The 115,343-nt window shown below is 45.4% G+C and carries 98 protein-coding genes, 1 tRNA gene and 1 other RNA gene (1 of these 100 running past the window's edge); 57 read left to right on the top strand and 43 right to left on the bottom strand.

Annotation, left to right across the window (positions count from 1 at the left end):
• The 3 genes from R7E29_RS18585 to argR all read right to left on the bottom strand — a co-directional run.
• Positions 1 to 2,251, bottom strand: the 5' portion of a protein-coding gene (locus R7E29_RS18585) for a TRAP transporter permease (protein ID WP_017820274.1). The gene continues 329 nt to the left of window position 1, outside the view; 2,251 of the gene's 2,580 nt are visible here — the first part of the coding sequence; the start codon lies at positions 2,249 to 2,251; its stop codon lies off the left edge, out of view.
• Between the two features lie 291 nt (positions 2,252 to 2,542).
• Positions 2,543 to 3,511 (bottom strand): TAXI family TRAP transporter solute-binding subunit, encoded by a 969-nt coding sequence (locus R7E29_RS18580; RefSeq protein ID WP_005379657.1) that lies wholly within the window; start codon positions 3,509 to 3,511, stop codon positions 2,543 to 2,545.
• Between the two features lie 405 nt (positions 3,512 to 3,916).
• On the bottom strand, positions 3,917 to 4,387 hold the full coding sequence (gene argR, locus R7E29_RS18575; RefSeq protein ID WP_005379659.1) for a transcriptional regulator ArgR: 471 nt from the start codon (positions 4,385 to 4,387) through the stop codon (positions 3,917 to 3,919).
• A 359-nt stretch (positions 4,388 to 4,746) separates the two neighbouring features.
• Between argR and mdh the strand changes: the two genes are divergently transcribed.
• Positions 4,747 to 5,682 (top strand): malate dehydrogenase, encoded by a 936-nt coding sequence (gene mdh, locus R7E29_RS18570; RefSeq protein WP_005379660.1) that lies wholly within the window; start codon positions 4,747 to 4,749, stop codon positions 5,680 to 5,682.
• Positions 5,683 to 5,795: 113 nt separating this feature from the next.
• The gene (locus tag R7E29_RS18565) at positions 5,796 to 5,987 is read left to right on the top strand and encodes a hypothetical protein (RefSeq protein WP_005379661.1); all 192 of its coding nucleotides are present in this window, start codon (positions 5,796 to 5,798) and stop codon (positions 5,985 to 5,987) included.
• Between the two features lie 93 nt (positions 5,988 to 6,080).
• Here R7E29_RS18565 and ispB read toward each other — a convergent pair whose 3' ends face one another.
• Positions 6,081 to 7,052 (bottom strand): octaprenyl diphosphate synthase, encoded by a 972-nt coding sequence (ispB, locus tag R7E29_RS18560; protein ID WP_005383097.1) that lies wholly within the window; start codon positions 7,050 to 7,052, stop codon positions 6,081 to 6,083.
• Between the two features lie 256 nt (positions 7,053 to 7,308).
• Between ispB and rplU the strand changes: the two genes are divergently transcribed.
• The 6 genes from rplU (at position 7,309) to folA (ending at position 11,323) form a co-directional block, all read left to right on the top strand.
• A complete protein-coding gene (gene rplU, locus R7E29_RS18555; protein ID WP_005383096.1) occupies positions 7,309 to 7,620 on the top strand; it encodes a 50S ribosomal protein L21 in 312 nt (103 codons plus the stop codon).
• Between the two features lie 20 nt (positions 7,621 to 7,640).
• Positions 7,641 to 7,898 carry a 50S ribosomal protein L27 gene (rpmA, locus tag R7E29_RS18550; protein ID WP_005383095.1) on the top strand — a complete coding sequence of 86 codons (258 nt, stop codon included), beginning with the start codon at positions 7,641 to 7,643 and terminating at the stop codon, positions 7,896 to 7,898.
• 212 nt (positions 7,899 to 8,110) lie between these two features.
• Entirely contained in the window at positions 8,111 to 9,283 is a 1,173-nt protein-coding gene (cgtA, locus tag R7E29_RS18545; protein ID WP_042522432.1) for an Obg family GTPase CgtA, read from the top strand.
• A gap of 195 nt (positions 9,284 to 9,478) precedes the next feature.
• Positions 9,479 to 10,279 (top strand): threonine/serine exporter family protein, encoded by an 801-nt coding sequence (locus R7E29_RS18540; protein ID WP_005379664.1) that lies wholly within the window; start codon positions 9,479 to 9,481, stop codon positions 10,277 to 10,279.
• Positions 10,279 to 10,752: a threonine/serine exporter family protein gene (locus R7E29_RS18535; RefSeq protein WP_005379665.1), complete on the top strand. Its 474-nt coding sequence runs from the start codon at positions 10,279 to 10,281 to the stop codon at positions 10,750 to 10,752. The genes R7E29_RS18540 and R7E29_RS18535 overlap by 1 nt, the downstream gene beginning before the upstream one ends.
• A 70-nt stretch (positions 10,753 to 10,822) precedes the next feature.
• Entirely contained in the window at positions 10,823 to 11,323 is a 501-nt protein-coding gene (gene folA / locus R7E29_RS18530; protein WP_017633464.1) for a type 3 dihydrofolate reductase, read from the top strand.
• Between the two features lie 72 nt (positions 11,324 to 11,395).
• Here the strand turns inward: folA and apaH are convergent, their stop codons facing one another.
• From apaH to lptD, 6 genes are all read right to left on the bottom strand, one after another.
• Positions 11,396 to 12,202 carry a bis(5'-nucleosyl)-tetraphosphatase (symmetrical) ApaH gene (apaH, locus tag R7E29_RS18525; RefSeq protein ID WP_042522430.1) on the bottom strand — a complete coding sequence of 269 codons (807 nt, stop codon included), beginning with the start codon at positions 12,200 to 12,202 and terminating at the stop codon, positions 11,396 to 11,398.
• A 15-nt stretch (positions 12,203 to 12,217) separates the two neighbouring features.
• The gene (apaG, locus tag R7E29_RS18520) at positions 12,218 to 12,598 is read right to left on the bottom strand and encodes a Co2+/Mg2+ efflux protein ApaG (RefSeq protein WP_005379668.1); all 381 of its coding nucleotides are present in this window, start codon (positions 12,596 to 12,598) and stop codon (positions 12,218 to 12,220) included.
• Positions 12,599 to 12,673: 75 nt separating this feature from the next.
• Positions 12,674 to 13,483: a 16S rRNA (adenine(1518)-N(6)/adenine(1519)-N(6))-dimethyltransferase RsmA gene (gene rsmA / locus R7E29_RS18515; protein ID WP_005379669.1), complete on the bottom strand. Its 810-nt coding sequence runs from the start codon at positions 13,481 to 13,483 to the stop codon at positions 12,674 to 12,676.
• A complete protein-coding gene (gene pdxA / locus R7E29_RS18510; RefSeq protein ID WP_005379670.1) occupies positions 13,480 to 14,478 on the bottom strand; it encodes a 4-hydroxythreonine-4-phosphate dehydrogenase PdxA in 999 nt (332 codons plus the stop codon). The genes rsmA and pdxA overlap by 4 nt, the downstream gene beginning before the upstream one ends.
• Positions 14,468 to 15,751, bottom strand: a complete 1,284-nt coding sequence (gene surA / locus R7E29_RS18505) for a peptidylprolyl isomerase SurA (RefSeq protein ID WP_005379672.1) — start codon at positions 15,749 to 15,751, stop codon at positions 14,468 to 14,470. Before surA ends, pdxA begins: the two co-directional genes overlap by 11 nt.
• 59 nt (positions 15,752 to 15,810) lie before the next feature.
• Positions 15,811 to 18,156, bottom strand: a complete 2,346-nt coding sequence (lptD, locus tag R7E29_RS18500; protein WP_005379673.1) for an LPS assembly protein LptD — start codon at positions 18,154 to 18,156, stop codon at positions 15,811 to 15,813.
• Between the two features lie 266 nt (positions 18,157 to 18,422).
• Between lptD and djlA the strand changes: the two genes are divergently transcribed.
• Positions 18,423 to 19,277, top strand: coding sequence for a co-chaperone DjlA (djlA, locus tag R7E29_RS18495; protein ID WP_054576643.1), 855 nt, complete (start codon positions 18,423 to 18,425; stop codon positions 19,275 to 19,277).
• 143 nt (positions 19,278 to 19,420) lie between these two features.
• Here the strand turns inward: djlA and R7E29_RS18490 are convergent, their stop codons facing one another.
• The 5 genes from R7E29_RS18490 to leuA all read right to left on the bottom strand — a co-directional run bounded on the left by R7E29_RS18490 (position 19,421) and on the right by leuA (position 25,385).
• Complete coding sequence (locus tag R7E29_RS18490) at positions 19,421 to 20,203, bottom strand: DUF547 domain-containing protein (protein WP_054576644.1); 783 nt, start codon at positions 20,201 to 20,203, stop codon at positions 19,421 to 19,423.
• A 335-nt stretch (positions 20,204 to 20,538) separates the two neighbouring features.
• The gene (gene leuD / locus R7E29_RS18485) at positions 20,539 to 21,141 is read right to left on the bottom strand and encodes a 3-isopropylmalate dehydratase small subunit (RefSeq protein WP_054576645.1); all 603 of its coding nucleotides are present in this window, start codon (positions 21,139 to 21,141) and stop codon (positions 20,539 to 20,541) included.
• A gap of 11 nt (positions 21,142 to 21,152) precedes the next feature.
• Positions 21,153 to 22,553 carry a 3-isopropylmalate dehydratase large subunit gene (gene leuC, locus R7E29_RS18480; protein WP_005383069.1) on the bottom strand — a complete coding sequence of 467 codons (1,401 nt, stop codon included), beginning with the start codon at positions 22,551 to 22,553 and terminating at the stop codon, positions 21,153 to 21,155.
• Positions 22,554 to 22,663: 110 nt separating this feature from the next.
• The gene (leuB, locus tag R7E29_RS18475; protein ID WP_318082832.1) at positions 22,664 to 23,755 is read right to left on the bottom strand and encodes a 3-isopropylmalate dehydrogenase; all 1,092 of its coding nucleotides are present in this window, start codon (positions 23,753 to 23,755) and stop codon (positions 22,664 to 22,666) included.
• A gap of 82 nt (positions 23,756 to 23,837) precedes the next feature.
• Entirely contained in the window at positions 23,838 to 25,385 is a 1,548-nt protein-coding gene (gene leuA / locus R7E29_RS18470; RefSeq protein WP_005379685.1) for a 2-isopropylmalate synthase, read from the bottom strand.
• Positions 25,386 to 25,903: 518 nt separating this feature from the next.
• On the opposite strand from leuA, the gene R7E29_RS18465 reads away from it, so the two are divergent.
• The 8 genes from R7E29_RS18465 (at position 25,904) to R7E29_RS18430 (ending at position 36,730) form a co-directional block, all read left to right on the top strand.
• The gene (locus R7E29_RS18465; protein WP_047101941.1) at positions 25,904 to 26,701 is read left to right on the top strand and encodes an SH3 domain-containing protein; all 798 of its coding nucleotides are present in this window, start codon (positions 25,904 to 25,906) and stop codon (positions 26,699 to 26,701) included.
• Positions 26,702 to 26,853: 152 nt separating this feature from the next.
• Positions 26,854 to 27,402 (top strand): phosphatase PAP2 family protein, encoded by a 549-nt coding sequence (locus R7E29_RS18460; protein ID WP_005379690.1) that lies wholly within the window; start codon positions 26,854 to 26,856, stop codon positions 27,400 to 27,402.
• A gap of 3 nt (positions 27,403 to 27,405) precedes the next feature.
• Positions 27,406 to 28,452, top strand: coding sequence for an MJ1255/VC2487 family glycosyltransferase (locus tag R7E29_RS18455; RefSeq protein WP_054576647.1), 1,047 nt, complete (start codon positions 27,406 to 27,408; stop codon positions 28,450 to 28,452).
• A 555-nt stretch (positions 28,453 to 29,007) separates the two neighbouring features.
• On the top strand, positions 29,008 to 29,967 hold the full coding sequence (calR, locus tag R7E29_RS18450) for a LysR family transcriptional regulator CalR (protein ID WP_005379693.1): 960 nt from the start codon (positions 29,008 to 29,010) through the stop codon (positions 29,965 to 29,967).
• Positions 29,968 to 30,260: 293 nt separating this feature from the next.
• Positions 30,261 to 32,069, top strand: a complete 1,809-nt coding sequence (locus R7E29_RS18445; RefSeq protein WP_005379694.1) for an AMP-dependent synthetase/ligase — start codon at positions 30,261 to 30,263, stop codon at positions 32,067 to 32,069.
• Positions 32,070 to 32,518: 449 nt separating this feature from the next.
• Positions 32,519 to 34,243 carry an acetolactate synthase 3 large subunit gene (locus R7E29_RS18440; protein WP_005379695.1) on the top strand — a complete coding sequence of 575 codons (1,725 nt, stop codon included), beginning with the start codon at positions 32,519 to 32,521 and terminating at the stop codon, positions 34,241 to 34,243.
• A 1-nt stretch (position 34,244) separates the two neighbouring features.
• Entirely contained in the window at positions 34,245 to 34,739 is a 495-nt protein-coding gene (gene ilvN / locus R7E29_RS18435) for an acetolactate synthase small subunit (RefSeq protein ID WP_005379697.1), read from the top strand.
• A 110-nt stretch (positions 34,740 to 34,849) separates the two neighbouring features.
• A complete protein-coding gene (locus R7E29_RS18430; RefSeq protein ID WP_054576648.1) occupies positions 34,850 to 36,730 on the top strand; it encodes a diguanylate cyclase in 1,881 nt (626 codons plus the stop codon).
• 54 nt (positions 36,731 to 36,784) lie between these two features.
• Here the strand turns inward: R7E29_RS18430 and R7E29_RS18425 are convergent, their stop codons facing one another.
• Both R7E29_RS18425 and pykF read right to left on the bottom strand, forming a co-directional pair.
• Positions 36,785 to 37,471, bottom strand: coding sequence for a GntR family transcriptional regulator (locus tag R7E29_RS18425; protein WP_081008344.1), 687 nt, complete (start codon positions 37,469 to 37,471; stop codon positions 36,785 to 36,787).
• 160 nt (positions 37,472 to 37,631) lie between these two features.
• Positions 37,632 to 39,044, bottom strand: a complete 1,413-nt coding sequence (pykF, locus tag R7E29_RS18420; protein WP_005392243.1) for a pyruvate kinase PykF — start codon at positions 39,042 to 39,044, stop codon at positions 37,632 to 37,634.
• A 433-nt stretch (positions 39,045 to 39,477) separates the two neighbouring features.
• On the opposite strand from pykF, the gene R7E29_RS18415 reads away from it, so the two are divergent.
• A complete protein-coding gene (locus tag R7E29_RS18415; protein WP_005379701.1) occupies positions 39,478 to 40,239 on the top strand; it encodes a DeoR/GlpR family DNA-binding transcription regulator in 762 nt (253 codons plus the stop codon).
• A 110-nt stretch (positions 40,240 to 40,349) separates the two neighbouring features.
• Positions 40,350 to 42,182, top strand: coding sequence for a glutamine--fructose-6-phosphate transaminase (isomerizing) (gene glmS / locus R7E29_RS18410; protein ID WP_005379702.1), 1,833 nt, complete (start codon positions 40,350 to 40,352; stop codon positions 42,180 to 42,182).
• An 84-nt stretch (positions 42,183 to 42,266) separates the two neighbouring features.
• Here glmS and R7E29_RS18405 read toward each other — a convergent pair whose 3' ends face one another.
• Positions 42,267 to 43,349: a glycerol dehydrogenase gene (locus tag R7E29_RS18405; RefSeq protein ID WP_005379703.1), complete on the bottom strand. Its 1,083-nt coding sequence runs from the start codon at positions 43,347 to 43,349 to the stop codon at positions 42,267 to 42,269.
• 352 nt (positions 43,350 to 43,701) lie between these two features.
• Between R7E29_RS18405 and dhaK the strand changes: the two genes are divergently transcribed.
• The 3 genes from dhaK to ptsP are packed head-to-tail and all read left to right on the top strand — an operon-like array spanning position 43,702 to position 47,812.
• Positions 43,702 to 44,760 (top strand): dihydroxyacetone kinase subunit DhaK, encoded by a 1,059-nt coding sequence (gene dhaK, locus R7E29_RS18400; protein ID WP_054576650.1) that lies wholly within the window; start codon positions 43,702 to 43,704, stop codon positions 44,758 to 44,760.
• 15 nt (positions 44,761 to 44,775) lie between these two features.
• Positions 44,776 to 45,411, top strand: a complete 636-nt coding sequence (gene dhaL, locus R7E29_RS18395; protein ID WP_053304323.1) for a dihydroxyacetone kinase subunit DhaL — start codon at positions 44,776 to 44,778, stop codon at positions 45,409 to 45,411.
• A 1-nt stretch (position 45,412) separates the two neighbouring features.
• Positions 45,413 to 47,812 (top strand): phosphoenolpyruvate--protein phosphotransferase, encoded by a 2,400-nt coding sequence (ptsP, locus tag R7E29_RS18390; protein ID WP_258631354.1) that lies wholly within the window; start codon positions 45,413 to 45,415, stop codon positions 47,810 to 47,812.
• A 78-nt stretch (positions 47,813 to 47,890) separates the two neighbouring features.
• Here the strand turns inward: ptsP and dhaR are convergent, their stop codons facing one another.
• The 5 genes from dhaR to R7E29_RS18365 all read right to left on the bottom strand — a co-directional run bounded on the left by dhaR (position 47,891) and on the right by R7E29_RS18365 (position 56,148).
• Positions 47,891 to 49,816 (bottom strand): dihydroxyacetone kinase operon transcriptional regulator DhaR, encoded by a 1,926-nt coding sequence (dhaR, locus tag R7E29_RS18385; RefSeq protein ID WP_213898403.1) that lies wholly within the window; start codon positions 49,814 to 49,816, stop codon positions 47,891 to 47,893.
• 145 nt (positions 49,817 to 49,961) lie between these two features.
• The gene (locus R7E29_RS18380; RefSeq protein ID WP_005379708.1) at positions 49,962 to 50,492 is read right to left on the bottom strand and encodes an MltR family transcriptional regulator; all 531 of its coding nucleotides are present in this window, start codon (positions 50,490 to 50,492) and stop codon (positions 49,962 to 49,964) included.
• An 86-nt stretch (positions 50,493 to 50,578) separates the two neighbouring features.
• Complete coding sequence (locus tag R7E29_RS18375) at positions 50,579 to 51,727, bottom strand: mannitol-1-phosphate 5-dehydrogenase (protein WP_258631262.1); 1,149 nt, start codon at positions 51,725 to 51,727, stop codon at positions 50,579 to 50,581.
• A gap of 114 nt (positions 51,728 to 51,841) precedes the next feature.
• On the bottom strand, positions 51,842 to 53,794 hold the full coding sequence (locus tag R7E29_RS18370; protein WP_258631259.1) for a PTS mannitol transporter subunit IICBA: 1,953 nt from the start codon (positions 53,792 to 53,794) through the stop codon (positions 51,842 to 51,844).
• 590 nt (positions 53,795 to 54,384) lie between these two features.
• Positions 54,385 to 56,148 (bottom strand): lysophospholipid acyltransferase family protein, encoded by a 1,764-nt coding sequence (locus tag R7E29_RS18365; protein ID WP_054728474.1) that lies wholly within the window; start codon positions 56,146 to 56,148, stop codon positions 54,385 to 54,387.
• A 233-nt stretch (positions 56,149 to 56,381) separates the two neighbouring features.
• On the opposite strand from R7E29_RS18365, the gene R7E29_RS18360 reads away from it, so the two are divergent.
• Entirely contained in the window at positions 56,382 to 57,101 is a 720-nt protein-coding gene (locus tag R7E29_RS18360) for an SIMPL domain-containing protein (protein ID WP_054576654.1), read from the top strand.
• Positions 57,102 to 57,324: 223 nt separating this feature from the next.
• The gene (locus tag R7E29_RS18355; RefSeq protein WP_005383040.1) at positions 57,325 to 57,600 is read left to right on the top strand and encodes a hypothetical protein; all 276 of its coding nucleotides are present in this window, start codon (positions 57,325 to 57,327) and stop codon (positions 57,598 to 57,600) included.
• Positions 57,601 to 57,694: 94 nt separating this feature from the next.
• On the opposite strand, the gene R7E29_RS18350 is transcribed toward R7E29_RS18355, so the two are convergent.
• From R7E29_RS18350 to rpsU, 6 genes are all read right to left on the bottom strand, one after another.
• Positions 57,695 to 58,498, bottom strand: a complete 804-nt coding sequence (locus tag R7E29_RS18350) for a MetQ/NlpA family ABC transporter substrate-binding protein (protein ID WP_054576655.1) — start codon at positions 58,496 to 58,498, stop codon at positions 57,695 to 57,697.
• 261 nt (positions 58,499 to 58,759) lie between these two features.
• Positions 58,760 to 58,835, bottom strand: a tRNA-Ile gene (locus R7E29_RS18345).
• 155 nt (positions 58,836 to 58,990) lie between these two features.
• The gene (rpoD, locus tag R7E29_RS18340) at positions 58,991 to 60,853 is read right to left on the bottom strand and encodes an RNA polymerase sigma factor RpoD (protein WP_005395986.1); all 1,863 of its coding nucleotides are present in this window, start codon (positions 60,851 to 60,853) and stop codon (positions 58,991 to 58,993) included.
• 99 nt (positions 60,854 to 60,952) lie between these two features.
• A complete protein-coding gene (gene dnaG / locus R7E29_RS18335; RefSeq protein ID WP_054576656.1) occupies positions 60,953 to 62,719 on the bottom strand; it encodes a DNA primase in 1,767 nt (588 codons plus the stop codon).
• A 149-nt stretch (positions 62,720 to 62,868) separates the two neighbouring features.
• Positions 62,869 to 63,312: a GatB/YqeY domain-containing protein gene (locus R7E29_RS18330; RefSeq protein ID WP_005379720.1), complete on the bottom strand. Its 444-nt coding sequence runs from the start codon at positions 63,310 to 63,312 to the stop codon at positions 62,869 to 62,871.
• A gap of 27 nt (positions 63,313 to 63,339) precedes the next feature.
• Positions 63,340 to 63,555: a 30S ribosomal protein S21 gene (rpsU, locus tag R7E29_RS18325; protein ID WP_001145625.1), complete on the bottom strand. Its 216-nt coding sequence runs from the start codon at positions 63,553 to 63,555 to the stop codon at positions 63,340 to 63,342.
• A 230-nt stretch (positions 63,556 to 63,785) separates the two neighbouring features.
• On the opposite strand from rpsU, the gene tsaD reads away from it, so the two are divergent.
• Both tsaD and R7E29_RS18315 read left to right on the top strand, forming a co-directional pair.
• Positions 63,786 to 64,802, top strand: coding sequence for a tRNA (adenosine(37)-N6)-threonylcarbamoyltransferase complex transferase subunit TsaD (gene tsaD / locus R7E29_RS18320; RefSeq protein WP_005379854.1), 1,017 nt, complete (start codon positions 63,786 to 63,788; stop codon positions 64,800 to 64,802).
• Between the two features lie 176 nt (positions 64,803 to 64,978).
• Entirely contained in the window at positions 64,979 to 65,794 is an 816-nt protein-coding gene (locus R7E29_RS18315) for an alpha/beta fold hydrolase (RefSeq protein WP_017635973.1), read from the top strand.
• A gap of 34 nt (positions 65,795 to 65,828) precedes the next feature.
• On the opposite strand, the gene plsY is transcribed toward R7E29_RS18315, so the two are convergent.
• Positions 65,829 to 66,440 carry a glycerol-3-phosphate 1-O-acyltransferase PlsY gene (gene plsY, locus R7E29_RS18310; RefSeq protein ID WP_005379857.1) on the bottom strand — a complete coding sequence of 204 codons (612 nt, stop codon included), beginning with the start codon at positions 66,438 to 66,440 and terminating at the stop codon, positions 65,829 to 65,831.
• Positions 66,441 to 66,690: 250 nt separating this feature from the next.
• Between plsY and folB the strand changes: the two genes are divergently transcribed.
• The 3 genes from folB to R7E29_RS18295 are packed head-to-tail and all read left to right on the top strand — an operon-like array spanning position 66,691 to position 68,347.
• Positions 66,691 to 67,050: a bifunctional dihydroneopterin aldolase/7,8-dihydroneopterin epimerase gene (folB, locus tag R7E29_RS18305; RefSeq protein ID WP_005387458.1), complete on the top strand. Its 360-nt coding sequence runs from the start codon at positions 66,691 to 66,693 to the stop codon at positions 67,048 to 67,050.
• Complete coding sequence (folK, locus tag R7E29_RS18300) at positions 67,047 to 67,529, top strand: 2-amino-4-hydroxy-6-hydroxymethyldihydropteridine diphosphokinase (protein WP_005387457.1); 483 nt, start codon at positions 67,047 to 67,049, stop codon at positions 67,527 to 67,529. Before folB ends, folK begins: the two co-directional genes overlap by 4 nt.
• Before the next feature lie 14 nt (positions 67,530 to 67,543).
• A complete protein-coding gene (locus R7E29_RS18295; protein ID WP_017636143.1) occupies positions 67,544 to 68,347 on the top strand; it encodes an undecaprenyl-diphosphate phosphatase in 804 nt (267 codons plus the stop codon).
• 52 nt (positions 68,348 to 68,399) lie between these two features.
• On the opposite strand, the gene R7E29_RS18290 is transcribed toward R7E29_RS18295, so the two are convergent.
• A complete protein-coding gene (locus tag R7E29_RS18290) occupies positions 68,400 to 69,620 on the bottom strand; it encodes a multifunctional CCA addition/repair protein (protein ID WP_054576657.1) in 1,221 nt (406 codons plus the stop codon).
• Positions 69,621 to 69,757: 137 nt separating this feature from the next.
• On the opposite strand from R7E29_RS18290, the gene R7E29_RS18285 reads away from it, so the two are divergent.
• The 3 genes from R7E29_RS18285 (at position 69,758) to ggt (ending at position 74,064) form a co-directional block, all read left to right on the top strand.
• Positions 69,758 to 71,374, top strand: a complete 1,617-nt coding sequence (locus R7E29_RS18285) for an ExeA family protein (protein ID WP_017636144.1) — start codon at positions 69,758 to 69,760, stop codon at positions 71,372 to 71,374.
• On the top strand, positions 71,374 to 72,060 hold the full coding sequence (locus tag R7E29_RS18280; protein ID WP_017636145.1) for a general secretion pathway protein GspB: 687 nt from the start codon (positions 71,374 to 71,376) through the stop codon (positions 72,058 to 72,060). The genes R7E29_RS18285 and R7E29_RS18280 overlap by 1 nt, the downstream gene beginning before the upstream one ends.
• A 273-nt stretch (positions 72,061 to 72,333) precedes the next feature.
• Entirely contained in the window at positions 72,334 to 74,064 is a 1,731-nt protein-coding gene (ggt, locus tag R7E29_RS18275; protein WP_017636146.1) for a gamma-glutamyltransferase, read from the top strand.
• A gap of 88 nt (positions 74,065 to 74,152) precedes the next feature.
• Here the strand turns inward: ggt and R7E29_RS18270 are convergent, their stop codons facing one another.
• From R7E29_RS18270 to R7E29_RS18260, 3 genes are all read right to left on the bottom strand, one after another.
• Complete coding sequence (locus R7E29_RS18270) at positions 74,153 to 74,764, bottom strand: TIGR04211 family SH3 domain-containing protein (RefSeq protein WP_005379900.1); 612 nt, start codon at positions 74,762 to 74,764, stop codon at positions 74,153 to 74,155.
• A gap of 178 nt (positions 74,765 to 74,942) precedes the next feature.
• A complete protein-coding gene (locus tag R7E29_RS18265; RefSeq protein ID WP_005379898.1) occupies positions 74,943 to 76,202 on the bottom strand; it encodes an inorganic phosphate transporter in 1,260 nt (419 codons plus the stop codon).
• 131 nt (positions 76,203 to 76,333) lie between these two features.
• The gene (locus R7E29_RS18260) at positions 76,334 to 77,014 is read right to left on the bottom strand and encodes a TIGR00153 family protein (protein WP_005379896.1); all 681 of its coding nucleotides are present in this window, start codon (positions 77,012 to 77,014) and stop codon (positions 76,334 to 76,336) included.
• 212 nt (positions 77,015 to 77,226) lie between these two features.
• Here R7E29_RS18260 and R7E29_RS18255 point away from each other — a divergent pair, with 212 nt between their 5' ends.
• Positions 77,227 to 78,759 (top strand): inorganic triphosphatase, encoded by a 1,533-nt coding sequence (locus R7E29_RS18255; RefSeq protein ID WP_005379894.1) that lies wholly within the window; start codon positions 77,227 to 77,229, stop codon positions 78,757 to 78,759.
• Between the two features lie 41 nt (positions 78,760 to 78,800).
• Here the strand turns inward: R7E29_RS18255 and R7E29_RS18250 are convergent, their stop codons facing one another.
• Positions 78,801 to 79,574, bottom strand: a complete 774-nt coding sequence (locus R7E29_RS18250; protein WP_025768395.1) for a potassium channel family protein — start codon at positions 79,572 to 79,574, stop codon at positions 78,801 to 78,803.
• A gap of 105 nt (positions 79,575 to 79,679) precedes the next feature.
• Between R7E29_RS18250 and R7E29_RS18245 the strand changes: the two genes are divergently transcribed.
• The 3 genes from R7E29_RS18245 (at position 79,680) to hldE (ending at position 85,391) form a co-directional block, all read left to right on the top strand.
• Positions 79,680 to 80,936 (top strand): methyl-accepting chemotaxis protein, encoded by a 1,257-nt coding sequence (locus tag R7E29_RS18245; protein ID WP_005379890.1) that lies wholly within the window; start codon positions 79,680 to 79,682, stop codon positions 80,934 to 80,936.
• A gap of 113 nt (positions 80,937 to 81,049) precedes the next feature.
• Entirely contained in the window at positions 81,050 to 83,893 is a 2,844-nt protein-coding gene (gene glnE, locus R7E29_RS18240; protein WP_017633600.1) for a bifunctional [glutamate--ammonia ligase]-adenylyl-L-tyrosine phosphorylase/[glutamate--ammonia-ligase] adenylyltransferase, read from the top strand.
• Between the two features lie 67 nt (positions 83,894 to 83,960).
• Positions 83,961 to 85,391, top strand: coding sequence for a bifunctional D-glycero-beta-D-manno-heptose-7-phosphate kinase/D-glycero-beta-D-manno-heptose 1-phosphate adenylyltransferase HldE (gene hldE, locus R7E29_RS18235; protein WP_017633601.1), 1,431 nt, complete (start codon positions 83,961 to 83,963; stop codon positions 85,389 to 85,391).
• 178 nt (positions 85,392 to 85,569) lie between these two features.
• Here the strand turns inward: hldE and tolC are convergent, their stop codons facing one another.
• On the bottom strand, positions 85,570 to 86,898 hold the full coding sequence (gene tolC / locus R7E29_RS18230) for an outer membrane channel protein TolC (RefSeq protein WP_005379884.1): 1,329 nt from the start codon (positions 86,896 to 86,898) through the stop codon (positions 85,570 to 85,572).
• A 229-nt stretch (positions 86,899 to 87,127) separates the two neighbouring features.
• Here tolC and nudF point away from each other — a divergent pair, with 229 nt between their 5' ends.
• From nudF to parC, 6 genes are all read left to right on the top strand, one after another.
• Positions 87,128 to 87,778: an ADP-ribose diphosphatase gene (gene nudF / locus R7E29_RS18225; protein WP_017633602.1), complete on the top strand. Its 651-nt coding sequence runs from the start codon at positions 87,128 to 87,130 to the stop codon at positions 87,776 to 87,778.
• Positions 87,778 to 88,221, top strand: coding sequence for a DUF1249 family protein (locus tag R7E29_RS18220; RefSeq protein WP_017633603.1), 444 nt, complete (start codon positions 87,778 to 87,780; stop codon positions 88,219 to 88,221). Before nudF ends, R7E29_RS18220 begins: the two co-directional genes overlap by 1 nt.
• 61 nt (positions 88,222 to 88,282) lie before the next feature.
• Entirely contained in the window at positions 88,283 to 89,089 is an 807-nt protein-coding gene (cpdA, locus tag R7E29_RS18215) for a 3',5'-cyclic-AMP phosphodiesterase (RefSeq protein WP_005379877.1), read from the top strand.
• A 47-nt stretch (positions 89,090 to 89,136) separates the two neighbouring features.
• A complete protein-coding gene (yqiA, locus tag R7E29_RS18210; protein ID WP_017820245.1) occupies positions 89,137 to 89,721 on the top strand; it encodes an esterase YqiA in 585 nt (194 codons plus the stop codon).
• A 249-nt stretch (positions 89,722 to 89,970) separates the two neighbouring features.
• Complete coding sequence (gene parE, locus R7E29_RS18205) at positions 89,971 to 91,851, top strand: DNA topoisomerase IV subunit B (protein ID WP_005387417.1); 1,881 nt, start codon at positions 89,971 to 89,973, stop codon at positions 91,849 to 91,851.
• A gap of 3 nt (positions 91,852 to 91,854) precedes the next feature.
• Positions 91,855 to 94,140 (top strand): DNA topoisomerase IV subunit A, encoded by a 2,286-nt coding sequence (parC, locus tag R7E29_RS18200; RefSeq protein ID WP_017633605.1) that lies wholly within the window; start codon positions 91,855 to 91,857, stop codon positions 94,138 to 94,140.
• Between the two features lie 37 nt (positions 94,141 to 94,177).
• On the opposite strand, the gene degS is transcribed toward parC, so the two are convergent.
• The 3 genes from degS to zapG form a co-directional block, all read right to left on the bottom strand.
• Positions 94,178 to 95,242, bottom strand: coding sequence for an outer membrane-stress sensor serine endopeptidase DegS (degS, locus tag R7E29_RS18195; protein ID WP_017633606.1), 1,065 nt, complete (start codon positions 95,240 to 95,242; stop codon positions 94,178 to 94,180).
• A gap of 190 nt (positions 95,243 to 95,432) precedes the next feature.
• Positions 95,433 to 96,800 (bottom strand): Do family serine endopeptidase, encoded by a 1,368-nt coding sequence (locus R7E29_RS18190; RefSeq protein WP_025768400.1) that lies wholly within the window; start codon positions 96,798 to 96,800, stop codon positions 95,433 to 95,435.
• 200 nt (positions 96,801 to 97,000) lie between these two features.
• Positions 97,001 to 97,444, bottom strand: a complete 444-nt coding sequence (gene zapG / locus R7E29_RS18185) for a Z-ring associated protein ZapG (RefSeq protein WP_005379861.1) — start codon at positions 97,442 to 97,444, stop codon at positions 97,001 to 97,003.
• Positions 97,445 to 97,639: 195 nt separating this feature from the next.
• On the opposite strand from zapG, the gene zapE reads away from it, so the two are divergent.
• The 8 genes from zapE to sspB all read left to right on the top strand — a co-directional run bounded on the left by zapE (position 97,640) and on the right by sspB (position 104,349).
• Positions 97,640 to 98,743 (top strand): cell division protein ZapE, encoded by a 1,104-nt coding sequence (zapE, locus tag R7E29_RS18180; RefSeq protein WP_005387411.1) that lies wholly within the window; start codon positions 97,640 to 97,642, stop codon positions 98,741 to 98,743.
• A 251-nt stretch (positions 98,744 to 98,994) separates the two neighbouring features.
• Positions 98,995 to 99,423, top strand: coding sequence for a 50S ribosomal protein L13 (rplM, locus tag R7E29_RS18175; protein ID WP_005372872.1), 429 nt, complete (start codon positions 98,995 to 98,997; stop codon positions 99,421 to 99,423).
• A 15-nt stretch (positions 99,424 to 99,438) separates the two neighbouring features.
• Positions 99,439 to 99,831, top strand: a complete 393-nt coding sequence (rpsI, locus tag R7E29_RS18170) for a 30S ribosomal protein S9 (RefSeq protein WP_005372876.1) — start codon at positions 99,439 to 99,441, stop codon at positions 99,829 to 99,831.
• 693 nt (positions 99,832 to 100,524) lie between these two features.
• The gene (gene petA, locus R7E29_RS18165) at positions 100,525 to 101,115 is read left to right on the top strand and encodes a ubiquinol-cytochrome c reductase iron-sulfur subunit (protein WP_005372877.1); all 591 of its coding nucleotides are present in this window, start codon (positions 100,525 to 100,527) and stop codon (positions 101,113 to 101,115) included.
• Complete coding sequence (locus R7E29_RS18160; RefSeq protein ID WP_005372880.1) at positions 101,115 to 102,380, top strand: cytochrome b; 1,266 nt, start codon at positions 101,115 to 101,117, stop codon at positions 102,378 to 102,380. Before petA ends, R7E29_RS18160 begins: the two co-directional genes overlap by 1 nt.
• On the top strand, positions 102,377 to 103,114 hold the full coding sequence (locus R7E29_RS18155; protein ID WP_017633608.1) for a cytochrome c1: 738 nt from the start codon (positions 102,377 to 102,379) through the stop codon (positions 103,112 to 103,114). Before R7E29_RS18160 ends, R7E29_RS18155 begins: the two co-directional genes overlap by 4 nt.
• Before the next feature lie 96 nt (positions 103,115 to 103,210).
• The gene (sspA, locus tag R7E29_RS18150; RefSeq protein WP_005372897.1) at positions 103,211 to 103,846 is read left to right on the top strand and encodes a stringent starvation protein SspA; all 636 of its coding nucleotides are present in this window, start codon (positions 103,211 to 103,213) and stop codon (positions 103,844 to 103,846) included.
• 17 nt (positions 103,847 to 103,863) lie between these two features.
• Positions 103,864 to 104,349: a ClpXP protease specificity-enhancing factor gene (sspB, locus tag R7E29_RS18145; protein ID WP_005387408.1), complete on the top strand. Its 486-nt coding sequence runs from the start codon at positions 103,864 to 103,866 to the stop codon at positions 104,347 to 104,349.
• Between the two features lie 71 nt (positions 104,350 to 104,420).
• On the opposite strand, the gene R7E29_RS18140 is transcribed toward sspB, so the two are convergent.
• Genes R7E29_RS18140 through R7E29_RS18125 form a run of 4 tightly spaced genes read right to left on the bottom strand, consistent with a single transcriptional unit; the run spans position 104,421 to position 107,871 of the window.
• Positions 104,421 to 105,089, bottom strand: a complete 669-nt coding sequence (locus tag R7E29_RS18140) for a BON domain-containing protein (RefSeq protein ID WP_017633609.1) — start codon at positions 105,087 to 105,089, stop codon at positions 104,421 to 104,423.
• A 21-nt stretch (positions 105,090 to 105,110) separates the two neighbouring features.
• A complete protein-coding gene (locus R7E29_RS18135) occupies positions 105,111 to 105,701 on the bottom strand; it encodes a phosphoheptose isomerase (protein WP_005372901.1) in 591 nt (196 codons plus the stop codon).
• 3 nt (positions 105,702 to 105,704) lie between these two features.
• Positions 105,705 to 106,073: a YraN family protein gene (locus tag R7E29_RS18130; RefSeq protein WP_005372903.1), complete on the bottom strand. Its 369-nt coding sequence runs from the start codon at positions 106,071 to 106,073 to the stop codon at positions 105,705 to 105,707.
• Complete coding sequence (locus tag R7E29_RS18125) at positions 106,060 to 107,871, bottom strand: penicillin-binding protein activator (RefSeq protein ID WP_005372905.1); 1,812 nt, start codon at positions 107,869 to 107,871, stop codon at positions 106,060 to 106,062. The genes R7E29_RS18130 and R7E29_RS18125 overlap by 14 nt, the downstream gene beginning before the upstream one ends.
• Positions 107,872 to 107,939: 68 nt before the next feature.
• Between R7E29_RS18125 and rsmI the strand changes: the two genes are divergently transcribed.
• The 7 genes from rsmI to murF form a co-directional block, all read left to right on the top strand.
• Complete coding sequence (rsmI, locus tag R7E29_RS18120) at positions 107,940 to 108,803, top strand: 16S rRNA (cytidine(1402)-2'-O)-methyltransferase (protein WP_005372907.1); 864 nt, start codon at positions 107,940 to 107,942, stop codon at positions 108,801 to 108,803.
• A 167-nt stretch (positions 108,804 to 108,970) separates the two neighbouring features.
• Positions 108,971 to 109,401: RNase P RNA component class A (gene rnpB / locus R7E29_RS18115), an RNA gene on the top strand.
• A gap of 175 nt (positions 109,402 to 109,576) precedes the next feature.
• Positions 109,577 to 110,527 carry a 16S rRNA (cytosine(1402)-N(4))-methyltransferase RsmH gene (gene rsmH / locus R7E29_RS18110; RefSeq protein ID WP_017633610.1) on the top strand — a complete coding sequence of 317 codons (951 nt, stop codon included), beginning with the start codon at positions 109,577 to 109,579 and terminating at the stop codon, positions 110,525 to 110,527.
• A 5-nt stretch (positions 110,528 to 110,532) separates the two neighbouring features.
• Positions 110,533 to 110,850: a cell division protein FtsL gene (gene ftsL / locus R7E29_RS18105; protein WP_005372920.1), complete on the top strand. Its 318-nt coding sequence runs from the start codon at positions 110,533 to 110,535 to the stop codon at positions 110,848 to 110,850.
• Positions 110,847 to 112,640, top strand: a complete 1,794-nt coding sequence (locus R7E29_RS18100) for a penicillin-binding transpeptidase domain-containing protein (protein ID WP_086046525.1) — start codon at positions 110,847 to 110,849, stop codon at positions 112,638 to 112,640. The genes ftsL and R7E29_RS18100 overlap by 4 nt, the downstream gene beginning before the upstream one ends.
• Before the next feature lie 62 nt (positions 112,641 to 112,702).
• Positions 112,703 to 114,184, top strand: coding sequence for a UDP-N-acetylmuramoyl-L-alanyl-D-glutamate--2,6-diaminopimelate ligase (gene murE / locus R7E29_RS18095; RefSeq protein WP_054576659.1), 1,482 nt, complete (start codon positions 112,703 to 112,705; stop codon positions 114,182 to 114,184).
• Positions 114,181 to 115,343 (top strand): UDP-N-acetylmuramoyl-tripeptide--D-alanyl-D-alanine ligase (gene murF / locus R7E29_RS18090; RefSeq protein WP_318082814.1); only part of this gene is annotated, 1,163 nt, incomplete at its 3' end. The genes murE and murF, both read left to right, overlap by 4 nt.

The raw sequence follows: 115,343 nt of genomic DNA, 5'->3' as shown, positions 1-115,343 counted from the left end.
ACTCCAATGATTCTCCTACATTTAGTGTTTCCGTGATTTGAGCTACCTCAACGCCAGGAGAAAGAACTTTCGCTGGGTACAGCATGTCCCACCAAAAACCTGGACGGAAAAACGAAAATGTCAGTACTAATAATAGGACTGTTTCCCACCACTTGTTACGCGTGAACCACCACCCTTGAGTTGCCGCAGAGAATATCAGCATTGCAATGATCGATGAAATGACCGTGAGTGCCAAATGCCACCAAGAGTCGATCCCCATTAACAATAACTGGGTATTGAACACAAACATGAACGGCAAAATAGCGGTTCGAATATCGTAAGTAAAACCTTGGATACCGGTACGAATTGGATCTGATTTCGCAATCGCTGCTGCTGCAAAAGCCGCAAGACCTACAGGTGGGGTATCGTCGGCCAAAATACCAAAGTAGAAAACGAACAAGTGCACCGCTATCAACGGAATAATCAAGCCATGCGCCGCGCCGAGCGTAACAATAACCGGCGCCATTAGCGTAGAGACCACGATGTAGTTCGCCGTTGTTGGCAGACCCATCCCCAGAACCAAGCTAATGATGGCGGTAAACAGCAGCATAAGAATGATACTGCCACCAGAGATAAACTCGACGAAGTCGGTCATCACTAGTCCGATACCCGTTAGTGTAACAACACCAACTACGGTGCCCGCTGCCGCGGTTGCAACGCCGATACCAATCATATTGCGCGCACCAGAAACTAAGCTCTCGGCAAGATCGACAAAGCCATCTTTGGTTTGCTGAAGCATATCACCTTGCTTTGACAGCAGTGCAATCAACGGACGTTGAGTAAGCAAAATGAAAATCATGAACACCGTTGCCCAGAATGCCGAAAGACCAGGTGAGAAACGTTCGACAGTCAAACACCAAACCAATACGACGATAGGGAGTAGGTAGTGCAAGCCTGACTTAACGGTTGGGCCAGGATCAGGTACTTCTGTTAATTCTGCATCAATCTCAATTGCGCCATCTTGCACGTGATTTGCTGAGACTTTCACCAACCCAACGTACGCGATTAATAGTGCGACGGTAACAATTGGTGTCGCGGCATCACCAAAGACGTCCTTTGTCCAACCCACTCCGTAGTAAACCAATGCGCTGATCACACACAATCCTAAGATTGTGCCAGTAAAGGACAGCAGACTTTGTACTAGTGTTGGGTTGTGGCGACGAGGAAGCCCTGTCATGCCTGCTTTACACGCTTCAAGGTGAACAATGTAAATTAAAGCAATATAAGAGATTAGCGCTGGAAGTAGGGCGGCTTTAATCACCTCAACGTAGGAGATACCGACGTATTCCACCATCAAAAATGCTGCTGCACCCATGATTGGCGGTGTTAACTGACCATTGGTTGAAGCCGCTACCTCTACCGCACCCGCTTTTGTGCCGGGAAAGCCAACACGCTTCATCAGTGGAATCGTAAAGGTGCCAGTTGTTACTACGTTTGCGATTGAAGAACCAGAAACCAGACCAGATAAACCTGATGCAACAACGGCCGCTTTAGCTGGACCACCTTTCATATGGCCAAGTAACGAGAAGGCAACTTTAATGAAGTAAGCACCAGCACCAGCGCGTTCCAGCATTGCTCCAAACAATACAAACAAGAAGACAAAAGAGGTAGAAACACCTAGCGCAACCCCAAATACGCCTTCTGTTGTTAGCCACAAGTGAGACATGGCCTTGTTCAAGCTTGCCCCTTTGTGCGCGATAACGTCAGGCATGTAAGGGCCTGCAAAGGTGTAAGTAAGGAAAACAGCAGCCACGACCATTAATGGTGGACCAAGTGCTCGGCGTGTTGCTTCTAAAAGGAGGAGCATACCGATAACAGCAACAACGATATCAACCGTTGTCGGTGCGCCTGAGCGTCCTGCTAGCTCGGTATAAAAAAGGTATATATAGGCTGCTGAAAAGCTGCCAGCCAACGCGAGTATCCAATCAACAAGAGGGATATGATCGCGAGGAGAATTCTTCATCGCTGGATAAGCAGTGAAAGCCAAAAAGATCGCGAAAGTAAGGTGGATAGATCGCGCTTCCGTGTCGTTCAGTACGCCAAAATTGAAAATAAATGGTAACGGGGATGCGTACCATAATTGAAATAGTGACCAACACAGAGGAACAAACCAAAGGATTCGTCCTTGCATTCCCGAAGGGCTACGTGCACCTGTGTCTGCCTGAGCCACCATTTCTTGCACATCTTGTGACGGAGCTTGATTCGTCGCCATGTACTTTTTCCTTATTATTGATGGTCCTGTCTGATTTTTATCGAGAACCACACTTCGCCTCTATCAGTGTAGTGAATGGAGCGAAGTTTGCTTTCGAGTATTTTGCTGCCTGAACTCAAAGTGTTGATTGTTGGGTACTCTGTTAGGCGGCGTTTAAGTTTTCTTGGGTATGAGCTCGCAGTTTTCAGAAGAAAACTGGCGAATGAAGCATACAGTTAGAACGTGCTACAACCTGTATGCTCAAACAGGCAGAAAATATTCTTTCCTGCCTGTATGTAGAGTCTGAGGAAATTACTTAATTAGACCCATTTCTTTGTAGTATTTTTCTGCACCTGGGTGAAGAGGAATAGAAAGACCAGCTTTCACCATGTCTTCTTTCTTCAAGTTTGCGAATGCAGGGTGTAGACGTTTGAAGGTATCAAAGTTTTCAAACACAGCTTTTGCCACGTTGTAAGCGACATCGTCTGAAACATCAGAGGTCGTTACCATTGTTGCTGCAACACCAAAGCTGTTTACGTCTTTGTCTGTACCGCGGTACATACCAGCCGGTACTGAGCTAAAGGCGTAGTATGGGTTGTCGGCAACAATTTTATCGATTTTAGGGCCTGTTGCTGAAACTAGCTTCGCATCACATGATGTGGTTGCTTCTTTGATTGAACCGTTCGGGTGGCCGACCATGTAAATGAAGGCGTCAATTTTGTTATCACAAAGTGCTTGAGAGCGTTCAGAGCCTTTTAGCTCAGACGCCAATTTGAAGCTGTCGTTTGTCCAACCCATCGCTTCCATGACAACGCCCATCGTTGCACGGTCACCAGAGCCTGGATTACCGATGTTTACGCGCTTACCTTTCAGGTCTTCAACGTTTTCAATACCTGAATCTGCACGCGCAATGATGTTGAAAGGTTCTGTATGAAGAGAGAACATTGCGCGTAGCTTCTTGTACGGGCCTTGTTCTTCAAACTTGCTCGTACCGTTGTAGCCGTGGTACTGCCAATCCGATTGCACGATACCAAAATCTAATTCGCCTGCACGGATAGTGTTAACGTTGTAAATTGAGCCACCAGTCGATTCTACTGAACAACGGATGTTGTGGTCTTTACGACCTTTATTTACCAACTTACAGATAGCACCACCAGTTGGGTAGTAAACACCTGTCACAGAGCCAGTACCGATGGTAATAAACTCTTGAGCGTTAACTGCGCCTGCGCCCATTACGGCTGCAGCGATAGCGCCTACTTTGAGAAGTTTGTTAAATGCCATGAATTTCCCTTCCTTATATTCATTATTTACCCGGAAATAACCATAAATCACTTCTGGAGTTTCCTATTTGGAAACGGCACCTTTTTCAATCCAATCGTTTGAAAAAGCGAGCGAATCATAACAAAAAATTGGCAGAAAATTATCCAATTGTTAAATGTTATAGTTGATAAGTCTGAATTTTGTATCAGGGTATAGGATTCAATTTGTGATTTAATTCTTTTTAAAACAATTGCTTAATTAACGTTTAGTGACTGAAATGAAAAAGATCAATTGCGTGATGTTAATCACAAAATGGATGGTTAAAGAATGAGCGGAGTAAGCAAAAAATTTACATAAATTATGGGCTACAAAATGAGACTTCTTTTATAACCCACAATGAGTTAGCTGATTGAAGCTTTATAGAACTTAACCAGTATATTCGAACAGCTCGCACACTGATTTGAAGAGTTGCTCAGTCGTAATTGCCATGGTTGGCGTAATGAAAATGGTATCGTCACCTGCGACAACACCAAGAATACCTTCGGATTTACCGAGTGAATCAAGCAAGCGAGCAATCAACTGTGCTGCACCTGGGCCAGTGTGAATTACTACTAACGCTGCGTTACGATCGATGTCTAGTACTAGTTCACGCAGAGAACTGCTGACTGTTGGGACACCTAGCTCAGCAGGAAGACAGTAAACCATTTCCATTTTTGCATTGCGCGTACGGACGGCGCCAAATTTAGTCAGCATACGTGAGACTTTAGATTGGTTGATACTCTCAAACCCTTGCTGTTTGAGTGCGTCAACAATCTCGCCCTGTGAGCCAAAGCTTTCTTCTTTTAACAGGGCTTTAAAGGCGCGAACTAAGTTGTCTTGTTTTTCTGAATTGCGCATAGTCATTACAAATCTCTTATTACGGGTCAGCAATTTTGCATATTCTCGCATATATATTCAGGCGGTGCCAAAGAGTCCCAGGATTATGTTAGATGCGTCACTGTAAACTATATACCACATAGAATTCTTTAGCGCGCTGAAGTAGGGCTGTATCTGTTTTCTTGAATTCCTTGTCATTTCAACAGAATAAAAGAATAATCCAAGCCCCATTTGTAGCACGGTAACAGCGAGTTGCGCGAGGTCGCAAAGCTAGCGTTAATTGATTGTAATCAAGTTGTGATTCCGATAGCTTTATTTAAGTTGGTTACAAACTACCCTACGAATACGTTTATAAGAGAAATACTCTCAAGGAGAACTACATGAAAGTAGCCGTTATTGGTGCCGCTGGTGGCATCGGTCAAGCCCTGGCCCTTCTACTTAAGAACCGTCTTCCTGCTGGTTCTGATCTAGCCCTATATGATATTGCTCCAGTAACTCCTGGTGTGGCCGCTGATCTTAGCCACATCCCTACGCCAGTTTCTATCAAAGGTTACGCTGGTGAAGATCCTACTCCAGCACTAGAAGGCGCGGATGTTGTGCTAATTTCTGCTGGTGTTGCGCGTAAGCCAGGTATGGATCGTGCGGATCTATTTAATGTAAACGCTGGTATCGTTAAATCGCTAGCGGAGAAGATTGCGGTTGTTTGTCCGAAAGCTTGTGTTGGTATCATCACAAACCCTGTAAATACAACAGTGCCAATTGCTGCTGAAGTTCTTAAAAAAGCGGGTGTTTATGATAAGCGTCGTCTATTTGGTGTAACAACGTTGGATGTTATCCGTTCAGAAACGTTTGTTGCTGAGCTTAAAGACAAAGATCCAGGTGACGTTCGCGTGCCAGTTATTGGTGGTCACTCTGGCGTAACGATCTTACCTCTACTGTCTCAAGTAGAAGGTGTTGAGTTTACAGCTGAAGAAGTAGAAGCATTAACGAAACGTATTCAAAATGCAGGTACTGAAGTTGTAGAAGCTAAAGCGGGTGGTGGTAGTGCAACACTATCAATGGGCCAAGCTGCATGTCGCTTTGGTCTGTCTCTGGTTCGTGCTCTTCAAGGTGAAGAAGGCGTAGTTGAGTGCGCTTACGTTGAAGGCGACGGCGAACACGCGACTTACTTCGCGCAACCTGTGAAACTGGGTAAAGAAGGCGTTGAAGAAGTACTAAGCTACGGCAAACTCAGCGATTACGAAAAGTCTGCATTAGACGGTATGCTAGAAACACTAAATGGCGACATCAACATTGGTGTTGAATTCGCAAAGTAATCTAGAAAGCCTATATAAGAAGAAAGCCGATCATTTTGATCGGCTTTTTTGATCCTTGATTTCTCAACTTCGTAAAAATGGTCGAATAAAACCACGTAGTGAAGGAGAAGATGATGGAAGCGAGTCGAATCCGTAAAGGCATGGTTGTTGAGTGCCAACAAGGCGTCGGTACGATATTAGTGGTTGACCATGAAGCAGAGACGGTACTGTTGTCCAAACAAGGGACTGAACAGCAGCTCGCCGTTAGCTTTGATGAAATAGAAGATGATCCACAACTGCATGGCGGTAGTGACAGATATTACTAGCGCCTCCGGCGTCGTCATTAGGTATCAAACGTAAAAAAGGAAGAGCATGCTCTTCCTTTTTGCTATAAGTCTTGCGTTATGGGTAGCTATTGATTACTTCGTGCGTTGTACTGCGACATGAGCCAGAGTAACAAGCGCTTGTTTGTATTCAGACTCTGGCAACACTGATAGTTCTGCGATTGCTTTGTCTGCTTCTTCTAGAGCTTTTTGCGTTGTGTATTCCAGAGAGCCTGCTTCTTTCATGACCGCAAGAATTTCTTCTAAGCGATCCATGCCATTCGCTTTCTCAATCGCTTCACGAATCATGATGGCGTTTTCTGGTGTGGTATTACGCATAGCATGGAGCAGAGGTAAAGTTGGCTTGCCTTCGGCCAAGTCATCACCCACATTTTTACCCATGTCTTCGCCATCAGAAGTGTAATCCATGACGTCATCAATGAGCTGAAACGCAGTGCCTAGATACTTACCGTAATTTTGCATTGCGATTTCCACATGCTCAGGAGCATCATTTAAGATTGCACCGATTTGAGTTGCGGATTCAAATAAGCGCGCAGTCTTAGAGTAGATGACTTGCATGTAGCTTTCTTCTGTCGTGTCAGGGTCGTTACAGTTCATCAACTGCTGTACTTCACCTTCGGCGATCACGTTTACGGCATTGCTCATTAGTTTAAGGATCTTCATGGATCCTAGTTCCGTCATCATCTGAAATGAGCGTGTATAGATAAAGTCCCCAACTAATACGCTAGCCGCATTGCCAAATGCTGCATTCGCAGTGGCTTTACCACGGCGCATGTCTGATTCATCTACCACGTCATCATGCAGCAAAGTCGCTGTATGGATGAACTCAATAAACGCAGCTGCCATTGTATGACCATTGCCTTGGTAACCAAGTGCACGGGCTGACAGTATCGCTAAAAGCGGTCTTAGACGTTTGCCTCCACCACTCACGATATAAAAACCGAGCTGGTTGATTAAAGAGACATCAGAATTAAGTTGGGCTTGAATTGTTTCATTCACTTTTGCCATGTCATCGGCAGTAAGCGCTTGGATAGTTTTAAAATCCATCGTATATCCGGCTGAAGTTAGACCCTGCAAGGCTTATTCGATTTATATAATTGTCGAATAATACACTAAAAAACGTTGATTAATACATTACTAAAGGGCATGATTGCCGCACTTTTCTTTGGCGATTAGCTTTTCGCCAATTTTTTCAAAATATGGCTTGTCATAGGAGCATCTATTCTGTAGAATCTGCGCCCTATTGATGATTAGTTTAGCGCACACCCTCAAGAAAGGCTGTGCGGAAAAAGCGGAGTAAAATATGTACGCTGTTTTCCAATCTGGTGGTAAACAACACCGTGTAAGCGAAGGTCAAACTCTTCGTTTAGAGAAATTAGACGTTGAAACTGGTGCAACTGTAGAATTTGATAAAGTTCTTCTTGTTGCTAACGGCGAAGACATCAAAGTTGGTGCTCCTCTTGTAGAGGGCGGCAAAATTGTTGCTGAAGTTGTACAACACGGTCGTGGCGATAAAGTTAAAATCGTTAAGTTCCGTCGTCGTAAGCACTCTCGTAAGCAACAGGGTCACCGTCAGTGGTTCACTGAAGTGAAGATCACTGGTATCAACGCTTAATCTATTAGGAGAGTTTAACAATGGCACACAAAAAAGCTGGTGGTTCTACTCGTAACGGCCGCGATTCAGAAAGCAAACGTCTAGGTGTTAAGCGTTTCGGTGGTGAATCTGTACTTGCAGGTAACATCATCGTTCGTCAACGTGGTACTAAGTTCCACGCTGGTAACAACGTAGGTATCGGTAAAGACCACACTCTATTCGCTCTTACTGAAGGTAAAGTGAAGTTCGAAGTGAAAGGTCCTAAGAACCGTAAGTTTGTAAGCATCGAAGCTGAGTAATTAGGTTTTTAACCAAATTACTTAATAGCTTTAAGCTGAATTCAAAAGCCCTGCCGAATCGGCGGGGTTTTTTATTTGTGGCAGTCGACATATCGAAGTTTCTCGCTAAGATCCTAAGCGATTTGAATCTGGGAGCTTAGATCTGTCATCTGCTAAAATGGTCGGATGACATAGTAAGATTTAATCCACGCACGAAGTAGTCGGAGTAAAAGATGAAGTTCGTAGATGAAGCGGTAGTAAAAGTTCAGGCTGGTGATGGCGGTAGTGGCGTTGTCAGTTTCTGGCGTGAAAAATTCATCACTAAAGGTGGCCCTGATGGCGGTGATGGCGGTGACGGTGGTGATGTTTATATCCAAGCCGATGAAAACCTAAATACCCTGATTGATTACCGTTTCCAGCGCTTCTACGAAGCTGAGCGTGGTGAAAACGGTCGCGGTGGTAACTGTACAGGTAAGCGTGGTAAAGACATCGTTCTTCGTGTACCTGTGGGTACGCGCGCTGTGGATATCCACACAAATGAAATCGTGGCGGAAGTTGCTGAACACGGTAAGAAAGTGATGATCGCAAAAGGCGGTTGGCACGGTCTAGGTAACACGCGTTTCAAATCTTCAGTAAATCGCGCGCCTCGTCAGAGAACATTGGGTACAAAAGGTGAAGTACGCGAAATTCGCCTTGAGCTATTGCTTCTTGCTGATGTGGGTATGCTTGGTCTACCTAATGCTGGTAAATCAACCTTTATCCGCGCAGTATCAGCAGCAAAACCGAAAGTCGCTGATTACCCATTCACGACGTTGATCCCAAGCTTGGGTGTCGTAAGTGTCGTACCAGAGAAAAGTTTTGTTGTTGCAGACATTCCTGGTTTGATCGAGGGTGCAGCAGATGGCGCTGGCCTTGGTATTCGATTCTTGAAGCACTTAGAGCGTTGTCGAGTGTTGCTGCACATGATCGATATTATGCCAATTGATCAGTCCGATCCGGTGCAAAATGCATTGACGATCATTGATGAATTAGAACAATACAGCGAAAAACTGGCAAGTAAGCCGCGCTGGTTAGTGTTCAACAAAGTTGATCTAATGCCTGAAGAAGAAGCGAATGAGAAGATCCAAGAAATCTTAGACGCACTAGGTTGGGAAGACGAGTACTTTAAGATCTCGGCGATCAATCGTAACGGTACTAAAGAGCTTTGTTACAAACTGGCTGACTTTATGGATAACCTACCTCGCGAAGAGGAAGAAGTGGCTGAAGAAGATAAAGTTAACTTCATGTGGGATGATTACCATAAAGATGCGATGGCGGGTAAAGACGTTATCACTGAAGATGACGACGATTGGGATGACTGGGACGATGAAGAAGATGACGGTCACGTTGTCTACGTTCGTGACTAATCAGAACGGTCAAACAATGCCTGTTTGCCTATAATTCATTAAGCCGCAATTATTTATTGCGGCTTTTTTTGTATCTAAATCATATTTAGGTGATGTGATTTACGGCACAATAACCGATACGTCGTGTTTTTTGAGGGTTAGTTTGGCCTTCGCGCGTATGAATGAGTAACACCCTAAAAGGAATTAGACTTATTTATGACTCTAGAAACCATACCGCCTAGAGAGTTGGCGGTATCTACTCAACGATCGATTTCTCGTCTTGTCGCCCAAGCCGGACAAATGCTACTTGCTCATGGTGCTGAAAGTACTCTTGTGAGCGATATTATGCGTCGTATTGGCCTTGCTTGTGGGGTGAATGAAGTTGCGGTAGCACTATCAGCTAATGCATTGGTTGTGACGACGGTAATGGATGGGCATTGCATCACCACCACCCGAAGCTGCGCTGATCGTGGCATCAATATGCGCGTTATTACGCAAATTCAACGAATCTGTATCATGATGGAACGTGGTTTGCTCGATTCAACCATGGCGCAGAAAAAGCTGAACGCTATCAGTCCAGAGCGTTATAACCGCTGGTTGGTGGTGTTTATGATTGGCTTGTCTTGTGCGGCATTCAGTCATCTAGCTGGTGGTGATTGGGGAGTCTTCATCATGACCTTTTTAGCTTCAGCTGGTGGCATGATCGTTCGCCAAGAAATTGGTCATCGTCATTTCAACCCTCTATTGAACTTTGCTGCGACCGCTTTTGTGACTACCTTAATTTCAGCACAGGCGGAAATTTACCAAATCGGTAATCTACCTACCGTAGCAATGGCATCGTCGGTATTAATGCTTGTACCTGGTTTCCCACTCATTAACTCTGTCGCAGATATGTTGAAAGGCCACATTAATATGGGGATTGCTCGATTTGTGATGGCTAGTTTACTAACGTTGGCGACATGTTTGGGGATCGTTGCTGCGATGAGTGTAACTGGAATTTGGGGGTGGGCAATCTAATGAGTTTATTTGATTTGATGTTTGGCCTGTTGAATGACATGTTTTTTGCGGCGATTCCCGCCGTAGGATTTGCATTGGTTTTTAACGTGCCACAAAGAGCTTTAGTGTATTGCGCTGTTGGTGGCGCGATTGGTCATGGTAGCCGCTACTTGATGATGCAGTTTGGCATTCCTATTGAGTGGGCAACCTTTTTTGCTGCGACGTTAGTTGGGATGATTGGTGTGTACTGGTCTCACCGTTTTCTCGCGCATCCAAAAGTGTTTACTGTGGCTGCTTTGATCCCGATGGTGCCGGGTGTGTTTGCGTACAAAGCAATGATCGCTATGGTAGAAATCAATCATGTTGGCTACTCACCCGAGCTTGTCGCAACCTGTATGGAAAACTTTCTTAAGGCCATGTTTATTATTGCAGGTTTAGCAGTTGGTCTTGCGGTTCCTGGGTTACTTTTTTATCGAAGAAGACCAATTGTTTAGGCGATCGTTTGTTCTAAAGTGTTATTTAGGTATAATTTGCGCTCAAATTTCTTCAAGGTAAAGTATTTCTATGATTAGCATGATTGCGGCAATGGCACATAACGGTGCTATTGATAAAGAAAAGCCAATGATCATCGGTAACAATAACTCAATGCCTTGGCACCTTCCTGCAGACTTTGCTTGGTTCAAAGAACATACACTAGGTAAGCCTGTGGTCATGGGGCGTAAGACTTTTGAGTCAATTGGTAAAGCTCTACCAAATAGACTCAATATAGTCATTACCAGAGACCGATCTTATGCAGCAGAAGACGTAATAGTAGTGAGCTCTACTTTAGAGGCGCTAGAAGCTGCCAAAGGTCATAATGAGGTTATGATTATCGGCGGTGGTAGTATCTATGAAGCATTTCTTGATAAAGCTGATAAGTTGTATCTAACTTTTATTGATGCTGATGTTGAGGGAGATACTCAATTTCCTCAATGGGATGATGAATTCCAAGAAACGTACACTAGAGAATATCAAGCTGATGAGAAAAACGCTTATAACATGCGTTTTACGATTTTAGAAAAATAATCAAATTGAGCCGAATAAGAAAAGCACCGCAAATGCGGTGCTTTTTGTTTTCTAGTCCGGCAATCAGAGCCGTTAACTGAGTGCATCCTGAGTAAAAATTTTCTTATCTTCCCAACGGATCATGGTTAGGCTTCCGCCCCAAACGCAGCCAGTATCTAGCCCGATGACTTCGTTGTTCATATAGCCTTGTAGTGCAGCCCAGTGCCCAAAGAGCACCGCTTTGTTTAAGTGGATACGTTTAGGCACATCAAACCATGGAATAAGTTCGTTACCGGAAACTTGTTGCGGTGGCAATTTACAATCCATATCCAAACGACCATCAGGGAAACAAAAGCGCATCCGCGTAAAAGCATTGATAATATAACGGTATCGGTCCAAACCCTGTAGAGAGTCATCCCAGGAATCAGGTTGATTGCTGTACATGTTTTTTAATAGCCAAGGCAGCTCTTCACTTTGGATGATGCGCTCAACTTCACGGGCACACTTTCTCGCTGTTTTTAGATTCCACTGCGGTGATATGCCAGCGTGACACATCACGAACTCGTCATGCTCGGCCATTAGAGGTTGCTGAGCTAGCCATGTCAGTAGTTCCTCTTTGTCAGGGGCCGTGAAAATAGGTGCGGTTCTATCTTTGTCTTTGACCTTTTTTATCCCGTGAGCCACTGCGAGAAGGTGAAGGTCGTGATTACCAAGCACCACGATTGCGCTTGCGCCAAGTGACTTCACAAAGCGTAACGTTTCTAGTGATTTAGGCCCTCTGGCGACCAAATCACCAGCAAGCCAAAGTTGGTCTTTTTTCGCAGAGAAAGATACTTTTTCTAGTAGTCGCTGCAATTCATCAAAACAGCCTTGGATGTCACCAACAATATAGGTAGCCACTGAATCTCCAATTTACTAATTTAAAACATTTGGAACAGCCAAGCGAAATGGTTCAATTTCGGTGATGAACTCTTGCCCTTTCTCATCCAGCATTTTGTAGTGTCCTTGCATAACGCCGACAGGGGTTTCTAACGCGGTTCCGCTACTGTACGTGTATTCATCATTGCTTGGAATAAAGGGCTGCTGGCCTACCACTCCGTCACCTTCAACCGTCATTTGCTTGCCATTCGAGTCTGTGATTAGCCAGCGGCGGCTCACTAACTGTACGGTTTGTTGGCTAAGGTTTTTGATGGTGATGATATAAGCGAAAACGTAGCGTTGTAGCTCTGGGTTGGACTGTTCTTCGATGTATTTGGTGTGAACTTGAATTTTGATGCAAGGTTGAATGACGTCCATGTGCACTCCTCAGAAACGTAATATCCCAATAATAATAAGCCAAACCTACAAGGGTTTGGCTCATTGTTTGAGTTCTTAGTGCTGCGGGTTATCCGCAAGCCAGTTCGCCATTGCGACGAATTGTTCTAGCGTCAGGTTCTCTGGACGCATGCTTGGATTAACACCTAGCTCTTCTAGTACTTCTGTGCTTAACAACGATTTGTAGCAGTTACGAACTGTTTTACGACGTTGGTTAAAGCCTTCACGACAAACGCGATCGAGCAAACGCAGATCTTTCGCCGGGCATGGCAGCTCTTCGTAAGGCACTAAACGAACAACGGCAGAATCCACTTTCGGTGGTGGAACGAATGCCGTTGGCGGTACTTCCAGTACCGGTACCACTTTACAGTAGTACTGAGCCATTACCGTTAAACGGCCGTAAGCTTTGCTGCCAGGGCCGGCGGCTAAGCGGTTTACCACTTCTTTTTGCAGCATAAAGTGCATGTCTTGAATGTCTTTATGGAACTCAAAAAGGTGGAACATCAATGGTGTAGAGATGTTGTATGGCAAGTTACCAAAAATGCGCAGCTTGTTGTTTGGCTTCACTAGTTGAGTGAAGTCAAAACGCATAGCGTCACCCTCATGGATGGTCAACTTATCTGCCAGTTCAGGGTGAGTACGTAGGCGTTCCGCCAGATCGCGGTCTAATTCGATAACTGTGAACTTATCCACTTCACGACCTACTGGCTCAGTGATTGCACCAAGACCAGGACCGATTTCAACCAGGTTTTGACCTGGTTTTGGGTTAATCGCTGATACGATTCCATCAATAATGTATGGATCGTTCAGGAAGTTTTGACCAAAACGTTTACGCGCTTTGTGTCCTAAATGGACATCATTTCTCATTGTTTCTTCTCTACCAAATCTATCGCATGCGTGAGCGCTGTTCGGAAACTCCCTGTATCCGCTTGACCTGTCCCTGCCAGATCTAATGCAGTACCGTGGTCCACCGATGTTCTAATAAAAGGTAGGCCAAGAGTAATGTTTACTGAACGACCAAAGCCTTTGTATTTTAATACTGGCAACACTTGATCATGGTACATGCCTAAAACAGCATCAGCATCATTTAAATATTTTTCATTGAAAATGGTATCAGCCGGCAGAGGGCCGATCAGGTTGATACCTTTTTCTTGTCGAATTTTTTCCAGTGTCGGAGTGATGGTTTCGATCTCTTCACGACCTAAGCAGCCATCTTCGCCAGCATGAGGGTTAAGCCCGCAAACGTAGATGTTTGGTTGTGCGATAGCAAACTTTTCTACAAGGTCTTTATGAAGAATATCGATGATTTTTTCTAATCGCTCTTCGGTGACAGCTTTGGACACATAAGCTAAAGGAATATGTGTTGTAACCAGCGCCACGCGTAGTCCTTCCGTTGCTAGCATCATTACGACTAGCGGCGTTTGTGACTTCTCGGCGAAAAATTCAGTATGACCACTGAATGCAACACCTGCGCGATTAATCACCCCCTTATGAACAGGGCCGGTGACAATAGCATCAAATTCATCATTCATACAGCCTAAAGCCGCTCTTTCTAGCGTTTTTAGTACATAGTGACCATTCGCTTCATTGAGCTCACCTGCGACCGCAGGTTCCGATATTTGGATATGGTCAACGATAAGCGTGCCCGCTTTTTGTGCTTTAGGTGCTTCTTCTGGATTGTAATCAGACAGTTGGACTTCGATGCCAAGCTGCTTGGCTCGCTCCATCAGCATATTCTTATCGGCACAGACGACAATTTGGTGCGCCCAATCTTCTTTCGATAGGGCAAGCACTAAGTCTGGGCCGATACCCGCAGGTTCCCCTGCGGTTACGACAATTCTACGAATTGTATTAGTTGTCATTGTTGTCATCCACGATTTCAACAAACGCACTTGCGCGTAGCTCTTGCATCCATGCGCCCGCTTCTTCATTAAATTTACGGTTAAATAGAATACGGTAAGCTTTGTTCTTCATCGCTGAGTCAGTACGGTCAACTTGGCGACGATCCAACACTTCAACGATATGCCAGCCGTGAACGGTTTTGAACGGTTCGCTGATTGAGCCAACTGGCAGAGTTTCTACTTGGTGCTTGAATTCTGGCACGTAAAGATCTGGCGTTTGATAACCTAGTTCACCGTCTTGTGCTGCCGAGCCAGGATCTTGACTGTATTGTGTTGCCAATTGAGCGAACGTTGCTTCACCGGCTTTGATGCGGCGTACAAATTCATTCAGTTGCTTCTTCGCCCCTTCGTCGCTCAGAATCACGGTTGGTTTAATCAAAATATGACGCGCATTTACTTCCGTTACCGCAACCGTTTCTAGGCCTTTTACATCCTCTATTTTTAGGATGTGGAAACCAACGCCACTACGGAATGGACCAATAATGCTGCCTTTGTTTTGCATCTTGATCTGATCAGCAAAGATGGTTGGCATCTCTTCTTTACGCATCCAGCCCCAATCACCACCTTGTAAAGCTTTAGGACCTTTAGAGTAGGTGTAGGCCATCTCCGTAAAATCTGCACCTTCGTTTAGCTTTTTCGCGAGCGCTTTAGCTTCTGCTTCTACAGCAGATTTTTCTTTATCGTCAGAGAAGCGCAGTTGAATGTGTCCAATTTTGTATTGAACAGTCGCATTGGTTTCTTGTGATAGTTGCTCAGCAAGGCTATCTACCTCTGCTGGAAGGATATTAATACGGCGACGAACCAGTGCATTGCGGGCTTCTGATGCGGCGATTTCCTTACGAATTTGTTCGCGGAATTCTGGGTAACTTAAACCTTCACTTTCTACAGAAGCAGCGAGTTGTTCTACCGATTGCTCATTATTACGTGCGATCTCTGCAATCGCTTGGTTTAAACGGTTGTCGTCAATACGCACACCAATACGGTCTGCTTCTTGGCCTTGCAACGTATCAATGATAAGTTTTTCAACGACTTGTTCTTTTAACACGCTGGTAGAAGGTAAGCTCTTTCCACTTTGACGAGCGTTGGCTTGCAGCGTTTTCATCGCTGTTTCGATGTCGCTTTGTAGAACTACACCGTCATTCACGATGACCGCAACCTTATCGATCTCTACTGGTGCTGCAACCGCTCCGCAAGAGAGTAGGGTCGTGAATAAGATTGATTTCCAAATTTTCATTTAAAATTCCGTCAGTATTTTTGAATAGGCGTCTTATTCATTTAAGACGCCTATTTTGATTAATTGTTCAGATAGAATGGGCGGCCGTACTTAATCGCGTTGTCAGAACCATCCAGTTCTTTGACAGCAGTGTCTTCACGCTGGTTGGTCGCAAAGCCTTGAATACCGAAGTTAACGCTGAAGTTATTTTCGTATTCAGGTGATGCCCCGGTGCTGCCGATAGCTTGGTCTTCCCAACCAAGCAATTGGTTTGAGTAAGTGACGCCAATGTACCAACAGTCAGATTGGTAACGTAGGCTCGCTAACCATTCTAGGTCCGCATTTTCATTGAGGTCGTAGTAGTATTGACCACTCGCAGACCAGTTCGGGTTGAACTCGTAGGCCGCTACAATACCTGCTTGAGAAATACCTTTACGAGTAATTGTGTCTAGGTTTTCGAGAATGATCGTATCTTCGATGTATTCACGCGTAACGTAGCGATAGTTACCCTGAATAAAGCCGCCGTTGAATTGGTATTCCAAGGTACTGTTTGCCAACTGCATGGAGCTCAAATCAATATCGTATTGAATTCCACCGTGATAGAACAAGTAATCGTTGTAGTTGAAATCAGCTTCAATCGCCCATGATGAGTAATTGGTGGTCTCATCCGGAAGATTTGGGCTGTTGCTCAGTTTGGTCTTTTTATCGAAGTAGTAAATCTGACCAAATGAAACGTTAAGACGCTCTTTATAGTCATCATCAAAGAAGCGAGTACTCGCACCGTAGCTTAACTGGTTCGCCGAGGCGATTTTATCAATGCCACTGTACTTACGACTGCGGAATAGCCCGTAGTAGTCGGTTTGTAGCAAGGTGGTATCGTAGTTGTAGATGTTGGTTTGATCTTCTTCAGGTACGTACAAGTACTGCAGCTGAGGCTCCAGTGTTTGTGTGTAGCCCTTGATCCAGCTTGTATCTCGCTCTAAGTAAAGTTGCGCATGCGTACGGAACTCAGGAATAACACGAGAAACTTCATCATCCAACTGGTTTTGCAAGTTTACATCTGTCAAACCCGTTAAGTCTTGAGAGTAATACGTAGAGAGCACACGCGCTTCTGTTGTCCACGTTGCCCATGAGTTTGAGAGTGGTAATGTAAGCCCTGGTTCAATGTGAACACGGGTCGCATTTGGTCGCGCAGCATCGCTCGTATCGAAGCGGCTGACTTGGCTCTTCACGTCAAAGTTAAGGTAATCTCCCCACAACGGCGTGTAGTAGTTCAAGTCTAACTGAGGAAGCAGGCGATAAGGGCGGTTCTCTTCTTTCAATAAGATTTGGAAGTCACGAACGGTTAACGAGGCATCCCAGAAGTCAGAACGATATTGTACTTGTCCTTCTTGAACCAGTTGACCATCTTCACGGTTACCAATGTCGGAGTCGAGATCGAGGAAGTAATCAATATCACTCACTTTTGAGTAATCGACTTTGACTATCCACTGTTTATTGATGATACCGTCGTGTTTAACTTGGTAGCCCCAACGAGACTCGTCCTGATATTTGCGATCACTATTGAGGTATTCGCCTTTGATTTCCCCATTTCCCCAACCATCTGTTAGATAGCGGAAATCAGTATCGAGTTTTGTACCACGTTGCTGCATATAGAGCGTGGTGAGTGTCATGTCATATTGAGGCGCGATGTTCCAATAGAATGGCACCTCGACTTCCATACCATCACTAGAACCGTACGATAAAGAAGGGAAGAGGAAACCCGTTTTGCGCGTATCTCCAATTGGCATGGTTAGATACGGCACATAGAAAACAGGCACATCTAACACTTCAAATCGAGGATGATGCAGCGTCGCTGTCTCTTCATCTTGGTCAACATCGATGCCTGACGCAACCAATCGCCATGAATTATCGCCTTGAGGGCACGATGTGATAGAGCCGTCTTCGAGTTCATAAACCGACTGACCTGTGCGAGCGATATAGGCTGCAGTGCCTCGGCCTTGTTGGCAAAGGAACTGATAATCGGTGTTCTCAAGCGAAAACGTATCTTGATTAATGTCGTTAGTAACACGATCAGATCGAGCTTTGACTTGGCCGTCATTGAAAGTCACGTTGCCTTCGGCAACCACGACGTTGTCTTGTTGGTGCAGCGTTACGCTATCTGCGGTAATTTTCTTCTGGCCTTGGGTGACTTGTACATTACCTGAGTACTGAGCTTTGTCACCATTGATGGCTTGCAGGGTGTCAGCTTCTACCACTACTGGGGTATTAAGAGCGTCCTCCTCGCCACTTGTATCGACCAAACATTGATCTGTGGCGGGCATTTCCTGCACACTATCATGGATATTCGCTTCAGCTTGAGTGGTGGGTACAAACAAGGCGGTGCTGATAGAGGCCGCTAAAAATGTGCGGGAGAAATGTTGCATTGAATTGAACTTTCCTGTGTCACTACTACTCGATGGCTATAGGGCTTGTTGTACCCTAGCGTAATAGCCAAATGAATCAACTATAGTCGCATTTATCCCAGCGTATTGATTCACTGTGGCATAATGACGACAAAATAGCTGCAAAGATAAGCAGGCGAAATGGCCTAGCCGAAATAAAACTAATTCCATTATCATAAAGGAAATCGTTGCATCCGGCACTATAAGACCGCCGTCGTCGATAAAAATTCATTGATAGAGAACACATAATGCATATTTTTGGCAAAATTCTGGGTGCCTTTTTTGGCTTGTTACTTGGCGGGCCGCTAGGTTTACTCTTTGGCTTATTTATTGGCCATCAATTCGATAAAGCACGTCGCTTGAGTCAAGCCGGGTTCTCTACTGGCGGCTTTGGAAAAGGGCCAAGTCAAGCTCAACGCCAAGAAGAGTTTTTTAAAGCGGCGTTTGCGGTAATGGGACATGTGGCAAAAGCGAAAGGCCAAGTCACCAAAGAGGAAATCCAACTGGCTTCTGCCATGATGGACCGCATGAATTTGCATGGCGAACAGCGTCGCGCAGCGCAAGACGCGTTTCGTGAAGGTAAAGACAGCGACTTTCCGTTAGAAGATGTTCTTGTTCGTGTGAAAATTTCGACAGCTGGTCGCTTTGACTTGTTGCAATTTTTCTTAGAGCTGCAAATCTCGGCGGCCTTTGCAGATGGCTCAATCCACCCGAGTGAACGAAATGTACTACACAAAATTGCACGTGGTTTGGGTTTCTCTTCTGAGCAATTAGAGCGTCGTTTGCAAATGCAAGAAGCCGCATTTCGTTTCCAAAGCCAGGGCGGTTTTCATGGTCAGCATCAAGGCCAATCTTCAGGTGGTAGCTGGCAACAAGCTTCACAAGTGGATCAGTTGGCCGACGCGTACAAAATTCTGGATGTGTCTTCAGATGCAGACAGTAAAACCGTTAAGCGTGCTTATCGTAAACTGATGAACGAGCATCACCCGGACAAATTGATGGCTAAAGGTTTACCACCAGAGATGATGAACGTCGCGAAAGAGAAATCTCAAGAGATTCAAAACGCTTACGATCTTATTAAGAAGGTTAAAGGCTTTAAGTAGTCGGACGTTTTCTATCAAACATTTGGATGTAAAAAAGGGCACTCAGTGCCCTTTTTTTTCATGTCTTAGTCTTTGAGTTGCCGGTGTCTTTAGCTTTTGGCCTATTATGTCCCTAATGCTAATTGACCTCACATCCCCCCAGTTTAGTTGGCTTGATTCAAGTCCCAATCGTATTCGTATTTCACTTTGCCAGAGAAATTTTTGTATTGCGGTGCGTACTTTGCGATGTGTTTGAAGATTTGTTTTTTTCCACCAAAGTCCGTTGCAAACCAATCATAAATAGAAGACAGCTGTGCCGTGTTACCTTGGATAGATACGCCTTTGCTGCTGTTGATAAATGTTTTGGCGGCACTATCCAGTAGAGCTTGCGTGTTGTCAGCAGTGAATGCTTGAGACTGCAGATTAGGGCATCCTAGGCTGGCACAGTTAACCGCGTAATGCGTTCTTGGGTCATTCCAAATTGGACGCAAAATTCGATGTTCAATATCGTTTAAAGTTAGATCCTTCCCATTGACCACGACCACATCGTCTCCCCAAGGACCAAAGCTAAACAAACCACCTAGCTTGGTGATTGATTCGACTGGATAGTTATCCAAAATAAGATCTACCGTGATGGCGTTGTAAAGGTTTACCCAATAGGCATATTGCTCTGCTTGGTTGTATTGTAGAGGGTTTAGTTTTGCCAAACGCTGGATGTATTGTTTCAGCTTAGTTTTATCGACAGAGGAGACTTGGCTATAACGAAACAAGGTATTCTCGCCTTGTTCAACTAAATAAGTATCGAGCAGTTGTTGCCATTCTTGATGAGAAATTTGGGTTTGGTTGGCTTGATTCGATTGTTTCCAATATGGCCATAAGTCGGATTTAGGCGCGGAAAATGTCGAGAAAGAAACCAGAGCACACAACAGCAATAACAGACGCTTCATAGAGATACCTTTGAATGAGATATTGTTGATAGTGTAGACCAGTTTAGTGCTTGTTTTCTTTCAGTAATCAGTGGCCTTTATTCGCCGTCATTCTGAGGAGCATAAGCGATATCAGGAATCTAATACCCACAAACTCTTGAGTAAAGAAAGTATGAATCTGCACAGTGCGCTCTGGCAGTAGATCCTGAATTACACTCCTTCGTCGCTGTTCAGGATGACGAATTTCAACAGAGGCGTTCGGTATTCTGTAAGCAAAGCGATATGAGAACAGTTACCCAAAACATTAAAAGGGCCGACAATTGCCAGCCCTTGATTTGTGTATCTACTAACGCGTCTTAACGCAAGAAGCTTGGAATATTCGCTTCGTACTCGGCAATATTATCTTCGTGCTGAAGGGTTAGACCAATGTTGTCCAAACCGTTTAGCAAGCAATGACGACGGAACGAATCGATTTCAAAGCTGTACTCTTTGCCGTTGGCGCGAACCACATTCGCTTCTAGGTCTACTTCCACTTCTGCGCCTTCATTCGCCTCAACAAAATGGAAGATTTCATCCACTTCTTGCTCAGTCAAGCGAACTGGTACCATTTGGTTGTTGATCGAGTTGCCGTAAAAAATATCGGCAAAGCTTGGTGCGATCATCGCTTTGATGCCGTAATCCGCTAGTGCCCACGGTGCGTGCTCACGAGATGAGCCACAGCCGAAGTTCTCACGAGCCAGCAAGATAGACGCGCCTTGGTAGCGAGGTGCGTTCATCACGAACTCTGGATTTGGCTGTTCGCCAGCATCGTCTAGGAAGCGCCAGTCATGGAATAGGTGCTTACCAAACCCTAGGCGGGAGACCTTTTGTAGGAACTGCTTTGGAATGATGGCATCAGTATCAACGTTCGCTGCATCTAGAGGAACAACTAAGCCTGTGTGTTGTTTAAAGCCTGACATTTGTTTGCTCCTTAGTCTAGTTCACGAATATCTACAAAGTGACCAGCAATTGCTGCCGCCGCTGCCATCGCAGGGCTCACTAGGTGGGTACGGCCATCACGACCTTGGCGGCCTTCAAAGTTACGGTTTGAAGTAGACGCACAACGTTCATGTGGACCCAAACGGTCATTGTTCATTGCTAGACACATCGAGCAACCTGGTAGGCGCCACTCAAAGCCCGCTTCTTTAAAGATAACGTCCAAGCCTTCCGCTTCTGCTTGCGCTTTTACTTGCTCAGAGCCAGGAACGATTAGCGCTTGAACGTGAGGCGCGACTTTGCGACCTTTCGCTACTTCAGCGGCTGCGCGCATGTCTTCGATACGTGAGTTAGTACAAGAACCAACGAAGACTTTATCGACGTTGTAATCAGACAATGACTTGCCTGCCTCTAGGCCCATGTAAGCCAATGCTTTTTCTGCCGATGCTTTTTCTACTGGGTCGGCAAAGCTTTCTGGTGCTGGGATAGGTTGATCTACTGCGATCACTTGGCCTGGGTTAGTACCCCAAGTGACTTGTGGTCTGATATCCGCTGCGTTTAGTGTCACGACTGCATCAAACTGAGCATCATCGTCAGTTTTTAATGTCTTCCAGTATTCTACTGCTGCATCAAAGTCGGCACCTTGAGGTGAGAATTTACGGCCTTTGATGTATTCGAACGTGGTTTCATCTGGCGCAATCAAACCGGCTTTCGCACCTAGCTCTATCGCCATGTTACATACGGTCATGCGGCCTTCCATTGAAAGGTCAGTGATCGCTTCACCACAGAATTCAACTACGTAGCCTGTACCGCCTGCTGCTGTCGTTTCACCGATGATGGCTAGCACAATGTCTTTCGCAGTAATGCCCGGAGCCACTTTGCCTTTCACTTCGATCTTCATCGTTTTAGCGCGCGCTTGTTTTAGCGTTTGAGTTGCTAATACGTGCTCAACTTCAGATGTTCCAATACCAAAAGCTAGCGAGCCGAACGCACCGTGTGTAGCAGTGTGCGAGTCACCACAAACAATGGTCATGCCCGGTAGGGTAATACCAAGCTCTGGGCCCATAACGTGCACAATACCTTGATATTTATGGTTAATGTCGTAAAGCGTAACACCAAACTCTTCACAGTTTTTCGATAGCGTTTCCATCTGGATACGAGCCATCTCACCGGATGCGTTGATGTCTTTGGTGGTTGTTGAAACGTTGTGGTCCATGGTGGCAAAAGTTTTGCTGACCTGACGCACCTTACGACCTTTTTCACGCAAGCCGTCAAATGCTTGCGGAGACGTCACTTCATGTACCAAGTGACGGTCGATGTACAAGATTGGGTTTTCCCCTTCTGCTGCGACGGCAACGTGTGCGTCGTAGACTTTTTCGTATAGTGTTTTGCCCATTGTTTGCTTCCTTTCCTCGTTATCCTTGTTGCTTTGTTTTAGCACCAATGACTTAGAGGTAAGTCATTGGTGGATAGAGGATTTAGTATTTATTATGAATCTGTTCTGTATTACGAGTTTAAGATGTACTCAGCGATCTTATCGCCCATCTCAGATGTTGTAAGCGCAGGGGTGTCACCAGCAAGATCGCCCGTTAGCTCCCCAGCTGAAAGTGCTTTTGATACTGCGGCTTCAATGTCTTGCGCCGCAGTTTCTTCACCTAGGCTGTAACGCAGCATCAGTGCTGCTGATAGGATTTGCGCCACAGGGTTAGCAATATTCTTACCTGCGATATCGGGTGCACTGCCACCTGCTGGCTCGTACAGACCGAATTTGCTTTCGTTTAGACTTGCTGATGGCAACATACCCATAGAGCCTGTGATCATCGCACATTCATCAGAAATGATGTCGCCGAAGATGTTTGAACACAGCATTACGTCGAACTGAGCAGGGTTTTTGATAAGCTGCATAGTAGCGTTATCAATGTACATGTGTGACAACTCGACATCTGGGTAGTCTTTTGCGATTTCTTCGACTACTTCACGCCATAAGATAGAGCTTTGTAGAACGTTCGCTTTGTCGATAGAGCACACTTTCTTGCGACGTAGACGAGCTGACTCAAAAGCGATTTTTGCAATACGTTCGATCTCAAAGCGGTGGTACACCTCAGTATCAAACGCTTTTTCTGTTGCGCCTTCACCTTCACGACCTTTCGGTTGGCCGAAGTAGATACCACCCGTCAGTTCACGGACTACCACGATGTAAAAGCCGCGACCCGAGATGTCTGCACGTAGCGGTGAGAAAGCTTCAAGACCTGAGTGAATTTGCGCTGGACGTAAGTTACAGAACAGTTGGAAGTGTTTGCGTAGTGGAAGTAGGGCACCGCGTTCAGGTTGGTCGTTTGGTGGTAAGTGCTCCCACTTAGGGCCGCCAACCGAGCCGAATAGGACTGCATCAGACTCTTCACATGCTTTTATTGTGCTCTCTGGAAGTGGGCAACCGTGATTGTCGATCGCGATACCACCGACATCATGCTCGTCACGCTCAAACGCAATACCATGTTTCTTTTCGATTGCATCCAATACTTTATGTGCCTGCGCCATTACTTCCGGGCCAATGCCGTCACCGGGTAGGACGGCAATTTTGTACGATTTGTCTGTCATGTTAATCCTTTAAGTTTTCTAATTTTGAGCTTAATTATTTCAACGAGCGTGTTCTTTCCTGAGCCGTGTAGCCCGGTTGTTATTACACAGTCGCAATCTTTTTCTGCTTCATTTCTTCGATTTTATCTGCACGATGAATGCTGTTAATAACGTGCAATAATGCTTGGCCGGAAGCCTCAACGATGTCGGTGGAAACACCCGTACCGTGGTATTTGCGACCTTTGTAGTTGGCAATGATGTCTGCTTGACCCAAACCATCTTCACCTTCACCTTTCGCGGTTAGGTCGAATTTATCCAGAACGATGTCGTAGCCTGTCACGCGGTAGATACATTGGTATAGCGCATCAACTGGGCCATTACCGACCGCTGCTTCACACATTTCTTCATCACCGCATTGCATTTTGATGCTGGTGGTAGCCATTACGCTGCCAGACTGCACGCTTAGGTAGCTCAATTTGTAGAAGTCATCTTCTTCACGCAAGTTCGAGAAGTGCATTAGGGCTTCTAGGTCGTAATCGAACACTTGGCCTTTGCGATCAGCAAGTTTCAAGAAATCCGCATACAGCGCGTCTAGGTTGTACTCGTCTTCGTTGTAACCCATGGTATCCATATGGCTCTTCACGGCAGCGCGACCGCTGCGGCTGGTTAGGTTCAGAGCTTGGTTTTTTAGGCCAATAGACTCAGGGGTCATGATTTCGTAGGTATTCTTATTCTTCAACATGCCATCTTGGTGGATGCCTGAAGAGTGGCTAAACGCATTTGCACCCACAATTGCTTTGTTGCTTTGAATAGGCATATTGCATAGCTGGCTAACCAACTTACTGGTGCGGTGAATTTCATCATGCTTAATGCCAGTGTGAACGCCCAAAAACTCTTGACGAGTCTTGATGATCATTGCGATCTCTTCAAGTGAACAGTTACCCGCTCGCTCTCCAATGCCATTGATCGTGCCTTCTATCTGACGTGCGCCAGCTTGAACGGCGGCAATAGAGTTGGCAACTGACATCCCCAAATCGTCGTGACAGTGAACGGAGATGATCGCTTTATCAATGTTCGGAACGCGGTTAAATAGGGTTTCAATAATCCCACCAAACTCACTTGGTACGGTGTAGCCAACGGTATCTGGAATGTTGATTGTACTCGCACCTGCATTGATGGCGGCTTCTACCATGCGACATAGGTTGTCGATTGGAGTACGACCAGCATCTTCACAAGAAAACTCGACATCATCAGTGTAGTTACGTGCATGTTTAACGGCGTTGACTGCCATTTCTAGTACATCGTCGTAGCTGCGGCGTAGTTTGTCTTCTACGTGAATGGTGGAAGTGGCTAAAAATGTGTGGATACGGAATTGGTCGGCCACTTTTAAGGCTTCAGCGGCAGCATCAATGTCTTTCGCAACGGCACGCGAAAGGGCACAAACTCGACTGTTTTTTATGTTTTTTGCGATGGTTTGTACAGACTCGAAATCACCTGGTGAAGAGATTGGGAAGCCAGCTTCGATAACATCAACGCCGAGTCTTTCCAGCGCATAGGCAATCTGCAGTTTTTCTTTAACCGTCAAGCTTGCTGACAACGCTTGCTCGCCATCACGCAATGTGGTGTCGAATATAATGACCTGATCGTTCATGTTTGCTTCCTTCCTGATTTCTGCACTTTCGCGCAAGTGAATCGTTTACTTCCAGTATTTAGATATAAAAAAAACCCGCATTCTCATGCGGGTTCTTAGAAATTGGTGTGGTTATTTTTCTTCCACAGCCTACCCGCGCGAACTGGTCACGATCAGGAGGAGGCTAAGCAGGATAGAAAAATGAGCTGACATAGTTGTTAAGCTTTCCACATAATTAAGTTAACAAATTAGTACCGCACTCCATGAAGCGCGTCAACCCTAAAGTCGATTTTTTATTCATATCGGATGAGTCTTTTCGTTTGCTTGAAAAAAATGATGCACTAAGTGAAACGACATGATGCGATAGAAACGTGCTAGAAGAAGTAAGTTCTCATCAAGTTTGCGACGTTTCATTACCAAAACAAGCATCGGGATTGCGACTTGTCACACAAAGGTCCGAATTGTTTGGCAAAAGTTTTGAATGACCATTTATAGTAGTGCAGTTGCACTAGGTAAAAGAAATAAGGGTTAGGGAAAGAATGAGGTTAACAAAACAATTTGGACGTTCAGCCATAGTATTTACTCTGGTCAGCTTGTCGGGTTGTCAGCTGTTTCAATCGCAGACCTATGTGGAAGTGGCTTCCCCCGTTGTTATGAATGATCACTCGCAGAGCGTCATGGTTATCAATGATCAAATGGATCGATTTTTGAGTTATGAGGGACGCGAATCGTTCTTGAATCAGATGCTTGTTGCCCTTGAGTCTGACAGCCGAAATAAGTTTAAAGGTAAAGATCCGGAAACGTATTCTTGGTGGAAGATCCGCGTTCAACCTAGTGAGAAACAGCAAGCGGAAGTTTTCCGACCAACCACTGAAGGTGTCGATACTTCAAACCCAGTAGAGTTTATGGATGTTTCTTACCGCTCTAAGACCACATTAAACCTACGCTCTAAACCGAGTCTTGAAGGGGCAAAGCTTGGCGTATTATCGAAAGGGGAAGTCTTTAATGTGCTAGCAAAAGTGGTTGATCAACCTTGGTTTCTCGTTGAACAGAAAGGAGTGATAAAAGGTTATGTCCATAAGGATTATGCGCGCAGCAATGTGATAAATCGTGACATTTTATCTACTCAGCCTAACCCTCTACTAGAGCCTAAATCGAGTAAAACGGAGCAAACGAGTATAGAGCATGAACTGTCGGGAAACTATACTTGCCGCTCACTGAGCTATGAGCTTACAAAAGATGGCGACATGACGACGGGCTCTTTGCGCGCCTGCCGCAAGAAGAGAAAAGTCTGGTATATAGACACCCCTCAACCGCAACCAGCAAACCCTTCTTAATGTTCTATTTTTATGGTTATGCCCAATAGATAAATTGTTGGGCACACCTTAATTTGGCCTTTGTCATTAATTGTCCAAATTCCCGTCATGCTGTTGTCACCTAAACCTCCTACTTTTCACACAAAGGCGTTGTCAAAGTAAGGAAAGGTCACATGCGAACCATAGAGACAATTACACAGCCAATTGCAACCATTGCTAAGTTTGATTTAGCGCTCTCTAGTGTTTGTCTTAAGCACCGTTTTAATCAACAAGTCGCCAATATCAGCAAAGGAGTCTCCCACAGTGGTGACGGGCATCTTTACTTGGTGTTGGGTTTATTAGCTTGGTATTTAGATAAGGAGCAAGGAGTCTGGTTTTTACTGGCGGGTTTACTTGCTTTTGCTATCGAGCTACCAATTTATTGGACGCTGAAAAATAGTTTTAAGCGTCGTCGCCCTGAAGAGCTTAGTGCACTCCTTCCTGCTTTTATTACTCCCTCTGATCGCTACAGTCTTCCTTCAGGACACACTGCCGCTGCGTTTGTCATGGCGACGCTGATTGACCATTTCTATCCGAGCCTAGGCGTTGCTGCATTCTTTTGGGCAAGTTTAATCGGAACCGCGCGAATCTTATTGGGTGTGCACTTTTTTACCGATGTCATCATTGGTGCACTGCTTGGCAGTCTTTGTGGTGGATTAGCGATTGCGATGTTAGGAGGCTAATTGATGAAAATCTTGTACGGTGTTCAAGGGACAGGAAACGGACATATTGCACGCGCAAGGGCGATGAGTCATGCGTTTAAAGAGCACAATGTTGAGGTCAACTTTTTGTTTTCTGGGCGAGCGCCGGAAAAATACTTTTCAATGGAAGCATTTGGCGATTACCAGACTCGCCGAGGCTTCACCTTTATTACCGAAAAAGGCTCTGTAAACTACGCGAAAACAGCATTGAATAACAATTTGGTGCAGTTTTTCAAAGAAGTTAAGCAACTCGATCTGTCGTCCTACGATCTTATCATTAATGATTTCGAACCTGTGACTGCGTGGGCAGCGAGACAACAAAATAAGCCTTCTATTGGTATTAGCCACCAAAATGCTTTCCGTTATCCGGTGCCACTAAAGGGAGCAAGTTGGTTAGATAAATCCGTCATTGAATACTTTGCGCCTTCTCAACATCACCTTGGTTTGCATTGGCATCATTTTGATCAACCTTTGTTACCACCAATAGTGCATACCGTCGATAGCCAAGCAGAAAACGACGACTTCGTGTTGGTGTATCTGCCGTTCGAATCGATAGAAGATATCTCGGACTTATTGTTCCACTTTAATCAACAAGCGTTTATCTGTTATCACCCGGATGTGATCGAATGTGAGCAGGTAGAAAACATAGAACTGCGCCCTTTATGCCACAGCAACTTCCAGCATCATTTGCATCGCTGTAGTGGTGTCATTGCTAATGGTGGGTTTGAGCTTCCTTCAGAAGCCTTGTCTTTGGGGAAAAAATTGTTACTAAAGCCACTCGCGGGTCAATTCGAGCAGCAGAGCAATGTTGCGACCTTAGAAGATTTAGGGCTTGCGATGTCGATGGAGAGCTTAGACATTTCCGCAGTACGCCAGTGGCTAAAGGAGCAACAAGCCGAAAGTGTGAAATACCCAGATGTTGCTCAGGCTATTGTTCATTGGGTACTGCAAGGTGCATGGGATTCAAAAGCAGAGTTATCCAGACAACTGTGGGAGCAGGTTGATTTTCCAAGTTACGTGTCGAACATTTAAGTACGTTGTTCTAAGTACATTGTTCCTTCCATTTTTGACACGATTTTGTTGCAGCCTTTCTGTTTGGAAGGCTGCATTTTTATTCTTCCTCTCTCATTTCTATTCAGTGTGTATTTGCTGATAATTTGACTGATAAGTGCAAAATTCAATCAGAGATATAGCTGCTATATGTTGTTCTTATCTCAACCAATAACTGAGCTAAATGCATGCTTGTGTTAACCGCCTGTCCTATCAATTTGCTAAATACGTCCTCAAAGAATGCATTTTTACGTGTTTTATAGTTTTTTATGTTTTTATCAAGCTTTTGTTATTTAACGAATAAATACCTAATTGGCTAAAATTTACTGATTAAATATCAATCTAGTTGCGAAACCGCAATCGATTAGTTGATAGTACAGTTCGAGCCGGAAGTATCCGGACGATAAATATAATAAAAAGTTAGGTTATCTATTCGTAAAATGATTCGAATCCAGCCGCCGTCTTTTGTGCGAGATGGGATTCTATTCGTTATGAATTTAATGAACAAAGTTGACGATTACAAAAGAGGCGCACTCAATGTTAGAGAAGAAAGACGCGATGAGCGCAATTGCTAGCTACCGTATGGAAAGCACTTTGCGTGGTGTAGATTTAAACCTACTGACTGTATTTGATGCTGTAATGCAAGAGCAAAATATTACTCGTGCAGCACATAACCTAGGCATGTCTCAACCGGCAGTAAGTAACGCCGTGGCACGCTTAAAAGTGATGTTTAACGACGAGCTATTCATGCGCCAAGGCCGTGGTATTCAGCCTACGCAACGAGCTCGTCAACTGTTTGGCCCTATTCGCCAAGCACTACAGCTGATTCGCAATGAACTTCCTAGCTCTGTATTCCAACCAGAATCTTCGACTCGCTTATTCAAGCTTGCGATTTGCAGCCCTTGTGACATGCGTTTTGCTCCGAAGATCATGGCAAAAGTGAATCAACAAGCACCAAACGTTCAGCTTCACCTAGATGCAGAATTTGACCGTTTGTTGTCTGAGCGTATGCGCTACCAAGAAATTGATTTCGTGATCGACTACGCTCGTTTTGATGAGCAAGGTTTCTCAAGTACTGAAATCTTCAAAGATGAATTAGTGGTTATCGCATCAAAAACCCACCCACGCATTCAAGGTGGTGTGACGGCTGAGCAACTGCTTAACGAAAAGCATGCGAAGTTATCGAAAGTTCATGGCCAACGTAGTTTCTCAGAGCAAGCGTACCGTGAACTGGATTGCCAAGCGGCGTATGAAGGTTCTAGTTTAAGCAACCTACTATACGTGGTGGGTCAATCTGAGCTTGTGACTATTGCACCACGTTGGATGGCGGAAAATGCGGTCAACAGCGATCAACTGCAAATTCTTGATTTCCCATTTGCGAACAAAGAAATCAGCGGATTCTTAAGCTGGCATGAATCAAGTGAAAAAGATAAAGGCCACATTTGGCTACGCGATCAACTGATGATCACTTGTGGTGAAGTCGTTGCCGCAAAATAAGATGACGTTTGGTCTTCTCGATTAGACCATATTGGTAATCATCAATTTTTACAATTCATTGGTCCCCGAGCGATTTTTGTCTCTCGGGGCTTTTTGTTTTCGTAATCAACAATCGAAACAGTAAGTTAAATAGAGTAATCATTCAGCAATTTTAGGTACGTTCGCGACGTATAAGTGATAGTTGTCTCTTATTAGTGATAAGTTTGATACTGGTCAGTTGCGTTTTAGCAAGCCGTGAGTACACTTGTTCGCTCAATTAGCTTACGCCTGTAAGCCAAAAGGTAAGTAAAAGAATGGCCAAGTTAGATTTTCATATCGTTAAACGTATTCGTGAACAAATTGCGAACGGTGGTACACGCGTTGCACTCAAGCATAAAGTGGGTGAGGAGTGGCAAGGTATTACGTGGACGCAATTTGGTCAGCAAGTTGATGCTTTATCACTTGCACTTTTGGCTCAGGGATTAGGAGTCCAAGATAAGATCGGCATTTTCTCGAACAACATGCCGCAATGGACGATCGCTGATATCGCAGCACTGCAATTACGCAGCGTGACAGTACCTATTTACCCAACCAATACTGCCGCCCAGTCGGCGTACATCATTAACAATGCAGACGTCAAAGTTCTGTTTGTTGGTGAACAGCCTCAATTTGATGCAGCAGTGAGCATTTTCGACCAGTGCGAACAGTTAGAGCTCATTGTTGCGATGTCTGATGATATAGAACTTGGCGATCATGATTTCGTTATCTCTTGGCAAGCATTTGTTGCCAAAGGCGACGCTACATATCAAGTTGAATTGGACGCGCGTTTAGATCAGGCAAAAGAAGATGATCTACTCACGCTGATCTACACCTCGGGTACAACAGGCCAGCCAAAAGGCGTTATGTTGGACTACGCAAACATTGCGGCGCAATTGGAAGGGCACGATCAGCGCTTGAGCCTTTCTCAAAGTGACGTGTCATTATGTTTCCTTCCGTTGTCACACGTATTTGAGCGCGCTTGGACCTTTTATGTATTGTACAAAGGGGCGACCAACTGCTATTTGCAAGACACCATGCAAGTACGTGATGCACTGAGCCAGGTGCGACCTACCGTGATGTGTGCCGTACCGCGTTTCTATGAGAAGATCTTCTCTGCGATTCATGAGAAAGTGTCTCGCGCGCCGATTCACCGTAAGATCATGTTTACTTGGGCAGTCAACATGGGCGCAAAAATGGCCGCTTGTCATCAAGAAAAACGTCAGCCATCGCTCTTGCTGCGTAAGTCATACGCTTTGGCGGATAAGTTGGTTCTGAGCAAACTGCGTGCGCTACTTGGCGGGCAAATCAACTTTATGCCTTGTGGCGGTGCAAAGCTGGATGAAACCATCGGTCGATTCTTCCATGCGATTGGTATCAACGTTAAGTTGGGCTACGGCATGACTGAAACCACGGCGACAGTATCGTGTTGGGATGATAAATGTTTTAACCCCGACTCTATTGGTATGTCGATGCCTGGCGCACAGGTTAAGATCGGCGAAAACAACGAGATTCTGGTTCGTGGTCCAATGGTGATGCGTGGCTATTACAAAATGCCAGAAGAGACGGAAAAGACCTTTGATGAGCACGGTTTCCTAAAAACGGGCGACGCTGGTTACATTGATGAAAATGGCAACTTGTTCATCACCGACCGTATCAAAGAGTTGATGAAAACTTCAGGTGGTAAATACATCGCTCCACAAATGATTGAAGGTGCGATTGGTAAAGACCACTTTATCGAGCAAATCGCAGTCATTGCGGATACTCGTAAGTTTGTTTCTGCGCTTATCGTGCCTTGTTATGATTCGCTAGAAGAGTACGCGAAAGAGCTGAATATCAAATATCACGATCGCGTTGAGTTGATTAAGCACCACCAGGTGGTCGAAATGCTTGAGAAGCGTGTGAACGATCTTCAAAAAGAGTTGGCAAAGTTTGAACAAGTGAAGAAGTTTAAACTGTTACCAAGAGCTTTCTCTATGGATGATGGTGAGTTAACGCCAACTCAAAAACTTCGTCGTAAAGTCATCAATGACAAATACCAAGATGAAATTGAAGAAATGTATAAGGAAAAGTCGGATAAAAAGTAACTTAAGCTGACTTAGATTTTATATTGATGAAAAAACCCCCAGTGATGTGATCGCGCATTGCTGGGGATTTTTGTTTGTATTGATTTTTTCTGCTTTGCTCGTCAAATAACGCTATTTCGCACCCAATAGCTAAAAGCTTATGAAATAATGTTCTTTTTTTGAGCGTTGACTTTTTAGTTTGTACTGTGAAATAGGAGATGTGTGGCTGCTATTCCTACTAACATTCTAATTACTAGTATCTTGTTTAAAAAGTAGACCAATCTCTCATTAGACCCTTTGATAATAAAACGTTACATTTGTTGGGTAACCTTGCGGGATGTTATGACGAACGCAAGACATAGCCGAAAACGTGGAAGTATTTCGATTAGGCTACGAATAAGACCTAGACTATGTAAAACCAGACCAATCCGTTGACCTTACGGTGAGGAAACTGGCTAAGGAGAGCAATTATGACAGCAATGTTGTCAGGCGCAGAGATGGTGGTTCAATCTCTGATAGAAGAGCACGTAGAGCAGATCTTTGGCTACCCAGGTGGCTCTGTTTTGGATATCTACGATGCACTGCATGCCAAAACCGATCAAATCAAACACGTACTTGTAAGGCATGAGCAAGCCGCCACTCATATGGCAGATGGTTACGCTCGAGCTACCGGTAAACCGGGTGTCGTACTTGTGTGCTCGGGGCCGGGCGCGACCAATACCATTACGGGTATTGCAACAGCGTATATGGACTCTATCCCAATGATCGTTATCTCGGGTAACGTACCAAATAGCCTAATTGGTAATGATGCTTTCCAAGAGTGTGACATCGTCGGTGTCTCCCGCCCAGTGGTCAAACACAGCTTTTTAGTAAAAAAAGCGGAAGATATTCCTGAAACAATCAAAAAAGCGTTTTATATCGCGACTACAGGTCGACCTGGTCCAGTTGTGATTGATTTGCCAAAAGATGTAATGAACCCGCAAATCAAACTGCCTTATCAATATCCAGAAACGCTTTCTATGCGCTCTTACAAGCCGACAACTTCGGGCCATAAAGGCCAGATTAAAAAAGCGCTTAAATCGCTATTAGAAGCGAAAAAACCAGTGCTTTATATCGGTGGTGGTGCGGTGATTTCTGGCGCCCATGAACATATTTTAGAGCTTTCCGACAAACTGAACCTACCAGTAGTGAGTACTTTGATGGGCTTGGGGGCATTCCCGGGTACACATAAAAACTCACTGGGCATGTTGGGTATGCACGGCACTTACGAAGCTAATATGGCAATGCATGAAGCGGATCTTATTTTTGGTATCGGTGTGCGTTTTGATGACCGTACAACCAACAACCTTGAAAAGTACTGCCCAAACGCAAAAGTGATGCATATTGATATCGATCCGTCATCGATCTCGAAAAACGTGAAAGTGGATTTGCCGATCGTAGGTTCTGCGGAAAAAGTGCTGACAACCATGCTCGGGCTGCTTGCAGAGCAAGGTAGTGGAAATGATCAAGATGCTATCACCGCATGGTGGGATGACATTCAAGTATGGCGTGACCGCAACTGCTTGTCTTATGAAACGTCTCCAGAACGAATCAAGCCACAGCAAGTAATTGAAACGCTGCACAAGCTAACTAATGGCGACGCATATGTGGCGTCTGATGTGGGCCAGCATCAGATGTTTGCGGCGCTGTACTACCCATTCAATAAGCCGCGCCGTTGGATAAACTCTGGTGGTCTTGGCACCATGGGATTTGGTCTTCCGGCTGGCATGGGCGTGAAGTTTGCCATGCCACAAGAAGAGGTCGTGGTTGTGACTGGTGACGGCAGTATTCAGATGAATATTCAAGAATTGTCGACAGCCATGCAATACGACATTCCAGTGAAGATCATCAACCTGAACAACCGATTCTTAGGCATGGTAAAACAGTGGCAAGACATTATTTATCAAGGCCGTCACTCTAATTCTTACATGAGTTCTGTTCCTGACTTTGCAGCGATTGCAGAAGCTTATGGTCACGTCGGTATTCGTATCGAAACGCCTGATCAGCTCGAAGAAGGGCTACAAAAAGCGTTGGATATGAAAGATCGTCTGGTGTTTGTGGACATCAACGTAGACGAAACCGAACACGTATACCCGATGCAAATCAAAGGTGAGGGTATGGATAAAATGTGGCTAAGCAAAACGGAGAGAACTTAATATGAGACACATTATTTCATTGCTATTGGAAAACCAACCGGGTGCGTTGTCTCGTGTTGTTGGTTTGTTCTCTCAACGTGGTTACAACATTGAATCTTTGACGGTATCACCGACTGATGATGAAACCTTGTCGCGAATGAACATTACCACGACATCTGATGAGATGCAGTTGGAACAAATTCAGAAGCAGTTACACAAATTGATCGATGTGCTGAAAGTACAAGAAGTCACCGAGTATGAGCACATTGAGCGTGAACTGATGATGGTGAAAGTGAAAGCCAGTGGTTTTGCGCGAGCAGAAGTGAAGCGGACGGCAGACATCTTCCGTGGCCAGATCGTGGATGTCACGGCTTCCCAATACACCGTACAACTTGCGGGTACGAGTGAAAAGCTAGATGCCTTCATTCAAGCGATATCCGAAGTGACCGAAGTTGTCGAAGTTGCTCGTAGTGGTGTCGTTGGCATTGCGCGAGGAGAGCGAGCCCTCAAACCTTAACTCTCTGATTGCATATAGAAAAGCCACTTAATCTAAGTGGCTTTTTTGTTTAGAAAATAACAATTAATGATATAATTGTCGTTTTAGTAAGCATGATAGGCATTAGACGTGTGAAAGTACCTAAGCGAGTCGGCACCTTATTGGCGACAGCACTATTTTTTAGTGCACTCACTGCCGCTTACTACTATCAGAAATATCTGACGTTGTTAGAAAACAATGTTGAGAACACCGCTCAAGAAGCGTTACATCAATTGGCCTATACTGGCCGTGAATACAGCAATATTCAGGATCAAATCGAAACGATCAGTGACCTACTTGGTCACAGCCAAAGTCTGTATGAATATCTGCGCCAACCTAACCGGGTGAACCGTTCCATCTTAGAAGACATGTGGATCTCGGTCGCAATCAATCAAAAGTTGTATAAGCAAATTCGCTTTCTTGATGTTTCTGGTCGAGAAAAAGTGAGGATTAATTATGAGATTGAAACAGGCGCTGCGTTGCCCGCGATCAAATTGCAAAATAAGTCAGAGCGAGATTACTTTCAATTCGCTAAGAACTTAGACGATGGCGAAATCGCTTCGTGGGGGATAGGTTTAGAACGAGAGTATGGCGAGTTAGTCTATCCCTATAGCCCGTCACTGCGCATTTTGATGCCTATTTCGCTTAACGGAAAGCGCGAAGGGTATCTCGTCCTTAATGTTGATATTGACTATTTATCTTCTCGACTCAACTATTCGTCAGTGCTTGATTTCCATATTGAGCTGATTAAAAGTGACGGATTTTACATTGATAGCCCTAAATCAGCTCGTTTATATGGCCATATAATTCCCGCTCGCTCTCAATTTAATTTTGGCCGGATGTACCCAAACATTTGGCGTAGTTTAAATTCAAAAGATTCGGGCTATGCTTACAATGGTTCGAATTTGGTCGCGTATCGCACCATCCAGTTTGTTTCTAGCGAACCTCTTCATCTGGTTATTGATCTTACCAATGAGCAGTTATTATCCCGAGCTCAGAGGGACATTGATGACTTAATCCAAGAAGCATTTTTTGTTCTAAGTTTGGTGCTCGGCTTCACTTTGCCGACGGCAGCCCTTGCTCTGCATTATCGGCGTCATAGTATGGAGTCGAAGTTGGCTCGAGCTGCTCTTGATGGTATGACTGCGGTGATGATCTCGGATGCTTCACATAGAATCATCATGGTTAATCAAGAGTTTGAAAACATGATGGGTTACTCAACCAAGCATGCCCAAGGTTGGAGTGCACATCATTTAATTCTCTTACCTGAAGATCTCGAAGCAAACCTGAGTATCTGGAAAATACTGAAGAGTGAACACGTATGGGAAGGGGAGATTCGTTGTCGAACTAAGTTTAATCAAGTATTTACCGCAATAATGCGTATTCAGGCGAATTTAACCAAATCAGGTAAAGTGAGTTATTACATTACGTCGCTGGTGGATATCTCTGGGCAAAAAGAGTTAGAAGAAAAATTACGAAACCTAAGCGAAAAAGATGGCTTGACGGGGTTGTGGAACCGCCGAAAATTTGAAGAGCAATTGGCGCAATATGCGGGGATTATTGAACGCTATCCTGATAGCCCTCCTGCTTGTTTGGCGTTGTTTGATATTGACCACTTTAAACGTATTAATGACGAGCTTGGCCACGACGAAGGAGACAAGGTGATTTGTAGTGTCGCAGAAACCCTCCTAGAAGAAGTCCGCAGCACAGACTTTGTATCTCGTGTCGGTGGTGAGGAATTTGCAGTGATTATGCCGCATACAACACTAGAAGAGGCTGAAATTGTATTGAACAGGCTACGTGTCGCGGTTCAAATGCGTAGTGATAGAGGCATTACTGTCAGTGCTGGATATAGTGATTTAACCTCTGATCGTACAAGAACGTATAAATGTGCTGATATTGCTTTGTATGAGTCAAAAAGTGCAGGGCGTAATTGCGTATCGCTGTGTCATAGTTATGATGATATTGCTTAGTGCTTTTACAAAAACGAAAAAACGGGGATAGACCCCCGCTTTTTAGTCTCAGCGTTATTCGCTAGCCAGTATGCGACATTGGTTGTCGATGGCGGCTTCGATACACTGTATTGACTGTCTCAAATAACGCTCTAGATAACCTAAAGCATCCTGACTCTTTTTGTCTAGCGATGCCTTCATCAGCATTTCTTGCTCATCGAGATTACAGTGCCCAGGGCTCCCTGTGCCTAAAATCTGCATCGCGAAGTATTGGTAGCGTTTAATTTGCGTGAGTAGATCGCGGAAAAACCCAAACATATTGACAGAGCCAGCACCTTCAAACAGCGCAGTAAGAAACTGATTTTGGCGCTCTTCCCATTCCCTCCAGCAAAAGCTTTCGCCAGGTTTTACTCGGGATAACTTGTGATAAGCAGTTAGTACATCCAGTTCCCATTTTTCATCGCCAATCGTAATTGCCTTACTGAGTAAGCATGCGGAGACCATTTGCAGGCTTTCGTACAAGTCATGTAACTCATCTTTACATACAGGTGCAACCCAGCAGCCTTTTTGCGGCTCGAGTTTGACGTATTTGCTCCAAGATAATTGCACCAATGCTTCTCGAATGGGTGACGCTCCTACGTTGTACTTCTCTTTGAGTTCGGCAACCACGAGTTTTTGACCTGGTTTAAGCTCGCCATCGAGAATATCCTGACGGATCATTCTTAATACTTTGTCGGTAAGAGTGGGACTAGACACATACACCTCATAGAAGAAACTTTAATCGTGACGATAAAATTAAACAGTACGAAATTCTGATAGAGGTGAATAATACAATTAGCCTATTATGAGAGCAAGAAAGCCATATAAAAAAGGAGGGCATAAGCCCTCCTTCTCAAGAAACTGAAGTGTTAAAAGTTCAGTCTTATAGTACGTGTACAGAAGCTGTGTTCGTAGTACCTGAAGCAACTAGAGCGCCAGAAACCATAACAACGATATCGCCTTTGTTACCTAGACCTGATTCTAGAGCAAGTTCTTTACCCGCTACGTAGAATGCGTCAGTGCTTTCGATTGAATCAACAACTACAGGAGTAACACCTTTAGTTAGAACTAGCTGTGCAGCAGTTTTCTTGTTAGTTGTTAGCGCTAGAATGTTTGCAGTTGGGAAGTACTTACGTACTGAACGTGCAGACTTACCGCCTTCAGTTGCAACAACGATAAGTGGAGCAGCTAGTTTCTCAGCTGTGTCTACAGCGCCTTTACATACTGCTTCAGTGATGCGAAGACGTGGGCTGTCTAGACGAGAACCTAGTTCAGCTTTTAGCGCTGAGTCAGTACGGTTCGCGATTTGAGCCATGATAGTTACCGCTTCAACAGGGTATTTACCTTTCGCCGTTTCACCAGAAAGCATTACTGCGTCAGTACCGTCCATTACTGCGTTAGCAACGTCGCCTGCTTCCGCACGAGTAGGACGTGGGTTGTTGATCATAGAATCAAGCATTTGAGTTGCAGTGATAACCATCTTACGTGCACGGTTACACTTCTCGATCATCATTTTCTGAGCGAAGATTACTTCTTCAGCTGGGATTTCAACACCTAGGTCACCACGAGCAACCATGATGCCGTCAGAAAGCTCTAGGATCTCGTCGAAGTTATCAACACCTTCTTGGTTTTCGATCTTAGAGATGATGTGGATGTTCTCGCCGCCGTTTGCAGCAAGTACTTCACGGATTTCTTGAACGTCAGACGCTTTACGGATGAAAGAAGCTGCTACGAAGTCAACGCCTTGCTCACAACCAAACTTAAGGTCGTTCTTATCTTTTTCAGATAGTGCAGGTAGGTTTACAGAAACGCCAGGAAGGTTAACACCTTTGTTTTCGCCTAGTGCACCGTTGTTAAGAACTTTACATTTAACTTCAGTTTCAGTCTTAGAGATAACTTCCATCTCGATTAGACCGTCGTCTACTAGGATAGTGTTACCTACGTTTAGGTCTGCTGCGAAACCAGCGTAAGTTACTGCAACTTTATCTTTGTTACCTACAACTGAAGTGTCAGTTGTGAAAGTGAATTCTTGACCTGCTACTAGATCAACATCGTTACCGCCTTCTAGCTTGATAGTGCGGATTTCTGGACCTTTAGTATCTAGAAGAATTGCTAGTGGTTTGCCAGTAGCTTCCATTACTTTACGGAAGTTCGCGATACGAGTGCCGTGTTCTTCGTAGTCACCGTGAGAGAAGTTAAGGCGCATTACGTTCATGCCTGCGTTAACTAGTTCAGTTAGCTTCTCTACAGATTCTGTTTTAGGGCCAATCGTACATACGATTTTGGTCTTTTTCATGGAAGATACTCTCCGGTAAGTATAGTTACAATTTGAAAGTCGGTTATTTACTCTGAAGTCAGGACGTTTTTGATGACATTTAGTACCTGTCACCCACCGATTTTTCGTCTCATTATTAGAACTTCAGATTCTGAAAGTCTTTCACCAAGTTTAGTCATTTTATGACTAAAAGATCGGCGATTTTGGTTACCTTTTTGTGACTAATCCCACTTTATATGCAGAAAGTTGCAAAAAAATAGCCTTCAATTCTGTAATTTTTTTTCTTTTCGGTGGCGAATTCTACCACTGAATGAATCCAATATCACTGTTTAAGAATTGTCTTAGGACAAGGTTTTATCGAGAAATATTAATTTTTTGGATCGAAATAAATGGACTTAAAAGTTTCGGTTTGACTATAATAAGTTTCACATCGAAACTTAAAATCAAAACTTAAATGTCGAAACGAAATACTCAATTAAGAAGACACGCCATTTCTAACTTGGTTTCTGAACTAGGAGAAGTCAGCGTTGATGAACTTGCTCAGAAATTCGAAACCTCAGAGGTCACGATTAGAAAGGATTTAGCTTCTTTAGAGAAAAACGGCCAACTTCTACGCCGCTATGGCGGTGCGATTGCTATCCCAAAGGAAGTCATTCACGAAGAATTGGGCGCTAATGTTTCGACTCGAAAGTTAAGCTTAGCAAAAGCAGCTGCATCATTGATTCGCGATCATAATCGCATCGTGATCGACAGTGGCAGCACGACTGCCGCGCTGATTCAACAGTTGAATGACAAACGTGGCTTAGTGGTCATGACCAACTCGTTGCATGTTGCTAACGCCCTAAATGAATTAGAGAGCGAACCGACACTGCTGATGACTGGCGGTACTTGGGATACGCACTCAGAGTCCTTTCAAGGCAAAGTGGCCGAATCTGTATTACGAGCTTACGACTTTGACCAACTATTCATCGGTGCGGATGGCATTGATCTCGAGCGTGGAACCACGACATTTAATGAGTTGGTTGGCTTAAGTAAGGTAATGGCAGAAGCGTCACGTGAAGTGATCGTAATGATCGAGTCCGAAAAAATCGGCCGTAAGATCCCAAACTTAGAGCTCGCTTGGCATCAAGTTGATGTGTTGGTGACCGATGCAGATATCCAAGCAGAGCATAAAGTACAGATTGAACAACATGGCGTGAAAGTCATTTGCGCCTAATAATGTAATCAGTTTCATATTTTACTTCCCTCTGGATAAAGGCCTTTGCTTGCTGCCTCTATTTGAAATCATGGCTAGGGAAGAACAAAACTACAAACGGAGATAAACACATGTGTGGAATCGTAGGTGCAGTAGCACAACGAGATGTTGCAGAAATTTTGGTTGAAGGTCTACGCCGCTTAGAGTACCGCGGTTACGACTCTGCTGGCGTTGCGGTTGTTGATGGCGAATCAAACCTAACGCGCGTTCGTCGCTTGGGTAAAGTACAAGAATTGGCTGATGCAGTAGAAGAAGCAAAAGTGATCGGCGGAACTGGCATTGCGCACACTCGTTGGGCGACGCACGGTGAACCTTCTGAAATCAATGCTCACCCACACATGTCTGGTGATATCGCAGTGGTACATAACGGCATCATCGAAAACCATGAAGAGCTGCGTGAGCTGCTTCAATCTCGTGGCTACGTGTTTGAATCGCAAACGGATACAGAAGTTATCGCACACATGGTTGAGTGGGAACTTCGTACTTCAGAAACGCTATTAGAAGCGGTACAAAAAACAGCAAAACAACTTGAAGGCGCATACGGCACCGTAGCGTTGGATCGCAAAGATCCTTCACGCATCGTAGTAGCGCGTTCAGGCAGCCCGATCGTGATCGGTTTTGGTGTGGGTGAAAACTTCCTAGCGTCTGACCAACTTGCATTACTTAACGTTACGCGCCGTTTCATGTACCTAGAAGAAGGGGACGTAGCAGAAATTACTCGCCGTGAAGTCACTGTGTTTGATGCAACGGGTGAGCCAGTTGAGCGTGAAATTGTTGAATCTAATGCAGAGCATGATGCAGGTGATAAAGGTCAATACCGTCACTTCATGCAAAAAGAAATCTATGAGCAACCTAAAGCGTTGATCAACACAATGGAAGGTCGTATCACGTCAGATTCTGTTGTGACAGATGCGATCGGTGTGCACGCGGCAGACATTCTAAGCAAAGTAGAACACGTACAAATCGTGGCGTGTGGTACGTCTTACAACGCAGGTATGACGGCACGTTACTGGTTTGAAGACATTGCAGGCGTGAGCTGTGATGTAGAAATCGCGTCTGAATTCCGTTACCGCAAGTTTGTGACTCGCCCAAACAGCCTATTGATCACGTTGTCTCAGTCTGGTGAAACCGCTGATACGCTAGCAGCACTTCGCCTAGCAAAAGAGAAAGGTTACATGGCGGCGATGACCATCTGTAACGTAGCGGGTTCCTCTTTGGTTCGTGAATCAGATTTTGCATTCATGACTCGCGCTGGCGTCGAAATCGGCGTGGCTTCAACCAAAGCGTTCACGACTCAGCTTTCTGCACTACTTATGCTGGTAACAGCACTGGGTAAAGAGCAAGGTCGCATCAGCAAAGAGAAAGAAAAAGAGATTGTTGAAGCGCTACACGCACTTCCTAAGCAAATCAACGCGGCACTTTCTTTCGAGAAAGAAATTGAAGCACTAGCAACGGATTTTGCAGACAAGCACCACACATTGTTCCTAGGCCGTGGCGAGTTCTACCCAATCGCGATGGAAGCGTCTCTAAAACTGAAAGAGATCTCGTACATCCACGCAGAAGCGTACGCGGCGGGTGAACTGAAACACGGTCCTCTGGCCCTAATTGATGCTGACATGCCAGTTGTTGTGGTTGCACCAAGCAACGACCTACTTGAAAAGCTAAAATCAAACGTTGAAGAAGTGCGTGCGCGTGGCGGCCTTCTATACGTATTCGCAGATGCAGACGCAGGCTTCGAAGGCGATGAGACAATGAAGATCATCACAATGCCTCACGTTAGTGAAATCACGGCGGCGATCTACTACACCATCCCTATGCAGTTGCTGTCTTACTACGTAGCACTGATCAAAGGTACGGACGTAGACCAACCACGTAACCTAGCGAAAGCGGTGACGGTTGAGTAATTACGCTTAACAGCAAAAATCCTGAGCGGCACATGCGAGAGTATGTGCCGCTTTTTTATTTAAACCCATTTTAAGGTTTGTGAGTTATTGACCCAACTGGTGAGCGGTTAGAATTGCAGAGTAGACATTTTCTGCCGTCACTGGGAATGGCATATTGTGGATGGTTTCTCCCTCGGCCGTTGAGGCTTCGGCGACCTCGCGCAACTTAGCGTGGTTAAGCTCTTTAACGCCCATATCAAATAAGTTGGTTGGTAGACCTACAGAACGGCAGAATGCAAGAACCGTATTAATCTCTTCCATCGCTGCGTTTTCTAGTACCAGCTGAACTAGTGTGCCGAACGCGACTTTCTCACCATGATAGAGATGATGACACTCTTCAAGCTTAGTTAGGCCGTTATGAATAGCGTGAGCACCCGCTAGACCACTGCTTTCAAAACCGATACCGCTTAGGTATGTATTGGCTTCAATAATGTTTTCTACCGCTTTGGTGCTCACACCATTTTCTACCGCAGCTTTTGCTTTTACACCATCTTCAAGCAAGGTTTCATAGCAAAGTTTCGCAAGCGCTTGTGCTGAACGCGTCGCTAACCCACCAGCCATTGTTGCCTTACCAGAAGTCATGTTGGCACGAGCTTCAAAGTAGGTGGAAAGCGCGTCGCCCATCCCCGATACAAGTAAGCGAACAGGGGCTTTGGCGATGACTGACGTATCCATGATGACCATGTCTGGGTTTTTAGGGATCATCAAATATTCTGCAAATTCACCTTCAGGTGTGTATATCACCGCAAGCGCTGAGGTTGGCGCATCAGTCGAGGCAATGGTAGGAACCACCACGACAGGAATTTTGGTGTAAAACGCAACAGCCTTTGCTGTATCTAACGTTTTACCACCACCAATACCGACAATGACATCGTGTTTTTGAGTGGCACAAATGTCCGTGATGCGTTCAATCTCAACGCGCGAACATTCGCCACCAAAAATGTTCATAGTGAGTGGAAGCTTTTCGTCAGCAAAACTTTGTTTGACGTCATCACCAACCAGGTTAGTCACGAACTCATCGGCAATTACTAACGGACGTTCACCCAATGTTTTCACATAGTGAGCGATAGATGTAAGTACTTGTTCACCTTGGACGTATTTGCTTGGGCTGATAATAATTTTGTCCATAATTCAAACCTTTAACCTTTTTATGTGTGTTTTGGACTGCAATGAATATCCATTGTAGGGATAAGGTTTATATTAGGTTTGGTGTGGTAAGTGGTGAAGGATATCTCTGGTTTTGTTCCATGCTTTTATGACCTCTGTGTCAAACCGACTGTCAGAAGTAATAAGCATCAGCATGCTTTCTGGCGACGATCACTATTCAGGAAAATTTGTCGTTTTACGTTTCATATTGAAACAAAAATGCCGAAGATTTCGTTTCAATATGAAACGAATTGATTTTTGTTGAGCACGCTTTTTCTCTGTTTAAGATGAATTCATACCCTACATAAAAATATAAATGGAATGAGATAGAACGATGAAAAAATTAATTAACCAAATTGATGATGTTGTATTGCAGCAAATGGAAGGTCTGGCTTTATCTCGCCCAGAGCTAAAAGCGAACTACGAACCTCGTTACATGTGGCACGAGGAAACACCGGGGCAAGTGGCACTGGTTTCTGGTGGTGGCTGTGGTCATGAACCTTTGCACGCTGGTTTTATTGGTAAAGGCATGCTGACAGGCGCCTGCCCTGGAGAGGTATTTACTTCACCAACGCCAGATCAAATGTACGAATGTGGCAACCAAGTGAATACTGGTGAAGGCGTGCTATTTATCATTAAAAACTACACCGGAGACGTGTTGAACTTTGAAACGGCTGTGGAGCTGCTTCATACCGATGGCATCAAAGTTGGGTCGGTGTTGGTGGATGACGATGTTGCAGTCAAAGACAGCCTGTATACCGCTGGTCGCCGTGGCGTAGCTGGAACGGTATTAGTTGAAAAGTTAGTTGGGGCTGCCGCGAGCAAAGGTTATTCGTTGGAGCAATGTGAAGCGCTGGCTCGTCGCGTTAATAATCACTGTCGTTCATTTGGCGTGGCGCTTAATGCTTGTGTTGTACCCGCAGCAGGTAAACCATCTTTTGTTCTGGAAGATGATGAAGTTGAGTTTGGTGTTGGTATCCATGGTGAACCAGGTATCAAGCGAGTGAAATACACCGATGTCGATACGTTAGTGGATGAAATGTTTGCTGAAGTTGCTGAAAACACACCTTATCAGCGCACATTGCGTATTTGGAATCGTGACGAAGGTGAATGGGATGAAGTGGAATCCAGCATTGAGCCTTTCGCCGCTGAACACGACTACATCGTGATGGTGAATGGTATGGGTGGTACGCCAACTTCAGAGCTTTACGGAGTGTACCGCCGTCTGGCTCATAACTGCGAGCAAGCAGGGTTCCGTATCGTGCGTAATATGGTTGGTAACTTCTGTACGTCACTCGATATGGAAGGCGTTTCGATTACGTTGCTGAAGGCAGATAAAGAGATGTTGGAGCTGTTCGATGCTCCTGTCGATACGGCCGCGATCAAGTGGTAAGAGGGGGGAGCAAACATGCAAATTGAAAAACAACATATCGTTCACTGGCTAGAGTTATGTGCAAAAACGTATCAAGAGAATCAAGATTTTCTGACCGACCTTGATCGTGATATTGGTGACGCAGACCATGGTCTCAATATGAACCGTGGCTTTAAAAAAGTTGCTGAAAAACTGCCGCAATTTGCGGACCAAAATATCGGCAGCATTCTCAAGAATACGGGCATGACCTTACTTTCTAGTGTTGGTGGGGCAAGTGGCCCGCTGTATGGCACGCTGTTTATTCGCACGGCTGCCGCTGTCGGAACCCGAGAGCAACTAACGTTTGAAGAGTTGGTCGATGCACTAAAAAGCGGTGTGGATGGCGTGGTGTCTCGTGGTAAAGCGGAACTGGGTGATAAAACCATGTGTGATGTTTGGTTACCCGTTTTAGTTAGCGTGAAGGCGTCGTTAGAAAATGGCATGAGCGCCGATCACTTACTGAATGAAATGGTTGAGCTAGCAGAAACGAGTGCGGTTGCCACGATTGAAATGTTGGCGAAAAAAGGGCGAGCAAGCTATTTAGGCGAACGCAGTATTGGTCACCAAGATCCCGGTGCAACCTCTTCTTTGTTAATGATTAAAGCACTACAGCAGGCAATAGCAGGTAATTAAGATGGTGGGAATTGTAGTTGTATCTCATAGTCGTCGCCTTGCAGAAGGGGTGGCAGAACTTGCCACCCAAATGACGCAAGGCAAAGCCAAGCTTGCGATTGCGGCTGGGATTGATGATCCAGAGAACCCGATCGGAACTGATGCTATTGCCGTGATGGAAGCGATTGAGCAGGTACAAGATCAACAAGGGGTTGTTGTATTGATGGATCTTGGCAGCGCGTTGCTTAGCACGGAAATGGCTCTGGACCTGATTGATGATCATGTGAGGGAAAATGTCACCCTTATCTCGGCCCCTATTGTTGAAGGAACCATGGCGGCGTCGGTGGCTGCTGCCGCCGGACTACCTTTATCGACAGTAGTCGAAGAGGCACAGAATGCGTTAAGCGTAAAACGAGAGCACCTTGGTGAGCAGCCACTAACATCCGCGGAGATAGTGCCAGTATCAGAGAACTTTGAGCAAGAGCGGACATTTGATTGGGTAGTGCAAAATCCGCATGGGTTACATGCTCGTCCCGCTGCGGCCATTGTTGGTGCACTCGCGCCTTTTGACTGCCAATTATGGTTGAAAAAAGGCGAGCGCCATGTGAACGCGAAAAGCTTAAACAGCATTGCGAAACTTGGCGTTCGTAGCCAAGAGACGATCACGCTGTGCGCACTCGGCTCTCAATCCAGTGAAGCAATCAAGGCATTTGAAGCCTTAGCTTATGAGCACTTCGGAGAAAAAGAGGCGGTTGAGCAAGGCATTATCGAACCTGAAGAAAGTTCAGATACTCTGCTCGATGGCATGGCCTCAAATCAGATTGAAGGTGCTGTTGTTGGTATTCGAGTCAATGACGGTATCGCTACTGCTCCTGCTGTCCTTTTTACTCATGAAATGCCAGCAGTGCCTGAACGTGATTTCCAAAGTGAACAAGATGAAATTGAACGGGTTAAGCGTGCGATAGGCGTGGTTGTTCAACATTTGCAGGAGCAAGCGAAGCAGCCGAAAGGGGAAATATTTGCTGCTCATAGCATGATGCTCAGTGACCCAGAATTATGGGCATCGGTCGAGTCGCGAATTCAAACGGGCATGATAGGCGAGCAAGCTTGGGTAGAATCACTGCAAACGTTGGCCAAAGAGTTTCGCCAGGCAGAAAGTCAGTACATGCGGGAACGCGAAGCAGATGTACATGATATCGCACGCCAAGTTATGGTCGAAATGACAGGCGTAACGCCTAATGCCATCGACATTCAGGAACCGAGTATTTTGTTGGCCCGCGACCTGATGCCTTCTGATGTGGCCGGGCTTGATAAATCGAAAGTGCTTGGTATCTGTTTGAGTGAGGGAGGGAAAACCTCTCACAGTACGATTCTTGCTCGTGCGATGGGGATTCCTGCCATCGTTAAAGCTCAGGGCTGCCTTGATGCTGTGCGTGCTGGTCAAGTGGTGACTATTGATGGCTTCCGAGGGCATTTATGGTTCTCTCCTTCAGATGCCGTACAGCAGGAATTAGAAGCTCAGCAAATTGAGTGGCAAAGCATCCGACAACGTGCATTAGCGAGTGCTCAGCAAGCCGCAGTCACCTGTGATGGTGTCCATATTCAAGTATTCGCCAATATTGGTGGACCGAAAGATATTGATGATGCACTAACATCGGGGGCTGAGGGCGTTGGTCTATTTCGGACTGAGTTTCTATTTCAAAACAGTGATGAGTTGCCGACTGAGGAAGCGCAATATCAAGTGTATCGTGATATTGCTGCCGCACTTGGTGATAAGCCACTTACGATTCGTAGTCTAGATGTTGGCGGTGACAAGCCTTTAGCCGCTTATCCTATGCCAGCAGAAGATAATCCATTTTTAGGTTTGAGAGGGGTGCGGTTGTGTCTTCAACATGAGTCATTGTTTACCGCTCAACTTCGAGCCATTCTGAGAGCCTTTCACGAGCAACCGAATATTCAATTGATGATACCGATGGTGGCTCAGGTTGAAGAAGTGAGAAAAGTAAAAGCGCTGTTGGCGCATCAAGCAAACCAACTCGGCTTGGATGCGACTCATTTGCCCGTTGGTATTATGATTGAGGTGCCAGCCGCAGTATTAAATGCTGATGCGTTAGCCCAAGAAGTCGACTTTTTCTCTATCGGCACCAATGATTTGACTCAATATGTTATGGCCGCCGATCGAGGTAACGCCGCTGTTGCTGAATTGGTGAACTACTTTGAACCATCGGTACTAAAAGCCATTGAGCTCACGTGTGCAGCAGGCGATCGCGCGGGTATACCGGTTAGTATGTGTGGTGAGATGGCTGGCGATCCAAATGCCACAGAAACATTGCTTCGCGTGGGGTTGCGAAAATTCAGCGCCAGTGCGAGTCTGCTACCGGGACTAAAAGCGCAGATTCGTCAGTTGTCTGTCGATGTTTAGTCGATATCTTATCGTTAGTACATCTGTACCGGCGTGCTTACGCCGGTTTTACTTTTTGTAGGAACGCCACTTCTTGGCTTAATACAGTTTCATTTGCTCCTGCAGCCCAAACTTATTAATTTTTCTCCATAAGGTAGTGCGGCCAATTTGCAATGCTTTCGCCATATCATGCATTTTGCCATCACACTGATTCCAAGCCTGAACGATAGCTCTTCTCTCGGCTTCTTCTAACGTGATTACTGGCGTATTTTCTGCGGTATGGCAAGAATTCAGTTTAATGTCTTCAGGAATATCGTTCAGCTTGATTAAGTTCGAACTGCGGTTCAGCAAAATTCGCTCAGTTCGGTTTCTTAATTCGGAGTTATTGCCTGACCAACGAAAATTCATCAACGCTTCCAGTGCGACTGGCTCTATCGAGATCGTCACATTGTGGCGGCGTTCGTAATGGCTGATAAGCTGCTGGACGAGAAATTCAATGTCTTCTTTACGCTTTCGTAGTGGTGGAATATGCAGCTCGTTCGAGGAGATTTCATAATAAAGTTGCCGACCAAATGAGCGCTGAGTGACATACTCGCTGATCTCTGAAGCGGTGCTGGTAATAAGTTGAAAATCTACGGGGATCAATCGCAAACTGTCGCTGCGGCTGACGAGCCCAGTTTTTAACAACTTAAGTAGCACGGCTTGTAAATCGGGTGACAGATATTCCACCTTTTCTAAAAAGAGCGTACCGCCATGGGCGAGCTCAAACTTTGAAGGCATGCCTTGCCCTTCGTCATACCCCAGGGTTTCTTTGACCAGTTGCTCTGTATTGATGGAGCGGCAGTTGAGCGTAATGAACGGCCCTTCTTTGTAGGTGCTTTCGTTATGAATCGCCATGGCGAGAGTGGCTTTTCCTACGCCTTCTTCACCTGTAATTAGAATCGGTGATTTGGACTTTATGGCCCGTTTTGCCACGGTAATGACATGCTTCATTTTTCGTGAAATGACGGGCAAAGTGCTGAACGTATAGCGCGCACTGCCACCTATTTGTTGTTGAGCAAGTTCGCGAATTTTATCGATAGGGTGCAAGAACAATAAGTGTGTGCCGTCGTTGAGTGGACGCAAGGTGATGATCGCTTCAACAAACTCGCCACGAACCTCTACCGTTGTGAGTTTACGGTTTATGCTCGCACCTGACTCAATACTAGTAAGGACATTCGGTGGGAAGCGTAAAACAGAAAAGACTTCTTTATCCAAGACCTGACTGGCTTCAATGTTTAACAAACGCTCGGACTGGTGATTTACCATGGTGATGCGATTTTCTTCATCCCACGCTAGAAGGCCGTCATCCATGCACTCTAACGTTGCGTTATGCGCACAAGTGAGGCGGTTCATGTTTTCTTGTTCCGACTGAATGTGGATTTGCAAGCTGACTTCTTTCGCGCTCGACGCGATGATGACTAAGTCTTCTTTCTTATAGCTTTCCGCTTTTCTGAAAAGGCATGTTGTACCGCGTAATTTGCCAAATTGGTCAAAAACAGGCGCCGCTACAGAGGCATAAGAGTGCAAGTGGCGATTGAAATGTTCGGCAGCAAAAACTTCACACGGGATATGAGTGTTGATACAGAGATTGACTGCATTTGTGCCTATCTTTCCTTCGGAGAGAAAACAGCCTTGTTTTATGCCGAGCGTTTGCATCTCTTGTCGCATAGAGTCGTGCCCGACGGTGGAGAGAATACAGCCGTTGCCATCGGTTACCATCAATACCAGGTCTTCGTCACCAAGCATATCGTACGTATCTTCAAGTACGGTCGTGGCGCATTCGATGAGATGTTCGTTGCGCTTCATTAGAGATGAGAAGGTAAATCCAGAGGCAATATGTGGTTTTGACCAGGTGTAAGGGCTGCATTGTTTTATGCAACGCTCCCACGACTCGAGGACGGGAGTGCGGGAAAATTCTGGAGATACCCAGTGGTGTTTCTGGAAAAACTCCCACTTAGTTTTAGTGTCTTCGATTGAAAGCATGCGATACCGTTTCAATACTAGCGATAGATTGGTCTGATGTTACAGAGACATCGGAATATGGACTGTGATGGCTTTCACGCACGTTGTATAGAAGAATGTGCAAAAAGAGGGGCGAGTTGAGGAGGCTTCCTTGCCAGTTTTTCGATTAAAAAGGGCTGTCTTTGCCGAGCTCATTGCAAATCTCGACAATGGCAAGTGAGAGCCCTGACTTAATGATTTGTTGTTGACGTTGCAGTTGTAGCTGATAAAACTCAAGGTCGATGTCGTCATCTGGTTCGCTGACTTCCAGTTGTACCATGCCCATTTTCTTCACCAAGTGCAGTTTCTTAATTGGTTCTAGAATATTCGGGTCAGTGAATTCGTAATCTGAAGCGTCACTATTGAGTTGGTTTTTGAGTTTGATGATGTCTTCGATGTCGTGGTAAATGTCATCGGGGAGCACTCCCAAGCCAAACAATAACTTCAAACGAACAGACAGATCGCCCAGTGGTCCAGAGTCTTGTAGCAGCGGACCGACAACCGATTGAACAGCGAAGTTATCTTTACGAAAGATTCTTTGCACCAACCCGTCGATCGAATCGTTAAAAACGTCGACTGCTGCAATGAAAAAGCCTCGTACCGATGGTGCGCTGTTTAATCGCTCAATGATCTCGGTTTCGTTGATGTTATCTGCCATATACTGAATACATTTCTAATTATTAGCTATCCCAACTCTTCAAGCAGAGAAGGACATAGAAGGGGAGCCGAGCTCCCCTAGGTAAATCAAAGTTGGTTGTAAAGTGTCTCGATTTGAGCCACTTCATCGCTGTCTTCTGCAAGACCTGTGTATGTCGCTAGCGTCTTCTTCACTCCCACTTCTTTTAATGAGTTTTGTAGCTCTACTGCTTGTGGGTCGGTGTCGTTAGTGTACTTCAACGCAGCAGCAATGCCTTTCAAAAGAGTTTTATTTTCAGTGCCATACTCAATTGTACCGAGTAAAGGCTTCACTAATCTATCGTTCGCCCCCAATTTACGAATTGGTTGGCGACCAACACGATCAACTTCATCAACTAAATAAGGGTTGGCAAAGCGACCTAGGATCTTTTCGATGTAAGCGTTGTGCATGTCGCGGTCAAAACCGTAGCGTTTGATCAGTACTTCTCCGCTTTCTTGCATTGCTTGTTTTACTTCTGCGTGAATGCTTGGGTCTTCAATTGCTTCGCGAATAGTGCGATGTCCTTTCAAGCAACCTAAGTAAGCGGTAATGCAGTGACCCGTATTTAGGGTGAACAGCTTACGCTCGACAAACGCCATTAGATTGTTGGTTCTTTCCATGCCAGCGATATCAGGGATTTCACCTTTGAATTGCTGTTCATCCACAATCCATTCACTAAAACTCTCTACCGTGACTTCTAGTGGGTCATCGTTCGCGGCTTCTGCTGGTGGTACGATGCGGTCCACTGCGGAGTCGACGAAGCCAACTAGCTCGTCTACTTTCGCGTGTAATGATTCATCCAAATGTTTGTACACTTCACCTTTTAGGTGAGTCGTGCCACGAACCATGTTTTCGCACGCGATGATGTTCAACGGTTTTTCGTTGCCTGCCGCAAAGCGCTTTGCAATGCCGGTCGCGATGGTTTTTGCAATGATGTCCAGTACGTTGGGACCTACGGCAGTTGTTACCAAGTCAGTTTTTACAATGCGATCGATGACATCTTCGCTGGCGGAGTTAACAGCGGTGACGTGGGTTACGGTGTCAATCTGGCATTCCGTACCGACCACTTTTACTTTGTATTCTTGTTTGTGGCTAAGTTGATCAACCAGTGGAGCATCAACGTCTGCAAATGTGACCTCGACTTCTGCATCTGCCAATAGTTTTCCGATGAAGCCACGACCAATGTTACCTGCGCCAAAATGAACTGCGTTTTTCATAATTCTTACCTACCAATGTCTGAAATGTTGACTAAAACGAATCTAGGGTGAGGCCAACCGCATAGGGGGTGACAGCTGACCTCGGTTTGCTCAGGAGCAAATTAAAAGGAGTGATTAAGCCGCTTGCTGACCACCAAGGATGTTCAGAATCTCTTCTACATCGTTGGTGCTAGTTAGCTTCTCAATTGCCTCCGGCTCATCGAGCGCGTTTGTAATGGTGGTAATCACCTGGATGTGCTCATCGTTCTTAGCGGCAATGCCGATAACCAGTTTTGCTACATCATCGTCGTCTTCAGTAAATTGGATACCCGCAGGGTATTGGCAGATTACAATGCCTGTTTTCTTCACGCGGTCTTTCGCTTCTACCGTGCCGTGAGGCACTGCGATAGATTCGCCTAGGTAAGTTGGAACCAATGCTTCACGCTCAAACATCGCGTCTACGTATTCTGGTTCTGCGTAGCCAAGTTCGACCAACTTGTTGCCCGCGAAGCGAATCGCTTCTTCTTTGTTGGCAGCTTTCAAACCTAGGTGAATGTTTTCACGCTGGATTTGGAACACCGACGTTTGCTGTGGCTCGAAGTTGTCGTCGTTTGCTGCCACGAGCGAAACTTTTACCATTTGGTCGTCATTGGCTGCGGATTGGTTTTGCGCTGCTAGTAGTTTGGTGACTAGCTGGTTGTACATCTCGCTGTCTAGGAAGTTAGTCAATGAAATGTGGTGTGCGTTTGGAGCATGCTTACGTGCACGATCCGTTAAGTCTTTATGAGTAATCACGATATCTGCACTCTCTGGTAAGCTGTTAATGGCAAGGTTGGTTACGTGGATGTTCAGACCTGCGTCTTGAACCTTTTTGCGTAGCATGCTCGCGCCCATTGCACTCGAGCCCATGCCCGCATCACAAGCGACAATGATGCTTTGTACTGTCGCTAGGTCTACGTCACCTTTGCTTTGGCTGTTTACCACCGCATCGTTTTTAGATGCAGATTTCATGTCTTTCATTTGTGATGTTGCTTTTTCTAGTGCTGCTTCATCACCGTCTTCTTCTGTTGACGTTTGCGTCTTCATTAGCAGTGCTGCTACCGCGAATGACACACCTGTTGCTGCTGCGATAGACGCTAGAACACCAACGATTGAGCCTTTCTGAGTCATCAACAAGATTGCAAAGATTGAACCTGGTGATGCTGGAGAAACAATACCTGCGTTAAAGATAGTTAGAACGAATACGCCAGTCATACCACCTGCGATAGCCGCAAGGATTAGGCGAGGGTTCATTAGGATGTATGGGAAGTAAATCTCGTGGATACCGCCGAAGAAGTGGATGATTGATGCACCACCTGCCGTTTGACGAGCCGTACCTTTACCAAACACCATGTAAGCTAGCAGGATACCTAGACCAGGACCTGGGTTTGCTTCGATTAGGAAGAAGATCGACTGACCTGTTTCAGACGCTTGTTGGATACCCAGTGGAGAGAAAATACCGTGGTTGATCGCATTGTTTAGGAACAGGATCTTCGCAGGTTCAACGAAGATTGAAGTCAGTGGTAGTAGGTGAGCAGAAACTAGGAAGTTAACGCCAGCCGCCAAGCCACCAGAAAGAATTTTTACGAATGGACCGATAAAGATGAAAGCAAGGATCGCACATAGCATGCCGATGATGCCCGCAGAGAAGTTGTTAACCAACATCTCGAAGCCACTTTTTACTTTACCATCGATGTAGTTATCGAATTTCTTGATAGCCCAGCCGCCCATTGGGCCGACCATCATTGCACCCATAAACATTGGGATGTCTGTGCCGACAATCACACCCATTGTTGTGATTGCACCGACTACCGCACCACGATCGCCACCAACTAATTTACCACCGGTGTAACCGATAAGTAGTGGCAGCAAGTAGGTAATCATTGGGCCAACCATAGAGGCTAACGTTTCGTTTGGTAGCCATCCAGTTGGGATAAATAGAGCAGTGATAAAGCCCCACGCGATAAACGCGCCGATGTTTGGCATTACCATGTTTGACAGAAAACGACCAAAATTTTGTATCTTGATCTTGGCATCTGGTGATATCATAACAATTCCCCGTTCGATGTTCTGATGAATCTTGTTGTAGTAAACGGTTCGCCAAAACCGTTTGTTTGATTGCTTAGTACCCAATCAATTTACCACACATTTTCCAATTGGAACTGACAACGGGTTTTTCGTGATCTACGCCCGCATTTCTTAGGCTGAGAAACGGTTTTTAAGTGACCAAGTTCAACTTATTAACTTGTAACTTAATAACAAAAAGCAACTTTCAAACCTGTCAATAAAAATCTTAGTGATCAATCCGATCTTCTGACAAAATTAAAATCAAAATACTTTGTGATTTTGATCACTTTTGATTTTTTTTGAAATTCGAATTAAATGCTTGTGATGATCAATGTCACGTTTTGTGTTGAGTTGTGGTGGATTTAAAGTGTGACTTGGATCTGTTTTTGTTTTTTGTGAAAGTTTGTGACGGAATTGGTGTGATCAATGTCATTGCGACTCTTCGATAGAATGTATTTATAAGAGTCTTTTCGGCGTACTTCACGAAGTGCTCTTACCTAATTGATAGAAAAGTAAAAGAGAGTCGCTACACCGCTTTTATTGACTCACAACTCCCTTCTTACTCACAGCTCTTACTTATGGTTGCTATTAGCATGGTAGGTGAGGTATTCATGAGTTTGCTCGCGTCCCATATACCTTGCCAACGTCTTTTCTTGAACATCGCGCAAATCCACCATAATCAATCCATCTAGAGCGTTATTGAATGCAGGGTCGACGTTGAAGCATACCAGCTTGCCATTGAGGCTTAAGTACTGACGCAGCAAAACGGGCACTCCTTTCCCTTCATCGATTCTGGCAATGACACGTGACAATAGCTGTAAATCACCCAGAGCAGTGAGCATGCTGGTGTTCCAGTCACGGTGGTGCTCAGGAAGTGGGTTAGAAGGTGTGACGTACTCTGCGCAATTGTTGTCGTAGTGGTGCAGTGTCATTGATTGAGCCAGTAATTGACGTGCAGTATCGCTATAATCGTTGCTAATGCTTACCGGACCAAATAGGTGAGTGTAATCTGGGTTTTGATGAACGAACGTTGCGATGCCTTTCCACAGCAGCAGTAGCGCGCTCATGCTCTTTTGATATTGCTGTGCAATCACAGAGCGCCCCATCTCAATGGATTTACCCATTTGGTCGATAAAGCGTTGGTCATAGTTAAACAACGTTCGTGAATACAGACCTGCTACGCCGCGCTTTTCAATCAGTTGATCAACCAGACCTAAACGATACGCGCCCACCAAGCATTGGTTCTCTCTGTCCCACACAAACAGATGCAGGTAATCATGATCGAAATGGTCAATGTCTATTGCTAGTCCCGTCCCTTCGCCAACTTGTCGAAAATTGAGCTCACGTAGGCGACCAATTTCATGCAGTAGGGAAGGGATACTCTGCGACTCCGTGCAGTAAACATCGAACTCACCACTTGTTAGCAGCTTGGACTCTTTTGGTAAGTTGTTCAGCTCTTCAAGCAATTCGCCTACGGGTAACCCTGCCGCTATTGGAGAGAGCATTTCTGATGAAGAAGAAGGCTTCACTGAATGGGTTTCACGATTGAGCAAGTAAGTGTTGAGCCGCAAATAGTTCACCACTTGATCATCGTTAAGTGTGTTGATCTCTTTGAATTTGATCACTTGGCCAAAAGATAAATCAATGGTTTGCGCATGTTTGTTCAGTAGCTCCCGCCCGAGCATTAGGGTACGCAAAAGTGGATGGATTTTCCCTGCCATATAGAAGCGTTTCGAGTTCTGACCACTGATGAATACTGGAACTGTCGTTGCTTTGTTTTTGCGGATCAGGCTACTTACGCTTCGACTCCACGCTTTGTCTTCCAAGCGTTGCTGTTTGGCATCGACTAACTGGGACACTTCACCGGCAGGAAAGACAAGCAATAAGCCGCCACTTGCTAGGTGTTTATTAGCCGCTCTGAGGGCCTTCATATTCGATTTGACGGCGTCTTTGCCTTCAAACACATCGACACCAATGAAGAGCTGATCTAACTCCGGCACGGTTTTCAGGTATTGATTGGCTAGAATTTGGATGTCGTCTCGTACCATCAACAAGAGTTCGGCCAAGATGACGCCTTCCACACAACCAAGCGGGTGGTTCGCCACAATGACGGTAGCACCTTGCTTAGGTACTGAGTCGAGTGAACCATGAGCAATGCGATAATCGATACCTAAGATATCCAGCGTGAAGCGGAGAAAAGTTTTGGTATCGGCATTAACGGGGCGTTGGGCGTAGAACTTATCAAGTTGGTTTAAACCGGTTGCCCATTCAGCAACGTTTTCACCAATGCCAAACGGCGTTTTACGAGGGAGACGAAAAGGGGTTGAACTATCCATATTTACCTCAGCGTACAAGTTGCTGATTGGATAGTAGAAATTACAGATGACAGTTAAGAGGCAAAAGCATGAGCCTTTGGTGACAAACCAATGAAGCTTTATTGACTAAAGAAAACGGTATATCACTGTGCTATGAATCAAAACTCGCGTTATGTCTCCCTCTTAAAACAATAGATAGGCTATCTTATCTAGAACAAAGATTAAGCTAAGTTGATATTTATCAGGGGGAAATAATGGAACGAGTTTCCAATAAAGCAGCACTTTGGATTGGGCTAAGTTTGATACTTGGTCTTGGCATCCTTGGCTATTTTATGCAGCAGACGGCGGTGAAATACCGAGCCTATGAAAGAGTCGTTACAGTGAAAGGTTTGTCGGAGCGTGAGTATCCTGCTGATACGGTGATTTGGCCGATTCAATTTACTCTAGCGAGTAATGATATGGGAGCCATGTTTGATGAAATTGACCAGCAAACCCGTTTGATTTTGGACTTTCTAACTGCCAAAGGGCTTCCTGAAACCAGCGTTTCCCTCTCTTCCCCAGCGGTCATTGACAGAAAAGCACAGCAATATGGGAGCGAGCAAGACATTGAGTATCGTTATTTGGCCTCGCGAACCGTTACGGTTTACAGCCAGAGTGTTGATGTTGTTCGAGCGGCAATCAATGAAATAGGTGAGTTAGGAAAACAAGGCGTTTTGCTTAACCAAGATCCTTATGCAAATCGTGTTGAGTACAGCTTTACTAAGCTGAATGATGTGAAGCCAGACATGATCGAAGAAGCGACTAAGAATGCGCGTGAAGTGGCTGAGAAATTTGCGAAAGACTCACAGAGTTCACTGGGTAAGATCAAACGTGCAACTCAAGGGCAGTTCTCGATTTATGACCGAGACAGCAACACGCCTTACATTAAGAAAGTACGAGTGGTATCGACGGTTCAATATTACTTATCTGATTAAAGTTGCGCTCATATAGTCAATAGTTGGTCGTTCCATCACCTTCTATTTGTAGAGGTATCTATGCTCTGTGATAGGGAAATCAGTCTTCGCTGACGCTATATACAAGTACTTTTTTATAAAACTAAGTTCTTAACAGTGATGAGGTGAGTTTGATAATAATCAAGCTCACTTGTTTCTTATGAGCGTAAGTTAGTATGACTTATTGCTAGAAGGAATTAGTATCATGGCATACAAGCACTTTATTAGAGAACTACTGGGTTTAGCGATTGTTGTCTCTGTCGTCTTTGGCGTATTAGGCGTGATGTTAGAGCTCTTCGCACTGACGGCACTTTGGGAGCATCAGCAAACGATAGCCGATGTTTTCTTCCATGAATCTCTCTACTTCATCGTATTTTTAATCCCACCATACTTCCTCTGGAAGTTGATTAACCGTCCTGAATTGGTTTCTGCTGACCAAGCTTATTTGGCAATGAAGTTAGAGGCTGAAAGTCGACAATGAGTCGATTTAGTGAGTAATGAAAAGAAGAGGCTATGAGAAAACATTAGCCTCTTTTCTATCTGATTCGTGGGCAAAGTATTCGCTGCTTTATTGATTAAAAAGCTGCTTCGATTGTGCCTTTGAAAGTGCGATCGAGATAATCACGAATCGCTTGAGATTGATAAATAGAAACGAACTTTTTATACGCTTCATTATTTTTGTCTGCGTCACGAGTGGCGATGACCATGACTGCTAATGGGGCGTCTTTTGCTTCAAGATAGATACTTTGTTTCTTCGGATCTAAACCAGAAGACATTACGTAGTTCATTGTAATCGCAGCCGCGTCCACATCATCTAATGTTCTTGGTAGCTGAGCGGCATCTACCTCGACAAATTCAAATGATTTTGCGTTTTTTGTGATATCAGTTAGGGCGGCTTTATGGCCAACACCCTGTTTCAGCTCAATTAAACCTGCATCGGCGAGTAGCAACAGACCACGGCCACCGTTGGTAGGGTCATTTGGAAGCGCTATACGTGCATTGTTTGGAAGCTCTTGCAGTGAGCGATACTTATTGGAATAAAGCCCCATACGCATAAGAATGGACTGACCAATTGATACTAATTGGGCGTTATGGCTACTGTTGAAGTTGTCTAAAAATGGCTGGTGCTGATAGCTATTAATATCGATGCTACCATCGCTAAGAGCGGCATTAGGTGTCACGTAGTCAGAAAACTCAATGACTTCGACATTCAAACCTTGCTTTGCTGCCTCCTTCGCTACCGCCTCGACTACTTGTGCATGTGGTCCAACTGTCGCGCCCACTTTAATGACAGAGTCATCTTTTTCTCCACAAGCGCTTAAGCCGACTACTGCCGTGAGAATCAAAGCTAGTTTCTTTAAGTGACCAATATTTTTCATTGTAGCTCCATTTTTGTTTTAGACGTCCATACGTTTATATGTCCATCCTATCAGAAGTTGTCTGAGGGTCAATGGTTTAAATCACGAGCAGACATTTTGTTTCTATTGCTCGTATAGAAAGCCAGATAATAGTTAAAGAAGAGGGGAAGAAGAAAAGCTATTACGAGGTTAGTGACGAGTTACCGCAACCGAAACTGTACCCAAAGATATAAGATACAAAAAAGGCGTAGTAGGTATTAACCTGCTACGCCTTTCGAAATATGGTGGCCCCTCGCAGACTTGAACTGCGGACCAATCGATTATGAGTCGACTGCTCTAACCACTGAGCTAAGGGGCCTTAATAGGACAACGATTATAGGGGAAGCGTTGCAAGGTGTCTAGATACCAACTAGGGCAATTGCGCTTAGTTTTTATCCACTTAGAACAGTAGATAATAAAAAAGGTGACCTAAAGTCACCTTTTTTGATTTCTAAAAGCTTGTATGCGCTGCGATTATTCGTCTAGGAAGCTGCGCAGAGTCTCTGAGCGGCTTGGGTGACGAAGTTTACGTAGTGCTTTTGCTTCGATCTGACGGATACGCTCACGAGTAACGTCGAACTGCTTACCAACTTCTTCTAGAGTATGGTCAGTGTTCATGTCAATACCAAAACGCATACGAAGTACTTTCGCTTCACGTGGCGTTAGACCTGCAAGCACGTCTTTTGTTGCCACCTTAAGGCTAGTTGCAGTTGCAGAATCTAGCGGAAGTTCTAGCGTTGTATCTTCGATAAAATCACCTAGATGCGAATCTTCGTCGTCACCGATTGGTGTCTCCATTGAGATAGGCTCTTTAGCGATTTTTAGAACTTTACGAATCTTGTCTTCTGGCATTTGCATGCGCTCTGCCAGTTCTTCCGGTAGTGGCTCGCGACCCATCTCTTGCAACATTTGACGAGAAATACGGTTTAGCTTGTTGATCGTTTCGATCATGTGTACCGGGATACGAATCGTACGTGCTTGGTCCGCGATTGAACGAGTGATTGCCTGACGGATCCACCACGTTGCGTAAGTCGAGAACTTGTAACCACGACGATATTCGAACTTATCTACCGCTTTCATCAGACCGATGTTACCTTCCTGGATCAGATCCAAGAACTGTAGGCCACGGTTGGTGTATTTCTTCGCGATAGAAATTACAAGACGCAAGTTCGCTTCAACCATCTCTTTCTTCGCACGGCGAGCTTTTGCTTCACCGATAGACATACGACGGCTGATGTCTTTAATGTTCTGTACGTTTAGAGAAGTCTCTTCTTCAATCATTTTTAGCTTAGCGATTGAACGACGGATTTCTTCTTCGTTACGTTTGATCTTTTCAGCGTATGGCTTGTCTGAAGCAAGAACTTCATCCAGCCAAGCTTCACTTGATTCATTACCAGTGAACAGCGCGATGAATGATTTCTTCGGCATTTTGCCGTATTCAACCACAGACTTCATGATCAGACGCTCTTGTGTACGAACGCGATCCATAGCAGTACGCAGTTCATTCACTAGGTGATCAAACTGTTTAGGCGTTAGACGAAACTCGCGGAATACGTCTAGCATCATTTCATTAGCAACGGTTGCTTTCGGGCTGTTATAGCCGTACTCGTTGATTGCTAATTGAAGATTTTGATAGGTGCTGCGTAGTTGGTTGAATTTCTCTAGCGCTAATTCAGGATCGATACCTACATCTTCTTCAGAATCATCTGAATCGTCATCGCTATCTTCGTCGTCATCAACGTCTTCATCGTCTTCTTCTTCTAACTGAGATTCAGTCAGTTCAGAACCGATGTGTGTTGCCGTTGGTGCAGCGGTGTCGTCAGCATCTGGATCTACAAAACCTGAAATTAGGTCTGTAAGACGTAGTTCTTCAGCTTGAACTTTGTCAAATTGCTCAAGAATGTACGGAATTGTGCCTGGGTATTCAGCAACAGACGATTGAACTTGGTTAATACCTTCTTCAATACGTTTTGCGATGTCGATTTCGCCTTCGCGAGTTAGAAGTTCGACAGTACCCATCTCACGCATGTACATACGTACTGGGTCTGTTGTACGACCAATCTCACTCTCTACGCTAGAAAGTGCAGCGGCTGCAGCTTCGGCTGCATCTTCATCGGTAATATTTGTGTCATCGTTCAGTGCTAAATCATCAGCATCAGGAGCAGTTTCTACTACCTTAATGCCCATGTCGTTGATCATCTGAATGATGTCTTCTACCTGTTCTGAATCTACGATTTCAGCAGGTAGGTGGTCATTTACTTCGGCGTAGGTCAGATAGCCTTGTTCCTTGCCTTTAATAACAAGTGACTTTAGCTGTGACTGCGGATTGTGATCCATAGACGGTATCCAACTTCGTAATCTGGTGAAGGAATCAGTATGCGAAATGCAAACCACTTACTATAACAAATTAAATCGTTGCTGACTAATTAAACAGGGTTACGCTTTTAAATCTAGCATAAGTGCTAGCAGCTCCCTTTTCTCTTCGGCTGATAAACCGACACTTCTTGCTTTGGCCTGCAGGTTTTCAATTTGTTTTTCTACGCACTGGGCAATAATTTTATCCAGTGAGTCTAAAAAGATTTCTTCTTGGTTGTCCTCATCGAGTGGAATGTCCCAACTCGCGAGACGAGACAGAAGGGTCTCATTTTGGCTGTTTCGCCAATGCTCTAATAATTGGCCTGTGTTGATATGGGGATGCGCTTGGCATTTATCAAGTACATCAACAAATAAACTTAGACCAGGAATGGGCAAATCTCTAACGCTAGTTAGATCTGGCACCATACTTACGTATTGTGGGTTTTGAATCAGTAACGCGATCACTTCTCGCATCGGCGTTCGCTTGATTTCTTTATGAGGTTGAGGCCTTTTATCCTCTTTACCTTGTTTTGAAATTAGCTGCTGTAGTTGGCGTTCATCAACCAAACCCAAACGGCGGCCAAGCAATTCTCTCAAGTATAGTCTTAAAGTGCCGCCAGGGACTTTATCAATGAGAGGAACCGCAAGAGTACTCAGTTTTGCCATGCCTTCTTTCGTGCTCATGTCGACCTGCTGAGTCAATGAGCTGAACATGAATTCAGACAAGGGCATCGCATTAGACACTTGCTGCTCAAATGCTTGTTTTCCGTTTTGTCGGATATAAGAGTCGGGATCTTCTCCATCCGGCAAAAACATGAATTTTAACTGGCGACCATCCGTTAGGTAAGGCAATGCATTTTCCATGGCACGCCACGCGGCTTCACGGCCTGCGCGGTCACCGTCATAACAACACACGACGGTGCTTGTTTGCCTGAATAACACCTGCAAGTGATCGCCCGTTGTCGAGGTTCCTAATGAGGCAACGGAATAATCTACGCCATATTGAGCAAGCGCGACAACATCCATATAGCCTTCAACCACTAAAATTTGTGGTGGCTCACGATACGCTTGTAGTACTTCATAAAGGCCATACAACTCTTTACCTTTATGAAATATCGGGGTTTCGGGTGAGTTGAGATATTTTGGTGTCCCATCACCTAATACTCGACCACCAAAGCCTATTACTCGGCCGCGTCTGTCTCGAATAGGAAACATCACTCGACCACGGAATCGGTCGTAGCGGTTGCCTTTATCGTTTTCAATCAACATGCCGCCTGTGACGAGCATGTCTTGGTTTTCTTTATTCTGGCCAAAGTTCTTACGAACTAAATCCCATTCATCAGCCACATAGCCGATGCCAAACTTCTGGACGATTTCACCAGACAGGCCACGATCTTTTAGATACTCAATCGCCACCTTACTTGCTGGCTGTTTGAGTTGGTTACGATAAAATTGAGCAATGCTGCCCATTAAGTCGTATAGGTTACGTTTTTCACTGCTGCTTGCTTGTGGGCCTGACTGAAACGAACCATTACCGCCGCCACGTTGTTCTCGAGGAACATCTAAACCCAAGTATGAAGCGAGTTCTTCAATGGCTTCGACGAATTCTAGTCGGTCGAATTCCATCAAAAAATCGATGGCATTTCCGTGCGCGCCACAACCAAAACAATGGTAGAACTGCTTTTCTTGACTGACACTGAATGAGGGTGTCTTTTCGTTGTGGAAAGGGCAGCATGCGCCGTAGTTTTTGCCTTTTTTCTTAAGTTTCACACGTGCGTCGATGATATCGACAATATCAAGTCGAGCTAGAAGGTCATCGATAAAACTGCGAGGGATGTGTCCAGCCATAAAACCTAACAAAAAAAGAAGATGATGAGTGGAGTGAATGCCTTAAAAGAATGAGCGTATTGCCCATTGATTTCATTCCATCCATCCAGATACAAACAAGCCGTGCGCTCCAAAGGATAGCACGGCTTGCTGCAATTGGGTGGGGTACCTTAAGCCAATTTAGCGCGAACTAAACCGCTTACTTTACCCATATCTGCACGCCCTTGAATTTGCGGTTTCAGAACGCCCATTACTTTGCCCATGTCTTGCATGCCAGCTGCGCCAGATTCAGCAATCGCGTTCTCGATGAGAGCCGCTACTTCTTCGTCTGTCAGTGGTTGAGGCATAAAGTCCTCAAGAACGGTAATTTCTGCTTGTTCCGCATCAGCAAGATCTTGACGACCCGCTGCTTCAAACTGCGCTACAGAATCGCGACGTTGTTTAACCATCTTGGTCAATACTGCAAGAATGTCGTCATCGTTCAGAGTAATCTGTTCGTCAACTTCACGTTGCTTGATTGCTGATAGGGCTAAACGAATAGTACCAAGGCGCAATTTGTCCTTGGCTTTCATCGCTAATTTTTGCTCTTCTTTGAGTTGATCAATCAGAGCCATAACTAAATTCCTTTTGGAGCTCAGTTATTAGTACAGGCGAACGCGACGAGCGTTTTCGCGAGCTAGCTTCTTAGCGTGACGCTTTTGAGCTGCTGCTTTAGCGCGTTTGCGAACTGTAGTTGGTTTTTCGTAGTGCTCACGACGACGCACTTCAGAAAGGATACCTGCTTTTTCGCAAGAGCGCTTAAAACGACGTAGAGCAACGTCGAACGGTTCGTTTTCACGTACTTTAACTACTGGCATATGCCTTTCACCTCAGGGGTTATTCGTTAACGCTGGTATTCAACAGACCAAATCACAATTGTTAGGTCTCTTACCAGCTTGATCAAAAATGGTGCGGAATTTTAATCCGATCACAACTACTTTGTAAAGCCTTTTGTCGATTATTGTCTGTACAAAATTTGTTTGCAGCACCAAGGCGAGGTAATATGACGCCCAAATTTCCTCTATACAGAAAGCATACTGAGAAAACCATGCGCATTATTGGTATTGAAACCTCTTGTGACGAGACTGGCATCGCAATTTATGACGATGAAAATGGTCTCTTGTCACACAAGCTATATAGCCAAGTAAAACTGCACGCAGATTACGGCGGTGTGGTGCCTGAGTTGGCTTCACGTGACCACGTAAAGAAAACCATTCCTCTTATTAAAGAGGCACTAAAAGAAGCGAACTTAACTTCAAAAGACATCGATGGTGTCGCGTATACCGCGGGGCCTGGTCTTGTTGGGGCGCTATTAGTGGGTGCGACTATCGGTCGCAGTATTGCTTATGCTTGGGGAGTGCCAGCGGTACCTGTTCATCATATGGAAGGTCACCTATTGGCCCCAATGTTGGAAGATAACCCTCCACCGTTCCCGTTTGTGGCGGTATTAGTATCGGGCGGTCACTCTATGATGGTGGAGGTGAGAGGCATCGGTGAGTACAAAATTCTAGGTGAGTCGATTGATGATGCGGCGGGCGAAGCGTTTGATAAAACAGCGAAGCTAATGGGTTTGGATTACCCAGGCGGTCCACTATTATCTAAACTGGCGGAAAAAGGTACACCGGGCCGCTTTAAGTTCCCGCGCCCAATGACGAATGTGCCAGGTTTGGACATGAGTTTCTCTGGTCTAAAAACCTTTACGGCTAACACGATTGCTGCAAACGGTGATGACGAGCAAACTCGCGCGGACATCGCATTAGCATTTGAAGAAGCTGTGTGTGCTACGTTGGCTATTAAATGTAAGCGCGCGCTTGAGCAAACAGGCATGAAACGTATTGTTATTGCTGGTGGTGTGAGTGCTAACCGTCGTTTGCGAGCTGAGTTAGAGAAGTTAGCGAAGAAAGTTGGTGGCGAAGTTTACTACCCACGTACTGAGTTCTGTACAGATAACGGTGCGATGATCGCTTACGCAGGCATGCAGCGCTTGAAGAATGGCGAAGTGGCTGATATGTCAGTAGAGGCTCGTCCACGTTGGCCAATTGATCAACTAACACCTGTCGCTTAATCAAATTTATGCGGTAAGTTTGAAACCGGTTCTGTGTAATAAAGGTCTCTGCTCCTCAGAGGCCTTTATTTTTAATTATTCAATGAACCGCCTCGTTTTACATTCTGACTGATGCGATCAGTTCGCTATTGTTTCAATGTTAGGATGACGTGGAAGAATAAGAAATGGATATAACAATGAATAAGTTTGAAATTGAAGGTCAGCAACTTGCTTATCTAGATAAAGGTGAGGGCCCTGTGCTTCTATTTGGTCATAGTTACCTTTGGGATAGCCAAATGTGGGCGCCGCAAGTTGAGGTTTTAAGCCAGTCATTCCGTTGTATTGTGCCAGATCTTTGGGCACATGGTGAATCGGACGCTGCACCTGCATCGACACAGTCATTGGCCGACTATGCACAACATATGTTGGCATTGATGGATCATTTAGATATCGAAGAGTTCTCGATAGTGGGCTTATCTGTTGGCGGCATGTGGGGAGCAGAGCTAACGGCTCAAGCGCCGCAACGTGTTAAGTCACTGGTATTGATGGATACCTTCATTGGCTGGGAGCCAGAAGTTACGTATAAGAAGTATTTTGCAATGCTTGATACCATCAGCCAAGTCCAAGCAGTGCCTGCGCCAATTATTGAAGCCGTTGTGCCGCTGTTCTTTGCCAACAACGTCAATCAGGATAACCCTGAACTTGTCGCTTCATTCAAACGCAGTTTAGAAGAGCTGAACGGTGAGCGTGCGGTGGAAGTCGCTCGCATAGGGCGTATGGTGTTTGGTCGCCGGGATGTGATTGAGGATTCGGAAAAATTTGCTCTGCCGACGTTAATTGCAGTGGGCTGTGAAGATAAACCACGTCCAGTTTTTGAATCTTATTTAATGAAAGACTGTATCACAGGCAGTGAGTTGGTGGAGATTCCCCAAGCGGGACATATCAGTTGTTTAGAACAACCTGAGTTCGTCAACCAGATGTTGTTGAACTTCCTGAATCGAGTTCATGCGTAACCAATGCATCCTTCTTTAAACGAAAAGCTCGGCATTAAGCCGAGTTTTTTTGTGTCAGTTTTTTCTCGCCGATTTTTGGCTCGTCGCCAGATAAAAGCCGCCGAATATTTTGATGATGCTTAAATACGATTAAGCAGCACAGCATAGCAACAGGTAACGTGTATTGCGGTTTAAACATCCAAGTATAAAACGGAGTGACCAAAACCGTGACGAGAGCCGCTAAGGATGAATAGCGGAATAGCGCGGCTACTGACAGCCAAGTTAACATTACCAATCCAGTTAAGTCCAAACCAATCGGAGCGATAGCGCCAAGCGCGGTTGCGACACCTTTTCCGCCTTTAAAGTGGAAAAAGATGGGGTACATGTGGCCAAGACAGGCAGCAATGGCGATGACGCCAAGAATGATAGGGTCGATACCAAGAAAGTATCCGCCCCACACGGGGATAGTGCCTTTGAGCATATCGCACAACAAGACTGAAACAGCGGCTCCTCGTCCGCCAATACGCAATACGTTCGTTGCTCCAGGATTGTTAGATCCCACACTGCGTGGGTCTGGCAGTTTTAAGAGTCGACAGATCAAAACCGCACTGGAAACCGAACCTAATAAATAGGCGGCCATTGTCATTATCAGTGCCAGTGCGTCCATAGAAGTCCTTGATGGATTGGAATTTAATGCTCGGTTCCCGCGTAGTTGCTATCATACCCCGAATTTACATAATGCAGAAATCCTCACTGTGATAGAGCTTGCATTATGTGATTTCTTGTATATAAAGATGCTTTCGCAGTTTATACCTAAGTAACATTGTGATGACCAAAGTAAATGTTACTTAGGTATAGAATACTACGATCAAATTACCCCTCACGGGTATCCGACCTCTGTAATAGAAGGACATAAGATGGCTCTGGATAAAGTTTTTATTGAACAGTTGGAAGTAATCACCACCATTGGCGTGTACGACTGGGAACAACAAATCAAACAAAAGTTGGTTCTAGATATTGAAATGGCACACGATAATAAACCTGCGGGCAAAAGTGATGATGTGCAAGATGCACTGGATTATTCGCAGGTGAGTGAGGCGGTACTTAACCACATTGAAAATGGTCGTTTCTTATTGGTCGAGCGCGTGGCTGAAGAAGTAGCAGAGCTTATCATGCAGCGTTTCTCTGTGCCTTGGGTGAAAATCCGCCTAGCGAAGCCTGGCGCCGTGCCGCAAGCACGTGCTGTTGGTGTGGTGATTGAGCGAGGCCGAGCATGATCACCACCTATATCGGTGTTGGGACGAACGTAGAAAGAGAGCAACATGTGCTTGCTGCGTATCAGGAGCTGCAACGGCTTGGAGAAAATCTCCTCGTATCACCGATATATGAATGCGAACCTATTGGTTTTAGCAGTAAGAATTTCTACAACTTTGTCGTTGCAATGCGTACCGAGTTGTCATTAGAAGAGTTGAGCCATCAACTACGCGAGATTGAATTTAAATGGGGACGCGAAGAAAACGCGCAAAAGTATCAGGATCGAACACTGGATCTCGATATAGTGTTGTTCGGTGAGCGCGTCTCCAAGAAAAAACCTGAGCTACCTCGCAGTGATATCTACAAATATCCTTTTGTCACAAAGCCGTTGTATGATCTCGAACCGCAATTAGTGATCCCAGGCGATGGACGCACAGTCGCAGACATTTGGCATGCTATGCAGCCAGTCGATTCGCTCAAACCCGTTTCCTTTCATTTTTAATTTGAGTTGTTTACATGAGTTATTTTGAAGCCTTTATTTTGGCTCTGATTCAGGGGCTGACAGAGTTTTTGCCTATCTCAAGCTCTGCCCATTTGATCCTGCCTTCCGCTATTTTAGGATGGGAAGACCAAGGTCTGGCCTTTGATGTTGCTGTTCACGTCGGTACATTAATGGCTGTCGTGATCTATTTTCGTCATGAAGTAATCACTTTGTTTCAAGCGTTATTTGCTTCGATCTTTAAAGGAGATCGCAGTAAAGAAGCTAAATTGGCTTGGATGATCGTGATTGCGACGATTCCAGCTTGTGTGTTCGGTCTATTGATGAAAGACATCATTGAAGTGTATCTACGTAGCGCTTACGTCATCGCGACTACCACGATCGTATTTGGCTTGTTGCTATGGTGGGTAGACAAAAACGCTAAACTCGTTGCCGATGAATACCAAACGGGTTGGAAGAAAGCTGTATTTATCGGTATTGCTCAAGCCTTAGCGATGATTCCTGGAACTTCACGTTCAGGGGCGACCATCACAGCAGCGCTTTACCTTGGCTTTACTCGAGAAGCGGCTGCCCGATTTTCGTTTTTAATGTCGATCCCAATCATTACATTAGCTGGTAGCTACTTAGGCATGAAGTTAGTGACCAGTGGTGAGCCTGTCCATGTTGGTTTCTTACTTACTGGCATTATCACATCGTTTATCAGTGCGTACATCTGTATCCACTTCTTCTTGAAGATGATTTCACGCATGGGCATGACACCGTTTGTGATTTACCGTCTCATTTTGGGCGTCGGTTTGTTCGCTTTTCTATTAAGTGCATAATTGATGCTAACGAAAAACGCCCGCGAAATCCGCGGGCGTTTTTGTTTGTTCGTTACTTCTTAAGTACTGCTTTCACTGCTTCAATACGTCGTTTTTCTTGCTCGTCACGAATCGCAGGGCCTTTAAAGCCCTCTTTGATTATGGTTTGAACGTCAACTGCCGCTGCTGCTTGGTAGGCTTGCCTAAAAATATCCGCCTGTGGATATGGTTGCGTTTCCAGTCCTTTACGACCAGCGTGATCCGCTTGGCAGCAAAGCAAGATATCTTGCAGACGTTCGGACTTACGCCACCCATCAAGCTTATTGAGTATTTTAATTATGGTTTGTGGTTTAAGTTCAGCCGCGCGATGAATATTGGAGTGCTGTTCGCACACCATCAAGGCTAAATCACGAAACTCATTTGGTACCCGGACACGTTCGCACAGCTTTTTGATCAGTTTTAATCCTGTATGGCAATGCATTTTGTGGCTTGGCCATTCGCTCTCTGGCGTCACGCCCTTACCCAAGTCATGCACTTGGGCGGCAAACCTGACGGGGAGTGAGTTACTCAATTTTGCGGCTTGCTCTGCCACCATCAAAGTATGGATGCCAGTATCGATTTCTGGATGCCACTTCTCAGGTTGAGGTACGCCAAATAGTGCATCAATTTCAGGTAACACCACGGTTAATGCACCACAGTCTCGTAGAACCGATAAGAAAATATCAGGGCGAGGAGTAGAGAGAGATTTATGCCATTCTTGCCAAACACGCTCGGGAGTCAGTGTGCTCAGCTCTCCGGACTCTGCCATGTGACGCATTAACCGCATGGTTTCGTCGGCAACCGTAAAGTTTAGATCAGCAAGCTTCGCTGCGAAGCGAGCGACACGTAAAACGCGTAGAGGGTCTTCAATAAAGGCGTCTGATACATGGCGTAGCAGTTTATCGTTGAGATCTTGCTGGCCACCATATGGGTCATGGATCGTGCCATCACTCTCCATTGCCATCGCGTTAATGGTTAAATCACGACGTATCAAATCTTCTTCTAAGGTGACGTTTTGATCGAAGAAACATTCAAAACCAGTGTAACCAGAACCTGACTTTCTCTCTGTTCGTGCAAGGGCATATTCTTCTTTACTTTTGGGATGCAGAAATACAGGAAAGTCTTTACCAACGGCGGTGTATCCTTGGGACAGCATCATCTCGGGCGTCGCGCCTACGACCACCCAGTCGTTGTCATAACTACCAATTCCGAGCAATTTATCTCGAACTGCGCCACCTACTAAATAAACTTGCACGAATTACCTCTTAATTTATGGATATGCCGTTGGACATTGTAGCAAGCAATGGTACTTTTCTTTACTCCTAAGAATAGAAGAAGAGCGTTTATACCATGTCTGACTATTCCCAGGTGGTTTTTTAGCTGGAGAGCCTAATGTATAAGGACTTTTTTGGGTTTGTCGAACAACCATTTTCGATTGTTCCAAACTCACGTTATTTGTATTTAAGCCAACGTCACAAAGAGGCAATCACACATCTCCAAGCTGGGCTAGGCGATGGCGGTGGCTTTGCTATGCTTACTGGCGAAGTAGGTACAGGCAAAACGACCGTCGCAAAAGCGATGCTGGCGAATTTGGGTGATAACACCAAAGCGGGTCTTATTCTCAATCCCACGTTTTCGAGTAGAGACTTGCTCGAAGCCATTTGTGATGAGTTCAAAATCACCTATCCGCCAGATGCAAACCTCAAACAGCTAAACCAGGTTATCCATCAATATTTGCTGCGTAATTATCGTTCAGGCTGGCAGACATTGCTGGTCATTGATGAGGCTCAACACCTTGCTGCCGACGTTCTAGAGCAGTTGCGATTGTTGACCAACTTGGAAACCGATACCAGAAAATTGCTCAAAGTGTTGTTGGTCGGGCAGCCTGAATTGCAGCGGTTATTACAAACAACACAACTACGCCAACTTGCCCAGCGTATTACCGGGCGTTATCACCTGTTGCCGTTGGATGAAAAAGAGACAGAAGATTACATCGCATTTCGACTACATACAGCAGGTGGCGACCAGCAACTGTTTAATCGTGCTTCTTGTAAACTTATAGCCAAATACAGTCACGGTATACCGCGGCTCATCAACCTTATCTGTGACAAATCCCTCAACATTAGTTATCACCAGGGTAATGTGGTGGTGGATAAGCAAACCGTTCAGCAGGCCTGTGAAGAGGTGATGCAGTTTCAGGCAGATATTTATCAGCAAGATAAAAAAGAGCGCCGGACTTTCCGTTGGCCTGCTTGGGGCTCTGTCACGGTAGGCCTTATTGCTGCATTAAGTACGGGGTGGGCTGTCGTGAATTATATGCCAGCTCAAGCGACGTCAGTGTTGACACAAGTGAAGGAGCCAAGAGTAGAGCCAACACCAACCGTCGTAAGCCAACAGTTAACGGATGAGCAGCGTGATTTATTGTTAACACAAAAACAGTCGAACCTCGCTGTAAATGATTTGTATCGTTTGTGGGGGTATCAAGCATCGGTTCGCGATAATCTTTGTTTGTCAGAACCGCAGTCGACTATGCGTTGTGAGCGTAAAATGGCGACTTGGCCGCTGTTGATGCAACAAAATCGCCCTGTGATCTTGGAGTTGAATTATCAAGGTGATGTTGGGTATGTCATTCTATATGCCGTCGGTAATGATCAAGCTGAAGTGCTCAATGGTAAGCAGCGTCTCCGTCTGCCAGTTTCGTGGCTAAAGCCGTTGTGGCAGGGCAATATTATCGAACTGTGGCATGCTCCGCTGAATGAAACATTACGTTTAGACATGGAAGGCCCCGCGATTGAAGTATTAGACCGATTATTAGCAGAAGCGGTGAGTGAGCCACTGCTTGAAACGTCTATTTTTGATGGTGCGATGAAAGAGCGAGTCGAATTATTTCAACGTTGGCAAGGAATTGGTGTCGATGGTATTGCAGGTAAGCGAACGCTAGACCGACTTCAGCAAAATGTTCAGCCAGATGCGCCTCAACTGGCGAGAATCGAGAAGGAGGACGCATAATGTCAGCTGTGAAACATATAGGTCTGTTCTTGCTGCCAATCACTGCTTCTGCTATCGGAGTCGCTTGGTACTTAGATCTCTTTGCACCGAGTGTTGAAGTAGATACAACGTCCCCGATAGAAAAGGTCGAAGTGCTATCACCTTTCAAAGTATTGGACTATCCAGAGAACACCCAGTTAGCCCAATTGCCAAGAGAGTGGCCAAGTGCAGAGCTATCGCGTGATTTTGGTACATTTATCCCCCCCGATGAATACACGAGCCATACACCAAGCAGAGATGAAACACGTAACTCAGCATCAACCCAAACGACTTCTGCTGCTGAAGAGGACCTCGGGTTGTCTTTGGATGATCTGGATTTATCCTCATTATCTCCTGATTTAGCTAGGAAGGTCGAAAATGCCTTATCCCGAGATGATGACAATTCGTCATCACAAACGGCACGCGTGAACGATTTAGAGCGCAACGCTCACCAGTGGCAAGGGCGTCTACCTGCGCTTAATTTGCAAACCCATATGTACGCTAGTGATGAAAATCGCCGTTGGGTGAAAATTAACAATATTGAATATCATCAAGGGGATGTCGTTGATGATCAGGTCACTCTAAGAGAAATACAACCGCAAGCGGTGATTGTTGAGTTCCAAGGTGAGCAAATTCGTATACCAGCGTTGTATGAGTGGAAAGGGTAACTCTTGTAGAAACACATCAAGCCAGCGAAATCATATCGCTGGCTTTTTATTTTTCAGAGCATCTTTTGCATCTATTCTGGTGATGATTTTTAGATACTCAAACAAGCAAAATATAGCTTTTCTCAGTCGTTTAAATAGCACCAATATCATTCATCTATTGATAGCGCGATTCCAGTCAACGTTGTGTAAAAAGACACCATCTTCACGAACTTCGGAGTAATGACTTGGTCCACGTTAGACCCCATCACATAATAGGAGTCTAAACAGAGACACATGCGTATTCTGATTTTTTCTTTAAGTATTGTTGCATCGACAAGCTATGCAGCAAAGCCAGACCCATTCCCAGTTACACCAGATGGTCGCGGGCAAGATTTCATGGTCAGTGCGACGAACCCTTACGTAAGCAGTACCGGTTACTCAATATTGAAAGAAGGCGGTAACGCTGTTGATGCTATGGTCGCGATGCAGATGGTGATGTCTGTCGTTGAGCCAGATATGACCGGAATTGGCGGCGGGACTTTCGCGCTGTTTTATCAACATGACGAGAAAAAATTTCTGGCCCTTGATGGTCGAGATGAAGCGCCCTCTAGCGCGAACCCTGAAATGTTTGTTGAGAATGGGGAAGTACTCAGTCGCAACGAAATATTAGGCCCTCGTTCTGTTGCGGTTCCGGGCACGTTGCGGTTGCTTTACACCACTCATGAACAATACGGCAAGTTGCCATGGGCAGAGCTGATTAAGCCGGCAATTACATTGGCGAGCAATGGGTACGCGATGAACAGCTACACCTACGACATCGTAGTAAGAGAGCAAAGCCGACTTGAGCAAGATCCGGAAGTGAAAGCCTTGTATTGGCAAGGGGACGATATTAAACCGACGGGAACCTTGATGAAGAACCCTAAGATGGCTGAGACGCTGAGGAAGATCGCGCAACAAGGCGATAGTTACCTTTATGGTGGTGAGCTTGGTCAGCACATCGTAGAGACGGTTAATAGTCGTATTGACGACCAACACGAGAAGTTGTCTTTAGAAGATTTTAAACATTACCAAGTGAAGCAGCGTGACATCATTGAGAGCGACTACCGTGGGAATAAAATCGTCTCTTTTGGTTACCCAGCTTCGGGCGGTGTGATGGTCGCTCAGAGTCTTGAACTGCTTGCACCCTATGGCATTGCCCATATGGCGAAAACGGATGTGGAACCTTGGCGTCTCATGACTGAAGCGATGCGAATTGCAAAAGCCGATCGTATTGCGTATGCCGGAGATCCGGATTATGTGGAAGCGCCAGTTGAACAGTTGCTGTCTAAAGCCTATCTAGATCAGAGACGTGATTTAATCCCTGATAATGGCACTTCAAAAGAGGATCCACAAGCAGGACAGATAACGCAAACTCAGTATGCGCAATATCAAGGCTTCGAGAGCAAAGATACAGGGCATATTTCTATCGTCGATAGAGATGGAAATGCAATTGCGATGACCAGCACCGTTGGCACGGGAATGGGATCTGGTGTCATGGTTGATGGCGTTATCTTGAATGCACAAATGGCGAACTTCTCACCTCAGCCAACGGTTAACGGCAAGCCTACGCAAAACTCAATTGAAGCGGGCAAGCGTCCACGTTCGGCTATTACGCCATTAATGGTGATGGACAGTGATGATAACTTGCGTTTGGTGGTTGGGTCACCAGGTAGTTCACAAATCCCGGGGTATGTACTCAAAACCGTGGTTGGGGTGCTGGATTGGAATTTATTAGCGCAAGAGGCTATTGACTTACCAAACATCCAGTATGGCACTAAGATAGACCGCACCAAGTCTTATGACCCGACTGGTTTGCTGGTGGAAAAGAAAACGTTCGCAGAAATGTTGGTGCCTGAGTTTATGGAGCTTGGCTACCCAGTGCACGTTATTCCAGTGGTAAGCGGTTTGAATGCAATTGAGCTAAAAGATGGCAAGCTTTATGGCGCAACGGATCGTCGTCGAGCCTCTAGTTCAATGGGGGAGTAGTACTCACTTCTGTCAAACGAAGCAAACTAAAAAGCCAGTCAATATCGACTGGCTTTTGCGTTCTTTTTAAAGATAAAAGCGTAAGGGTTTATGCCCAACCCGCAGGAGAGCGCTTTCTACGAGGCATGACATGCGGAAGAATCAAACCAAATAGTAAACCTAAACCTGCAACACCGCCGCCATAAGTGAAGTACTTAAGCAGCATGTCATCTTTTTGTGTATCCAGTTTTGCGCGTAGCTCGCGGTTTTCTGTTTCAACAGAAGTAAGCTGATCGCTGATCTCAGAGTATTTATTTTCTAGATCTGAAATTTGTTGGTTACGTGTTTCGAGAGAGGTAACAAGACCGGCTTTCTCTGCATCAGAAGTTTGACGAGCATTAGCAAGCTGCTCTTTTACTTCGGCTAGCTCTTTCTCAATACGAGGAAGGCGAATTGCCATGCTCTCTTGGTTTGTCACAAACTTGCTTTGTACCCAACCAGTGCGACCACGGTCATCACGAACTTGCGTATAGCCAGTATCTCGGTTGGTTTTAATCAGTTGTACTTTAGAACCGGCGTTAACACTACCAATAATACGGTAGGTGTTATTTGGACCTGAGTGCATAAAAGTGAAGAGGTCATCAGAAATATAACGGTCTGCTGCTAGGGCCGCTGGCGCTGCTAGCAAAGTAAACAAAACCGTGATGATTAGTTTTTTCACAGTAAATCCCTTAACGATTTTTCTTGGAGACAGCGTTGGCACCGAATGATTGGAGCCGGAAATAGACGAATAGTATGCAGTTTCAAACCTCGGTGCAACAAAGAAGGGAGGCAAAGCCTCCCTTTCTGTGCGTTTGAGTCAATAATGACAAAGCGCTTACATTCTATTGACGAGTGTCTTAAGCGAACATCGCTTGAAGTCCGTAGAAGAATACTACGGCCAATAACGCACCCGCTGGTAGTGTAACGATCCATGATGCCACGATGTTACGAACTACGCCTAGGTTCAGTGCTGCGATACCACGAGCAAAGCCAACACCGAGAACCGCACCAACCAATGTTTGAGTGGTTGAAATTGGCAGGCCTGTACCAGACGCTAGAACTACCGTACATGCTGTTGCTAGCTGTGCTGCAAAACCGCGGCTAGGCGTTAGCTCAGTGATGCCTGTACCAACGGTTGCCATTACTTTGTGACCTAGTGTTGCAAGACCGACCACGATACCAATACCACCAAGAGGTAGAATCCACCAAGCGATGGTGCTTTTCGTGCTGATTTCGCCCATGTGTTCAACAGTCGATACGACAGCAGACAGTGGACCAATGGCGTTTGCAACGTCGTTTGAACCGTGTGCAAATGCCATCGCACAAGCGGTGATAACCATCAGAACGCTGAAGATACCTTCCACGCCAGAAAAGCTGCGGTCTTCTTCGCGATTAGCGAATTTTTTCTGGATGTATACGTAGCCGCCAATCATCACAAGTGCTGAAACTGCTGCTGCCCACATCCAGGCTTCACCATTGGTCAGGTGAAGACCAACGTGTTTTAGACCTTTTTTGATGGTTACAAGTGCAATCACCATTGTTGTGATGAACATGTAAACAGGTACAAAACGTTTCGCGTTAAACAGAGGGTTCTCAGTATCAAAAATCAGGCGCTGTGCGCTGACAAAGATAACGTAAGCAAAGAAACCTGAAATCACTGGCGTAATAATCCAGCTACCAACAATGCCTTGAACGCTGCCCCAGTCAACCGCTTCAGTACCTACTGATACGCATGCAAAACCAATGATTGCACCGATGATTGAGTGAGTCGTTGATACTGGCCAGCCCATGTAAGAAGCAAGAAGCAGCCATGTACCTGCTGCTAAAAGCGCAGACATCATGCCGTAGACAAGAACATCTGGTTGACTAGCAAATAAAGAAGTTTCGATTACACCTTTACGGATAGTGTCGGTTACTTCACCGCCTGCAAGGTAAGCACCTGCAAATTCGAAGATCATCGCAATGATGATAGCTTGTTTTACAGTTAGCGCTTTTGAACCTACAGATGTACCCATCGCATTAGCAACGTCGTTCGCGCCAATACCAATCGCCATCATGAAACCAAAAATCGCTGCAACAATAATCAGGACAGTGCCGTAGTTCGCAAGGATATCCATCGTAATACCTAGTTGTTTTATAACAAGCGGAACAAAATTTTACGCGCGCCAAACCATAAGACGATGAAAATAGTCATCGTCCCTATGACACGTGTTAATTATGCTCTTCGTTATGTCGTTAACTTTATGTTTTAAGATCGAGATAGCATGACTTCCAAACGAGCACCTACGCGCTGCGCTTGGTCGGCAATACCACCTACCCATTCAAGAATCTTGTATAGGAACATGACATCGATAGGGTTCATGTCAGCTTCAATCACCATCAACTGCTGGCGAAGTTCAATCTGCATGGCATCGGTATCATCTTCGATAACGTCTAATTGATGAATCATTTCAGCGACGAGCGTCACTTCACGGCCTTTGAAACCGGTTTCTAGCAATTCATCAAGTTCATTGATTACCTTTTGCGCCTGATCGGCAGCATCAAGACAACGTTGAACGTAAGCGAGGAAGTTTGGTTGGAGAGCCTCAGGGATGACAAGTTGACGACCATATACACGGCCAGCAATGTCTTTTGCCAGGTTTGCAAGTTTGTCCTGTTGAGTCAAAAGCTCAAGCATGTCAGTACGGTCGACTGGCATGAACAAACCGCGAGGCAGTTTTAGACGGATTTCACGTTTCAGCACATCCGCTTCTTTCTCTAGGTGAGAAATTTGTGCACGGATTTCTGCTGCTTTTTCCCAATCACCCTTTGAAGATACTTCAAAGAATTTCACCAAGTGTGAACAACATTCGTTGACACACACAACGTGGCGTTGCAAAGGCTTAATTGGGGACTTTGCAAATAACCCCATAATTGTATTTACTGGCATGGTCATTCAACCTAATAACTATAACCTTAAAAAAACATACACCATTTCTGAGTGCTTGGCGAAATGTTGAACGATGGCTATAAAGGCGCGCATGGTAACGCATTAAATCGCTCATTAAAACTGTTTTAGATCATCATTCCGGCGATATTTCTCTCTTGCCGTGTGAGAAATTACGCAATATCCTGTTTCTATCTGCTTTGAAAGGTATAGCTATGGAAACCGAAATAGAACTGAAGTTTTTTGTTTCTCCTGAATTTTCAGAAACTTTAAAAGAAAAAATTTCTGAGACAAAAGTACTTCAGCATAGTTGTCGTGACTTGGGTAACACCTATTTTGATACTGCCGATAAATGGCTTCGAAAGCACGACATTGGTTTAAGAATTCGCCGTTTTGATGATGTATTCGTCCAAACCGTAAAGACAGCAGGGCGCGTCGTCGCAGGCTTACATCAAAGACCAGAATACAATGCTGAGCACACTAGCGACGAGCCTAATCTGTCGCTTCATCCTCTAGATATTTGGCCTCCAGGTAAAGATGCAGAAACGCTGCAATCCGAGCTTATGCCATTATTCTCGACCAACTTCACACGTGAACAATGGCTGATTGGCATGCCCGATGGCAGTCAGATTGAAGTTGCTTTTGACCAAGGCTTAGTTGTAGCCAAAGGTGAAGACGAAGAAGAGAAGCAAGAGCCAATTTGCGAAGTTGAACTGGAACTTAAGTCTGGCCAAACCGAAGCTTTATTCACACTGGCACGCAGCTTTTGCGAGCAAGGTGGTATGCGCTTGGGTAACTTGAGCAAAGCGGCGAAAGGTTATCGACTTGCAAGCGGTTATGCGGGTGATGAAGTAAAATCATTGGCACTTGTGGACAGTAGTCCGACGGATACCGTTGAATTTTGCTTGATCAACTCTTTAGAGCACGCTTTGTCTCATTGGCATTATCACGAGCAAATTTATGCTGAGCGTGACAGCGTGGAAGCACTGCGTGAAATCAGTAATGCCATTCGTTTCATTCGTCAAACATTGACCATTTTTGGCGGGATTGTCCCTCGTCGCGCGAGCGCGATTCTGCGCCAAGAGCTTAAATGGTTGGAAGAAGAACTGAGTTGGTTGGATGAGCATGCACACCTTGAAGAGCTTTTAGATGACAAAGGCAATGTGCTGCGCAAGTTGGATGCACGTAAGTTCTTAGTATCTGAGTTGACTCAGCAGTTACAAGAGTTGCCAAGCCGTGAAGAAGTGCTAGGGTTGCTCAATTCCGCGCGTTACACAGGGTTACTGCTGGATCTAAGCCGCTGGATCTTAGCGCGCGGTTGGCAGCCATTTCTTGATGAAAAAGCACGTGAAAAAATGGCAAGTAATATCATGCCGTTTTCAGTTACTCAGCTCGATCGCACTTGGGCTGAGCTAATGGAAGCTTTCCCAGCAGAGCGCGATTTGACGGCGCAAGAGTACGTTGATCAGCGTTATCGCTTATTGCGTAACCTATATACTGGTATTGGTTTCGCGAGTTTGTATAACTCGGATGAGCGTAACAGCTTCCGTTTACCATGGGCGGATCTGGTGCATGGTATCGATGATCTGCTAATGCTGAACCACTTGCTCCCGTTGGTTGATATGCTGGAAGACGCAGAAAAAGAGCAGTTAGAACGCTGGTTGCACCGTCAAGAGCGCTCAATTTTGCATGCAATGGATCAAACCCGAGCGATCAGTGTGGAAGTACAGCCTTATTGGCGTGAATGATCGTTCTGGTGGTAACGACAAAAAAATAGGACCGCATGGTCCTATTTTTTTGTCTCTGTTTTACGTTGTTGTAGCTCTTTTTCCATGAAATCGAGTCGTTCTAGTATTTGCGCTTGTTGGGTTAGGAGCTGCTCGAGCATACGTTCTTTATTGATTGAACTGTGCGTCTGTTGTTTCGTTGGGGCAGTAAGGATAGAGGTGATAAGACCCGAGATCATACCAAAGATACCCACCCCGCAAACAATGATGATGACAGCCAAAAACTTTCCTATGGAGGTCACAGGATAATGATCGCCGTAACCAACCGTTGAGATCGTTACAAATACCCACCACAAAGCATCGGCGCCAGTGCGAATATTCGCTTCTGGGTTTTTCGCTTCGATAAACAGCATTGCACTAGAACCGAGCGTTATGAGGATAACCATCAATAGCAGTATAGAGGCGACCGTAGTTTCGCGGCGGTTTTCTTTGAGCTGATGCAAAATGAACTTTGACGAACGCAGTACTAATACCACTCGCATAATATGAAAAATACGAGCAAAGCGCAGGGGCTCTATCAATGGGATGCTCGCCACGAAATCTATCCAATGACGTTTAAGGAATAACCAGCGATCTGTGGACCGGATCAAATCAATGGTGAGCTGTAGTAGAAAAATACTACAGATTATGAAATCCAGACCGATAAGAACTTGACGGGTTTCGTGATCGATCGGGAAAAACAACAAGCCAGAGATCACAAATAGTGCCATAAAAGACAATATTAGTGACAACAGGCCCATCGGTCGTGTGCTGTCTTTGATATCATTGTTTTTCATACGAAGCTCAAAATAAATCGCGTAACCACGCAAAGCGCGAACATAACTATAAGTAATATAAAGATTATAGATAAAGACTATATAAGACTCGGTGGAGAACTGACAATGGAAAAGCTGGCATTTAAGCCATGGGAAAGGGTCATATCCGACATTCGACTGGTGCCTAAAATGGTCATGTTGATGGTCTTCAGTACTGTCCTGATCGTGGCAAAACAACTGTGGGACGCAAACACTTTTTACGACTCACTTTTAGCGGCGACACAAAACGCGCAAGTTGCCCAACAGCATTATGAAGCATATTTAACGCAAGTTGCTTGGCAAACCGCCTTATTGATTGTGGTTTTTGTCGTGCTCTTATTAGCGGCGGCTAGAGTGATGTTGCGTCAAACACAGTATCTGAGCGACGCGATCAAACTGATGGCGAGCAAGAACCTCTCTGTTCCATTTGGTATGGATTGTAAAGATGAATACGGAGACGTGGCACGTGAATTAGAAAAGACACGTCGACAATTGCACGATGTGATTCAAATGCAAATTAATGCGTCTGATGAATTATCAACGCTCACCGAAGTCATGACACTGAGCATGTCGGAAACGAAGGAATCGGCGCAAGAAGAGTTTAACGAAATTGATCAACTTGCTACGGCGATGAGTGAAATGTCGTCGACGGTCCAAACGGTTGCGGAACATGCCCAGACGGCCTCTTCTCTGACAGAGCAAGCTTCCGCACAAGCAATTTCTGGTCAGCAGTTCTTGCAAAGTACAATGGCGAAAATGAGTGAACTTTCGTCGGATATCGCTTCATCGGCACAAGCGGTTAACCAAGTTGAAGAACGTGTTGAAGCCATTGGTAGCGTTGTAGGGACGATTCAAGGCATTTCTGAACAAACCAACCTGCTTGCACTGAATGCGGCGATTGAAGCGGCGCGAGCTGGCGAGGCTGGGCGGGGTTTTGCTGTGGTTGCAGATGAAGTTCGTAACCTTGCCCAACGTACACAACAAGCGACGGTAGAAATTCAAGAGATGATCGCACAGCTGCAAACCAGTGCTGAATCTGCGGTAGAACTCATGGAAAAAAGCGTTGTAGAAGCGGCAGATGGAAACGAGCTGGTTTCTAATGCTGGATCTGAGCTCGATGGTATTGTTGGGCAAGTGACGCAAATCAATGACATGAACTTCCAGATCGCGACGGCGTCTGGTCAGCAAAGCAGTGTTGCAGAAGAGATGAGCCAAAACCTCACCAATGTACGTGAGTTGGTGGAAGCCTCAGTTGTTGTCGTTACCGAGCTGCTAGAAACCTCTGAAATGATGCAAAATAATGCAGGTGAGCTAGACAAGAAGATCAAATCTTTCCAAGTTTAATATTCGATCCCGAACTTTTGATAAAACGCCCACAAACCTTTTGTGGGCGTTTTTATTTGCTTTCAGTCTGGTATAAAGAATGAGTTACCGTGCTTTTCAAACAAGGAAGAAAAATGCAGCTGCCTTCGCCACTGATTTCTATCGCTGAATCTGCCGTACAAAACGCCCAAGACGCAGGTTATTTTCCCCTTTGGCCCGATGAAGTTGCGCAGCAATTTCGTTATGTGGCGGGCTTAAGCCAATTTATAACCGAAGCCATTCATCGCGATGAAGTCCTAGCCCGTGAGTTGCCAAGTATGTTAGCGCAGCCAAGTCGTCAGGAGTCTTACCGCTCAAGCCTTGCTGAACTGTTGGAACAATGTCCTGATGAGATGTCTGGTCATCGCGTATTGCGTCAGTTTCGCAACCGAGAAATGGTGTACATTGCGTGGAAGGATTTCACGCATGCATGGTCTCTAGAGACGTCTTTAAGCCACTTATCTGAGTTGGCAGAAGCGATGATTTTTGAAACCTATCAATGGCAATATCAAGTGTGTTGTCAGGAGTGGGGCACGCCAACAAGTGAGGACGGTGAAGTGCAGCCGATGTTAATTATCGGCATGGGGAAACTGGGTGGTGGCGAGCTAAACTTTTCTTCCGATATTGATCTAATTTTCACGTACCCAGAGAATGGTGAAACCCAAGGCGCACGCCGAAGCATTGCCAATGCCCAGTTCTTTACTCGTCTTGGTCAACGCATCATCAAAGCGCTCGACCAACAAACCTTCGATGGTTTTTGCTACCGCGTCGACATGCGGCTTCGCCCATTTGGAGAAAGTGGCCCCTTGGTTATGAGCTATGCCGCACTTGAAGATTATTACCAAGAACAGGGACGAGATTGGGAACGTTACGCGATGATCAAAGCTCGGGTGATGGGATGTGAGATGTACCCGCAGTATCAAGAGCTACGCCAAATGCTGCGCCCTTTTGTTTTTCGTCGTTATATTGATTTCAGTGCGATTCAATCTTTGCGTCGAATGAAGTCGATGATCAGTAGCGAGGTTCGCCGCCGAGGGTTGAATAACAACATTAAGCTAGGTGCGGGTGGCATCCGAGAAATTGAATTTATCGCTCAAGTTTTTCAATTGATTCGAGGTGGTCGAGAGCCTTCTTTGCGTAATCGAGGGCTGTTGGAAACGCTGCAAGGCATTGAAGAACTGGCATTGCTTACTCCAAAAGAAGTCAGCGATCTAGAAGCTGCATACAAGTACTTGCGTCAATTAGAAAACTTGTTGCAAGCAATGGCGGATAAGCAAACCCAGACGCTGCCTGATTGCGAAACCGAACGCTTAAAGCTCGCCACTGCGATGAAAATGAGCTGTTGGGAGCAATTAATTGAGCAAACCCAGCAGCATATGGCAAATGTTCACCAAGTTTTTGAATCACTAATTGGTGATGATGAAGAAGACGAGGGGACTACTGTTGCTCGTCATTTTCATGAGCTATGGGATATGGCCGACAAACAAGACGTTCTTGAGCATATCTTGCAGCAGGATATTCAGATTGAAGACTTTGCTTCATGCGCGAAAACCATCATCAACTTTAAAACCGATCTGGCCAAAAAAACGTTAGGCCCACGTGGACGCGAAGTGCTCAATCGTTTGATGCCGAAAGTGTTTGATGCGGTCTTTGCCCATCCTGATGCACAGTTTGGTTTATCTCGTGTACTTCACTTGCTACATAACATCTGCACTCGCACAACTTACTTGGAATTATTGGATGAGCATCCAGCGGCTCTGGTGCAGCTCGTACGTTTGTGTACCGCAAGCCCAATGATTTCAGAGCAGCTGTCTCGTTATCCTATCTTGCTTGATGAGTTAATCGACCCTGCGCAGCTGTACAATCCCATTCCATTAGACAGTTACCGTACAGAGCTGCGTGATTATTTGGCACGTATTCCTGAAGATGATATGGAACAGCAAATGGAAGCGTTGCGTCAGTTTAAGCAAATTTGTATTTTGCGTATTGCAGCGGCAGATATTGCTGGCGCATTGCCAGTGATGAAAGTGAGTGACCATTTAACTTACTTAGCGGAAGCTATCGTGGATGCGGTGGTCAGTCAGGCTTGGTTGCAAGTGTCTGAAAAGTACGGCGAGCCAACGCATGTGAAAGATCGTGAAGGTAAAGGCTTTGCTGTAATTGGTTATGGTAAAGTCGGAGGGTGGGAGCTCGGCTATAACTCCGATTTGGATATTGTCTTCATGCATGACTGCCCCGTCAATGTCTACACTGACGGCAAAAAAGAGATTGATGGTCGTCAGTTCTACCTTCGTTTAGCACAGCGTATCATTCATATTTTCTCCACTCGCACCGCTTCCGGTATTTTATACGAGGTCGATACCCGATTGCGTCCGTCCGGTGCATCGGGTTTGTTGGTTAGCCCAACGGACGCGTTCGACGACTATCAACATCAAGACGCGTGGACATGGGAGCATCAAGCACTTGTCCGCGCGCGCATGATTTATGGTGATGAACCACTGGCGATAGCATTTCACAATACGCGGCATGATGTGTTGTGCAAAGCACGCGATCAAGCTGAACTGAAAAAAGACGTTGTCGAAATGAGAGAAAAAATGCGCGGTCATCTTGGGGGGAAAAAGCCAGGCCGCTTTATGCTCAAGCAAGATGTAGGTGGGATTACCGATATCGAATTTCTCGCTCAGTACCTAGTGCTCAACTATAGTCACGATAAGCCGAAATTGACGCGTTGGTGTGATAATGTGCGCATCTTTGAAACGCTCATTGCGCAAGATGTTATGGACGAAGACCAAGCAATGCAGTTGATACGTGCTTACACGACAATGCGCAACGAAATACACCGCCGAAATCTACTCAATTTAGACGCTGATGTGGTGGAAGATAAGTTTGTTGCCGAAAGGGAGTGGGTAAAACAGGCTTGGAATCAGTGGTTCAGTTAAGACCATATATTTAGCCTCGATAAGGGCTGTGATAAACTCACTTCGATTTAATTTTTGGAGACCAACAATGAAACCAATTCTACCTGATTACAACAGCGCTGGTGTGCTCATCATCGGTGATGTCATGCTAGATCGTTACTGGTATGGCCCAACCGGGCGTATTTCTCCTGAAGCGCCGGTTCCTGTTGTAAAAGTAGAAAACAATGAAGAGCGTCCTGGTGGTGCTGCGAACGTTGCGATGAACATCGCATCACTAGGTGGCCATGCTCACATTGTTGGTCTAACTGGGGAAGATGAGCCTGCAAAAGTGCTGACGGAGACGCTGAGCTCACTCAATGTGAAGTGCGATTTCGTTGCACTGCCTGATTACCCAACGATTACGAAGCTTCGCGTAATGAGCCGTGGACAACAGCTTATTCGTCTCGACTTCGAAGACAAGTTTGAAAACACAGATTCTGCACCTGTGCTATCACGTATGGATGCCGCACTGCCAAACGTTAAAGCCGTGATTATGTCTGACTACGCAAAAGGTTCGTTAGAGCATGTTCAGGCATACATTCAAAAAGCGCGCGCAGCAAATATTCCGGTTTTCATTGACCCGAAAGGTGCGGATTTTGAACGCTACCGTGGCGCAACACTTCTTACGCCAAACATGAAAGAGTTCGAAGACGTTGTAGGTAAAGTGAAATCTGACCAAGAGCTAGTAGAGAAAGCACTGGCTTTGGTTGAAGAGTTTGAATTTGAAGCGCTTTTAGTGACACGCAGCGAAAACGGAATGACCTTGATTCGTCGTGGCCAGGAACCTTTCCACCTTCCAACTCAAGCGAAAGAAGTGTACGACGTGACAGGTGCGGGCGACACGGTTATCTCTGTATTGGCAGCGTCTGTTGCCGCAGGCAAATCATTTGAAGAAGCGTGTGCACTAGCAAACGCAGCGGCAGGTGTTGTGGTTGGTAAACTAGGCACGTCAACGCTTTCTGAGATTGAATTAGCAGAAGCGGTACATGGCAGCCAAGACACGGATTACGGTGTGATTTCAGAAAAAGCACTGATCGAAGCGGTGAAAAAAGCACGTGCTCGTGGCGAGAAAGTCGTTATGACAAACGGCTGCTTTGATATTCTACACGCTGGGCATGTGTCTTACTTAAACCATGCTGCTGAACTGGGCGATCGCCTAATCGTTGCGGTTAATACCGATGAGTCAGTAAAACGCCTTAAAGGCCCTGGTCGTCCGGTAAACCCAACCGATCGCCGCATGGCGGTGTTGGCAGGTTTGGGCGCTGTGGATTGGGTTGTACCATTTAGTGAAGATACGCCGCAGCGTTTGATCTCAGAAGTTCTACCAAGCTTGCTAGTAAAAGGCGGTGACTACAAACCAGAAGAGATTGCTGGTGGTAAAGAAGTCATTGCGGCGGGTGGTGAAGTTCGTGTATTGAACTTTGAAGATGGCTGCTCGACCAGTGAAATCATTAATGCAATCAAAGGCGGTAAGGGCTAAGGCTGCTGTTTGTTAGCATTGAAATGCTATTTGCTCATAAAGGTCGCTAAGTGCGGCCTTTTTGATACTTGTAGTTCAGAGGCACTTTTAAGCTCTGAACTACAAGTAATAAAAAACGCCAGCTGATAACTCAACTGGCGTTTTTTATTTATTAAGACCTGAAGTATTCAGTTCGCGGTTATTTTGCCGCTTTCAAACCTGCATCAACGTCCAAGATGTCTTGTTCGCTTAGCGTACCAACTGCTTGGCGTAGCTGAAGAACACTTAAAATGTAGTCGTAACGAGCGTTCGATAGGTTTTTGTTCGCATCGTATAGACGACGAGTCGCGTCCAGTACATCAACGATAGTACGAGTACCTACATCAAAGCCAGCTTCTGTTGCTTCTAGTGCAGAGCGTGCAGAAATAACCGCTTGCTCATACGCACGTAATGCGCCGATAGAGGCGTTAATGTTGTTGTTTTGTGCGCGAACATCTTTTACTACGCTACGGTATTGCGCTTCAAGATCTTCGCTTGCAGCCACGTACGCGTATTCAGCTTGTTTGGTTTGAGAGGTTACGTTACCACCTGTGTATAGCGGTACAGCAAGGTTCACACCAATATTGAAGTTGTCTGTCGTGTTGTCACGAGAGCTATGAGAAGTATCACCGTAGTTGTAACCACCATCTAGAGAGAGCGTTGGTAGGTGGCCAGAGCTTGCTAGTGAAATATTGTCACGCGCAATGTCTTGAAGAATACGTGAAGATAGCAAGGTCAGGTTTTTGGTTTTTGCTTCATCAATGAGCGATTCAGCAGGTACGGTCGATGGGCTAGCAGTGAAGCGGCCAGTGTCCAAAATGTTGAGATCTTTGTGCTCTTGGCCTGTAATTTCACGCAGTGACTCGTAGCTATTAGTGAGCGCGTTTTCTGCCAACACTTCGTCCGCTAGCACTTGGTCGTACTGAGCTTGTGCGTCATGCACGTCAGTGATTGCAGACAAACCTACTTCAAAACGCTGTTTAGTTTGCTCAAGTTGACGGCCAACCGCGGCTTTTTCTGCACGTACGAAAACAAGATTATCTTGTGCGCGTAGAACTTCAAAATACGCTTGTGATACGCGAAGAATCAGTGCCTGTTGCGTCGCTGCGTAAGTTGCGTCTGCTTGGCGAGCACTTTTCTCAGCAGTATCTAGAGAGATCCAAGATGCGCGGTTGTAAAGTGCTTGTGAAAAGCTAACGCCAGCGGTTAGTGCGTTGCCATCGTTTGATACGTCGCTAATTAGATTTGAATCGTATTCAGTATCACCACGAGTTAAATTGTAACCCGCAGTAAGGTTAATTTGTGGTAATAGAGCACTACGGCTTGAGGTGATTGCTTCGAAAGCTTGGTCACGTTGTGCTGCTACACTGAGCAATTGTGGATCATTTTGTTTTGCCAAGTCGTAGATTTCAGCCAAAGAGTCTGCGAACGCAGACGTACTCATGCTACCTAGCGCTGCACTGATAAATAGTGGAAGCAATTTTTTCATTTTCTATTCCCGCGGTCCATAGATTGGTTAATTCTCAGTAGTTTAACTCAATTTGCACGATATTTACTCTAAAGTTTGCACTTTTTTACACGTAATTATCCACTTGTGCAATAAATTTTTAGCAAAGACTTAAATTAATTTGTAACTATTATACAAAAAGTTGAGCCAAGTCCTTTGAGCAAGCGAATAACAATGAGTAAACTACAGGATTCACTCAGAGAGGTGTTGAATGCAACAGCGTGACAAACAACAACAAGATTTTACTTCGCGAGATGTAAAAGTCATCTCGAAAGAAACCTTATTTGAAGGTTTTTTCAAAATGGTGAAATACCGCTTTCAGCATAGGCTATTTGCTGGTGGTTGGAGTGGAGTTGTCGAACGAGAAATGTTCGAGCGTGGTCACGCAGCAGCGATGCTTCCTTATGATCCAAAGACGGACCAGGTCGTAATCATTGAACAGATTCGTATTGGCGCGTTGGAACATGAACACCCTTGGCAGCTAGAAATTGTCGCCGGTATGATTGACCGCGATGAATCTGCTGAAGCCGTAATTCGTCGAGAGGCTGTCGAAGAAGCGGGGATTCAGGTGGGGCGCGTTGTACCTGTTACGTCCTATTATCCTTCGGCTGGTGGTTGCTCGGAAAAGCTAGACGTCTTTGTTGGTGAAGTGGATGCGTCTAAAGCGCACGGCATTCATGGTTTAGACTATGAGAATGAAGATATCCGCGTTCATGTCATGAGTCGTGAAACGGCGTATCAATGGGTGAAGGACGGAAAATTTGAAAATGGTGCGTCGATTATTGCGTTGCAATGGCTGCAATTACACCATCAAGAGTTAAAGTCAGAATGGGGACTATCCCAAACGGTGGAGAGTGAGTAATGGCACAATTGGCTGAAAAACAACAATATCATGTTGATTTAGCTGGCCTTATGAGAACGTATGAGACCAACTACGCTAAGTTGAACGCCTTATTGCCTGCTTCTGCCGAAGTTGGGGATGTACGTTGCTACCAAGCGGCGAACATGGTTTACCAATTGACCGTGAATGAAATCACAAAATACACCACAGTTGTTGAGATATGTCAGAGTGATGAAACGCCAGTGTTTCCTTTACCGACGATGTCTGTCAGGCTTTATCATGATGCGAGAGTAGCCGAAGTATGCTCAAGCGGAGAGTTCTCTCGCATAAAAGCTAAGTATGATTATCCCAATGACCAACTGATGCAGAAAGATGAAAAGCATCAATTAAACACATTCCTCGGTGAATGGCTGACGTTTTGTTTACGAAGTGGTATCAGTAGAACACCACTTGCCTTCAATTGATCGTCACGTCACTAAAGGAAAATAACAAATAACGATATAGTGGACGAATCAGGTTTTCATTTTGCAATCATCTAGTGACAGCATCAAACTTTTACAAATTACGGATACTCATCTGTTTGCTGCCGATGAGGGAAGTTTGCTAAGCGTAAAAACAGTCGATAGCTTCAATGCTGTTGTTGCTGATGTTTTACGCCGCAACGTGGCGTTTGATTACATCTTGGCGACAGGCGATATTTCCCAAGACCATAGTGCAGAATCTTATCAGCGCTTTGCCAACGGCATTGAACCGCTAGAGAAAGACTGCTTTTGGCTACCTGGTAATCATGATTACAAGCCTAATATGGGCAGTGTTTTGCCTTCGCCACAAATCAAAGCCGCAGAGCATGTGTTGCTTGGCGAGCATTGGCAGTTAATTCTTTTAGACTCGCAAGTTGTTGGCGTTCCTCATGGGCGCTTGAGTGATCAGCAATTAACGCTACTCGAAGAAAAGCTAGCCGAACACCCAGAAAGACACACACTTGTTTTGTTGCATCATCACCCGTTACTGGTCGGAAGCGCGTGGCTTGATCAACATACTTTAAAAGATGCCGAAGCGTTTTGGCAGGTTGTCGAGCGTTTTGATAACGTGAAAGGCATTCTCTGTGGTCATGTTCATCAAGATATGAATGTGCTTTACAAGGGCATTCGAGTGATGGCAACACCCTCAACTTGTGTTCAGTTTAAGCCTAACTCGGATGATTTTGCCCTTGATACCACTTCGCCTGGTTGGCGGGAGCTGCAACTACACGCTTGTGGCGATATTACGACCCAAGTAGGTCGGCTTCCTGATGGCCAGTTCCAACCAGACTTCTCTTCTAACGGCTACTAACGCGCCCGAGCTCTCTGTTCGGGCTCGCTTTTTTGTGCGAGATATCTATGAGTAAACCTTCACTTCTTCTCTATATCCATGGCTTTAATAGCTCTCCACTCTCCATGAAAGCGAATGTGATGAGAGCCTACTGCGAGCAACATAGGCCTGATATCAAGGTGATTGTTCCCCAGTTACCTTGTTATCCTCAGCAAGCGGCGAAAATGTTGTTGGATATTATCGAGCAATATAAAGACGACTATAAAATTGGTCTAGTGGGCAGCTCATTAGGCGGTTTTATGTCAACGTGGCTAAATGACAAGTTTGGGTTTAAAGCGGTAGTGGTCAACCCCGCAGTCAAGCCTTATGAGTTGCTAGTAGATTATTTAGGTAAGCAAACTAACCCATATACGCATGAAACCTATACACTTGAAGCTTGTCATATTGACGAGTTAAAAGCTCTTGATGTACAAAGCATCGCGTCGCCACATTCTTTTTGGTTATTGCAACAAACAGAAGATGAGGTTTTAGACTATCGACAAGCGGTAGATAAGTTTGCAGACGCTAAGCAAACAGTAGAACAAGGCGGTGATCACAGTTTTGTAGGCTTTGAGCGTTATCCTGCACAGATTATCGAATTTCTAGAACTGTAATTCGAAAGCGATTGGAAAAGGCTCATAGTTTTTATTGATATATCCAACCGTTTCTTGACATGGGCGGTATGCTTTCCGACTATGTTTTGCCAAAAGATCTTAAGGGTCGAGGACCCTGGCTACTTTGTTATGCATCATGTTTACAAACTCTTAGTGATGTGAACAGGGTGGCTTTTTCGTTTCCTGAGTATGGGTACGCCCATTGGTGATACTCAGGCAACAAGTAAACTTTGAGAATAATTCCGTATTATGACTGAACAATATAATGCTGGTGCCATTGAAGTACTGAATGGCTTAGAGCCAGTACGTCGCCGACCAGGGATGTATACGGATACAGCGCGCCCAAACCATTTGGGCCAAGAAGTTATCGACAACAGTGTCGATGAAGCGCTAGCCGGACATGCCTCAAAAGTACAAGTCATCCTACATGCTGACCAATCACTCGAAGTGATCGATGATGGTCGAGGCATGCCTGTTGATATCCACCCAGAAGAGAAAGTATCAGGCGTAGAGCTAATTCTATGTAAGCTACATGCGGGTGGTAAGTTCTCTAACAAAAACTACCAATTCTCTGGTGGTTTGCACGGGGTAGGTATATCTGTAGTAAACGCGTTGTCAAAACGCGTTGAAGTAACAGTTCGTCGTGATGGTCAAGTGTATGAAATTGCATTTGAACACGGCGAGAAAGTGTCTGATCTGACCGTAACTGGCACATGTGGTCGTCGCAATCGCGGTACCAGCGTGCATTTCTGGCCTGATGCGAAGTACTTCGATTCGGCTAACTTCTCTGTGACGCGCTTAGTCAACAACCTGCGCGCAAAAGCGGTTTTGTGTCCGGGCTTAGAAATCACATTAACCGACAAAGTTAATGGCAAAGACTATAAGTGGTACTACGAAGACGGTCTTAAAGACTATCTTGCGGAAGGTGTAAAAGGCTATCCAGTTATTCCTGAAGAACCATTTACTGGTGAGTTCTTGGCGGATACTGAAGCGGCAAACTGGGCGGTAATTTGGCAGCCAGAAGGCGGTGAGATGATCACCGAAAGCTACGTTAACCTGATCCCAACCGCTCAAGGTGGTACGCACGTTAATGGTTTACGCCAAGGCTTGTTGGAAGCGATGCGCGAATTCTGTGAGTTCCGTAATCTATTACCTCGTGGCGTGAAGCTAACGGGTGATGACGTTTTCGACCGCTGTTCTTACGTGCTGTCGGTTAAGATTCAAGACCCGCAATTTGCAGGCCAGACCAAAGAACGTCTGTCTTCTCGTCAAACCGCGGCATTTGTCTCTGGCGTTGTAAAAGATGCGTTCAGTCTTTGGTTGAACGAAAAGCCTCAGCTCGCAGAGCAATTGGCAGAAGTCTGTATCGCTAACGCACACCGTCGTATGCGTGCAGCGAAAAAAGTCGTACGTAAGAAAGTGGCGTCCGGCCCAGCACTGCCAGGTAAGTTGACCGACTGTTCAGCACAGGACTTAAGTCGCACTGAAATCTTCTTTGTGGAGGGTGACTCTGCGGGTGGCTCGGCAAAACAGGCACGTGACCGTGAATTCCAAGCTGTGATGCCACTGCGTGGTAAGATCTTGAACACGTGGGAAGTCTCTGCCGATCAAGTTCTTGCGTCTCAAGAAGTACACGATATCTCTGTTGCTTTGGGTATTGACCCAGATAGCGACAACCTCGAGAGTCTTCGTTACGGTAAGATCTGTATCCTTGCCGATGCGGACTCGGACGGTCTTCACATCGCAACGCTGCTTTGTGCTCTATTTACTCGTCACTTCCGCGCACTAGTGGAAGCGGGTCATATCTATGTGGCGATGCCGCCTCTGTATCGAATCGACTGCGGGAAAGAAGTGTTCTACGCCCTCGATGACGATGAAAAAGATGGCATTTTAGAGCGCTTGTCGAAGAAGAAAGCCAAAATCAACGTGCAACGATTCAAAGGTCTGGGTGAGATGAACCCACTTCAGTTGCGTGAAACCACCATGGATCCGAACACGCGTCGCTTAGTGCAGTTAACCATTGACGACTCTACGGCGACCATGGAAATGATGGACATGCTGCTAGGTAAAAAGCGTGCAGATGACCGTCGTTCTTGGCTACAAAACAACGGCGACTTGGCAGAGGTGTAACGGATGTCTACAGAAATTACCTACGATGGCGTCGAACAATTGCCAATGCGCAAGTTCACTGAAGACGCTTATCTGAACTACTCGATGTACGTAATCATGGACCGCGCCTTGCCATACATTGGTGATGGCTTAAAGCCGGTTCAACGACGCATCATTTATGCGATGTCAGAGCTTGGTCTCTCTGCATCAGCAAAATACAAAAAATCTGCACGTACCGTTGGTGACGTGCTAGGTAAATACCATCCGCACGGTGATTCAGCGTGTTACGAAGCGATGGTATTGATGGCTCAGCCATTCTCTTACCGCTATCCATTAGTGGATGGTCAAGGTAACTGGGGTGCGCCAGATGATCCGAAATCATTTGCGGCAATGCGTTATACCGAAGCAAAACTGTCTAAGTTTGCTGAAGTATTGCTTGGCGAACTTGGTCAGGGCACGGTTGAATGGCAACCTAACTTTGATGGCACAATGAAAGAGCCACAAATGTTGCCAGCACGTCTGCCTCATATCCTGCTTAACGGTGTAACCGGCATTGCCGTTGGTATGGCAACAGACATCCCACCGCACAACGTTCGTGAAATCGCAGATGCGACTATTCATTTGATCGACAACCCGAAAGCAGAACTGCCGGACGTGATGCAGTATGTCAAAGGTCCAGATTACCCAACAGAAGCAGAAATTATCTCGCCGCAAGCGGATATCGAGAAGATTTACCGCAACGGTCGTGGCAGCATAAAAATGCGCGCGGTTTGGCATAAAGAAGGTTCTGATATTGTTATCACTTCTTTGCCTCACCAAGTATCGGGTGCCAAACTGCTTGAGCAAATCGCTAACCAGATGCGTGCGAAGAAGCTGCCAATGGTTGACGATCTTCGTGACGAATCGGATCACGAGAACCCAACGCGTATTGTTGTCGTGCCTAAGTCAAACCGCGTCGATTGTGATTTGTTGATGAACCATTTGTTCGCATCAACGGATCTTGAGCGCAGTTACCGCGTTAACTTGAACATGATTGGTTTGGATAACCGTCCTCAAGTTAAAGGTCTGGTGCAAATTCTGTCTGAGTGGATCGAGTTCCGTCGTACGACTGTGCGTCGTCGTCTACAACATCGCCTAGACAAAGTAATGGCTCGTCTACACATCTTGGAAGGTTTGTTGGTTGCTTACCTCAACCTAGATGAAGTGATTGAGATCATCCGTACTGAAGACGATCCAAAAGCGGTGCTGATGGAACGCTTTGGTATTACCGATATCCAAGCGGATGCAATTTTAGATACCAAACTTCGTCATCTAGCAAAACTAGAAGAGATGAAGATCCGTGGTGAGCAAGACGAGCTAGAGAAAGAGCGTGAGAAGCTAGAACAGCTACTCGGTTCTGAGCGTCGTCTGAACACACTACTGAAAAAAGAAATCAAAGCAGACGCAGAGAAATACGGTGATGATCGTCGCTCTCCAATGGTTGAGCGTGCAGAAGCAAAAGCGCTGACTGAACGTGACCTCGTACCAAGTGAGCCAATCACGGTTGTGCTTTCTGAGAAAGGTTGGATTCGTCACGCGAAAGGCCATGACGTGGATGCCGAAGGCTTAAACTATAAGTCGGGTGATAAGTATTTAGCGCATGCTCGAGGTAAGAGTAATCAGCCTGCGGTATTCCTAGGTAGTGACGGTCGAAGTTACTCTCTGGAATCGCACTCACTGCCTTCTGCTCGTAGTCAAGGTGAGCCGATTACCGGTCGCTTGAATATTACGGCTGGTAGCAGTATTCGCCAAGTCATCATGAGTGAAGAAGATCAGCTGTGGCTGGTGGGCTCAGATGCAGGTTACGGCTTTGTATGTAAAGGCGCGGACTTGCTGTCTAAAAACCGCAGTGGTAAAGCGCTCGTCACTTTACCTGCCAACTCTGAGATAATGACGCCAAAAGAGATTGAAGATTTAGACTCTGATGAAATCTTAGCAATCACTAACCAAGGTCGCATGCTGCTGTTCCCAATCAAAGACTTGCCACAACTGGCGAAAGGTAAGGGGAATAAGATCATCAACATTCCTGCTGCTAAAGCAAAAGAGCGAGAAGAAGTACTATCTCACTTAATGTCTTTACCAAAAGGTGCATCGCTAACGTTGTACGCGGGTAAGCGAAAGTTGGGTCTTAAACCGTCTGACCTTGATAACTTCCGTGGCGAACGTGGTCGCCGAGGTGGGTTATTACCGAGAGGTTTGCAGCGAGTCACTCGCATTGAAGTTGAGCTAGATGATTCCGATACGACGGAAACACCGAGCGATAGCGAGTAACGCACAAATAAAAATCCCAGCCAATGGCTGGGATTTTTTATGCTTCTTGCTTGTCTTCGGCAATGGTGACTTTCAAGGTCATCTCTTTTCCTTTGCGAATGATACCGACGTCCACGGTGGTGCCAGGACGTAAATCGGTGACGATATCCATAACGCTCTGACGCCCTTGCACTTTATTGCCATCAATACTGATAATGATGTCCTGCTTTTGGAAGCCTGCCGCATTGGCTGGACCATTTGGATCAATACCAAGTACGACAATACCACCTATGTGTTCATTTCCAAGTAAGCGAGCAGTGACCGCATTAATGTCTTGGCCGTCGATTCCAATATAACCACGAATCACGCGGCCATCAGCGATGATTTTCTGCATGATCTTACTCGCTAGCGGCGCAGGGATCGCAAAAGAAATACCGTAAGTTTCTAAGTCTGTCGCTTGCTGAAAAGAGGCGGTGTTAATGCCGACGAGCTCGCCTTGTGTGTTCACTAGGGCTCCACCAGAGTTACCTTCATTGATGGCGGCATCGGTTTGAATGAATGCTTGACGACCGTCGCTAATAGATGAACGACCTGTGGCAGAAATAATGCCGAACGTTGTGGTTTGTCCAAGGTTGTATGGGTTACCGATGGCTAGTACTACGTCGCCCACTTGTGGTTTGTAATTAGAGTTCAGAGGGATTACGGGCAAATTCGAACCTTCGACACGCAGCACGGCTATATCAGTACGTTTGTCTGTCCCTACGAGCTGAGCCGCTGCGGCTCTGCCGTCTTGTAATGCCACAACAATTTGATCAGCTTGAGCAACCACATGATAGTTAGTAATGATGTAGCCTTTCTCACTAACAATGACACCTGACCCCAGACCTTGAGTCGAGAGTTTACTGCGATCATTCTCAACATACTTACGGCTGTAGATGTTTACCACTGCAGGCGCTGCTCTTCGGACCGCTTGATTAAACGTCAATTCGACTGATGCGATATTAACAGGTTGAGGATCAAGCGCGGCAGGAATTACGTTGTTGCGCAAAGATGGAACCGCCAGTAATACCACTGCGGCAGTAGCCAAGCCTAAAAAGACAGAACGTAATAAAAAGCTGAGCATATCCTCTCCATGCGTGAGCGCCAAAATGGCATCGAAGATGAAGAATAGCATTACATTGAAAAATAACAAAAGGGCAGCACGTCATCGCGCTGCCCTTTTCATTAGTTATTGAGCGATAAGGAAAAGTGATCGAGCCTTATCACTCAGTACTATGCATCGAAAACCTTATTTTCTATCACTTTGAAAGTGGTTAACGAATGACAAGATAAATAGTACGCTCACCACGTTGAATATTAAGAGCCAGTACACCTTTGTGTTTCTCTACGATTGTACGAAGCTCGGCAAGGTTTTTCACTCGTTGACGGTTCACACCGATAATAATGTCACCTTGTTGTAATTGATATTGAGCAGCCGGAGAGTTATCTGCAACGCTCGATACTTTAACACCTTGGATTACATCACTTGGTGTTGTATTGCTTAATTCCGCCCCTTTGAGTCCCTCATGTAATGTCTCCGCTTTAGCTTTCATATTCGTAGATTCGCCAAGCGTTACATCAAAGGTTTTATTCTTACCATCTCGAACCACACCTAATGTGATTTCTTTACCTGCGCCCAGTGTTGCCACTTTTGCGCGGAGCTCTGAGAAAGTATTAATCGCTTTGCCGTTCACCGATACAATTACGTCACCGGCTTTTAATCCTGCTTTATCGGCTGCGCTGTCCGGTACGACTTGACCAATAAAGGCCCCTTTACTCGACTCGTAACCCAATGCATCAGCTAGCTCAGAGGTTACTTCGCCACCTTGCACACCCAACATGCCGCGTTTGACTTCACCAAACTCTAGAATTTGATCAGTGAGGTTTTTCATCATGTTTGATGGAATCGCAAAGCCAATACCCACATTACCGCCGTTAGGGCCTAAAATTGCAGTATTAATACCGATCAGCTCACCATTAAGGTTGACCAATGCACCACCAGAGTTACCGCTGTTAATTGCGGCATCGGTTTGGATGAAGTTTTCGAAGTTTTCAACGTTTAAGCCACTACGACCAAGGGCTGAAACAATACCCGAAGTTACGGTTTGACCGAGCCCAAATGGGTTACCAATCGCAACCGTAAAGTCACCGACACGCAGTTTGTCGGAATCCGCGACTTTAATCTGCGTTAAGTTTTTCGCTTTCTCTAATTTAAGTAACGCAACATCGGCCATTTCATCACCGCCAACGAGCGTAGCGTCATACTCGCGCCCGTCAAAGAGGCGAACTCGAATCTCATCTGCGCCCTTGATCACATGGTAGTTAGTGACAATATGGCCTTTCTTCGCATCAATAATGACACCAGACCCTAAACCTCTGAACGGGCGCTCTCGCCTTTGTTCCATAGGAAAGTCTGGGCCAAAGAAAAATTGAAATTGCTCGGGAATGCGGCTGGTTTGTACTTGTTTACCTTCTACAGCAATACTCACAACAGCTGGGGTCACCTTCTCAAGCATTGGTGCCAAGCTAGGTAACTGTTGGCCATCCACATTCAAAGGTAATGCGGCAGTGGCTTGAACTGGGGCAATAATCGACCCCAAACTCAGAGATAGAACGGTGAGCGCAAGCAGTGGTTTTTTCATCCAATAACTCCTCTTGAAACATGTCTGCCAAAAAGAAATATCCGAACGGTTAGTTCACTTTGTTAATAACTAATATAGGGTCTAGTTCGGACAATCAAAAGGGGAGGCAGTGCACATCCAAGTTAGAGCGAAGGTGAGGTGAAAAAGTTCAAAAAAGGGCCGATACAAATGTATCGGCCCTAGATAGAAGTAAGAGAGGATTATGATGCTTTTGCGGTTACCGCTTCGGGAGCATTAATGATTTCTTTCTCTTGATCCTTCAAAAGACCGGTGGCGCCATTAGCGTAGTCTTTTGGTTGTTCGTTAAACTCTGGTTGATCTTCTGCAATGGTTTCAGACGACATTGCCGTTTTCTTATCAAACGGGTTGTCTTGTTCTGGTAAGTTTGGCAAAAGCTCAGAAGAGGTCTTGGCCATATGTTGGTATAGCTTGGTGTAATCTTTACCTAGGGTGTCCAACATTTCTGCGGTTTGTGCAAAGTGATCGACGAGCTCTTGACGTTGTTGCTCTAATTCAAACTTGGCCGCTTCAAGTTCTTTCTGCACAGACTTTTGTTTCTTGTATTCAGGGGTGGTTAGTCTACTAATGACTACGCCTACGATTGTACCGACCAGCAAACCCACAATGGCATAAATCCAAGGCATAACTGCTCCTTATAGTTGTTTTAACAAGTCTTTTACTACTTAGTTACACGCGGTGCTCGTCCATGTTACTATGGCTTGAACAGCCGATAAAGAAAAATAGCAGTATGTCTTCGGGGACTGATAACTACTTCTCTCTATTCTCAAAGTTGACCCCGAGGTAACCCTTTTCTCTATACCTCTATACGACTTAATACGATGACACCACTACAACAATATCAAAAAGACATAGCAGAACACGGGTTTCAGCGTGATGAAGCTCAGTATCAAGCGGTCGTTGCATTAGACAAGCTTTACCATGCTATCGTTGAATTTCAGTCAGCGCCTGTGCCTCAGCTTTCCAAATGGCAAAAGCTAATGGGGAAAAAAATCGACAAGCCTGAACCACCAAAAGGCCTTTACTTTTGGGGTGGGGTAGGTCGCGGTAAAACCTACCTTATGGACGCATTTTTTGATGCTTTACCGACCCAAAGAAAAATGCGCGTCCACTTCCATCGATTTATGTATCGAGTACATGATGAGTTGAAGCTGTTAGGTGATGTCGAAAATCCTCTATCAAAAGTGGCGGATAAATTTAAAGAAGAAGCAGATGTGGTTTGCTTTGATGAATTTTTTGTTTCCGACATTACTGATGCGATGATCCTTGCAACGTTACTTCAAGAAATGTTCAAGCGGCAGATGATCCTAGTCGCGACTTCAAACATCGAGCCGCAGAACTTATATCGTAACGGTTTGCAAAGAGCGCGCTTTTTGCCCGCGATCGATATGATTTTGGCACGTTGTGAAGTGTTGAATGTCGATAGTGGCGTTGATTATCGCTTAAGAACGTTAGAACAGGCTGAAATATACCATTACCCGCTTGATGAGCAGGCTAGCATAAACCTTAACAAATATTATCAGCAGCTGACTGGAGAGCGTCAGTTTGTTGCTCATCAAATCGAAGTTAACCACCGTCAACTAGCGGTGATTGAAGCAAGTGACGGGGTGCTGCATGCGTCGTTTGCTCAGTTGTGTCAAACTGCTCGCAGTCAAAATGACTACATTGAATTGTCTCGTATTTACCACACTGTATTACTGGCAGATGTTCAACAAATGAACCGAAAAATAGATGATGCGGCGAGACGCTTTATCGCGCTGGTCGATGAGTTTTACGAGCGCAATGTTAAGTTGATTATTTCTGCTGAAGTGCCAATGGCCGACTTATATACTGACGGGCAGTTAGAGTTCGAATTTAAGCGCTGTTTGTCTCGGCTTACTGAGATGCAAAGTCATGAGTATCTCGCGCGTGAACATTTGGCCTAGATCCAATGGGTTCTTAAAAAAGTGAAGAAAAAATTAGTGATTTGGCGCAAAAAAAGGTGATTTTTTCTTCGCTCTTCTCTATAATCCTGCGACCCACCGTTACTGCAGACCTGATTATCGAAGTTATTTCGAAATTGAAGGTCGAGAGTACCAACGACTCGAAGGGGTGATGACTGGGCTCTTAGACAGTGTGGGAGCACTATTGGGTGTTCCTTTAAAGTTTAAAATTTAATTAACGGGTTATTGTTAGCATGAAAACTTTCGTTGCTAAACCAGAAACTGTAAAACGCGACTGGTACGTTGTAGACGCTGAAGGTAAAACTCTTGGCCGTCTAGCAAGTGAAATTGCATCTCGCCTACGTGGCAAACATAAAGCTGAATACACTCCTCACGTTGACACTGGTGATTACATCATCGTTATCAACGCTGAGAAAGTTGCTGTAACTGGTAACAAAGCTAAGAACAAAGTGTACTACCGTCACTCTGAATTCCCAGGTGGTCTAAAATCTATCACTTTTGAAAAGTTGATCGATCGTAAACCTGAGATGGCTCTTGAGCTTGCAGTTAAAGGCATGCTTCCACGTGGTCCTCTAGGCCGTGCTATGTACCGTAAGCTAAAAGTTTACGCGGGCGCTGAGCACAACCATGTTGCTCAACAACCACAAGTACTAGACATCTAATTGGGGATTTCGAAAATGGCAGAGAATCAATACTACGGCACTGGCCGTCGCAAAAGCTCAGCTGCACGTGTTTTCATTAAACCAGGCAGCGGTAACATTGTAGTAAACAAGCGTAACCTTGACGAATACTTCGGTCGTCCAACAGCACGTATGGTTGTACAACAACCTCTAGAGCTAGTTGAACTAACTGAAAAGCTAGACCTTTACGTAACAGTTAAAGGCGGCGGTATTTCTGGTCAAGCTGGTGCTATCCGTCACGGTATCACTCGCGCGCTTATGGAATACGATGAGTCTCTACGTCCTGCTCTACGCGCAGCTGGCTACGTTACTCGTGACGCTCGTTGCGTTGAACGTAAGAAAGTTGGTCTACGTAAAGCACGTCGTCGTCCACAGTTCTCTAAGCGTTAATTTCCTCTTATCGGGAATTATGCTTTCAGAGTTACTCTGGAAACTGTGTACCAAAAGCTCGGCTCTATGCCGGGCTTTTTTGTATTTAAAGACATCATACTTGTCTTCAAGCAACGAACAGCCTTCACTTATCATCACACTCCGAGCAGGCCTTCTTATTCGTCCTCTTCGTCGAAAGGTTGTCAGTGCCGTTTTATATGTGTGCCTTATTTAATCGCGACTCACCACGCTTTCTCTTGCGATGCAGCATAGATGTATTCATCAGCAAGAATGTCTTTGTATCTTATTCTCCCTGTAACATGTTTTAAAATGACTTACGCTCCTTTTTGAGCATTCTGCGTGCTACAAAATTGAAAATATAAACACAGCAAGCTGAACGCGTAATACGAAATATTTCTCTGTGTAATTAACTGAAAACTACCAAGATAAAAGGTTTTATCCGCTTTCAGCGGGGCTTCTATGTGGTGCTTTCTTGTTACAAATCACATCAATTTTTTATAATTCTGCCGCTTTTGTGACGACGCGAGCGATTTGCCTCACAAATGTTACAAAAAGGTAGCTTTATCTTGTCAAAAAGTAGGGTTTTCTTTATCATTTCCCTCCAATAAATAGAACTAAATTCATTATTTGTTAGCCATGCTCTTATAAGCGGAATAATAACGATCCAAAGGGAGCAAATGGGAGAATGTTTGGATGAGCAACGCGCCTTTAAATAACGGTCGCAGGCGTTTTCTAACCGCTACAACGGCAGTTGTTGGTGGGTTAGGGGCAGTCGCCGTCGCCGTGCCTTTTATCAAATCATGGAATCCGAGTGCTAAAGCCAAAGCGGCGGGCGCACCGGTGGAAGTGGATATAAGTAAAATTGAACCAGGTCAGCTGGTTCGTGTTGAGTGGCAGGGAAAACCTGTATGGATTGTTCGCCGCACTCAAAGCGTTCTGGATAACTTAAAATCGATCGGTGATAAGCTTCGCGATCCACAATCTGAAATGGAGCAGCAGCCTGAGTACGCTCAGAATGAGTTTCGTTCGATTAAGGAAGAGTTTTTCGTCGCAGTTGGTTTCTGTACCCACTTAGGTTGTTCACCAACCTATCTACCTGACTCTTTCTCAGAGCAGGTGCAGGGCGTAAGATCTGGCTTCTTCTGTCCTTGTCATGGTTCTAAGTTCGACATGGCTGGTCGAGTGTTCCAAGGAGTACCTGCTCCGTTGAACCTTGTCGTTCCTAAGCACATGTATTTGAGCGATACCAAGCTCATTGTGGGTGTTGATGAGGGAGATGCATAATGCAAGCAATGTTAGATTGGGTTGAAAAGCGTATTCCTGCAATGAATGCTTATAAAAAGCATTTGTCTGAATACCCAATGCCTAAGAACTTCAACTTTTGGTACCTTTTCGGTTCTCTGGCGATGCTGGTTCTTGTTAACCAAATCCTAACGGGTATTTGGCTAACGATGAACTATGTTCCTTCAGGTGACGGTGCATTTGCGTCCATCGAATACATTATGCGTGATGTAGAGTACGGTTGGCTTCTGCGTTACATGCATTCCACTGGCGCGTCAGCGTTTTTCGTTGTTGTGTATCTTCACATGTTCCGTGGTTTGATCTACGGTTCATACCAAAAACCTCGTGAACTGTTGTGGATCTTCGGTATGTTGATCTTCTTAGTTCTCATGGCTGAAGCGTTCATGGGTTACCTACTTCCATGGGGTCAGATGTCATACTGGGGTGCGCAGGTAATCATTTCCCTGTTTGGTGCTATTCCTGTTATCGGTGATGACCTAACGCTTTGGATTCGTGGTGACTACATCATCTCTGGTGCAACGCTAAACCGTTTCTTTGCACTACACGTTATTGCACTGCCTATCGTTTTGCTTCTTCTTGTTGTTCTGCACGTATTGGCGCTGCACGAAGTAGGCTCAAACAACCCGGATGGTATCGAAACTAAGCTGCCAAAAGGCTCAATGGGCGACGATTACAAAACGCAATTCAAGTTCCACGATTACTACACGAAGAAATATGACATCATTGATTCGATTCCTTTCCATCCGTACGGCACGGTTAAGGACTTGGTCGGTGTTGCTGGTTTCTTGTTCTTCTTCTGTTACGTGCTGTTCTTTAACCCAGAAATGGGTGGGTACTTCCTTGAGCCGCCTAACTTTGAAGCTGCAAACCCACTGAAGACACCAGAGCATATTGCTCCGGTATGGTACTTCACGCCGTTCTACGCAATCTTACGTGCGGTTCCAGACAAACTATTAGGTGTTATCCTAATGGGCGCGTCAATTGCAGTGCTGTTTGTTCTACCTTGGTTGGATCGTTGTAAAGTTCGTTCATACCGTTACCGTAGCAAACTTCATCTATTGAATATTGTACAGTTCACCATCGCCTTTATCGCTCTGGGTATTTTAGGTGCGTTACCTGCGACACCAACGTACACACTACTATCTCAGATCTTTAGCTTGTGTTACTTCATGTTCTTTGTGTTGCTGTTCTTCTACAGCAAAAATGAAGCAACCAAACCATTACCAGAGAGGGTGACATTCAAATGAAGAAGTGGATTGTAATTCTATTTGCTATGTTGCCATCACTAGCGATGGCAGCTGGGGCCAGTGTTCCGCTGGATAAAGCGAATGTTGACCTTACGGATAAAGCTTCGCTACAAAACGGCGCGAAGTTATTCATGAACTACTGTTTTGCTTGTCACTCTACGCAATACCAGCGTTACGAGCGTGTAGCAACAGACTTGGAAATTCCAACAGACTTAATGAAAGAAAACCTGATTTTCAATCCTGAAGCGAAAATCGGTGATCTAATGGTCAATGCTATGCCACCGAAGCAAGCGGCAAACTGGTTTGGTGCTCCACCACCAGATCTTACGTTGGTTGCACGAGTTCGTGGTGCTGATTGGTTATACACTTACTTACGCTCTTTCTATGTTGATCCATCTCGCCCATTCGGCGTGAACAACATCGTCTTCCCGAGTGTTGGTATGCCGCATGTGCTTGAAGAGCTACAGGGCATCCCGACGCCTATTTACGATACGAAAATCGTAGATGGCGAAGAAGTACAAGTTGTTGTTGGTACTGAAACCGATGGCACGGGTGAGCTGAGTGAAGGCGAATATGACAAAGCGGTTGGCGATCTCGTTAACTTCTTAGTTTATTCAGGTGACCCAGTGCAGCTTGAGCGTCACGCTCTAGGCTGGTGGGTAATGGGCTTCTTAGTGCTTCTAACCATCGTTGTCGTGATGCTCAAGAAAGAGTATTGGCGCGATGTGCATTAATTGTGCTAAAATACCGTGCTAATTCCCAATTTTAATTGATGTACAATGGAGGCTTAGCCTCCATTGTTTTTATTTGTAAGTGTACTGGAGGGCTCCATGGCTGTAGCTGCCAATAAACGTTCTGTGATGACTCTTTTCTCAAGTGCATCAGATTTGTATAGCCATCAGGTTCGCATTGTACTAGCTGAAAAAGGTGTAAGTGTTGAAGTTGAGCTTGTTGACGAAGCAAACCTTCCTGCTGAGCTTGTTGAGCTAAACCCATATAAATCAGTGCCAACTCTTGTTGACCGTGAGCTAGCTCTTTACGATTCAAAAATCATCATGGAGTACTTGGACGAGCGTTTCCCTCATCCACCTCTAATGCCGGTTTACCCTGTTGCTCGTGGCAACAGCCGCTTGATGATGTACCGTATCGAACGCAACTGGTATTCACTCGCTGAAAAAGTGATGAAAGGTAATGCGGAAGAATCAGAAAAAGCACGCACAAAGCTGCGTAATGATCTTCTGACGTTAGCGCCAATTTTTGCTGAATATGAGTACTTCATGAGCGAAGAATTCAGCTTGATCGATTGTTACTTAGCTCCACTATTGTGGCGTTTGCCTCAACTTGGTATCGATCTTGTTGGCCCTGGTTCAAAAGAAATCAAGGTATACATGAACCGCGTATTTGAACGTGATTCGTTCCTTGCTTCTTTGACTGAAGCTGAACGTGAAATGCGCCTAGTTCGCTAAGCGATTTGAAACACGTTATGGATATTGCAAAAATGACTGCTCGCCGCCCGTATATGCTTCGCGCATTTTACGACTGGTTAGTAGACAATGACTTGACTCCTCACTTGGTTGTGGATGCAACAATGCCAGGGGTGCGTGTCCCGGTTGAATTTATTCAAGATGGTCAAATTATTTTGAATATTGCGCCACGTGCAGTGGGTAATCTTGAGTTAGGTAATGATGCGATTACCTTCCATGCTCGCTTTAGCGGTCGTCCGCACTCAGTGATTGTGCCTGTGTATGCTGTTCAAGCTATTTATGCACGTGAGAATGGTGCTGGTACTATGTTTGAACCAGAAGAAGCGTACACTCACATCGAAGAAGAAGCGATGACCGAGGAAGAATCATCCCCATCGTTCACAACGGTTAGCGATGAGCCTTCTGAGTTAGTTTCTGATTCAGATGCCGAAGAGGACGATGCTCCTCGACCAAAAGGCAAACCAAGCTTAAGAGTGATTAAATAATAAAAAAGCAGCGTAACGCTGCTTTTTTCTTTTTAACTTGTTGAAGATGATTTCAAGCCAGACTTTGGAAATTACTCACTAATCGTAAAGACTTCGACGTTCTCTTCACTTTCTGTGCTTGCCTCACTTTCTATTGTTTGTACACCGTCACTCGGTAAGTCCACTTCAACAGGCTCCATTTCGCCGTATTGGAACCCTTTAATGACTTGTTTTACGCCTGAGATATTACGTGCGATTTCTGTCGCTCGATCGCCTTGCTCTGGTGTGACATAACCAAACAGAAAAACATCGCCATCTTCGGTGATCACTTTAACCTTAACACCATTAAGCTCAGAATCAGTAAGCAAAGCTGACTTTACTTTGGTTGTGATCCAGCTGTCATTGCTAATCTGGGTAACAGTGAGTGGCTCTTTTTGTTTGATTTGATTGTGTATGACTTTTACACCACTAACTTCTCGAGCCCTTCGCTCTAAAGCAAGGATAAGGTCTTGTGTCGGAGCTTGTCCCATAAGGACTACAGTCCCATTATATGAACTGGCAACGACACGAACTTCACCTTTAAATGGTGCTTTATTGCCGATCGCCGCAACTTCGAATTCGATGTTATTGTCCTGCCAGATTTGTTTTGTCGTGCGTGTGTCCGTGACAATATTCGCTGTGGTTGCTGCACCTGCGATAAACAAACCTGCGCAACCACTTAAACTCAATGCTGTTAATAAGATAACGAGGCTACGTATCATAATTCTGACTCTCAGTCTTGGTTACTCTTCGTGAGCAGGGAAAAGCACCTGGTCAATAAGATCACAAAGACAATGGAGTGTTACCATATGTACTTCGTGAATACGTGCAGTGCGGTGTGATGGAATACGAATTTCGACGTCGTTCTCACCGAGTAGTCCTGCCATCTCTCCGCCATCTTTTCCTGTTAGCGCGATAATCGTCATGTCTCGAGTTACGGCTGCTTCCATCGCTTTGATAATATTTTTACTGTTACCGCTAGTCGACATGGCAAGCAAAATGTCGCCTGGTTGACCAAACGCTCGTACCTGTTTTGAGAAGATTTCCTGGTAGTGGTAATCGTTGGCCACTGCGGTTAGGGTGGTATTATCGGCGGTTAAGGCCATTGCTGGTAGGCTAGGGCGCTCAGTTTCAAAACGGTTTAAAAGACAAGAAACAAATTGTTGAGCGTTTGAAGCACTGCCGCCATTACCACAACATAAAATTTTATTGCCATTAAGCAGGCTCGACACCATCGCTTGAGCTGCATGAGTAATGGCATCAGGCAGCGCCTCTGCTGCTGCGATTTGAATTTGAATACTTTCTGTAAAGCTGTCTTTAATGCTGTCTAGCATCGCTTATCCTTCAGAGATTGCGTTTTCTATCCAGTTGATATCTCGCCCATTATCATGAATGGCGATGACATCAAATCGATAATCGATATTGTGTTTTAAGCGCTTTTGTTGGCTAAGCCAAACTTGTGCGGTTTTGACTAGCTTGCGCATTTTAGCGTGCGTCACCATTTCTGCTGCCGAGCCAAAGTGATTGTTCTTACGGTATTTGACTTCAACAAACACAATAGTTTCACCTTGTTGGAAGATTAAATCAATCTCACCGACCTTAGTCAGAAAATTTTGTTCAATAAAGTTTAAGCCCTGGCGTTGTAAATATTGCTTCGCCAGAGCTTCATATTGATTTCCGATTTGGCGCTTGCTAAAGAGCCCCACGCTCAGCCCAGCTTAGCTCACGCTGTACAACACAATTATTGTCGATACTTAAAATACCGGTTTGGCCGCCAACTGAGTAGCCCGGAACGACCTTCATTTGTGGCAGCTCCCCAATCAATTTATACGCATCCATACCCAGTGCTTTCAAACGTTTTTCCATGTTAGATTGCTCTGACCACAGCTCGTTCATTTCAGCGGTCACGCTAGGGTCTGGGTCAATCAGTAATGGAATATCGCTGTAGATGATGCCTGTTAGATCTTCGTAAGTCGCGCCGCCACTGTTGCTACGCGAGCTAGAGAAAATTTGTGGCGCTTTGGCGTCTGGGTTAATCGCTACCTCAATAAACGGCTTGATCAAAGTCAGTTCCGTGCTTCTAGCAACAATATAAACCGCATCGACATCACGACGGCTACGTGGCTGTGTTTCAAGCTTGATACGCATTAATGATTGCATCTGAGCAATGCGTTGTTTGCTTTCTTGCAGACCAAATACTTCATTGATGTCTTTTTGAAGTTGGCGCTTGTCGCCAAAATAACTTGCTGCGACTTTATTAGAGCTGTACTTGCGCCATTCTTTGTTGAACGCTTCAGTTACGCGCTCACCAAAGCTGCCCTTTGGTGCCAGAATCAGAGGGAAGTTATAGCCTTCGCTGAACAAGTGTTTCGCTGCCTGTGCGGCTTCTTGTTCTGGTGATAATGCCAAGTAGCAAATATTGCTATCTGGTTGCACATCTTCGGGAATATTTAGCGCAAGGGCTGGAATCGTAGGACCATTTTCTGAGCCATCCATGGTTGTGTGCAATAGCTCAACGTTTTCTTTTTCTAGGGGACCAACAACAAAGTCGATGTTTTCATTGATCAAACGTTGTTTAATTTGGTCGGCGTTATACGCATTAGTGTCGATTACCGTGAGGGTAGCGCTTGGATCACGGTTACGATCATTCATCATCGCAAACACAAAACCATCACGAATTAATTGCGCTTGTGGCGAGAACTTACCAGTAAGTGGCAGTAACAAAGCGGTGTTGTTTGGTTTAACGATGTCTAGAGAGAGAATGTTTTGAATCTCTTCTGGTGTGTAGATAGCGGCTGGGTGCGATGGGTTCTCGTTTAACCAGCGTTCTAGGGTATTTTTTAGTTGGGATAAGTTGCCCGACAGCGTTTTCGCATAAATAGCGAGTTGTAGCCAACCATCCAAAACATCTTCATTTGGCTCTGTTTCTAATGAGGTCAGTTCGTACTCGGAGTAGCTGCCAAAGTTCATCCAAATACGGCTAGAAATCTCTCTCTGCTCCGCGGACGATGCATATTGGCCAAATGCAACCAGTTGGCGGTTTGCCTCAAACGCTTGGTTAAGACCTTGATAAGCGTCGGCACGCATCAAGTAATAGTCTTTCCATTGCTCATTTGGCAACTTCCACCAAGGTTTAAAATTCAACAATTGCAGCAACTGAGAGTAATTACCCTGTTTTTGCTGTATGGTCGCACGCGCTAGTTGCCACTCTGCTTGCTGAACTTCGGTTAACTGTTGACGAGCCAGGCGCTTGATCAACATTTCTGCTTGATCAAACTGGTTTGCTTGAATCGCGGCTTTGGTTGCCATGATCAACCAGTCATTTTGTAAACTGCCTTCCGTGCTATCAGCTTGGATCATATAGTTCTGAACAGACTGAGTAGGCTCAAGTGTTACATCAACGCCATCAGGCTGTCTTGGACCTGAAGAACAGGCGGCGAGCGTAATTGCTAGTGCAACAGGAGTAAGTATGCGTGGTACACTGAGTCTCTTATGGTTAATCATTGCCGTGAGTTCTCTATAATTTTGTACAAAATTGTCTCTATATTAATCGTTGAAGTGATGGTAAACAAATGACAGATAAAAATAAGTTGCCGAATGAGGGGCCAACTCTCTATATCGTACCGACTCCAATCGGAAATTTAGCGGATATCACCCAACGTGCTATCGAAATTCTGTCGACTGTGGACATCATTGCCGCTGAGGATACTCGACATACGGGCAAATTACTGTCTCACTTCAATATTCAAACCAAAACTTTTGCTCTACATGACCACAATGAGCAGCAAAAAGCACAAGTTTTGGTAGAAAAGCTGCTTTCCGGTCAGTCTATCGCATTAGTTTCTGACGCTGGTACGCCACTTATCAGCGACCCAGGATACCATTTGGTGACAAAATGTCGTCAAGCGGGCGTTAGAGTTGTGCCTCTTCCAGGTGCCTGTGCGGTCATTACGGCGTTAAGTGCCTCTGGCTTGCCATCGGATCGCTTTAGCTTCGAAGGTTTTTTACCCCCGAAAAGCAAAGGTCGTAAGGATAAATTCCTAGAGATTGCTTCGGTAGAGCGTACGTGTATTTTTTACGAGTCACCGCACCGTATTTTAGACTCTCTACAAGACATGTTAGACGTTCTTGGCCCAGATAGAGAAGTTGTGTTGGCAAGAGAGCTAACAAAAACCTTTGAAACCATTCAAGGCATGCCGTTAGGTGAGCTGATTGAATGGGTGAAAAGTGACGATAACCAACAGCGTGGTGAAATGGTATTGTTGGTACATGGCCATCGTGAAACAACAGACGACTCACTACCTGAAGATGCTTTACGCACGTTAGGGATTTTGACCAAAGAGCTGCCTTTGAAAAAAGCAGCTGCTTTGGTGGCAGAAATACATAACTTGAAGAAGAATGCGCTATATAAATGGGGCTTAGAAAACTTAGACTAAGTGCCGCTAGCGAGATAAATGGTCAATGAGGGCTGATGTTTAGGAATCGGCCTTTTTATTATCTATTTTTGGCGCGCTGACTAAAAAGTCATCACTTAGTGCATTCATTTCATCATATCTGTGATCTAACTAGACTCTGAAGTGAGAACTCTATACAATCCGCCCTCGGAGCTGACTGGGTAGTCGCTGCTTTGTTGATGTCCTTCGGGAGACTGACGTCGAAGTCCTTTTGGGAGACTGACGTTGACGTCCTTCGGGAGACTGACAAAGGGGAGGAAAGTCCGGGCTTCATAGAGCAAGGTGCCAGGTAACGCCTGGGGGGCGCAAGCCTACGACAAGTGCAGCAGAGAGAAGACCGCCGATGGCCCGTAAGGGTACAGGTAAGGGTGAAAGGGTGCGGTAAGAGCGCACCGGACGACTAGCAATAGTTCGTAGCAGGGTAAACTCCACCTGAAGCAAGACCAAATAGGCCTCCACATTGCGTTGCTCGCGTAAGGAGGCGGGTAGGTTGCTCGAGCCAGTGAGTGATTGCTGGCCTAGACGAATGGCTACCGCCGCGCAAGCGGAACAGAACCCGGCTTATGTGTCGGCTCCACCTATTCGAGACCCATCTCTACTTCGGTAGTGATGGGTTTTTTGCATTTAATTGACGCAAACTATGTCATTACCAATAAACTTGGCGTAAATCACGTCTAACTTTAGACTTGTGGTGGCGATGATGTAGGAAATCAGTACACTAAAGAATCGCTTCAAGATCATTCAACGAGAAAGCTATGACCGAAACCTTCCAACATATTTCCGTGTTATTAAATGAATCCATTGATGGCTTAGCTATCAAACCAGACGGCGTCTATATTGATGGAACATTTGGCCGTGGCGGTCACAGCCGGACAATTCTATCTAAACTCGGTGAAAATGGCCGACTGTACAGTATCGACCGTGACCCTCAAGCGATCGCTGAGGCAGGCAAAATCAATGACCCTCGCTTCACCATTATTCATGGTCCATTTTCTGGTATTGCTGAGTATGCTGAAGAGTATGGACTAGTTGGAAAAGTGGATGGTGTTCTGCTGGATTTAGGCGTTTCTTCTCCTCAGTTAGACGACGCAGAGCGTGGCTTTAGCTTTATGAAAGATGGTCCGTTAGATATGCGTATGGACCCGACATCAGGTATTCCAGTATCTCAATGGTTGATGGAAGCAGACCTCGATGATATCACTTGGGTCATTCGCGAGTTCGGGGAAGATAAACATGCGCGCCGTATTGCAAAAGCGATTGTTGCCTACCGTGAAGATGAAGAAAATGAGCCAATGGTTCGCACTGGTCAGCTGGCAAAATTGATTTCAGATGCCGCACCGAAAAGTTTTAAAGAGAAAAAACACCCTGCGACTCGTGCTTTCCAGGCTTTTCGTATTTACATCAACAGTGAGTTAGAAGAAATTGATACGGCACTTAAAGGCGCGGCGAGCATTCTGGCTCCTGAAGGCCGTTTATCTGTGATTAGCTTCCACTCTCTGGAAGACCGTATGGTCAAACGTTTTATCCGTAAAGAGAGCAAAGGGCCTGAAGTGCCACACGGTATTCCAATGACGGAAGAGCAAATTCGTGCTCTTGGTAGTGCGAATATGAAAGCGGTGAGCAAAGCGATTAAGCCAAGCAAACAAGAAATTGAAATGAACCCTCGCTCGCGCAGCTCTGTGTTAAGAATTGCGGAAAAGCTTTAATTATTATGACGAAATCCACTCCTAATCTTGCTAAGTTGATTGCAACAGATCTCCTCACTGTTGGTCGCTGGCCATTACTGTTGTTGCTATTGATCGTGGCATCGGCAATGGGAGTGGTATTTGCTACCCACCATGCGCGTCAAGCGATCACCGAGAAAGACCATACGTTGGTTGAACGAGAACGATTAGATAGCGAATGGCGTAACTTAATGTTGGAAGAAACTGCCCTCGCGGAACACAGTCGTGTTCAAGACCTTGCCAAAAAAGAACTTGAAATGAAACGACCTGATGGCGATAAAGAAGTGGTTGTCACGCTCAAATGATTAGAAAAAAATCCAACACGAAACAAGCCAATAAGCGTAAACCTGTAGCAAAAGAGAAAGCGGCTACGGGGGATAAGAAAACCGATAACAAAGCAGTGAAAGTGGCGGTCGAAGAATCTTTCTTGATTCGTTGGCGCTTCCATCTATTACTGTTTTTTGTTTTTTGTGCATTTGCCCTTTTGGTGGCACGCGTAGCCTACATCCAAATCATTGAGCCAGATAACCTGATTAAACAAGGTGACCTACGTTCGGTTCGTGTTAAATCCATTCCTTCTGCTCGCGGTATTATTTCGGATCGAAATGGTGAGCCGCTTGCTGTCAGTGTACCGGTTGAGGCGGTTTGGGCAGATCCTGCCACGATATTTAAAGAAAACGCGTTAAGCCAGACCAAAAGTTGGCATGCATTAGCGGATGTTCTTGGTATTGACCGACAAGGGTTAATAGACAAAATCAAGCGCAATGAAAAACGCCGCTTTATCTACTTGCAGCGCCAGGTCAGTCCGGCCATGGCGAACTATATTCGTGAGTTAAAGCTGCCAGGTGTTGGCCTTAAGTCGGAATCTCGTCGTTATTATCCTGCAGGTGAGGTTAGTGCTCACTTAGTCGGTGTGACAGGCATTGACGGGCATGGCCTAGAAGGTGTGGAGCGTAGCTACGATGAGTGGCTCACTGGCGCGGCGGGTAAGAAAACTATCCGTAAAGACCGTTATGGTCGTGTTGTGGAAAACATTGCTTGGCAAGACAAGCAAGAAGGTAAATCACTTCAGTTAACTATCGATCAGCGTCTACAGGCGATTGCGTATCGTGCGATTAAGCAAGCCGTTGCGGACCACCGCGCCACTTCAGGTTCTGTTGTCATGTTGGATGTAAAAACGGGCGCCGTATTGGCCATGGTTAATGCTCCTTCTTACAACCCTAACAATCGTAGCGATTGGCAAAGCTATCAAATGCGTAACCGAGTGATCACGGACTCAATGGAGCCCGGTTCGACCATTAAGCCTTTCGTTATTTTAGCCGCCTTAGAAAATGGGATAGCCGATAAAGATACCATCGTAGATACCGGTAATGGTGTCCTACGTTTAGGTGGTAGTCGAGTCAGAGATGTCTCTCGCGTAGGCAAAGCGAGCTTGACCACGATCCTTAAAAAGTCGAGTAATATCGGTGTGACGAAGCTAGCAATGCAAATGCCGGTAGAGGCGCTTCTTGGGCTGTACAGTTCAGTGGGTTTTGGTGAGCTTTCTGGCCTAAACCTAGTTGGGGAAGTGACGGGTATTTTTCCTACACGAACTCGTTGGTCGCCAATTGAGCGCGCCACGATTGCGTTTGGTTACGGTCTATCAATTACACCAATCCAGCTAGCCCATGCTTATGCGACGCTTGGAAACCTTGGCAAATACGAGCCTATTCATATTATTGAAAGCAATGATCATGACATGTCACGTCAAGTGGTGAGTGCGAAGTATGCGCGTCAAGTATTAGACATGTTGGAAACCGTAACTCAAAAAGGGGGCTCGGCTCGCAGAGCGGCAGTTCCTGGTTATCGAGTGGGAGCGAAAACGGGTACATCACGTAAAGCTTCTGCCGGTGGGTACAGCGACGAGTACATCACCTACACGGCTGGGCTTGCTCCGGTTAGCGATCCGCGAATTGCTTTGGTGGTGATCGTAAATGAGCCTCAAGGCGATGACTACTATGGTGGTTCGGTAGCGTCTCCTGTCTTCTCTGAAATCATGAAAGGCGCGCTACAAATACTCAATGTTGCACCTGACGAAAACAAATTCCAACAGTAAGCCCTGTGGTTTACTGAGCAAACAAAATTAAGAAAACCTGAGCCAAAGCTCGGAGAACAAATATGACTAAAGCCATCAGTATGGACGTGCTGCTTTCCCCTTGGGTGGATTGCCCTAGCTTATCGTCCGTTCTTGTTTCTGAATTGGAGCTCGACAGCCGAAGAGTTCAACCTGGAACCACGTTTGTAGCAGTGATTGGCCATGTTGTGGATGGGCGTAAATTCATTGCCTCTGCAATTGAGCAAGGTGCAAATGCAGCCCTGGCGCAAGCCTGCGATGTCAAAACACATGGTACGGTGGAAATCATTGATGATGTTCCCGTCATTTACATTGATAGGTTGGACCAATGTTTATCCGCAATTGCTGGAAAGATCTATGCTTACCCTGATATGGATTTGATTGGTGTCACCGGCACCAACGGCAAAACCACCATTACCCAGTTAATAGCGCAATGGCTAGAACTGCTTGACCATAAAGCGGCGGTAATGGGAACAACAGGAAATGGCTTCCTCAATAACTTGCAACAAGCTGCGAATACAACGGGGAATGCCGTTGAAATTCAGAAAACGCTCTCCTCTCTCGCAAATCAACAAGCCACATACACCGCGCTAGAAGTATCTTCTCATGGCCTGACGCAAGGTCGTGTCAAAGCATTATCATTTGCGGCGGGCGTGTTTACTAACTTAAGTCGTGACCATTTAGATTATCATGGCACGATGGAAGAGTATGCCAATGCAAAGCTTGGGTTGTTCACGCAACACCAATGTGAACGTGCCATTATCAATGTTGATGATGAAGTCGGTCATCAATGGGCGTCGCAGTTAAGTAATGCGATCGCTGTCTCGCTCAAGCCGAACACTGAATTTGAAAGCGCAATTTGGGCGACGGAAGTCAGTTACGCAGAGTCAGGGATTACTATTAAGTTCGATGGTAAATTTGGCTCAGGTGAATTGCACGCGCCTTTGATTGGTGAGTTTAATGCAACCAACTTAATGCTCGCTTTTGCGACCTTATTAAGCTTAGGTCAAGAGAAACAAGCGTTACTCGAAACCGCAGGTCAACTGCAACCTGTACTCGGCCGAATGGAGTTATTCCAAACTAAGGATCGGGCCAAAGTCGTGGTTGATTATGCCCATACTCCTGATGCTTTAGAAAAAGCGCTGCAAGCTTTACGAGTTCATTGTGAAGGCCAGCTGTGGGCTATTTTTGGCTGCGGTGGCGATCGCGATGCAGGTAAGCGCCCAATGATGGCGGAAATTGCAGAGCGTCTAGGCGACAGAGTGGTGTTGACTGACGATAACCCACGCAGCGAAGACCCGGTTCAGATTGTGAAAGACATGTTAGCTGGGCTGTCAAAACCTGCAGAAGCGGTTGTTCAGCATGACCGCTTCAAAGCACTGTCTTATGCCATTGAAAATGCTTCGCCAAACGACATTATCTTGTTAGCAGGGAAGGGCCATGAAGATTATCAGATTCGTAATGGCGAAACGATTCATTACTCCGACCGCGAGTCCGCAATGCAACTTTTAGGATTGACCTCATGATCAAAGTAACGTTATCTCAAATTGCAGACATCACTCGTGGCGAGCGATTCGGCGACGATCTACTTATCGACGCGATTTCTACTGATACACGAGCGATTGAGCATGGGGCTCTATTTGTGGCGTTAGTAGGGGAGCGCTTTGATGCGCACAACTTTTGCCAACAAGCGGTAGATGCAGGTGCCGGTGCTTTACTCGTAGAAAAACGCTTAGATGTGAATGTGCCGCAAATTGTGGTGTCGGATACCAAACTTGCATTGGGTGAGTTTGCTTCTTGGGTGCATCAAGCATGCAAAACACCTACCGTTGCCATCACCGGAAGTTGCGGTAAAACGACCGTAAAAGAAATGGTTGCGAGTATCCTGCAATTGAAAGGCAAAGTGTTATTCACGGCGGGTAACTTCAATAATGATATTGGTGTTCCGTTGACATTATTGCGCTCACAGCAGGATGATGATTATGCCGTGATTGAGCTTGGTGCTAACCATATCGGTGAAATTGCTTACACGACTCAGTTAGTAAAACCAGATATCGCGTTAGTGAACAATGTAGCAGCCGCTCACCTTGAAGGCTTTGGTTCTATCGATGGCGTGAAACAAGCCAAAGGTGAAATCTACCAAGGCCTTTCAGCTGGTGGTATTGCGATTGTTAACCTAGACAGCAATGGTGAAGCCAAGTGGGATGAAGTGTTAGCAGATAAGAAAGTCATTACTTTTTCACAAAGTAATACTGATGCAGACTTCTTCGCTTCTAACATCGTATTGAACGCCGCAGGTGAAGCAAGCTTTGACTTACATATCGCAGCAAGCTCACAAGAAATTGAACTGTCTCTGGGTATTATAGGTCAACACAACGTTGCGAATGCGATCGCTGCTTCTATTATTGCGTTACAAATGGGCGCCACATTAGAAGAGGTTCGTGCTGGCCTTAAACATTTGAACAAAGTGAAAGGTCGCGTCGAGGTTGAAGCGCTGAGCGAAAAGATAAAATTGATTGACGACAGCTACAACGCGAGCGTGCCAGCCATGAAAGCGGCAGTTGATTTATTGGCCGCTTTCCCAGGTCAACGCTGGCTGATTTTAGGTAATATGGCGGAATTGGGCGAGGAAAGTCTTGCACTTCATCGTCAAGTCGGGGAACATGCTGCCCCACAAAAATTTGA

The sequence above is a fragment of the Vibrio sp. Vb1729 genome (genome assembly GCF_033338655.1).
GTDB lineage: Bacteria > Pseudomonadota > Gammaproteobacteria > Enterobacterales > Vibrionaceae > Vibrio > Vibrio alginolyticus.
The sequence above is the reverse complement of the archived record's forward strand: the minus strand, read 5'-3'. Positions and strand labels throughout refer to the sequence as shown.

Excerpts from the sequence above, each read along its gene's own strand:
- R7E29_RS18360 (WP_054576654.1), top strand. The coding sequence starts at position 56,382 with ATGGAACGAGTTTCCAATAAAGCAGCACTTTGGATTGGGCTAAGTTTG.
- R7E29_RS18255 (WP_005379894.1), top strand. The coding sequence starts at position 77,227 with ATGGAAACCGAAATAGAACTGAAGTTTTTTGTTTCTCCTGAATTTTCA.
- rsmI (WP_005372907.1), top strand. The coding sequence starts at position 107,940 with ATGACAGATAAAAATAAGTTGCCGAATGAGGGGCCAACTCTCTATATC.
- R7E29_RS18265 (WP_005379898.1), bottom strand. The coding sequence starts at position 76,202 with ATGGATATCCTTGCGAACTACGGCACTGTCCTGATTATTGTTGCAGCG.
- tolC (WP_005379884.1), bottom strand. The coding sequence starts at position 86,898 with ATGAAAAAATTGCTTCCACTATTTATCAGTGCAGCGCTAGGTAGCATG.
- R7E29_RS18490 (WP_054576644.1), bottom strand. The coding sequence starts at position 20,203 with ATGAAGCGTCTGTTATTGCTGTTGTGTGCTCTGGTTTCTTTCTCGACA.
- pdxA (WP_005379670.1), bottom strand. The coding sequence starts at position 14,478 with ATGACAACTAATACAATTCGTAGAATTGTCGTAACCGCAGGGGAACCT.
- R7E29_RS18565 (WP_005379661.1), top strand. The coding sequence starts at position 5,796 with ATGGAAGCGAGTCGAATCCGTAAAGGCATGGTTGTTGAGTGCCAACAA.
- surA (WP_005379672.1), bottom strand. The coding sequence starts at position 15,751 with ATGAAAATTTGGAAATCAATCTTATTCACGACCCTACTCTCTTGCGGA.
- dnaG (WP_054576656.1), bottom strand. The coding sequence starts at position 62,719 with ATGGCTGGACACATCCCTCGCAGTTTTATCGATGACCTTCTAGCTCGA.
- R7E29_RS18140 (WP_017633609.1), bottom strand. The coding sequence starts at position 105,089 with ATGATACGTAGCCTCGTTATCTTATTAACAGCATTGAGTTTAAGTGGT.
- plsY (WP_005379857.1), bottom strand. The coding sequence starts at position 66,440 with ATGGACGCACTGGCACTGATAATGACAATGGCCGCCTATTTATTAGGT.
- yqiA (WP_017820245.1), top strand. The coding sequence starts at position 89,137 with ATGAGTAAACCTTCACTTCTTCTCTATATCCATGGCTTTAATAGCTCT.
- cgtA (WP_042522432.1), top strand. The coding sequence starts at position 8,111 with ATGAAGTTCGTAGATGAAGCGGTAGTAAAAGTTCAGGCTGGTGATGGC.
- R7E29_RS18100 (WP_086046525.1), top strand. The coding sequence starts at position 110,847 with ATGATTAGAAAAAAATCCAACACGAAACAAGCCAATAAGCGTAAACCT.
- R7E29_RS18375 (WP_258631262.1), bottom strand. The coding sequence starts at position 51,727 with ATGAAAAACGCAGTTCATTTTGGCGCAGGTAACATTGGTCGTGGCTTC.
- ftsL (WP_005372920.1), top strand. The coding sequence starts at position 110,533 with ATGACGAAATCCACTCCTAATCTTGCTAAGTTGATTGCAACAGATCTC.
- R7E29_RS18330 (WP_005379720.1), bottom strand. The coding sequence starts at position 63,312 with ATGGCTCTGATTGATCAACTCAAAGAAGAGCAAAAATTAGCGATGAAA.
- dhaR (WP_213898403.1), bottom strand. The coding sequence starts at position 49,816 with ATGCTTTCAATCGAAGACACTAAAACTAAGTGGGAGTTTTTCCAGAAA.
- R7E29_RS18365 (WP_054728474.1), bottom strand. The coding sequence starts at position 56,148 with ATGGATAGTTCAACCCCTTTTCGTCTCCCTCGTAAAACGCCGTTTGGC.
- rpsI (WP_005372876.1), top strand. The coding sequence starts at position 99,439 with ATGGCAGAGAATCAATACTACGGCACTGGCCGTCGCAAAAGCTCAGCT.
- R7E29_RS18580 (WP_005379657.1), bottom strand. The coding sequence starts at position 3,511 with ATGGCATTTAACAAACTTCTCAAAGTAGGCGCTATCGCTGCAGCCGTA.
- mdh (WP_005379660.1), top strand. The coding sequence starts at position 4,747 with ATGAAAGTAGCCGTTATTGGTGCCGCTGGTGGCATCGGTCAAGCCCTG.
- R7E29_RS18260 (WP_005379896.1), bottom strand. The coding sequence starts at position 77,014 with ATGCCAGTAAATACAATTATGGGGTTATTTGCAAAGTCCCCAATTAAG.
- nudF (WP_017633602.1), top strand. The coding sequence starts at position 87,128 with ATGCAACAGCGTGACAAACAACAACAAGATTTTACTTCGCGAGATGTA.
- R7E29_RS18415 (WP_005379701.1), top strand. The coding sequence starts at position 39,478 with ATGTCGAAACGAAATACTCAATTAAGAAGACACGCCATTTCTAACTTG.
- calR (WP_005379693.1), top strand. The coding sequence starts at position 29,008 with ATGTTAGAGAAGAAAGACGCGATGAGCGCAATTGCTAGCTACCGTATG.
- degS (WP_017633606.1), bottom strand. The coding sequence starts at position 95,242 with ATGCTCAGCTTTTTATTACGTTCTGTCTTTTTAGGCTTGGCTACTGCC.
- leuA (WP_005379685.1), bottom strand. The coding sequence starts at position 25,385 with ATGAACGATCAGGTCATTATATTCGACACCACATTGCGTGATGGCGAG.
- R7E29_RS18460 (WP_005379690.1), top strand. The coding sequence starts at position 26,854 with ATGCGAACCATAGAGACAATTACACAGCCAATTGCAACCATTGCTAAG.
- pykF (WP_005392243.1), bottom strand. The coding sequence starts at position 39,044 with ATGAAAAAGACCAAAATCGTATGTACGATTGGCCCTAAAACAGAATCT.
- glnE (WP_017633600.1), top strand. The coding sequence starts at position 81,050 with ATGCAGCTGCCTTCGCCACTGATTTCTATCGCTGAATCTGCCGTACAA.
- djlA (WP_054576643.1), top strand. The coding sequence starts at position 18,423 with ATGCATATTTTTGGCAAAATTCTGGGTGCCTTTTTTGGCTTGTTACTT.
- ilvN (WP_005379697.1), top strand. The coding sequence starts at position 34,245 with ATGAGACACATTATTTCATTGCTATTGGAAAACCAACCGGGTGCGTTG.
- dhaK (WP_054576650.1), top strand. The coding sequence starts at position 43,702 with ATGAAAAAATTAATTAACCAAATTGATGATGTTGTATTGCAGCAAATG.
- folA (WP_017633464.1), top strand. The coding sequence starts at position 10,823 with ATGATTAGCATGATTGCGGCAATGGCACATAACGGTGCTATTGATAAA.
- R7E29_RS18465 (WP_047101941.1), top strand. The coding sequence starts at position 25,904 with ATGAGGTTAACAAAACAATTTGGACGTTCAGCCATAGTATTTACTCTG.
- rpsU (WP_001145625.1), bottom strand. The coding sequence starts at position 63,555 with ATGCCAGTAGTTAAAGTACGTGAAAACGAACCGTTCGACGTTGCTCTA.
- petA (WP_005372877.1), top strand. The coding sequence starts at position 100,525 with ATGAGCAACGCGCCTTTAAATAACGGTCGCAGGCGTTTTCTAACCGCT.
- sspA (WP_005372897.1), top strand. The coding sequence starts at position 103,211 with ATGGCTGTAGCTGCCAATAAACGTTCTGTGATGACTCTTTTCTCAAGT.
- murE (WP_054576659.1), top strand. The coding sequence starts at position 112,703 with ATGACTAAAGCCATCAGTATGGACGTGCTGCTTTCCCCTTGGGTGGAT.
- ispB (WP_005383097.1), bottom strand. The coding sequence starts at position 7,052 with ATGGATTTTAAAACTATCCAAGCGCTTACTGCCGATGACATGGCAAAA.
- folK (WP_005387457.1), top strand. The coding sequence starts at position 67,047 with ATGATCACCACCTATATCGGTGTTGGGACGAACGTAGAAAGAGAGCAA.
- zapE (WP_005387411.1), top strand. The coding sequence starts at position 97,640 with ATGACACCACTACAACAATATCAAAAAGACATAGCAGAACACGGGTTT.
- R7E29_RS18315 (WP_017635973.1), top strand. The coding sequence starts at position 64,979 with ATGAATAAGTTTGAAATTGAAGGTCAGCAACTTGCTTATCTAGATAAA.
- rpoD (WP_005395986.1), bottom strand. The coding sequence starts at position 60,853 with ATGGATCACAATCCGCAGTCACAGCTAAAGTCACTTGTTATTAAAGGC.
- R7E29_RS18540 (WP_005379664.1), top strand. The coding sequence starts at position 9,479 with ATGACTCTAGAAACCATACCGCCTAGAGAGTTGGCGGTATCTACTCAA.
- leuD (WP_054576645.1), bottom strand. The coding sequence starts at position 21,141 with ATGTCAGGCTTTAAACAACACACAGGCTTAGTTGTTCCTCTAGATGCA.
- parE (WP_005387417.1), top strand. The coding sequence starts at position 89,971 with ATGACTGAACAATATAATGCTGGTGCCATTGAAGTACTGAATGGCTTA.
- R7E29_RS18535 (WP_005379665.1), top strand. The coding sequence starts at position 10,279 with ATGAGTTTATTTGATTTGATGTTTGGCCTGTTGAATGACATGTTTTTT.
- R7E29_RS18220 (WP_017633603.1), top strand. The coding sequence starts at position 87,778 with ATGGCACAATTGGCTGAAAAACAACAATATCATGTTGATTTAGCTGGC.
- leuC (WP_005383069.1), bottom strand. The coding sequence starts at position 22,553 with ATGGGCAAAACACTATACGAAAAAGTCTACGACGCACACGTTGCCGTC.
- R7E29_RS18350 (WP_054576655.1), bottom strand. The coding sequence starts at position 58,498 with ATGAAAAATATTGGTCACTTAAAGAAACTAGCTTTGATTCTCACGGCA.
- hldE (WP_017633601.1), top strand. The coding sequence starts at position 83,961 with ATGAAACCAATTCTACCTGATTACAACAGCGCTGGTGTGCTCATCATC.
- rsmA (WP_005379669.1), bottom strand. The coding sequence starts at position 13,483 with ATGAGAAATGATGTCCATTTAGGACACAAAGCGCGTAAACGTTTTGGT.
- apaG (WP_005379668.1), bottom strand. The coding sequence starts at position 12,598 with ATGGACGTCATTCAACCTTGCATCAAAATTCAAGTTCACACCAAATAC.
- glmS (WP_005379702.1), top strand. The coding sequence starts at position 40,350 with ATGTGTGGAATCGTAGGTGCAGTAGCACAACGAGATGTTGCAGAAATT.
- R7E29_RS18455 (WP_054576647.1), top strand. The coding sequence starts at position 27,406 with ATGAAAATCTTGTACGGTGTTCAAGGGACAGGAAACGGACATATTGCA.
- rpmA (WP_005383095.1), top strand. The coding sequence starts at position 7,641 with ATGGCACACAAAAAAGCTGGTGGTTCTACTCGTAACGGCCGCGATTCA.
- rplM (WP_005372872.1), top strand. The coding sequence starts at position 98,995 with ATGAAAACTTTCGTTGCTAAACCAGAAACTGTAAAACGCGACTGGTAC.
- ggt (WP_017636146.1), top strand. The coding sequence starts at position 72,334 with ATGCGTATTCTGATTTTTTCTTTAAGTATTGTTGCATCGACAAGCTAT.
- rplU (WP_005383096.1), top strand. The coding sequence starts at position 7,309 with ATGTACGCTGTTTTCCAATCTGGTGGTAAACAACACCGTGTAAGCGAA.
- R7E29_RS18295 (WP_017636143.1), top strand. The coding sequence starts at position 67,544 with ATGAGTTATTTTGAAGCCTTTATTTTGGCTCTGATTCAGGGGCTGACA.
- R7E29_RS18125 (WP_005372905.1), bottom strand. The coding sequence starts at position 107,871 with ATGATTAACCATAAGAGACTCAGTGTACCACGCATACTTACTCCTGTT.
- argR (WP_005379659.1), bottom strand. The coding sequence starts at position 4,387 with ATGCGCAATTCAGAAAAACAAGACAACTTAGTTCGCGCCTTTAAAGCC.
- R7E29_RS18245 (WP_005379890.1), top strand. The coding sequence starts at position 79,680 with ATGGAAAAGCTGGCATTTAAGCCATGGGAAAGGGTCATATCCGACATT.
- parC (WP_017633605.1), top strand. The coding sequence starts at position 91,855 with ATGTCTACAGAAATTACCTACGATGGCGTCGAACAATTGCCAATGCGC.
- R7E29_RS18380 (WP_005379708.1), bottom strand. The coding sequence starts at position 50,492 with ATGGCAGATAACATCAACGAAACCGAGATCATTGAGCGATTAAACAGC.
- R7E29_RS18190 (WP_025768400.1), bottom strand. The coding sequence starts at position 96,800 with ATGAAAAAACCACTGCTTGCGCTCACCGTTCTATCTCTGAGTTTGGGG.
- lptD (WP_005379673.1), bottom strand. The coding sequence starts at position 18,156 with ATGCAACATTTCTCCCGCACATTTTTAGCGGCCTCTATCAGCACCGCC.
- dhaL (WP_053304323.1), top strand. The coding sequence starts at position 44,776 with ATGCAAATTGAAAAACAACATATCGTTCACTGGCTAGAGTTATGTGCA.
- R7E29_RS18280 (WP_017636145.1), top strand. The coding sequence starts at position 71,374 with ATGTCAGCTGTGAAACATATAGGTCTGTTCTTGCTGCCAATCACTGCT.
- zapG (WP_005379861.1), bottom strand. The coding sequence starts at position 97,444 with ATGCCTTGGATTTATGCCATTGTGGGTTTGCTGGTCGGTACAATCGTA.
- R7E29_RS18445 (WP_005379694.1), top strand. The coding sequence starts at position 30,261 with ATGGCCAAGTTAGATTTTCATATCGTTAAACGTATTCGTGAACAAATT.
- R7E29_RS18370 (WP_258631259.1), bottom strand. The coding sequence starts at position 53,794 with ATGATATCACCAGATGCCAAGATCAAGATACAAAATTTTGGTCGTTTT.
- tsaD (WP_005379854.1), top strand. The coding sequence starts at position 63,786 with ATGCGCATTATTGGTATTGAAACCTCTTGTGACGAGACTGGCATCGCA.
- R7E29_RS18355 (WP_005383040.1), top strand. The coding sequence starts at position 57,325 with ATGGCATACAAGCACTTTATTAGAGAACTACTGGGTTTAGCGATTGTT.
- R7E29_RS18440 (WP_005379695.1), top strand. The coding sequence starts at position 32,519 with ATGACAGCAATGTTGTCAGGCGCAGAGATGGTGGTTCAATCTCTGATA.
- ptsP (WP_258631354.1), top strand. The coding sequence starts at position 45,413 with ATGGTGGGAATTGTAGTTGTATCTCATAGTCGTCGCCTTGCAGAAGGG.
- R7E29_RS18250 (WP_025768395.1), bottom strand. The coding sequence starts at position 79,574 with ATGAAAAACAATGATATCAAAGACAGCACACGACCGATGGGCCTGTTG.
- rsmH (WP_017633610.1), top strand. The coding sequence starts at position 109,577 with ATGACCGAAACCTTCCAACATATTTCCGTGTTATTAAATGAATCCATT.
- folB (WP_005387458.1), top strand. The coding sequence starts at position 66,691 with ATGGCTCTGGATAAAGTTTTTATTGAACAGTTGGAAGTAATCACCACC.
- R7E29_RS18160 (WP_005372880.1), top strand. The coding sequence starts at position 101,115 with ATGCAAGCAATGTTAGATTGGGTTGAAAAGCGTATTCCTGCAATGAAT.
- R7E29_RS18135 (WP_005372901.1), bottom strand. The coding sequence starts at position 105,701 with ATGCTAGACAGCATTAAAGACAGCTTTACAGAAAGTATTCAAATTCAA.
- R7E29_RS18405 (WP_005379703.1), bottom strand. The coding sequence starts at position 43,349 with ATGGACAAAATTATTATCAGCCCAAGCAAATACGTCCAAGGTGAACAA.
- R7E29_RS18285 (WP_017636144.1), top strand. The coding sequence starts at position 69,758 with ATGTATAAGGACTTTTTTGGGTTTGTCGAACAACCATTTTCGATTGTT.
- sspB (WP_005387408.1), top strand. The coding sequence starts at position 103,864 with ATGGATATTGCAAAAATGACTGCTCGCCGCCCGTATATGCTTCGCGCA.
- R7E29_RS18155 (WP_017633608.1), top strand. The coding sequence starts at position 102,377 with ATGAAGAAGTGGATTGTAATTCTATTTGCTATGTTGCCATCACTAGCG.
- leuB (WP_318082832.1), bottom strand. The coding sequence starts at position 23,755 with ATGACAGACAAATCGTACAAAATTGCCGTCCTACCCGGTGACGGCATT.